Origin of the sequence: Pedobacter terrestris, assembly GCF_052343045.1 — a bacterium.
In the GTDB taxonomy this organism is placed as follows: domain Bacteria; phylum Bacteroidota; class Bacteroidia; order Sphingobacteriales; family Sphingobacteriaceae; genus Pedobacter.
Genome location: NZ_CP180264.1, coordinates 1036225 through 1151567 on the forward strand (window position 1 = coordinate 1036225; position 115343 = coordinate 1151567).

The 115343-nt window shown below is 38.3% G+C and carries 99 protein-coding genes, 2 tRNA genes and 1 pseudogene (2 of these 102 only partly in view); 55 read left to right on the forward strand and 47 right to left on the reverse strand.

What is annotated here, in order from left to right:
• The 4 genes in view from ACJVDH_RS04470 to yajC are tightly spaced (at most 46 nt apart) and all read left to right on the forward strand, a layout consistent with a single transcriptional unit that may run on beyond the window.
• Positions 1-829: the 3' portion of a Glu/Leu/Phe/Val family dehydrogenase gene (locus tag ACJVDH_RS04470; RefSeq protein WP_443946374.1), read on the forward strand. The gene continues 260 nt to the left of window position 1, outside the view; only the last 829 of its 1089 coding nucleotides appear in the window; its start codon lies beyond the left edge, outside the window; the stop codon is at positions 827-829.
• Between the two features lie 45 nt (positions 830-874).
• The gene (gene nusB / locus ACJVDH_RS04475) at positions 875-1825 is read left to right on the forward strand and encodes a transcription antitermination factor NusB (RefSeq protein ID WP_443946375.1); all 951 of its coding nucleotides are present in this window, start codon (positions 875-877) and stop codon (positions 1823-1825) included.
• Between the two features lies 1 nt (position 1826).
• Positions 1827-2258 (forward strand): DUF1573 domain-containing protein, encoded by a 432-nt coding sequence (locus ACJVDH_RS04480; protein ID WP_443946376.1) that lies wholly within the window; start codon positions 1827-1829, stop codon positions 2256-2258.
• A 46-nt stretch (positions 2259-2304) separates the two neighbouring features.
• Complete coding sequence (gene yajC / locus ACJVDH_RS04485) at positions 2305-2616, forward strand: preprotein translocase subunit YajC (protein ID WP_443946377.1); 312 nt, start codon at positions 2305-2307, stop codon at positions 2614-2616.
• 52 nt (positions 2617-2668) lie between these two features.
• Here the strand turns inward: yajC and ACJVDH_RS04490 are convergent, their stop codons facing one another.
• Entirely contained in the window at positions 2669-3616 is a 948-nt protein-coding gene (locus ACJVDH_RS04490; protein WP_443946378.1) for an energy transducer TonB, read from the reverse strand.
• Between the two features lie 169 nt (positions 3617-3785).
• On the opposite strand from ACJVDH_RS04490, the gene ACJVDH_RS04495 reads away from it, so the two are divergent.
• The 4 genes from ACJVDH_RS04495 to ACJVDH_RS04510 all read left to right on the forward strand — a co-directional run bounded on the left by ACJVDH_RS04495 (position 3786) and on the right by ACJVDH_RS04510 (position 6573).
• Positions 3786-4733, forward strand: a complete 948-nt coding sequence (locus ACJVDH_RS04495) for a CdaR family protein (RefSeq protein ID WP_443946379.1) — start codon at positions 3786-3788, stop codon at positions 4731-4733.
• 3 nt (positions 4734-4736) lie between these two features.
• The gene (coaE, locus tag ACJVDH_RS04500) at positions 4737-5339 is read left to right on the forward strand and encodes a dephospho-CoA kinase (protein WP_443946380.1); all 603 of its coding nucleotides are present in this window, start codon (positions 4737-4739) and stop codon (positions 5337-5339) included.
• Positions 5340-5383: 44 nt separating this feature from the next.
• Positions 5384-6325 carry an exonuclease gene (locus ACJVDH_RS04505; protein WP_443946381.1) on the forward strand — a complete coding sequence of 314 codons (942 nt, stop codon included), beginning with the start codon at positions 5384-5386 and terminating at the stop codon, positions 6323-6325.
• A gap of 98 nt (positions 6326-6423) precedes the next feature.
• Positions 6424-6573, forward strand: coding sequence for a DUF5522 domain-containing protein (locus tag ACJVDH_RS04510; protein WP_443946382.1), 150 nt, complete (start codon positions 6424-6426; stop codon positions 6571-6573).
• A gap of 24 nt (positions 6574-6597) precedes the next feature.
• Here ACJVDH_RS04510 and ACJVDH_RS04515 read toward each other — a convergent pair whose 3' ends face one another.
• The 3 genes from ACJVDH_RS04515 to ACJVDH_RS04525 are packed head-to-tail and all read right to left on the reverse strand — an operon-like array spanning position 6598 to position 8612.
• Positions 6598-7317, reverse strand: a complete 720-nt coding sequence (locus ACJVDH_RS04515; RefSeq protein WP_443946383.1) for a ZIP family metal transporter — start codon at positions 7315-7317, stop codon at positions 6598-6600.
• A 3-nt stretch (positions 7318-7320) separates the two neighbouring features.
• Positions 7321-7881, reverse strand: coding sequence for a phosphatase PAP2 family protein (locus tag ACJVDH_RS04520; RefSeq protein WP_443946384.1), 561 nt, complete (start codon positions 7879-7881; stop codon positions 7321-7323).
• Positions 7881-8612 carry a class I SAM-dependent methyltransferase gene (locus ACJVDH_RS04525; protein WP_443946385.1) on the reverse strand — a complete coding sequence of 244 codons (732 nt, stop codon included), beginning with the start codon at positions 8610-8612 and terminating at the stop codon, positions 7881-7883. The genes ACJVDH_RS04520 and ACJVDH_RS04525 overlap by 1 nt, the downstream gene beginning before the upstream one ends.
• Positions 8613-8972: 360 nt before the next feature.
• Between ACJVDH_RS04525 and glmM the strand changes: the two genes are divergently transcribed.
• From glmM to ACJVDH_RS04550, 5 genes are all read left to right on the forward strand, one after another.
• Positions 8973-10358 carry a phosphoglucosamine mutase gene (gene glmM / locus ACJVDH_RS04530; RefSeq protein ID WP_443946386.1) on the forward strand — a complete coding sequence of 462 codons (1386 nt, stop codon included), beginning with the start codon at positions 8973-8975 and terminating at the stop codon, positions 10356-10358.
• A 61-nt stretch (positions 10359-10419) separates the two neighbouring features.
• Positions 10420-11568 (forward strand): cysteine desulfurase family protein, encoded by a 1149-nt coding sequence (locus ACJVDH_RS04535; protein WP_443946387.1) that lies wholly within the window; start codon positions 10420-10422, stop codon positions 11566-11568.
• A gap of 486 nt (positions 11569-12054) precedes the next feature.
• Complete coding sequence (locus ACJVDH_RS04540; protein ID WP_443946388.1) at positions 12055-12264, forward strand: hypothetical protein; 210 nt, start codon at positions 12055-12057, stop codon at positions 12262-12264.
• A gap of 80 nt (positions 12265-12344) precedes the next feature.
• Positions 12345-12548: a hypothetical protein gene (locus ACJVDH_RS04545; protein ID WP_443946389.1), complete on the forward strand. Its 204-nt coding sequence runs from the start codon at positions 12345-12347 to the stop codon at positions 12546-12548.
• A gap of 73 nt (positions 12549-12621) precedes the next feature.
• Positions 12622-13521, forward strand: coding sequence for an MBL fold metallo-hydrolase (locus tag ACJVDH_RS04550; RefSeq protein ID WP_443946390.1), 900 nt, complete (start codon positions 12622-12624; stop codon positions 13519-13521).
• A 45-nt stretch (positions 13522-13566) separates the two neighbouring features.
• Here the strand turns inward: ACJVDH_RS04550 and ACJVDH_RS04555 are convergent, their stop codons facing one another.
• Together ACJVDH_RS04555 and ACJVDH_RS04560 are read right to left on the reverse strand one after the other, a co-directional pair.
• Positions 13567-14820, reverse strand: coding sequence for a hypothetical protein (locus ACJVDH_RS04555; protein ID WP_443946391.1), 1254 nt, complete (start codon positions 14818-14820; stop codon positions 13567-13569).
• A 148-nt stretch (positions 14821-14968) separates the two neighbouring features.
• Positions 14969-16225 (reverse strand): hypothetical protein, encoded by a 1257-nt coding sequence (locus ACJVDH_RS04560; protein ID WP_443946392.1) that lies wholly within the window; start codon positions 16223-16225, stop codon positions 14969-14971.
• A gap of 483 nt (positions 16226-16708) precedes the next feature.
• Between ACJVDH_RS04560 and ACJVDH_RS04565 the strand changes: the two genes are divergently transcribed.
• Both ACJVDH_RS04565 and ACJVDH_RS04570 read left to right on the forward strand, forming a co-directional pair.
• Positions 16709-18040, forward strand: coding sequence for a cytochrome ubiquinol oxidase subunit I (locus ACJVDH_RS04565; RefSeq protein ID WP_443946393.1), 1332 nt, complete (start codon positions 16709-16711; stop codon positions 18038-18040).
• Positions 18041-18042: 2 nt separating this feature from the next.
• Positions 18043-19047: a cytochrome d ubiquinol oxidase subunit II gene (locus tag ACJVDH_RS04570; protein WP_443946394.1), complete on the forward strand. Its 1005-nt coding sequence runs from the start codon at positions 18043-18045 to the stop codon at positions 19045-19047.
• Positions 19048-19182: 135 nt separating this feature from the next.
• Here the strand turns inward: ACJVDH_RS04570 and ACJVDH_RS04575 are convergent, their stop codons facing one another.
• Together ACJVDH_RS04575 and accD are read right to left on the reverse strand one after the other, a co-directional pair.
• Positions 19183-20730 (reverse strand): M20/M25/M40 family metallo-hydrolase, encoded by a 1548-nt coding sequence (locus ACJVDH_RS04575; RefSeq protein ID WP_443946395.1) that lies wholly within the window; start codon positions 20728-20730, stop codon positions 19183-19185.
• Positions 20731-21088: 358 nt separating this feature from the next.
• Positions 21089-21934: an acetyl-CoA carboxylase, carboxyltransferase subunit beta gene (gene accD, locus ACJVDH_RS04580; RefSeq protein WP_443946396.1), complete on the reverse strand. Its 846-nt coding sequence runs from the start codon at positions 21932-21934 to the stop codon at positions 21089-21091.
• A 206-nt stretch (positions 21935-22140) separates the two neighbouring features.
• Here accD and fbaA point away from each other — a divergent pair, with 206 nt between their 5' ends.
• From fbaA to ACJVDH_RS04595, 3 genes are all read left to right on the forward strand, one after another.
• A complete protein-coding gene (gene fbaA, locus ACJVDH_RS04585; RefSeq protein ID WP_443946397.1) occupies positions 22141-23220 on the forward strand; it encodes a class II fructose-bisphosphate aldolase in 1080 nt (359 codons plus the stop codon).
• Between the two features lie 140 nt (positions 23221-23360).
• The gene (locus tag ACJVDH_RS04590; protein WP_443946398.1) at positions 23361-23846 is read left to right on the forward strand and encodes a low affinity iron permease family protein; all 486 of its coding nucleotides are present in this window, start codon (positions 23361-23363) and stop codon (positions 23844-23846) included.
• Positions 23843-24265, forward strand: coding sequence for a GNAT family N-acetyltransferase (locus ACJVDH_RS04595; protein WP_443946399.1), 423 nt, complete (start codon positions 23843-23845; stop codon positions 24263-24265). Before ACJVDH_RS04590 ends, ACJVDH_RS04595 begins: the two co-directional genes overlap by 4 nt.
• Before the next feature lie 113 nt (positions 24266-24378).
• Here ACJVDH_RS04595 and ACJVDH_RS04600 read toward each other — a convergent pair whose 3' ends face one another.
• The 7 genes from ACJVDH_RS04600 to ACJVDH_RS04630 all read right to left on the reverse strand — a co-directional run bounded on the left by ACJVDH_RS04600 (position 24379) and on the right by ACJVDH_RS04630 (position 32102).
• Entirely contained in the window at positions 24379-25233 is an 855-nt protein-coding gene (locus ACJVDH_RS04600) for a hydroxymethylglutaryl-CoA lyase (protein ID WP_443946400.1), read from the reverse strand.
• An 86-nt stretch (positions 25234-25319) separates the two neighbouring features.
• Positions 25320-26645 carry an NAD(P)/FAD-dependent oxidoreductase gene (locus ACJVDH_RS04605; RefSeq protein ID WP_443946401.1) on the reverse strand — a complete coding sequence of 442 codons (1326 nt, stop codon included), beginning with the start codon at positions 26643-26645 and terminating at the stop codon, positions 25320-25322.
• A gap of 208 nt (positions 26646-26853) precedes the next feature.
• Complete coding sequence (secDF, locus tag ACJVDH_RS04610) at positions 26854-29856, reverse strand: protein translocase subunit SecDF (RefSeq protein WP_443946402.1); 3003 nt, start codon at positions 29854-29856, stop codon at positions 26854-26856.
• A gap of 379 nt (positions 29857-30235) precedes the next feature.
• Positions 30236-30727 carry a dihydrofolate reductase gene (locus ACJVDH_RS04615; protein WP_443946403.1) on the reverse strand — a complete coding sequence of 164 codons (492 nt, stop codon included), beginning with the start codon at positions 30725-30727 and terminating at the stop codon, positions 30236-30238.
• A gap of 27 nt (positions 30728-30754) precedes the next feature.
• Positions 30755-31006, reverse strand: a complete 252-nt coding sequence (locus ACJVDH_RS04620; RefSeq protein WP_443946404.1) for a type II toxin-antitoxin system YafQ family toxin — start codon at positions 31004-31006, stop codon at positions 30755-30757.
• 2 nt (positions 31007-31008) lie between these two features.
• Positions 31009-31212: a hypothetical protein gene (locus ACJVDH_RS04625; RefSeq protein WP_443946405.1), complete on the reverse strand. Its 204-nt coding sequence runs from the start codon at positions 31210-31212 to the stop codon at positions 31009-31011.
• Positions 31213-31307: 95 nt separating this feature from the next.
• Complete coding sequence (locus ACJVDH_RS04630) at positions 31308-32102, reverse strand: thymidylate synthase (RefSeq protein ID WP_443946406.1); 795 nt, start codon at positions 32100-32102, stop codon at positions 31308-31310.
• Positions 32103-32563: 461 nt separating this feature from the next.
• On the opposite strand from ACJVDH_RS04630, the gene ispE reads away from it, so the two are divergent.
• The 4 genes from ispE to ACJVDH_RS04650 all read left to right on the forward strand — a co-directional run bounded on the left by ispE (position 32564) and on the right by ACJVDH_RS04650 (position 37628).
• Positions 32564-33367 carry a 4-(cytidine 5'-diphospho)-2-C-methyl-D-erythritol kinase gene (gene ispE / locus ACJVDH_RS04635; RefSeq protein WP_443946407.1) on the forward strand — a complete coding sequence of 268 codons (804 nt, stop codon included), beginning with the start codon at positions 32564-32566 and terminating at the stop codon, positions 33365-33367.
• A gap of 83 nt (positions 33368-33450) precedes the next feature.
• Positions 33451-33873: an OsmC family protein gene (locus ACJVDH_RS04640; RefSeq protein ID WP_443946408.1), complete on the forward strand. Its 423-nt coding sequence runs from the start codon at positions 33451-33453 to the stop codon at positions 33871-33873.
• An 84-nt stretch (positions 33874-33957) separates the two neighbouring features.
• The gene (locus ACJVDH_RS04645) at positions 33958-35124 is read left to right on the forward strand and encodes a trans-sulfuration enzyme family protein (RefSeq protein WP_443946409.1); all 1167 of its coding nucleotides are present in this window, start codon (positions 33958-33960) and stop codon (positions 35122-35124) included.
• A 242-nt stretch (positions 35125-35366) separates the two neighbouring features.
• Positions 35367-37628: a family 20 glycosylhydrolase gene (locus ACJVDH_RS04650; protein WP_443946410.1), complete on the forward strand. Its 2262-nt coding sequence runs from the start codon at positions 35367-35369 to the stop codon at positions 37626-37628.
• Positions 37629-37695: 67 nt separating this feature from the next.
• Here the strand turns inward: ACJVDH_RS04650 and ACJVDH_RS04655 are convergent, their stop codons facing one another.
• Both ACJVDH_RS04655 and ACJVDH_RS04660 read right to left on the reverse strand, forming a co-directional pair.
• Complete coding sequence (locus tag ACJVDH_RS04655; protein WP_443946411.1) at positions 37696-38370, reverse strand: hypothetical protein; 675 nt, start codon at positions 38368-38370, stop codon at positions 37696-37698.
• Positions 38367-39347 (reverse strand): hypothetical protein, encoded by a 981-nt coding sequence (locus ACJVDH_RS04660; RefSeq protein WP_443946412.1) that lies wholly within the window; start codon positions 39345-39347, stop codon positions 38367-38369. The genes ACJVDH_RS04655 and ACJVDH_RS04660 overlap by 4 nt, the downstream gene beginning before the upstream one ends.
• Before the next feature lie 146 nt (positions 39348-39493).
• On the opposite strand from ACJVDH_RS04660, the gene ACJVDH_RS04665 reads away from it, so the two are divergent.
• The gene (locus tag ACJVDH_RS04665) at positions 39494-40216 is read left to right on the forward strand and encodes a pirin family protein (protein WP_443946413.1); all 723 of its coding nucleotides are present in this window, start codon (positions 39494-39496) and stop codon (positions 40214-40216) included.
• A gap of 81 nt (positions 40217-40297) precedes the next feature.
• Positions 40298-40594 (forward strand): hypothetical protein, encoded by a 297-nt coding sequence (locus tag ACJVDH_RS04670; RefSeq protein WP_443946414.1) that lies wholly within the window; start codon positions 40298-40300, stop codon positions 40592-40594.
• A gap of 109 nt (positions 40595-40703) precedes the next feature.
• Here the strand turns inward: ACJVDH_RS04670 and ACJVDH_RS04675 are convergent, their stop codons facing one another.
• The 5 genes from ACJVDH_RS04675 to tgt all read right to left on the reverse strand — a co-directional run bounded on the left by ACJVDH_RS04675 (position 40704) and on the right by tgt (position 48238).
• Entirely contained in the window at positions 40704-40982 is a 279-nt protein-coding gene (locus ACJVDH_RS04675; RefSeq protein WP_443946415.1) for a lipopolysaccharide assembly protein LapA domain-containing protein, read from the reverse strand.
• Positions 40983-41006: 24 nt separating this feature from the next.
• The gene (locus ACJVDH_RS04680; protein WP_443946416.1) at positions 41007-43811 is read right to left on the reverse strand and encodes a hypothetical protein; all 2805 of its coding nucleotides are present in this window, start codon (positions 43809-43811) and stop codon (positions 41007-41009) included.
• 1310 nt (positions 43812-45121) lie between these two features.
• The gene (locus ACJVDH_RS04685) at positions 45122-46000 is read right to left on the reverse strand and encodes a DMT family transporter (RefSeq protein ID WP_443946417.1); all 879 of its coding nucleotides are present in this window, start codon (positions 45998-46000) and stop codon (positions 45122-45124) included.
• A 2-nt stretch (positions 46001-46002) separates the two neighbouring features.
• On the reverse strand, positions 46003-47106 hold the full coding sequence (locus ACJVDH_RS04690; protein WP_443946418.1) for an LptF/LptG family permease: 1104 nt from the start codon (positions 47104-47106) through the stop codon (positions 46003-46005).
• A gap of 1 nt (position 47107) precedes the next feature.
• On the reverse strand, positions 47108-48238 hold the full coding sequence (gene tgt, locus ACJVDH_RS04695) for a tRNA guanosine(34) transglycosylase Tgt (RefSeq protein WP_443946419.1): 1131 nt from the start codon (positions 48236-48238) through the stop codon (positions 47108-47110).
• A gap of 92 nt (positions 48239-48330) precedes the next feature.
• Between tgt and ACJVDH_RS04700 the strand changes: the two genes are divergently transcribed.
• Entirely contained in the window at positions 48331-49500 is a 1170-nt protein-coding gene (locus tag ACJVDH_RS04700) for a glycosyltransferase (RefSeq protein ID WP_443946420.1), read from the forward strand.
• 11 nt (positions 49501-49511) lie between these two features.
• Positions 49512-50147, forward strand: coding sequence for a 16S rRNA (guanine(527)-N(7))-methyltransferase RsmG (gene rsmG, locus ACJVDH_RS04705; protein WP_443946421.1), 636 nt, complete (start codon positions 49512-49514; stop codon positions 50145-50147).
• A 56-nt stretch (positions 50148-50203) separates the two neighbouring features.
• On the opposite strand, the gene ACJVDH_RS04710 is transcribed toward rsmG, so the two are convergent.
• From ACJVDH_RS04710 to ACJVDH_RS04725, 4 genes are all read right to left on the reverse strand, one after another.
• Positions 50204-51178 (reverse strand): M28 family peptidase, encoded by a 975-nt coding sequence (locus tag ACJVDH_RS04710; protein ID WP_443946422.1) that lies wholly within the window; start codon positions 51176-51178, stop codon positions 50204-50206.
• A 78-nt stretch (positions 51179-51256) separates the two neighbouring features.
• Positions 51257-54796: a chromosome segregation protein SMC gene (smc, locus tag ACJVDH_RS04715; RefSeq protein ID WP_443946423.1), complete on the reverse strand. Its 3540-nt coding sequence runs from the start codon at positions 54794-54796 to the stop codon at positions 51257-51259.
• A gap of 415 nt (positions 54797-55211) precedes the next feature.
• The gene (locus tag ACJVDH_RS04720) at positions 55212-57512 is read right to left on the reverse strand and encodes an ATP-dependent helicase (RefSeq protein ID WP_443946424.1); all 2301 of its coding nucleotides are present in this window, start codon (positions 57510-57512) and stop codon (positions 55212-55214) included.
• 163 nt (positions 57513-57675) lie between these two features.
• Positions 57676-58641, reverse strand: coding sequence for a GDSL-type esterase/lipase family protein (locus ACJVDH_RS04725; protein WP_443946425.1), 966 nt, complete (start codon positions 58639-58641; stop codon positions 57676-57678).
• Positions 58642-58947: 306 nt separating this feature from the next.
• Between ACJVDH_RS04725 and ACJVDH_RS04730 the strand changes: the two genes are divergently transcribed.
• The gene (locus ACJVDH_RS04730; protein WP_443946426.1) at positions 58948-60318 is read left to right on the forward strand and encodes a dipeptidase; all 1371 of its coding nucleotides are present in this window, start codon (positions 58948-58950) and stop codon (positions 60316-60318) included.
• A gap of 371 nt (positions 60319-60689) precedes the next feature.
• On the forward strand, positions 60690-61670 hold the full coding sequence (locus ACJVDH_RS04735) for a glycoside hydrolase family 43 protein (RefSeq protein ID WP_443946427.1): 981 nt from the start codon (positions 60690-60692) through the stop codon (positions 61668-61670).
• Positions 61671-61783: 113 nt separating this feature from the next.
• Here the strand turns inward: ACJVDH_RS04735 and ACJVDH_RS04740 are convergent, their stop codons facing one another.
• The gene (locus ACJVDH_RS04740) at positions 61784-63025 is read right to left on the reverse strand and encodes an MFS transporter (protein WP_443946428.1); all 1242 of its coding nucleotides are present in this window, start codon (positions 63023-63025) and stop codon (positions 61784-61786) included.
• A 130-nt stretch (positions 63026-63155) separates the two neighbouring features.
• Between ACJVDH_RS04740 and ACJVDH_RS04745 the strand changes: the two genes are divergently transcribed.
• Complete coding sequence (locus ACJVDH_RS04745) at positions 63156-64049, forward strand: GH25 family lysozyme (protein ID WP_443946429.1); 894 nt, start codon at positions 63156-63158, stop codon at positions 64047-64049.
• A gap of 168 nt (positions 64050-64217) precedes the next feature.
• On the opposite strand, the gene ACJVDH_RS04750 is transcribed toward ACJVDH_RS04745, so the two are convergent.
• The 6 genes and pseudogenes from ACJVDH_RS04750 to ACJVDH_RS04775 all read right to left on the reverse strand — a co-directional run bounded on the left by ACJVDH_RS04750 (position 64218) and on the right by ACJVDH_RS04775 (position 66226).
• A complete protein-coding gene (locus tag ACJVDH_RS04750; RefSeq protein ID WP_443946430.1) occupies positions 64218-65315 on the reverse strand; it encodes a mandelate racemase/muconate lactonizing enzyme family protein in 1098 nt (365 codons plus the stop codon).
• Between the two features lie 30 nt (positions 65316-65345).
• A complete protein-coding gene (locus ACJVDH_RS04755) occupies positions 65346-65528 on the reverse strand; it encodes a hypothetical protein (protein WP_443947651.1) in 183 nt (60 codons plus the stop codon).
• Positions 65455-65619, reverse strand: a complete 165-nt coding sequence (locus ACJVDH_RS04760) for a hypothetical protein (RefSeq protein WP_443946431.1) — start codon at positions 65617-65619, stop codon at positions 65455-65457. Before ACJVDH_RS04760 ends, ACJVDH_RS04755 begins: the two co-directional genes overlap by 74 nt.
• 25 nt (positions 65620-65644) lie before the next feature.
• Positions 65645-65770 (reverse strand): annotated as a pseudogene (locus ACJVDH_RS04765) (PDDEXK nuclease domain-containing protein); the annotation flags it as partial.
• 62 nt (positions 65771-65832) lie between these two features.
• Complete coding sequence (locus ACJVDH_RS04770; protein ID WP_443947600.1) at positions 65833-66072, reverse strand: DUF1016 N-terminal domain-containing protein; 240 nt, start codon at positions 66070-66072, stop codon at positions 65833-65835.
• A 52-nt stretch (positions 66073-66124) separates the two neighbouring features.
• Positions 66125-66226: a hypothetical protein gene (locus ACJVDH_RS04775; RefSeq protein WP_443947601.1), complete on the reverse strand. Its 102-nt coding sequence runs from the start codon at positions 66224-66226 to the stop codon at positions 66125-66127.
• A 193-nt stretch (positions 66227-66419) separates the two neighbouring features.
• Between ACJVDH_RS04775 and ACJVDH_RS04780 the strand changes: the two genes are divergently transcribed.
• The 7 genes from ACJVDH_RS04780 (at position 66420) to ACJVDH_RS04810 (ending at position 77421) form a co-directional block, all read left to right on the forward strand.
• Positions 66420-68441, forward strand: a complete 2022-nt coding sequence (locus ACJVDH_RS04780) for a thioredoxin domain-containing protein (protein ID WP_443946432.1) — start codon at positions 66420-66422, stop codon at positions 68439-68441.
• Positions 68442-68451: 10 nt separating this feature from the next.
• The gene (locus tag ACJVDH_RS04785) at positions 68452-68958 is read left to right on the forward strand and encodes an FKBP-type peptidyl-prolyl cis-trans isomerase (protein ID WP_443946433.1); all 507 of its coding nucleotides are present in this window, start codon (positions 68452-68454) and stop codon (positions 68956-68958) included.
• Between the two features lie 164 nt (positions 68959-69122).
• Entirely contained in the window at positions 69123-69713 is a 591-nt protein-coding gene (locus tag ACJVDH_RS04790) for an RNA polymerase sigma factor (protein ID WP_443946434.1), read from the forward strand.
• Positions 69714-69806: 93 nt separating this feature from the next.
• Positions 69807-70943 (forward strand): FecR family protein, encoded by a 1137-nt coding sequence (locus ACJVDH_RS04795; protein ID WP_443946435.1) that lies wholly within the window; start codon positions 69807-69809, stop codon positions 70941-70943.
• 275 nt (positions 70944-71218) lie between these two features.
• Positions 71219-74512, forward strand: a complete 3294-nt coding sequence (locus ACJVDH_RS04800; RefSeq protein WP_443946436.1) for a SusC/RagA family TonB-linked outer membrane protein — start codon at positions 71219-71221, stop codon at positions 74510-74512.
• A 10-nt stretch (positions 74513-74522) separates the two neighbouring features.
• Entirely contained in the window at positions 74523-75908 is a 1386-nt protein-coding gene (locus ACJVDH_RS04805; protein WP_443946437.1) for a RagB/SusD family nutrient uptake outer membrane protein, read from the forward strand.
• Between the two features lie 22 nt (positions 75909-75930).
• Complete coding sequence (locus tag ACJVDH_RS04810; RefSeq protein ID WP_443946438.1) at positions 75931-77421, forward strand: redoxin domain-containing protein; 1491 nt, start codon at positions 75931-75933, stop codon at positions 77419-77421.
• 619 nt (positions 77422-78040) lie between these two features.
• On the opposite strand, the gene ACJVDH_RS04815 is transcribed toward ACJVDH_RS04810, so the two are convergent.
• Positions 78041-78112, reverse strand: a tRNA-Cys gene (locus ACJVDH_RS04815).
• 167 nt (positions 78113-78279) lie between these two features.
• On the reverse strand, positions 78280-79215 hold the full coding sequence (locus ACJVDH_RS04820; RefSeq protein WP_443946439.1) for a DMT family transporter: 936 nt from the start codon (positions 79213-79215) through the stop codon (positions 78280-78282).
• 78 nt (positions 79216-79293) lie between these two features.
• Between ACJVDH_RS04820 and ACJVDH_RS04825 the strand changes: the two genes are divergently transcribed.
• Positions 79294-79719: an Lrp/AsnC family transcriptional regulator gene (locus ACJVDH_RS04825; protein ID WP_443946440.1), complete on the forward strand. Its 426-nt coding sequence runs from the start codon at positions 79294-79296 to the stop codon at positions 79717-79719.
• 65 nt (positions 79720-79784) lie between these two features.
• Here the strand turns inward: ACJVDH_RS04825 and ACJVDH_RS04830 are convergent, their stop codons facing one another.
• The 6 genes from ACJVDH_RS04830 to ACJVDH_RS04855 all read right to left on the reverse strand — a co-directional run bounded on the left by ACJVDH_RS04830 (position 79785) and on the right by ACJVDH_RS04855 (position 84712).
• Complete coding sequence (locus tag ACJVDH_RS04830) at positions 79785-80009, reverse strand: hypothetical protein (protein WP_443946441.1); 225 nt, start codon at positions 80007-80009, stop codon at positions 79785-79787.
• A 647-nt stretch (positions 80010-80656) separates the two neighbouring features.
• Positions 80657-81658 (reverse strand): NADP-dependent oxidoreductase, encoded by a 1002-nt coding sequence (locus ACJVDH_RS04835; RefSeq protein ID WP_443946442.1) that lies wholly within the window; start codon positions 81656-81658, stop codon positions 80657-80659.
• 344 nt (positions 81659-82002) lie between these two features.
• The gene (locus ACJVDH_RS04840) at positions 82003-82416 is read right to left on the reverse strand and encodes a cupin domain-containing protein (RefSeq protein WP_443946443.1); all 414 of its coding nucleotides are present in this window, start codon (positions 82414-82416) and stop codon (positions 82003-82005) included.
• A gap of 96 nt (positions 82417-82512) precedes the next feature.
• The gene (locus ACJVDH_RS04845; RefSeq protein ID WP_443946444.1) at positions 82513-82812 is read right to left on the reverse strand and encodes a cyclophilin-like fold protein; all 300 of its coding nucleotides are present in this window, start codon (positions 82810-82812) and stop codon (positions 82513-82515) included.
• A gap of 192 nt (positions 82813-83004) precedes the next feature.
• The gene (locus tag ACJVDH_RS04850; RefSeq protein WP_443946445.1) at positions 83005-84060 is read right to left on the reverse strand and encodes an alpha/beta hydrolase; all 1056 of its coding nucleotides are present in this window, start codon (positions 84058-84060) and stop codon (positions 83005-83007) included.
• A 91-nt stretch (positions 84061-84151) separates the two neighbouring features.
• The gene (locus tag ACJVDH_RS04855) at positions 84152-84712 is read right to left on the reverse strand and encodes a DapH/DapD/GlmU-related protein (protein ID WP_443946446.1); all 561 of its coding nucleotides are present in this window, start codon (positions 84710-84712) and stop codon (positions 84152-84154) included.
• A 118-nt stretch (positions 84713-84830) separates the two neighbouring features.
• Here ACJVDH_RS04855 and ACJVDH_RS04860 point away from each other — a divergent pair, with 118 nt between their 5' ends.
• On the forward strand, positions 84831-85646 hold the full coding sequence (locus ACJVDH_RS04860; protein WP_443946447.1) for a helix-turn-helix domain-containing protein: 816 nt from the start codon (positions 84831-84833) through the stop codon (positions 85644-85646).
• Between the two features lie 241 nt (positions 85647-85887).
• On the opposite strand, the gene ACJVDH_RS04865 is transcribed toward ACJVDH_RS04860, so the two are convergent.
• A tRNA-Ile gene (locus ACJVDH_RS04865) sits at positions 85888-85961 on the reverse strand.
• A 954-nt stretch (positions 85962-86915) separates the two neighbouring features.
• Between ACJVDH_RS04865 and ACJVDH_RS04870 the strand changes: the two genes are divergently transcribed.
• The 5 genes from ACJVDH_RS04870 to ACJVDH_RS04890 all read left to right on the forward strand — a co-directional run bounded on the left by ACJVDH_RS04870 (position 86916) and on the right by ACJVDH_RS04890 (position 97225).
• On the forward strand, positions 86916-88130 hold the full coding sequence (locus tag ACJVDH_RS04870; RefSeq protein ID WP_443946448.1) for a Pycsar system effector family protein: 1215 nt from the start codon (positions 86916-86918) through the stop codon (positions 88128-88130).
• A 9-nt stretch (positions 88131-88139) separates the two neighbouring features.
• Positions 88140-90164, forward strand: a complete 2025-nt coding sequence (gene ppk1, locus ACJVDH_RS04875) for a polyphosphate kinase 1 (protein WP_443946449.1) — start codon at positions 88140-88142, stop codon at positions 90162-90164.
• 11 nt (positions 90165-90175) lie between these two features.
• Entirely contained in the window at positions 90176-91063 is an 888-nt protein-coding gene (locus tag ACJVDH_RS04880) for an SdiA-regulated domain-containing protein (RefSeq protein WP_443946450.1), read from the forward strand.
• 31 nt (positions 91064-91094) lie between these two features.
• On the forward strand, positions 91095-94700 hold the full coding sequence (locus tag ACJVDH_RS04885) for a BamA/TamA family outer membrane protein (RefSeq protein WP_443946451.1): 3606 nt from the start codon (positions 91095-91097) through the stop codon (positions 94698-94700).
• 131 nt (positions 94701-94831) lie between these two features.
• Complete coding sequence (locus tag ACJVDH_RS04890; protein WP_443946452.1) at positions 94832-97225, forward strand: GAF domain-containing protein; 2394 nt, start codon at positions 94832-94834, stop codon at positions 97223-97225.
• Positions 97226-97290: 65 nt separating this feature from the next.
• Here the strand turns inward: ACJVDH_RS04890 and ACJVDH_RS04895 are convergent, their stop codons facing one another.
• A complete protein-coding gene (locus ACJVDH_RS04895) occupies positions 97291-97890 on the reverse strand; it encodes a GIN domain-containing protein (RefSeq protein WP_443946453.1) in 600 nt (199 codons plus the stop codon).
• Between the two features lie 250 nt (positions 97891-98140).
• On the opposite strand from ACJVDH_RS04895, the gene ACJVDH_RS04900 reads away from it, so the two are divergent.
• Positions 98141-98497 (forward strand): response regulator, encoded by a 357-nt coding sequence (locus ACJVDH_RS04900; protein WP_443946454.1) that lies wholly within the window; start codon positions 98141-98143, stop codon positions 98495-98497.
• A 2-nt stretch (positions 98498-98499) separates the two neighbouring features.
• On the opposite strand, the gene ACJVDH_RS04905 is transcribed toward ACJVDH_RS04900, so the two are convergent.
• Positions 98500-99798, reverse strand: coding sequence for an ABC1 kinase family protein (locus ACJVDH_RS04905; protein ID WP_443946455.1), 1299 nt, complete (start codon positions 99796-99798; stop codon positions 98500-98502).
• Complete coding sequence (locus ACJVDH_RS04910) at positions 99798-100457, reverse strand: TetR family transcriptional regulator C-terminal domain-containing protein (RefSeq protein WP_443946456.1); 660 nt, start codon at positions 100455-100457, stop codon at positions 99798-99800. The genes ACJVDH_RS04905 and ACJVDH_RS04910 overlap by 1 nt, the downstream gene beginning before the upstream one ends.
• A gap of 179 nt (positions 100458-100636) precedes the next feature.
• Here ACJVDH_RS04910 and ACJVDH_RS04915 point away from each other — a divergent pair, with 179 nt between their 5' ends.
• The 3 genes from ACJVDH_RS04915 to ACJVDH_RS04925 all read left to right on the forward strand — a co-directional run bounded on the left by ACJVDH_RS04915 (position 100637) and on the right by ACJVDH_RS04925 (position 105518).
• Complete coding sequence (locus ACJVDH_RS04915; protein ID WP_443946457.1) at positions 100637-100810, forward strand: hypothetical protein; 174 nt, start codon at positions 100637-100639, stop codon at positions 100808-100810.
• Positions 100811-100972: 162 nt separating this feature from the next.
• Positions 100973-104506, forward strand: coding sequence for a PKD domain-containing protein (locus ACJVDH_RS04920; RefSeq protein WP_443946458.1), 3534 nt, complete (start codon positions 100973-100975; stop codon positions 104504-104506).
• 1 nt (position 104507) lies between these two features.
• Positions 104508-105518 carry a PorP/SprF family type IX secretion system membrane protein gene (locus ACJVDH_RS04925; RefSeq protein ID WP_443946459.1) on the forward strand — a complete coding sequence of 337 codons (1011 nt, stop codon included), beginning with the start codon at positions 104508-104510 and terminating at the stop codon, positions 105516-105518.
• 159 nt (positions 105519-105677) lie between these two features.
• On the opposite strand, the gene rpoN is transcribed toward ACJVDH_RS04925, so the two are convergent.
• Complete coding sequence (gene rpoN / locus ACJVDH_RS04930) at positions 105678-107147, reverse strand: RNA polymerase factor sigma-54 (protein WP_443946460.1); 1470 nt, start codon at positions 107145-107147, stop codon at positions 105678-105680.
• Positions 107148-107314: 167 nt separating this feature from the next.
• Here rpoN and mscL point away from each other — a divergent pair, with 167 nt between their 5' ends.
• The gene (mscL, locus tag ACJVDH_RS04935) at positions 107315-107761 is read left to right on the forward strand and encodes a large conductance mechanosensitive channel protein MscL (protein WP_443946461.1); all 447 of its coding nucleotides are present in this window, start codon (positions 107315-107317) and stop codon (positions 107759-107761) included.
• Between the two features lie 44 nt (positions 107762-107805).
• On the opposite strand, the gene ACJVDH_RS04940 is transcribed toward mscL, so the two are convergent.
• Positions 107806-108672, reverse strand: a complete 867-nt coding sequence (locus tag ACJVDH_RS04940) for a ChaN family lipoprotein (protein ID WP_443946462.1) — start codon at positions 108670-108672, stop codon at positions 107806-107808.
• 2200 nt (positions 108673-110872) lie between these two features.
• On the opposite strand from ACJVDH_RS04940, the gene ACJVDH_RS04945 reads away from it, so the two are divergent.
• The 7 genes from ACJVDH_RS04945 to tsaB all read left to right on the forward strand — a co-directional run.
• Positions 110873-111619, forward strand: a complete 747-nt coding sequence (locus ACJVDH_RS04945; protein WP_443946463.1) for a LiaF transmembrane domain-containing protein — start codon at positions 110873-110875, stop codon at positions 111617-111619.
• A gap of 86 nt (positions 111620-111705) precedes the next feature.
• A complete protein-coding gene (locus ACJVDH_RS04950; protein ID WP_443946464.1) occupies positions 111706-112767 on the forward strand; it encodes a sensor histidine kinase in 1062 nt (353 codons plus the stop codon).
• Entirely contained in the window at positions 112745-113479 is a 735-nt protein-coding gene (locus ACJVDH_RS04955) for a LytR/AlgR family response regulator transcription factor (RefSeq protein ID WP_443946465.1), read from the forward strand. Before ACJVDH_RS04950 ends, ACJVDH_RS04955 begins: the two co-directional genes overlap by 23 nt.
• 329 nt (positions 113480-113808) lie before the next feature.
• A complete protein-coding gene (rpmH, locus tag ACJVDH_RS04960; protein ID WP_090883778.1) occupies positions 113809-113967 on the forward strand; it encodes a 50S ribosomal protein L34 in 159 nt (52 codons plus the stop codon).
• A 64-nt stretch (positions 113968-114031) separates the two neighbouring features.
• Complete coding sequence (locus ACJVDH_RS04965) at positions 114032-114439, forward strand: ribonuclease P protein component (protein ID WP_443946466.1); 408 nt, start codon at positions 114032-114034, stop codon at positions 114437-114439.
• A complete protein-coding gene (yidD, locus tag ACJVDH_RS04970) occupies positions 114414-114644 on the forward strand; it encodes a membrane protein insertion efficiency factor YidD (protein ID WP_443946467.1) in 231 nt (76 codons plus the stop codon). Before ACJVDH_RS04965 ends, yidD begins: the two co-directional genes overlap by 26 nt.
• Before the next feature lie 96 nt (positions 114645-114740).
• Positions 114741-115343 carry the 5' portion of a tRNA (adenosine(37)-N6)-threonylcarbamoyltransferase complex dimerization subunit type 1 TsaB gene (gene tsaB, locus ACJVDH_RS04975; protein ID WP_443946468.1) on the forward strand. Its footprint extends 84 nt past the window's final position, so the window shows 603 of its 687 coding nt (coding positions 1-603); the start codon lies at positions 114741-114743; the stop codon falls past the right edge of the window.

Genomic DNA, 115343 nt, shown 5'->3' on the forward strand with positions numbered 1-115343 from the left:
TAAAGGCGTAATCATTGGCGATTCCAGAAAAGACAAAACAGAAACTTTAATGCGCAGTTATGGCCGGTTTATTAAAAACCTAAACGGCGAATTTATTACTGCTGAAGAAATGGGTACTAACGTACGCGATATGGAATATATCCGTATGGAAACCAATCATGTAACCGGTGTTCCGGAATCTATGGGTGGTGCAGGTAATCCCGCTCCGGTAACTGCTCAAGGTGTATATTTAGGAATTAAAGCCAGTATTAAAGAAGTTTTTGGAACAGATATGCTTGCCGGCAGAACAATTGTTGTTCAAGGTATCGGGAATGTTGGAGAACACCTGGTGGCTTTGCTCAGAAAAGAAAATGCCGAGGTGCTGATAAGCGATATTAACCAAGAGCAACTGACTTACGTAGCGCGTAAGTACAAAGCAAAACCAATTGACGCCGATAAAATTTTCGGGATCGATGCAGATGTATATGCACCTTGTGCTATGGGCGCAACGGTGAACAACAAAACCATCGAAAAAATGAAGTTTGCAATCATTGCCGGCTCTGCAAACAATCAGTTAAAAGACGAAATTGCCGATAGTGAATTGTTATTGAATAAAGGAATTTTATTTGCACCAGATTACCTGATTAATGCAGGCGGTTTAATTGCCTGTTATTCTGAGCTTACAGGTTATGGCAAAAAAAGAACCGTTCAATTAACAGAAAATATTTATGATGCCACCAGAAATGTAATCAGATTAAGTAAATCAGAAAACATTTCTACAAATGCCGCTGCCAACCAAATTGCCGAAAAACGCATCGAAGACATTAAAAAAATCAAATCAACATATTAAATTAATTATTAACCCCGGTTTAAAAACCAACTCGTTCTTACATTCATGTTAAACAGAAGGCACTTAAGAATCAAAGCTTTGCAAAATATTTTTGCTTGGCACATGGCAGACAAAAAAGACATCAAAGGCGATCTTAAAATTTTGATGCAAAGTATTGATAGCGTTTATGAAATGTACATCTGGATGCTTTCACTTATGGTAGAAGTTACAGAGTTTACCGCAAATGACGCCGCAGAACGTGCAAACAAGCACATCAAAACAGCCGAAGATCTAAATCCCAATATGAAATTATTGCACAACAAGTTCAGCGTTATGCTTCAGCAAAACCCGGATTATGTGTCTGCAATGAAAAAATATAAGGTAGATTGGGGTTTTGATCCGGAAATCAGAAAAACCATTTTCAATGCATTGCGCTCATCAAAGGAGTATGCAGAATATTTAGCCGATCCTAACGAAACACTAGAATCCTCTAAAGACATCATCAAATATATTTTTCGCAAAATTATTCTTAAAAACCAAGCGATAATTCAGGTTTTTGAAGAAAAGTTTATCAACTGGCAGGTAGATCACGAAGTGATGAAAGGCATGGTGGCAAAAACACTGAAGAATTTTACGTTTGATGATCCTTTCAAAAACAAGCTTACTGAGATTAGCGCAGATTGGAGCGAAGACAGTAAATTTGTTCAGGATTTGTTTTTACATACCCTGCAAAATGATGCTAAATATCAGGAAATGATTGCCGATCGTACCAAAAACTGGGAATCTGAAAGGATTGCACTTATGGATACCATTTTAATGAAAATGGCCATCTGTGAACTTTTAAATTTTCCTTCTATTCCGGTAAAAGTTACCATTAACGAATATCTTGAATTGTCAAAAGATTACAGTACACCGAAAAGTAATTTATTTATTAATGGTATTTTGGACAAAATTTTGGGCGATCTTAAAAAGAACAAAACCATTAAAAAGATTGGCCGCGGATTAATTGAAGAGTAATATGAAAAAGATACTTATTCTGGCTATTGCCACACTTTCTTTCGCCGCATGTAGAAATGCGAATACCGCAACTACTGAAGCGAGCGATGCAACAACAGCAGTTGCTTCTGCAGATGCGCCTGCAATTGTTTTTGAACGCGATATTTTCGATTTCGGAAAAATTAAACAAGGCGAAAAAGTTCAGCACGAATTTAAGTTTAAAAATACAGGAAAATCACCTTTAGTAATCAGCAATGCTACTGCAACGTGCGGTTGTACAGTTCCTGAACCACCAAAAGAGCCGATTAAACCAGGAGCAGAAGCTTCGATAAAAGTAATCTTTAGCAGTGAAGGCAAAATGGGTATGCAAGATAAAGTTGTAACCATAACCTCTAACGCAAATCCGACGACTACATCTGTACACCTTGTTGGCGAGGTATTGGAAACAAAGTAAGGATCTATTTTTTAACTAATTATTCAAAAAAACAAATACACAAGAAATGGCATTAACAGTAATTTTGCAAGCCGGTGGAGGAATGGATTACAGACAATTGATCGTTATGGCGGCAATTGGCTTGGTTTTCTACTTTTTCATGATCAGACCACAGCTTAAAAAAGCAAAAGACCACAAAAAATTGGTTGAAGAATTGAAAAAAGGAGATAAAATTGTAACTACAGCAGGTATTCATGGCCGTATTATCGATATGAACGATACTACTTTCCTGATTGAAGTTGAAGGCGGTGTTAAAATCCGTTTCGATAAATCTGCAATCTCTTTAGATGCAACAAAAGCAGCTGCACCAAAAGCGTAGTAGAATAAAATATTACCAAATGCCGGTTTCAGTTAATGAAACCGGCATTTTTTTATCTGGAAAGATTGATATTGATGTTGTATTTTACCCGAACCGGGATTCCATGTTGCGTACCCGGATGCCATCTTGGCGATTGATCCAGCACGCGGATTGCTTCTTGCCGCGTTCCATAACCCAAATCATTTTTAAAATCGTAATCACTAAGTCTGCCATCTTTTTCAACCACAAAAGTAATGTATAGTTTTCCGCTAATACCAGCACGAAAGGCTTCTGTCGGGAATCTATAGTTTTTCCCCAAATATTTGTAAAACTGTGCAAGGCCATTCGGAAAACTCGGAAGCTCATCACTAACTGTATAATTTTTTGTGTTCCCGTCACTCAGATAAGCTGTTCCTGAAACCATTTTTCCTTCAGAAAATTTTTCTTCGTATCGGTTTCCGTTGAGTTCTCCGGTCCAGTTTCCATCTTTATATCCGTTTACATAGCTGCCCTCTTCGTTTGAATATTTTTCTTTGACAGAAATTTTTCCAGTACCATCTTTTACGGTTTGGTTTCCAAGTGAATCGTAAGCATTGATTAGCCTGGCAGAAGCGATTCCCGCAACTCCTTTTGCAGCAATTGATGGTTCGTGGAAAAACTCGGCTCTAGGTTTCCCATTTTCGTAAAAGTAAACCGCTTTTCCGCTTAATTTTCCATTTTCGTAGTTGCAATCGGCAATCAAGGTTCCTTTTTTATTGAACGATTGTTTTCTTCCTTCGTAAACCAGCATAGGTTCAAAAATCGAAACAAAACCAATTGTTTTCTCGGTATTATCCGGGTAAAACTCATATACATTGTATAAAGTTGAACCAGAATCCGGCTCTTGTATAACTCGCCTGTAATCTGCTGTTTTCTGATTACCCGTTGGGATTTCATTTTTAATGAAATACACATTCTGTCGTTTTTGGGCAATGGCAATTGCAGAAAGAAATACTAAGAATAGCGTTAATGATTTTTTCATAAAAATTTTTTCCGAAAGTACTTTTTAATTTATAATTAAGTTTTAATAAATAGATTAAGTGTGCATTAATAATGATTGCGTTTTGCGCGACTGTTAAGTTTTGTTACTTTTGGCCGTGTTGTTGCTTAACCACTAAAGGTCTTATCCAGCAATAACCCGCTTAAATGTCATGCCGTTTATACGATTAACTAAAATAGAAAGAAGGCGCGTTTTTACCTTGTTTGCTTGCTTACTGCTTGCAGTTGGTGCCTGGTTATTTATGGCATTGAACAACAAATATGTATACAATGCAAAAACAGTGTTGGTGTTTAAAAACAGCCCAACCAAACGCGCATTTTATCCATTACAATCTGATACGGTAGATTTACAGGTAGAGGGAACCGGCTGGCAATTGCTTTTTGCAAGGTTGCGGATTAGTCCGCCGTCGGTATCCATCAGTTTAAGTCAGCTTAATACCAAAGAGTTTGTGACGTTTTCAGATCAGCTATATACGATCAACAGGCAGCTGGAAAGTTCGCAAAAGGTAATTTCCGTGCGTCCAGACACGCTTTATTTCGATTTTACCAAAAGAACGGTCAAGAGGGTTCCGATCAAATTGCAGCAAGATTTAAAATTTCCAAAACAGTTCGGCATTGCCAGCGAAATTATTTTACGGCCTAAATACATCAAAGTGGCAGGGCCAGCAGAGGAATTATCTAAAATAACTTTTTGGCCTACAGATACGCTTCGGCTAGATAAACTTCAATCTACTACAACTGTACGCATTGCTTTGCAGCATAGTGCACACAAAAATGTGAGTATCTTTCCCTCAACAGTAGAAGTTAAATTGCCGGTTGATGAGTTTACCGAAAAAACGGTAGAAGTTCCGTTAAAAGTGATCAATAATCACAACTATAACGATATTAAATTATACCCTAAAAAGGTAAAAGTTACTTTCCTGGTGGCGTTAGGATTTTACACTCAGGTTGATGAAAATTTTATCACTGCCACAGTAGATGCTGATGAATGGGCAATATCTCATCACAAACAATTCACCGTAAAGATCTCTGAATTTCCGGATTACTGTAAATTGGTTAACGTTTCGCCATCTAAGGTAGATTTCGTAGTCGAGAAATAAATTATGTATAAAGTTGGAATTACAGGCGGAATTGGCAGTGGAAAAACCACCATTTGCAAAGTTTTTGAAGTGTTGGGGATTCCTGTTTTTTATGCTGATGCCGAAGCCAAAAACGTAATGGTTGACGATGAAACGCTGATTGCGGGCATTAAAGCCGAGTTTGGAACCGAGAGTTATTTCTACGATGGAAAACTAAATAACAAACACATCGCCGGAATAGTATTTAATGATGAAGCGAAGCTCGCTAAATTAAATGCTTTGGTACATCCGGCTGTTTTTCGGGCTTTTGATTTTTGGGAAGCTCAGATTATTGAAGATGTTCCCTACACTCTGAAAGAAGCTGCGCTTTTGTTTGAAAGCGGATCTTACAAAATGTGCGATACCACTATTTTGGTAACTGCGCCGCTTGAAGTTAAATTGAAGCGCGTAATGCAAAGAGATCAGGTAACCGCAGAACAAGTGCAGGCACGGATAACCAAACAATGGAGCGATGAAGAAAAAGTAAAATTGGCCAATCATTTTGTACTTAATGACGAAGCACATTCTATTATCGCCCAAGTTATGGATCTGCATCATAAATTTCTGACAGCCGCGGCAAAACTTTAATACAATCTCCACATTCGGTTTTTCCGGATTTTACATACCAATTCATGATTTTAGAAGATTTTATCACGATAACACCAAACGGACTTTACTGTATTTACGGCGATTTTTATCTTGATGCACAGCAACCCGTTAAAGAATCTGTGGTTTCTCATGCACATGGCGATCACGCTGTTGGCGGAAGCCAAAATGTATATTGTACACCAGCTACAAAAGCATTTATGGAACATCGCTACCGCAAATTTGCTGCTGAAGATTTTCATACCAAAAATTATCACGAAACATTTAAAATAAAAGATGTTGCCATAATATTTTATTCTGCAGGGCATATTTTAGGTTCTGCACAAGTTTTAATGGAATATAAAGGCATAAAATACCTCTACACCGGCGATTATAAAATTGAGGCGGATAATACATGTGAAGCTTTTGAATTTGTACAGGCAGATGTTTTTATTACAGAAAGTACCTTTGCTGATCCGGAAACAAAACATCCGGATGCTGCCGATGAAATCAAAAAACTGAACGATACTTCTGCCAATATTATGCTGGGCGCTTATGCGCTGGGTAAAAGCCAGCGGGTAATAGATTTGATTAACCTGCATTGTTCTGAAAGGAATATTATGGTTCACCACAGTATTTTACCTTTTGTAAAAATTTATGAGTCTTTCGGTATTAAACTTGGGAAATATCAGGTTTACGACCGTAAGGTGATGAAAAACAACTCTCAGAATCAAGTATATATTGTTCCTCCAATGGTTTTTCACAGCTATTACAGAGCAATAAATGTAGTTCGCGCATTTGCATCAGGCTGGAAAAACCTTCAGGAAAAAAATGGAATTGCATTGTATATTTCTGATCATGCAGATTGGAACGCTATTCTGGAAACTATAGCTCAGGTGCAACCAAAACAAGTCTGGACTTTGCACGGCGATGGAAAACAGTTAAAAGCCCATTTTGAAGGCAAACTGGAAGTTAAAATATTGAATTAATTTAAGATTGAATTGCGGGAACTACACGCGTTTACACTTAATCTGACTTTGATTTTTTTATTAGTTGTAAAACATTCGTTTATTGATCAAAGCGCTACATGCTTAAAGAAGGAGAAGACTTTTATTTTAACGAAGATGGGTTAATGGTTTTTACAGAAGCCTATCACCGAAAGCGTGGCTATTGTTGTAAAAATAAATGCCGGCATTGCCCTTGGGGTTTCGGGAAAAAGAAAGTTAAGGATAAATAGACTCCAGTTTTTTGGTACCCAGTATTAATGTCCTCCTGCAAAAAAGCCAATTAAAGCGACACCAATACCAAGTAAAACCGCAAGCATTTTCCGCGTATTTATTTTATGATCGGCACTGGATTCAAAAAGAATTGTAGTAGAAATGTGCAAAAATATACCAATTACAATGCCCATTATTTTGTTGAAATATGCTTCAATACCGCCAATACTTCCGTTGCTTAATCCTAAACTGACATAAAAACCCAAAGGCGCCATCACCGCAAAAATGATCAGATAGAAGAAAATGCTCGATTTGCCGAAATGATTTTGCATTAAAATACTTGCCAAAGCAAAAGCCGCTGGAATATGGTGAAGCGCGATTCCGAAAATCAGTTCATTGTGTTGTTCTTTCGCCAATGGCATTCCTTCTAAAAAAGCATGTAAACACAGGCTAATCATAATCCCGAATGGGAAAACATGTCCGTCGTGGTGTTTGTGGATGTGTCCGTGTTCAACACCTTCAGAAAATTGTTCCAGAAAAACCTGCAATAGAAAACCGATAAGGATAAATACACCAATTTGCCACTTATCCGGACCACTGTATGCATCTGGAATTAGGTGTAATACCGTAATTGCAAACAAATAAGCGCCGCTGAAAGAAAGAATGAGTTTGAGCAATTTCGATTTATCGCTTTTCACCAAAAAGATTGCCGATCCGCCTAAAAAAGCACAAAAGAAGAGTACACAAAGTTTCCAGATTTCCATAATTTAAAAATCAGGTTGTAGTTTTTTAAAAATCTTAGAACATAAAAAGCCGATCGTAATGCCCAGCAACGCACCGGTTGTTACATCAATTGGATAATGCACACCAACATATACTTGCGCAAAGCTGATGATAAAGGCCCAGAATAAACCAATTGGCAGGATGGGTTTCCAGCGACTATAAAATACGCAAATCAGAAATACCGCAATTGCGAAGTGATTTGTAGCATGTGAGGATGGAAAACTTAAACCGCTGCCACAAGGAACGCGGTGAATAATTTCATCGGCAAGCGATAAATCGTTGCAAGGCCGCACGCGCGAAACCCAGGGTTTTACTATTCTTGATGAAATGATATCGCCCATGGCAAACGTAAACAAAATCATCGCAATGATGTAATACCCTTGTTTTTTATATTGTTTAATACAGAAAATAATAATGAAAAGATACAACGGCGACCAAAAAAAACGGTTGCGCATTAAAGGCATAAACCAATCAAAAAAGCCATTTGAAAGGCCGCGGTGAATGTTTAAAAACCATTCTGTATCAAATTGTAAAATCTCTTGCATTATGCTTTTTTGCAGATTAAGATTAACCGGTCTGATGTTTCCTGATCAAAATTTTCCAGAGCGTAACTGCCAAATGTTTTTTCAATGCGCATTCCGGCAAGGTCCAGCATTCGCGTAAAATCTTCAAAACTGAAAGCTTGTACGCGTTCCTCAAAGTTGTACACCTTTTGTTTGTCCTCAAAATTGATTTTCTTGATGATTTTTCCATCAACAACACTTTTGGAGATATTAAAAGCAATTCCATCAAGCGATTTTACCTCGCAAGAGTTCAGTTTGCCAATAATTTTGGTGGTATTAAAATAATCCAGAACAAGTACACCATCAGGCTTCAAACATTTTCTAAATGTTTTTAAGGCATTAACGTGTTCTTTTTCTGTATCAAAATATCCAAAACTGGTAAATAAGTTTAACGCAACATCAAAATAGTTGATGTAAAACAACCTGCGCATGTCATGCACTAAAAAATGCAAATTGTTATTTTCAAACTGTTTGGCGTATTTAATGCTTTGGTTAGAAAGATCTATACCTGTAACATCAAAACCTTTTTTGTTCAGGTAAATGGAATGGCGGCCTTTCCCGCAAGCTATATCCAGCATCTTTGAACCTGGTGCAGGTTTTAAGTAACCGGTTAACTGATCAATAAAAAATTCTGCTTCTGCATCATTCCGTTGTTGGTAAAGAATGTGGTAATACGGAGAATTGAACCAATATTGAAACCATTTGCGCTGCATAAAAAAGCCGTTTTGTTTTGGGAAGGTGCAAATATAGGATTTTGAAACGGCAAGATTCGCCTAAACAACTGTTTTATGCAACAGTATTGCATAAAAATTAAAAAGTATTTTCGTTGTGCATTTGTATGCAATCAGTCAATGTTAAACGCAATTAACCTTGACGACGATATTTTTATACATATACGAAGATTGTGATAGAAAAAATAGTCATACGTTTGTTTGTTATGCAGGGCCTAATTTCCAGTATCTATACCGTATATGTAGATATAAAAACAATGTAAATTATGAGTTCGGCCTGCGTGTAGAATAGTGCCGATCTTGTTTTTTTTCTTATTTTTGGGACTCAACAAAATACACCAAGTGAGTTTAATAAAATCGATTTCAGGAATTAGAGGAACCATTGGCGGGAGGGCCGGAGAAGGGCTTACGCCAATTGATATTGTGAAGTTTACAGCCGCTTTTGGAAGTTGGGTTGTGCGTAAAACCGGAAACAAAAAGATCGTTTTGGGCAGAGATGCCCGCATTTCTGGAGAAATGGTAAACAATCTTGTTATAGGCACATTGCAAGGTTTAGGTATACAAGTTATCGATTTGGGTTTGTCTACAACACCAACTGTAGAAATTGCCGTGCCGGATGAAACTGCCGGAGGCGGAATTATTTTAACGGCAAGCCACAATCCAAAACAATGGAATGCACTAAAATTACTGAATGCAAGCGGAGAGTTTATTAGCGATGCAGATGGTAAAGAAGTGCTTGATTTGGCTGAAGCCGCTGATTTTGATTTTGCAGAGGTGGACAAACTCGGCAAGGTAATTCAAAATGATTCTTATCTGCAAAAACATATAGATAAAGTACTTGCTTTGCCCTTGGTTGATGTTGAAGCTATCAGGAAAGCCAATTTCAAAGTAGTTATTGATTGTGTAAATTCTACAGGCGGCATTTTTATCCCGGCGTTATTAAAGGGTTTGGGTGTAAGTAGGGTTGTAGAATTGTATTGCGAGCCAAACGGGCAGTTTCCACACAATCCAGAGCCGCTTCCTGAAAATCTGACAGAAATCTCTAAGGAAGTACAGAAACAAAATGCCGATTTAGGCATTGTTGTAGATCCGGATGTAGATCGTCTTTGTTTCGTAAATGAAGATGGAAGTATGTTTGGCGAAGAATACACCTTGGTTGCCGTTGCAGATTATATTTTAAAAAATACACCAGGGAATACGGTTTCCAATCTTTCTTCAACACGCGCACTACGCGATGTGACCGAAAAGGCTGGATCAGAATATAATGCTTCTGCAGTTGGCGAAGTAAATGTGGTGAACAAAATGAAAGAAACCAATGCCGTTATTGGTGGCGAAGGTAATGGAGGAATTATTTATCCCGAATCACATTACGGTCGGGATGCATTGGTTGGAATTGCACTTTTCCTTACACATCTGGCCAAATTTGGTAAATCTATTTCTTTGTTAAGAAGCAGTTATCCCTCGTATCACATTTCTAAAAATAAAATTACCCTTACACCAGAAATGGATATTGATAATTTATTGAAACAGGTAGAAGAAAAATATAAAAAACAGCCTTACAGTACGATAGATGGTTTAAAAATCGAATTTGATAAAACCTGGGTACATTTACGCAGATCAAATACAGAACCCATTATACGCATTTACAGCGAAGCCGAAAATGAAACCATTGCAGAAAATCTGGCAAATAAAATCATTTCGGACATTAAAGAAATATTGCACCTATAATTATCCCTTAGGTTGCACAACATAAGAATGAATCTCAGCCTTTAAAGGTTAAATATACAATATGAAAAGGGTCTATTTAGATAACGCGGCAACAACGCCATTAGATAAGGAAGTCATTGCAGAAATGACCAATGTAATGGAGAATTATTTTGGCAATCCCTCTGCCATTCACGCCCTTGGCCGCGAGGTAAGAACATTGGTAGAGAAAGCACGCAAAACAGTAGCGGGTTTGCTAAATGCATCGCCTTCAGAAGTTTTTTTTACTTCAGGCGGTACAGAAGCAGACAATACAGCTATTCGTTGTGGCATTTCTGCTTACGGAATTAAGCACGCCATTACGTCAAAAATTGAACACCACGCGGTAGAACATACGCTAAATACCATGCTAAAAAACGGCGAAATTGATAAACTCAGTTTCGTGAATATAGACGGTAAAGGAAATATAGATTACGCACATTTAGAAGAATTGTTGCAGAATAACGAGCGTACTTTTGTTTCCTTAATGCATGCGAATAACGAATTGGGTACACTTTCTGATATGATGCGCATTGGCGATATCTGCGAGAAATATAATGCCATTTATCATGCAGATACGGTACAAACAATGGGTCATTATCCGCATGATGTTCGTCAGCTTAAAGCGCATTTTATCGTTTGTGCAGCACACAAATTGCACGGGCCAAAAGGCGTTGGCTTTTTGTATGTGAACAGCAATATCAAAATTCCACCGATGATTTATGGCGGCGCACAAGAACGGAACATGCGCGGCGGTACAGAAAATGTGTACGGAATAGTTGGTTTGGCCAAAGCCTTAGAAATTGCGTATGCAGAAATGCCACAGCACCAAACCTATATACAAGAGCTTAAAGATTATCTAAAAACACAGTTGCTTGCTGAAATTCCGGGTATTGGATTTAATGGAGAAACAGATGCAGATAAAAGTTTGTACACGGTTTTGAATGTTTCATTTCCTGAAATGGATATGGCAGATATGTTGTTGTTCAATCTGGATATAAACGGAATCTGCGCATCAGGCGGTAGTGCTTGCTCATCTGGTTCAAATATTGGCTCGCATGTTCTAAACGGCATTCAGGCAGATCCGAATCGTCCATCAGTGCGTTTCTCATTCAGCAAATACACCACGAAAGAAGATCTGGATTACGTTATAGAAAAAGTAAAAATGGTCGTAAAGCAAAATGCTTTAGCCTAACATAAAATACCAAATAACAAAGCCGCGTTAGTGTATAACGTGGCTTTTTTTGTGAAAAGCAAAGTGTGTGATGCTTCGGGAAAAGCAGTCCCGCTATTCGCTGTAGCCCGGTAAAAAAGCCGGGGCTTCCGCTGCCATCGGGTTTAGAAAAGAAAAAATCAGAAGTTCTTCGCTCTTTCAGAATCCATCCCATTAAATTCATTAATCTATTTGCTTCTCGCCGAAAAAATTCCCCTTGCAGAAGTCATAAATAAGATTTATATTTAACATAACAATATATAATTCAACAAAATAAATCCATTTTACTATTTTGTTCGATCAGCGATTTACGCCATACAACCTTATAGTTTTCTCAAGAGATAAGGTTTAGCAAAATTCATCTCCGTATTTGATTTCGATTTTTTGTGTAACAAAAGATCAATTTAAGATTTGTTTTTTCTAACCAGAAATTCCGTTATGCGGCGTTTCGAACCAATTTATATCGTTATGGAAACCAACATCAACACCAATCCAAATCTGGAACCAATGGCCGCTCAGGGAGGCGAGCTTTCATTGGTAAAAAAACATGGCTATAATCTGGCTATCGGCTCATTTTGCATAGATTCATCCGGACATTTTAATAAGGTGCATAAACGCAGATTTCATTCTTTTGGTTGTATACATCAGTTTGGGCATTTGCCGGGTGCAGGTTTTTAAGTTAAAACTTCTGGCTTTATTTTCCTGAAAACAAAATGAAAAACAGCGTGTTCTTTACATAACATCAATTCATTATAGTTATGGAAGATAAAAAAGAAAAAGGCAAAGTTGTTGAGAACGACTTACTAGATAAAGAAGTAGAAGATGTGCGTGAACACGATTCACTAGACAATAATAAATCTTCGAAAATAACGACAAATCTTTTCAATAAAGATAAAGACAGGAAAAACAATCCGCTTGGTCCGGGCCACGAGCCAGGTCCAACGCCAGGCTCTGGAATCTAACAGATTCTATTTTCAACAGAAATCATTAAATTTAAACCACGGCAAATGCCGTGGTTTTTTATATTGTAAGCATATGGAAAGAAGAAATTTTATCAAACAATCTGCGTTGGCAATGGCCATGTTATCTGTTTATAAAAGCGGTGCACTGGCGTCAACAAATTCATTCAGAGCATATAATTTTAAGCCTTTAAGAAATAACCTAGGGATATTTACCGAGCAAGGCGGAACCATTGCCTGGTTAAATTCTTCAAATGGTTTTGTCGTCGTTGATGCTCAATTTCCGGCTTCAGCCGCACATGTCATTGAAGAGCTGAAAAAGTTGGGAGAAAAACCTTTCAAATATTTGATTAATACACACCATCATGGCGATCATACCGCGGGTAATATTGCTTTCAAAGGTTTGGCGGATAAAGTTGTTGCCCATCAAAACTCATTGATAAACCAAAAACGTACAGCTGAAAACGCTGGAAATTTAGATACACAATTGTTGCCTGATACGACTTTTGGAACGGGATGGAAAGCCCAAGTTGGCGGCGAGCAAATTACTGCATCTTATTATGGGTCAGGGCATACCAACGGCGATGCCGTCTACCATTTTGAAAATGCAAATATTGCACACGTAGGGGATTTGGTTTTCAATCGAAAATTTCCTTACATAGACCGCGAAAATGGCGCGCATATTGGAAACTGGATAACTGCTTTGGACAAAATTGTGAACCATTTTGATAAGGATACTTTATTTATTTGGGGCCACAGTTTAGATCCGGAAAAGGTAACCGGAACTAAAGAAGATGTTAAAGCTTACCAAAATTATCTGCAAAACCTGATGGCTTTTGTTGGTGATGAGATCAAGGCAGGGAAAAGCAAAGAAGATATTTTAAAAACAACTACAATTCCAAATGCACCAGAATGGAAAGGCGATGGTATTCAACGGAGCTTAGGTGCCGCTTTTGATGAATTAAAAGGTGTATAAAACTAAACCGGAAGTTTGTATAAAAACAATGCTTCCGGTTTAATCTTACAATCCAAGTGATGTGAATGGCACGGAGCCAGAATCGCTGTAGAATGTTTGTTCGTATAAAGTTTTCTGATACTGGAAAAACTGGAATCCAATTACGCTCGCGCCAGCAGATGCAACGACCTTAGCTGTTACATCATAATTATAATCCACTGCATTAGTCAGAAAATTTGGTGTAACTGTTGCTTTTGGCCCGACTCTGCCTTGTAATTGTGTATAAACCAATTTTCCATAAGCTCCAATTCCAATTGTAGCTTGCAAGCCCGCCTCAACCGTAATCGGCAAACCCAAACGCTCTACCACCGGCGGATCTACTTCATAAGTAATATCAGCCGTACCTCCAAAGTCAGTTAAACCAGTTTTATAGGTGCTCAGGTTAATATTCCCACGTGAGGTTACGCTTACGATGGTTTCGGCCTTAATTGTTCCTTCCAGATATGGGCCTATGCTAATATAAGGTGTAATCAATATAGGTCCAATAGGAATAACGGCAAATGGGATGGGTACATCTCCAAATGTAAAAGTTGGAGGACCAACGGAGGCATATAAACTCGTTTTTAATTTTTTGATATCCAGATTACCGGCCAAACTCATTTCAAAGCGACCACTTGCAGCAACGATGTTGTAGGTAAACGAAGGTGTAGCAACTAAATCCAGTCCTAAGTATCCACCGGTATTCCCGACACCAACAAATGGAAAGTTTTGATTAACAATGATGTCGAATCCGGTAATGGTATTCCCCGTTGTAGCCATTAATTTTGGTGCGGATAAAGTTTCTCCTCCAGATTGAATTACATCTGTTTCGCTTTTTGGCTTAAAAGCAATTGTTCCACTAATGTTGGCATAGATAATGTAATCTGACAATTCGGCTTTCTTAACTTTAACGTGGAAACCTTTTCCATCTTCGTAAGTGCCTAAGGAGGTCAGCAAAAGCCCCTCCGGAGCTTTATCGGCAATTACACCACTGGTAACGATAAACTTTTCTCTCATGCTATCTGCTTGAGCTGGTTTACTGCTAAATAGCAATTCGTTTGATTCTATTTTACTTAAAAGCGCAAGAGATTGGTTGGATAGTAGTATAGATGAGTCTTTGACAATCATGCCAAATGCTTCTTTACCCCCTTTGGCAATTGCATGTGCAGCAGGGTCGGCAGTTAACGATTGGGCATTATCTTTTTTACATGAGCTGAGTAACGTAGCCCCTATAAAAATTGTCAATAACAGTTTTCTTAGTAGTTGAGATTTGTTTTTCATTTTGTAATTGTTTTCATGCTTTAGTTAAATATTTATTAATGTTTATAGAATATAGGTTTTTCGTTATGCAGGATGAGTAATACAAACAGGCAGAAACACATTGGTGGATAACCAAATATTTCTGCCTGTAAATGTTAAGTGTGAACTTTTAACCGATAATCGGCATTGGGACTGATCCTGAATTGCTGAAAAATTCCTTGTTTAATAAAACCTGCTGGAAATTGAAAATGCTAAATCCTAATGCGCTAGCCCCGGCCGATGCGGTGATATTTGCATCAACTCCGTAATCATATTCAATTGTTTTATTTAGGAAGTTTGGCGTAAAGGTTGCATTCGGGCCGATCTTTGCCTGTACCTGGCTGTAGATAACTTTACCATAAGCACCGATACCAATTGTAAACTGCACACCTGCATCTATTTTAACCGGAGCGGCAAGGCGTTCAACTACCGGAGCCTGTACACTGAAGTTACCATTCGCTGAAGCACTAAAGTTTGAAAATAGTGCTTTACTTACGTTTGCCTGAAAGTTGCCGGTTGACGTTAGACTAAATACTGCCTCTCCTTTAGCAGACCCGCTGATGTAAGGCAATACGCTTACATATGGCGTGATTAATATTGGTCCGATTGGAATTACAGCAAACGGAATTGGAATCGCATCTCCACCCAGTGTAAATGTTGGTAGGCCCACGGATGTATATAGTGTCGTTTTCAGACGTTTGAGTTCAACCCCTCCACCGAGAGATACCGATACCTGACCCCATCGAATGCTGATGTTATATGTAAACGATGGTGTCGCCAGTAAGTCAAGCCCTAAATATGCGCCCGTATTGCCAACGCCAATGAATGGAAGATTCTGGTTTAAGGCAATGTCAAACCCACTAATCGTATTTCCTGCATTAACCATCGTTGTTTTTGGAAAGGAAAGTGTTTTTTCTCCAGATTGTACAGCTACAGAACTAGCCTGCGGTTGAAGGTCTATCTTTCCGGAAACATTTGCATAAAGAATGTACTCGCCAAGGTCAGCTTTCCTAACCGTAACGTGGTAACCTTGTGCATCTTCAAAAGTTCCTAGTGAGTATAAAAGTAATCCCTGAGGTGCTTTATCTTCAATAATGCTGCTTGTGATGATAAAATTAGTCGACATACTATCTGCCTGATCAGGTTTTGAAGAAAAAATCAGTTCATTAGAATCAACTTTTGTAAGTAAGGCAAGCGATGATGCGTTTAATAAAATTGAGGAATCTTTAACAACCATTCCAAAGGCTTCCTTGCCGTTTTCAAGGTCGCTCGGACTTGGCCCCCCAGCAACCTGCGGACTTGCTTCGTTTTTTTTACATGCACTTAGCAGTGTGGCGGCAAATACAAGTAGAAACAATCTTTGCCATAATAGTTTTTGTTTTTTCATTGGTAGGAAATTAAATTAACAGTATATAGATAGTTTTACCTGGGTTAAAAACCAGGTAAAGAATTTAAGAATACTTGCCAGATAATATCACGATATTAAAAATTCAGAACGTAGTATGGGGATGTGTCAACTTGGGATGACAATTAAACAGATGTTGACCAGGTTGTTAATTGCTTCAGTTGATGAACAAGGTAATAAATCAGGTGGTTATTTTGATATAACAGATGCCGTTTTTTCACTTAATCGATTTCGTAAATACGCCTTAAACATTAAATGAGCCTGTTTATCGTTTTACGAAATCTAGTTATAGGTCTCATCGATTTTATTTTAATAATGAAATTTTTCTAAAACCTGCTGAAAATCCGTAAACAAAAATCAATTTGTAAACATTCTATATTTGAAATAATGTTGCGCATTGCATAAAATCGTTCTGCCCTTCATCCTTTATGAACTATATTTGTTACAAATCAAAATCTACATCTTATGGATGATTTTATCGCCGCGAGGTCTCAAATGGCCTTATCACTGGGGTTCCACATTATTTTTTCTTGTATAGGCATGGTTATGCCATTTTTTATGGCCGTGTCGCATTACAAGTGGTTACATACCAAGAATGAGATCTATAAAGACCTTACAAAAGCGTGGAGTAAAGGTGTTGCCATTTTTTTTGCCACGGGCGCCGTTTCTGGCACAATGCTATCATTTGAGTTGGGCCTACTTTGGCCTAAATTTATGGATCACGCAGGGCCAATTTTTGGGATGCCTTTTTCGTTGGAAGGAACCGCTTTTTTCATCGAAGCGATCGCACTGGGATTTTTTCTTTATGGCTGGAACAAGCTGAATAAATGGTTTCATTGGTTTACCGGTGTAGTTGTTGGTGTAAGTGGCCTTGCATCTGGTATCCTCGTTGTTGCGGCAAATGCATGGATGAATAGCCCGGCCGGTTTTGATTTTGTAAATGGCCAATATCTAAATATCGATCCCATTCAGGCAATGTTTAATAAGGCGTGGTTTTCTCAGGCTTTACATATGTGCCTTGCGGCATTTACAGCCACTGGTTTTGCTGTTGCTGGTGTGCATGCATTAATGATTCTACGCAACAGAAACAAGGCTTTTCACCTAAAAGCGTTCAAAATTGCAGCAATATTTGCCTGTATTGGTGCTTTGTTACAGCCTTTAAGCGGCGATTTATCTGCGAAAGACGTTGCAAAAAGGCAGCCCGCAAAACTGGCGGCTATGGAGGCACTTTATAAAACTGAAAAACCTGCGCCACTGTTAATTGGCGGTATTGTTAATGAACAAGACCAAACGGTTAGCGGAGCAATAAAAATTCCGGGGGCGTTAAGTTTTCTGGCGCACGGAAACTTCAAGGCAGAAGTTAAAGGACTGGATCAAATTCCGGCAGATGAACATCCACCAGTAGCTATTACCCACTATTCTTTTCAGGTAATGGTTGGATTGGGAACTTTACTCATGTTAATTTCCATTTTGTACTTCGTGACCATTATTCGCAAGAAGGACATTGCCGATAAACGTTGGTTGCTGAAACTGTTTGTTCTGGCCATTCCGTTAGGATATGTTGCATTGGAAGCCGGTTGGATGGTTACAGAAATTGGTCGGCAACCCTGGATTATTTATGGTGTAATGCGCACAAAAGACGCGGTTACGCCTATGCCCGGTATTGCGTACTCATTCTATATTTTCACAGCAATCTATTTGTCTTTAAGTGTTATTGTGACTTTTCTACTTTACCGGCAAATTAAGATGGTACCTGTATTGTACGATAAATCTTCAAACACTGTTCAAGAATCTTAAATATGGAATATGTAGTCATTATCTTTTTGTGTTTGGGCATTTTGCTTTATTTTCTACTTGGTGGAGCAGATTTTGGTGCGGGAATTATCGAGTTATTTACCTCCTCAAAAAATAGGAGCAAAACCCGAAAAACCATGTATCAGGCCATTGGACCGGTTTGGGAAGCCAACCACATGTGGCTAATCATTGCAATTGTGATTCTTTTTGTTGGATTTCCGCATATTTACACCACAATGTCGGTTTATTTGCATATTCCGTTGCTCATCATGCTGATTGGTATTATTGCCAGAGGCACGGCGTTTGTATTCCGCCATTACGATGCGGTTAAAGACAATATGCAGGAGGTTTACAATAAAATTTTTGTGTATTCGAGTTTCATAACACCTTTGTTCTTGGGTATTATTGCCGGAAGTGTACTTTCGGGGCATATCGATCCGCAAAGCACAGATTTTTTATCTGCTTATGTATTTAGTTGGTTAAATTGGTTTTCAATTTCTGTGGGTTTGTTTACGGTAGCGCTCTGCGGTTTTCTTGCAGCCATTTATCTAATTGGCGAAACCAGCGAAGACGCGGACAAACGCCGTTTTATTAAAAAAGCCGAATTTATGAATGTGGCAGCGGTACTTTTTGGAGCGATGGTTTTCATTGCTGCGCAAACGGATCAAATTCCTTTAATTGATTGGGTATTTAAAAATACGGTTGGTTTAACCGCTATTGTACTCGCCAGTCTGTCTCTTATTTTGTTGTGGTATTTGCTGGTCAAAGGCAAAACGAAAATCTTGCGTGTTCTAGCAGGTTTTCAGGTTACCATGATCCTTGTTGCAATCAGTTATGCCCATTTCCCTAATTTTATCCGCCTTAAAAATGGTGAAACCATATCTTTATTAGAAACAGTTGGTCCGCCGAAAACAATTTACAGTTTAGGTTTAGCTTTGTTATTGGGAAGTATTTTAATTCTCCCATTTTTGGGCTACTTATTTTACAAGTTTCAAAAGAAAGAGGAGTAGAGATATCGCAAAATCATTATTGCGAGGAAAAACGATGAAGTAGCCTTTGCTGGCATATTCAGTTTTTCAGCATTCAATTGCATGAAAAAAGAGCATCTGTTTCCAAATGCTCTTATAAAAATGTTAAATATCGGATTACAAACCGCCTTTTCTGTTTGATTTTGATTGAACAGGCCACGTTGCCTGTTTACCTGTGCGTTCATTTACCGGCAAATCAGTCGCTTTTTCTGTCGATGTTTTTTCTGGATCTTCACAAGCCATATAAACCATAATCGCCGCTAAAATTACGTTACTTTTAATTTCATCAAAAACCAATTTGTCGTAACTATCGCGGTTGGTATGCCAGGTATATGTTCCATAATCCCAGCTTGTGGAACTTAGAGAATAGCCAAGTGCGCCTGCAGCAACAAACGAGGCAAAATCAGAACCTCCGGCCCCCGGCATTCCCGGAAAACTGGTTTTAATCTGATTTTTAATTGTATCTGGTACCGCATTTAACCAGCGTGTGATGTAATCTTTCGATTTCGCGAAACCTTGTCCGCCTATGTTTACTACTCTTCCAGTACCATTATCCTGGTTAAATAAAGCCTGCAAGTTGCTTACAATTTCTGGATGATCTTCAACAAACGCGCGTGACCCATTCAGGCCCTGCTCTTCACTTCCCCAATGGCCAACCAAAATGGTTCTTTTTGGATTTGGATAAATTTTCTTCAAAATCCGCATCGCTTCCATCATCATAATCGTTCCAGAACCATTATCTGTAGCACCACTTGCACCATCCCAAGAGTCAAAATGTGCAGAAAGCATTACATATTCATTTGGTTTCTGTTTGCCTTTAATCTCTGCAATGGTATTGAATGTGGGAACAACGCCCAATTCTTTAGATTCTGATTCTATTTTTAACATCGGTTTTGAACCGTATTTTGCCAAACGGTAAACCAACCCATAATCTTCTACAGATAAATCCAAAGTCGGGATTTTAGTGGTGTTGGCACCAAAAATTTTATCTACACCAAAGCCTTGAGACCAATTGTTGATGATTACTCCTGCGGCGCCCGCATTTTCTATTGCCAAAGCCAGATTTTTCGCACTGAGGCCAGTTTTAGAAATAGAAGCGGCCCAGGCTTTGCCAGCTTCGGTTTTTTCTCTTTTATATTTATCGAAAAGATCTTTTGTTGCAAATTCCTCCCAATTTTTTTCCGGTCGACCAGAAATTTGATTTTGAGAGATCAGAACAAGTTTGCCTTTAACATTTGGTAACCATTTTTGAAAGGAAACGGAGTCGATAATTTCTGGAAGTATAATGGCCTCGGCATTTATGGCTTTTCCATTAGTTGACGGACTCCAAGCCAATTGTGTGCCTTCTAGCGTACGCAAACGCGGGCTGGTTAAATCAATATGTGTTACGCCGCGTTGCCAGCCACGCCACTCGCCCCATTTTTCATTTTTGGCAGAGATGCCCCAATCACTATATTTTTTCACAGCCCAGTCATTGGCTTGCTTCATTTGTGGCGAGCCCACTAATCTCGGTCCAACAACATCTAAAAGCTCGTGTGCAAGCTTTTCAAGCTGCGAATTTTCATTTACCTCTTTTACAATATTATCAATCACCTTTTTATCTTGAGCGAAGGCAATTGAACTTGTAAACAATAAAAGTGAGGAAATAAGTAAGTTTTTCTTCATAAGTTCCAATTTGTTAATTACGCGAATTTAACAAATAGGATAGGGCTGAAAGGATGTTAATAGAAATGTTGCAAGGAGAGTGCATTGGTTCACGTGTTCATTTGGGATATTAGTTCATTTGGAAAATTGTTTCGATCGTTAAATTCAAAAAAGTCAACAAGAATAATTGAAATCTATCAGCGAACTGCATAAATGAACTATCTAAAAATTAATCACAAAACAATTTATTTAGGTTTATATGCGAACTGTACTAATGACTAGTGAACCAATGACCAATGATCTATCTCAGTATTGGTCAAAAAAAAGTTCATTGGCTCTAATGAACCAATGAACGAATGACAAAGTGAAACAATAAAATTTAATTATTCATCATTTTTATAAATGCTGCCAATTTTGCTTTCATGGCTCTTCTATCTACAATGAAATCCAGAAAGCCATGTTCCAAAACAAATTCTGAAGTTTGGAATCCCTTTGGAAGATCTTTTTTAATCGTTTCTTTAATTACTCTTGGGCCAGCAAAGCCGATTAAAGCGCCTGGTTCTGCAATATTGATATCGCCAAGCATCGCGTAAGATGCCGTAACGCCACCCGTTGTTGGGTCGGTTAATAAGGAAATGTAAGGAACTTTGGCTTGACTTAACAAGGCAAGTTTAGCTGATGTTTTAGCCATTTGCATTAATGAAAATGCAGCTTCCATCATACGTGCACCGCCTGATTTTGAAATCATCAGAAATGGCGTTTTATGCTTTATGCTATAATCTATAGATCGGGCAATTTTTTCACCAACAACAGAACCCATAGAGCCACCAATAAATGCGAAATCCATACAAGCAATCACAATATCTTGTCCGTCAATTTTTCCGGTAGCTGCACGGATTGCATCTTTCAGGCCTGTTTTAGCCTGGCTTTCTTTAATCCGGTCTGTGTAAGGTTTGTTATCGTTGAAGTTTAATGGATCGCCAGAAGTTAAATCAGCAAAAAGCTCTTTAAACTGGTTGTTGTCAAATAGAACTTCAAAATATTCTCTAGAGCCTACCCTTAAGTGGTAGTCGCAGTAGTGGCAAACATATTTGTTCTCTTGCAACTCTGCCTGATGTAGGGGTTTTTTACAATTTGGGCACTTATTCCACAAGCCATCAGGGGCTTCTTTTTTCTCTTCTGTTGTGGTAATGATACCTTTTTTTTCTCTCTTAAACCAAGCCATATAATTTTTTAAAGAATCGGGAATGCAAAGAAACGAAAAAATATTTAAGTCAACTACATCTATTTAGTGTAAATAGTACACGATGTATATTGTGTTTTTTACACTAAAGGGCCTCTATTTTAGTTTTATGGCAATAATTCTGTTGTTAGAAAAGCTTGTAATGTTATTTTTTTTTATAACTTCGGACTTAATAAAATTAACAAGAAATGAGTTTAAAAGGCTACAAAGGCGTAATTTATGGAGATGCCGTTCAGGAATTGTTTGAACAGGCAAAGAAACACCAGTTTGCACTACCAGCAGTTAACATCACCGGAACCAACACGGTAAATGCGGTTATGGAGACAGCGAAGGCAGTAAATTCGCCTGTTATGATTCAATTGTCTAATGGCGGTGCGCAGTTCTATGCTGGCAAATCATTAGATAATGACAAATTACAAGCATGCATTTTAGGTGCTGTATCGGCAGCTAAGCATGTACATTTATTGGCAGAACATTATGGTGTTGCTGTGGTTTTGCATACAGACCACGCTGCAAAAAAATTATTGCCTTGGATTGATGGCCTTTTAGACCACGGAGAAAAATTCTTTGCTGAAACCGGAAAACCGTTATTCTCTTCACATATGTTGGATCTTTCTGAAGAACCAATTGAAGAAAACATGGAAATTTCTGCAAAATACCTTGAGCGTATGGCCAAAATGGACATGACGATTGAGATTGAATTAGGCGTTACTGGTGGAGAGGAAGATGGTGTAGACAATAGCGACGTAGACAGTTCTAAATTGTATACTCAACCTAGCGAAGTGGCTTATGCTTACGAAGAATTAAGCAAAGTTTCTCCTCGTTTTACCGTTGCTGCGGCTTTCGGTAATGTACACGGTGTTTACAAACCAGGTAATGTTAAGTTACAGCCTGTAATTTTGAAAAATTCTCAAGATTTTATTAAAGAAAAATTCGCATTAACTGCAGAAAAACCAATCAACTTTGTGTTTCATGGTGGTTCTGGTTCTTCTCAGGAAGAAATCAGAGAAGCGATTTCTTACGGTGCAATTAAAATGAATATTGATACTGATATGCAATGGGCATTCTGGGAAGGTATTTTAGAATATTATAAAAAGAACGAAGCATTTCTTCAAGGCCAGATTGGTAACCCAGAGGGTGATGATAAACCGAATAAGAAATTCTACGATCCACGTGTTTGGTTGCGCAAAGGCGAAGAAGCTTTTGTTAAGCGTTTAACTACTGCATTTGAGGATTTAAATTGTATCAACGTAAACGATAAATTGTAATCACAAAAAGATTTATACCGCTGATACAACCCTCAGCAATAGAAAATCTCCTTACAACTTAAAATTTAAAGGCGCCATAAGGTTCAAAACTTATGGCGCTTTTTTTTGTTTTTCTAGTATCTTTAAGCAAACAATATGTGATGTTAAAGTCTAAAAAAGAAAGCAAGAAAAACAACTTCTTCGAACGGTTTTCGAATGCAGCGACAAAATTTACTGGAAGTTCAGTTGCATTTATATCTGCTACGCTAATCGTGGTTGTTTGGGCAATCAGCGGCCCAATTTTTAAGTATTCAGAAACGTGGCAACTGGTAATTAATACCGGAACCACCATTATTACCTTTTTAATGGTTTTTCTGATTCAAAAAGCCCAGAATAAAGATGGCAAAGCCATTCAACTAAAGCTAAATGAATTGATTGCTGCGCATGAAAAAGCAAGCAACAGGATGGTTGATATAGAGGATCTTACAGAAAAAGACCTGGATCAATTGCACAAGTTCTATGTTACATTGGCGACATTGGCGAAGAAAGAAGCCGATATTCACTGTTCTCACTCTATCGATGTAGCCACTCAGCTTAATGAAATGAAATTAAAAACAAATAAACATTTTAAACACCAGAAATCATGAGTCTTCAAGTTCAGAAAGTAATTCATCCAGAAGATTTGGATAAAGTTTTTGCTATTAGAAAGATCGTTTTTGTGGATGAACAAGACTGTCCGCCAGAGCTGGAGTGGGAGCATGAGGATGAATCGGTACATTTTTTAGCTACACAAAATGGCCAGCCTTGTGGTGCATGCAGGTGGCGTAAAACCGATTTGGGTTATAAATTAGAACGTTTCGCTGTGTTAAAAGATTTTAGAGGCGCAGGTGTTGGCAGAGCACTTATCGCAGAAGCATTGTCTGATTTGCCGGAAGATGCGCATTACATATACTTAAATTCTCAGCTGGCCGCAACAAGTTTATATGCCAAGTTTGGTTTTGTATCTGAAGGCGAACAATTTGAAGAGGCGGGTATTTTACATTATAAAATGGTAAAACGGGTTTAATTGGTGCCTCGAAATGGAGGTTTTTGTAATGTGATCTGAAGCGTTTGTAGGTTTGTTTCTAACCTAAAGTAGTAGGACTGCTTCCTGAATCGCAATGACGGTTCTGAGTGTGCTCATACAAATATTCGCCCAGACAAAATAATGGCTTCCTGCCATTTATCCATATCAAAATTGAGACTTTCTCCTTTGGCTTCTAAAAAAGATATTACATTTTCCGTAGCAATATTGCCAGTGAGTTCATCTGCAGCCATCGGGCAACCACCGAAACCTTTTAGTGCAGAATCAATTCTTTTTACGCCAGCATTGTACGCTGCTTCTATTTTTTCTAAACGTTGCTCCGGAGTAGAATGCAGGTGAATACCAATTTCTGTCTTCCCGAATCGGGCAATCAATTTAGGAAGTATTGTGGTTATTTTTTCAGGCGTAGATACACCAACAGTATCTGCCAATGATAAAATCTGAACACCTTTACTGACCAATTCATCTGCCCATTTCTCTACAATTTCATAATTCCATTCATCGCCATATGGATTTCCAAAACCCATTGATAGATATACAACTGCCGTTTTATTTCTTATAGAACAAACGTTCAGCATCTCATCAACAGTGGTTAATGATTTTGCAATACTGGCGTTTGTATTGCGCTGCTGGAAGGTTTCTGAAATAGAAAAAGGAAAACCCAGATAAGTAATTTCATCAAATTGAGCAGCATCGTTAGCGCCTCTGGTATTGGCTACAATGGCAAGCAATTTGGTTTGGCTCGGCTCAAGTTTAGAGAGTACTTGCACGGTATCTGCCATTTGTGGTATGGCTTTTGGCGAAACAAAACTTCCAAAATCAAGTGTATCGAATCCAACCTGAAGCAATAGATTCAGATATTTTACTTTTAAATCTGTGTCAATAAAATGGTGAATGCCTTGCATTGCATCGCGTGGGCACTCTACTAATTTAATTTCCGATTGGCTCATAGATTGGTCTTTGCTTGCAAAGTGCTAAAAATCCTTTAAAAAAAAGCAACAGTATAGAACTGTTGCTTATGTTTTAAAAGAGGAGATTATCCTTTGGTCTCTTTATTGGGTACGTCTGTGCGGTAATCTATGCTTCTGTCATTAGCAAAAGAGCGGATAATTAAACGTGCACCTCGGTCATAACTGAAGTAACTCCAGATCCAGTTTACGAAAACAATAATTTTGTTTCTGAAACCCACTAAAGTCATTAAGTGCACAAACATCCAGGTAAACCAGGCAAATACACCTTGAAAGCGTATTTTGCCGACATCAACAACAGCTTTATTTCTACCGACTGTGGCCATAGATCCTTTGTCGAAATATTTGAATTTTTCCAAAGGCTTATTTTCAGCCATAAGTATAAGATTTTTTGCAAGTTGATGGCCCTGTTGAATTGCAGCAGGAGCAACCCCAGGATGACCGTTTGGTGTCTCTTCCGTAATAATTGCTGCCACGTCGCCAATGGCATAAATATTTTGGTAACCTACAACTCTGTTATGTTCGTCAGCTTTTAGGCGGCCTCCACGAGCCATTTCTGCAGCATCCAAGCCAGGTAAAACCTCGCCCATAACTCCAGCACTCCAGATTACAGAAGAAGTCAGGATTGGTTCCTGATCCTTAATTGTCAAAGTCATCCCGTCATAGCTGGAAACCATTACGTTATTCATAACCTTTACACCCATCTTGATCAGAAAATCTTTCGCCTTCTTTTGTGCTTGTGGTGACATTGGTCCAAGTAAATTTGGAGCGCCTTCCACCAGATAAATATTTACCCGACTGAGGTCTAGTTCCTTATAATCGTTTGGGATCACATGTTTTTTTAGTTCAGCGATTGCACCTGCTGTTTCCACACCAGTTGGTCCACCGCCTACTACCACAAAGTTTAGCAATGCACTTTTCTTATTTGCATCTTTTTCGATCAGTGATTTTTCGAAATTCTGGAGGATTAAACTTCTCAAATCCAACGCTTCAGGGATAGATTTCATTGGCATTGCATTGGCTTCAATTTCTGTATTTCCGAAGAAATTACTGGTAGAACCGGTTGCAATAACCAGATGGTCATAACTGATCTTGCCAATATCAGTTACGACATAATTACCCTCAGCAACGACTTTCGTTACCTTGGTTACGCGGAAAATAAAATTTTCCTGGCCTTTAAATATTTTACGAAGTGGGAATGCAATGGAATCTGGTTCCAAACCTCCCGTTGCGACCTGATATAGTAGGGGCTGAAATGTGTGGTAGTTGTGTTTATCCAACATGACCACCTGGAACGGTTTATTTTTTAATCTTTTAGCTAGCTCAATACCGCCGAAACCACCACCAACAATCACGACTCTCGGGTATTCACTTTTGGGAAGTTGTAAATCCATTATTCTTGGGTTTTATCTTGTGCAAATGTAACAAAATGATGCGGAAATGGTTTATTTTTTGCCCATTTAGGCCTTTAATCGCGTTCAGAAATAAGATTGTACTAAATGGTGAGGGCAATCATTTTATACATGGATTGTGAATAAGCCCGCAAACAAAAAAGCGTTTCGGCAAAACCGAAACGCTTTTTAAAATCCGTATTGGATTTAATTATTTTTTCTTCTCTTCTGCACTTCCCAAATCAATTACGATAGGAGTAGAGATACATAATGAAGAGTAAGTACCAATGATACGGCCGATTAACAAGGCGAAAATAAATCCACGAATGCTATCACCACCGAAAATAAAGATCACCAACAATACGAAGAATACGGTTAATGAAGTTAAGATGGTACGGCTTAATGTACTGTTCAATGCGAAGTTAATTAAGTGATTGCGTTCTTCGCCATGTAATTCTTCTTTACCAGCTTCTCTTAAACGCTCACGGATACGGTCAAATACAACTACAGTTTCTGTCATTGTATAACCCATAACAGTTAAAATCGCTGCGATAAAATCTTGTCCAATCTCTAAAGAGAAAGGCATAATTCCATCCAGAATAGTGTAGAATGACAATACCATCAAAACGTCGTGGAATAGTGCGATAACCGCACCCAAGCCATATTGCCATTTTTTGAATCGAACCACAATGTAGATAAACATAAACAAGCACGATACTAAAACCGCGTAAAATGCACCGTTCACAATATCACTTGCAATAATTGGTGTTACCTTTTGCGAGCTTACAATCTCGTATTTAGAACCTGTTGTGTTTAAACCTGATTTCAACGCATCTTCTACAACTTTATCTGTAGCAGGGTTTTGATCTTCGATATGGAAAGTAGTAGTAATTTTAACCTGACTGTCTTCACCTGCAGTTTTCACCTCTGGTGTTTCATTTCCAAATGCAGGGCTCAACTGAGATTTTAAATCTTCAGTATTCACACCTTTATCAAAATGTACAAGGAAAGTTCTTCCACCTTTAAAGTCTACACCTAAGTTTAAACCACCGTTTTTGAAATACATTCCAATACCGGCAACTATGATTACGGTAGAGATAATGTAATAGATTTTACGGCGACCAACAAAGTTGAATGCAAGGTTTTTGAATGCATTACGCGTTAAGCTATTGTCAAAACTGATCTCTACTTTACGGTTCAACATTGATTCGAAAACAACTCTCGATATAGCAACAGCTGCAAATAATGAAGATAGGATACCAATACATAAAGTAGTTGCGAAACCTTGAACCGGGCCGCTACCAAAGAAGTAAAGGATTGCACCTAAAATGAACAACGTAACGTTAGAGTCAATGATTGAAGGCATAGCATGTTTAAAACCTTCTTTAATTGCGGCAGCAGTCGTTCTACCATGCGCAAGTTCTTCACGTACACGCTCAAAAATCAGAATGTTTGCATCTACCGATAAACCAATCGTTAACACGATACCAGCAATACCAGGTAACGTTAATACCGCGCCCAATGAAACTAAGATACCGATGATGAAAAACAAGTTTAGCAATAAAGCGAAGTTGGCAACCCAACCTGCACGGTGGTAATACAAGGCCATGAAAACCAAGATCACGATAAAGGCAATTACAAAAGAGATTAAACCATCATGAATGGCTTGCGCACCCAAAGTAGGGCCAACAATGTAACTTCCGGCAATACGTGCTGGCGCAGGCAATTTACCCGCTTTTAAAATGTTCGCTAAATCTTTAGTGTCTTCTTGTGTAAAGCTACCAGAGATAGAAGAAATACCGTTAGGAATTTCATTCTGTACTGTTGGTGCAGAATACACCTGGTTATCTAAAACAATTGCAATTGCTTTTTTATTCGTCGCATCAGCAGAAGCTTCAGCAGTTATTTTTTTCCATTTCGCAGCACCTTCGCTGGTCATGTACATGGTTACTTCTGGTTTGTTGTGTTGATCGAAATCTGCACGAGAATCGCTGATTGCATCACCACCTAAATCTGGTTTACCATCTGCACTCGTTGCTTTAATTGCATAAAGCTCGAATACTTTAGAACCTTCCCTAGGTTTAACACTCCACATAAATTTCATTGTCGATGGAATTGCAGCAGCAACTTCAGGCAATTTGAAATATGCATTTACTTTTGCAGTATCTTTTTGCATAGCCAAACCCACAACTGCACCTGGCATTAATTGTTGCTGACCGTTTTCACCTTGGTAAATTGGCAAACTCAATACACTATACAATGGATTGCTTTTCGTAAATTCTGCCTGCAAAGCAGTAGAATCTTTCTTACCTAAACCGGCAAGTTTACTGTCTTTAGCTGCAGTATCTTTAGTTGCACTTTTCTCTAAACTAGCAAGCTTGCTGCCAGAAACGGCTTTAGCCGTTGTATCGGTAGCTGTTGTTGCAACAGCAGGTTTAGCTGTTTTTAAAGTAGCTGCTAAAGTTTTGTTGATGTTTTCTAACAATGGGTACACTTCCTGTACCTGATATACTTGCCAGAACTGCAATTCTGCAGAACCTTGAAGCAATTTAGAAACACGCTCTTTATCTTGTACACCCGGCATTTCAATTAAAATACGGTTGCTACCCTCTTGCTTTTGCATGTTCGGACTTACAACTCCGAAACCATCAATACGAGAACGTAAAATAAAGAATGAACGGTCAATTGCGCTTGTAGCTTCTTTTTCCAAGAAGTTTTGAACGTCGCCGTTGCTTGCATTTGCTTTTAATTGAGATGCGTTATCCTGATTAGAAAAATAGTCTGCAAGTTTTACTCCAGGGCTTAATTTCTCAAATTCGTTAACAAATAATTTGATGTAATCTTTACCGCCGGCATTTAATTGGGTTTGCGCATTTTGAACAGCTTGATTGAAATTGGCATCCGTTGGATTTCCAGCCAATGATTTCACCAATTCTGATAACGATATTTCCATCGTTACGTTCATACCGCCTTTTAAGTCAAGACCTAAATTAATTTCTTTTGATTTAACGGCATCGTAAGTGAAACCCAAAAGTGGGTAAACTTCTACAGTGCCCATAGAATCTAAGTAAGCCTTTTCTTTGGCTAAATCACCTTTCGCAGAGTTTTTTGCGTCTTTTTCCACCTTGGATGCAACCAGAGTGAAAGAAAGTGCATACGCACAAACGACAGCCAATACTATCGCTATAAACTTAATAAAACCTTTTCCTTGCATTTTTTGTTTAAAATAATTTGTCTTTCGCTGTTTTTTAACAAGTCGGCAAATCTAATTAAATTTTTAAATTATAGAACCCCTTAATTGATAATTTATTAAGATAAATTTTTATTACAGAGTAAAGTTTGCGCGGTTTGTACAGAATCTCTTTCCATCTGCCTGTTTAGCCTTAAAAACAGAATGGAAAATGAAAAACAGTAGGCTTTGGCTGGGGTTCCGTCCCACTAATGTTACAAGCCAAACAGAAAAGTTTGGGCTTTCCACGTATATCGGGTTTAATTTGCAAAACTTGTGGTTCTGTTTAGGTCAGCAAAAGCCAATCTGTAATAAATGGATTGAGCAAATTCTTATAAGGTGATCAACAGATCAATTTCGATTTTTACAAATCAATTCTTTTCAAAACTTCGAAAGTATAATCGTATTTGTTCTTTTCGTCTGCCTGATGTGCTTCTACGCTGATCGTTTCCCATTCCGCTCTGTTAAAAGCTGGAAAGAAGGTATCTGCATCGAAATTATGATGAATGGTGGTTAAATACAGAAGATCTGTTTTGGGTAAAGCCTGACGGTAAATTTCTGCGCCACCTACAATAAAAACCTTTTCTTCATTTTTGGTCAAGTTTAGCGCTGCATCCAGGCTATGTACAACTTCGACGTTCTCAATGCTTAAGTTTTGATCTCTGGTAACTACAATATTCCGCCGGTTTGGTAAAGGCCGTCCCACAGAATCAAAAGTTTTGCGTCCCATAATAACACTATGCCCAGACGTGGTTTGTTTAAAGAATTTTAAGTCTGCCGGCATGTGCCACAACAGCTGATTGTTTTTGCCTATTGCAAAGTTTTCGCCCACCGCGACGGCAATCGATAATGTCATATTTCTAGAATAAATCTGAATGGGTTCCTAGTCTGTCGAGATAAAAATTCTCTTAGTTTCCTCTTCTTGCAGCCATATCAATAACCAATCGCTTTTGATATGGCATTCCCAGAAACCAGAATAGTTTCCACTAAGTAAATGAGGTTTATATATATTTGGTAGTGTTCCAGTTTCTCTTAAAAGTTTCAAAGCCGTTTCTAAAGCAGAAATTTCATAGTTTCGTTTTACACATCGTTTATAATCTTTTTTAAACTGTGTAGAAAACGAAACTTCATACATAATTAGCGGTTTAGTTTTTCCATTAAATCATCGTGACTTTCTGTTTTAGTTAAGCCTTTACCTTTGCTCGTTTTTTCCATTGAAGCCAAAGTTTTCGCATTTGGAAGATTCGTTGTATCTGGGGTAATGATTACGCCCATTTCCTTAAGAAACTTCTTAACTAAGCTTGTTTTTTGTTCAGGTACGCTAATTACAAATGTGTCCATATACAAATATACATTAATATACCTATTATACCAGTTTGCTCTGTTTAAGTTTAAGGTATTCCCTCGCGCTTTTAGCTGTATTTTAGGGATTTGGGTTAAACTGCCACTGCAGCTTTAATATGTGGATGCGCTTCGTAATTTTCTAATGTGAAATCTTCAAACTTAAAGTCGAAGATACTTTTTACATCGGGGTTAATTTTCATTACAGGCATTGGTTTTGGCGCACGGCTCAACTGAAGGTTGGCTTGTTCAATATGGTTGTTATATAAATGCGCATCGCCCAAAGTATGAATAAAATCGCCGGGTTGTAAGCCGCAAACTTGTGCAACCATCATCGTCAATAAAGCGTAAGAAGCAATATTGAAAGGAACACCAAGAAAAATATCCGCACTGCGCTGATAGAGCTGACAGCTTAGTTTCCCGTCGGCAACATAAAACTGAAAAAAGGCATGGCAAGGTGGCAAAGCCATATGCTCAATTTCGGCAACATTCCATGCCGATACAATAATCCGTCTTGAATCGGGATTGTTTTTTATCGTGTTAATAATATTGGTAATCTGGTCAATGTGTTTACCGTCGGGGGTAGGCCAGCTTCTCCATTGCGAACCATAAACCGGGCCGAGGTTGCCATCGGCATCTGCCCATTCATCCCAAATGCGTACACCATTATCTTTAAGGTATTTGATGTTGGTATCGCCTGTCAGAAACCAGATCAGCTCATGAATTATTGATTTTAAATGCAGCTTTTTGGTGGTAACCATCGGAAAACCTTCCTGAAGGTTAAAACGCATTTGATGACCGAAAACACTAATGGTGCCTGTTCCGGTACGGTCATGTTTTTGTGTGCCATTATCCAGCACATGCTGCATTAAATCTAAATATTGTTTCATAATCTACAAATATCGAAATTTTATTATTTGGTAATGTTCTTTTTTATGCACACCAGATGTTTACTAACATTAGAATGATTTTTTGAAAACTTAGGGTTCAGCATCAATAGGTTCTGAAATCCTGCTTTTCATTTCAAGTCCGCACTCGTTCCTCGCTTGCGGGCTTTCCATTTCAATCAGGTTTAGGCTGGATGGGTAAAATGTCAATAGTTGCAGAAGTTACGTTCATAGCCCCGGCTGCAGCGTTACCCTGCAGCGAGGAAGTTTTCATGACGAAGCGAAGCGTAAAAGCACAAGACGGGAACAAACATGAATAAATCTTCTGAAGTTGCGCTTCAAAGTAAAGCATAAACAAGGAGAATTTGATTTCGATAAAAACACTTTTGTATGTTTGTAGACCGAGCCTTTTGTGTTTTTGGCAATTTAGGCTCAAAATTTAAGACCACCGATTACACACTACAATGTTATCCTTTCCAAACGCAAAAATAAATTTAGGGCTCAACATCACCGAAAAACGTGCTGATGGTTATCACAACCTCGAAACTGTATTTTTTCCGATCAATATCTACGATTCTGTAGAAATTGTAGATGCCGAGGCAACTTCTTGCAAAATTCACGGAATCGAAATCCCTGGCGATTCAAATGATAATTTATGTATCCGTGCATATAATTTATTGAAAAATGATTTTAATCTTCCGCCGCAAGAAATTCATCTGTTGAAAAACATTCCGGTTGGCGCCGGTCTTGGCGGCGGTTCTGCAGATTGTGCTTTTCTGATTAAATTGCTCAACTCGAAATTCAATCTCGGTATTTCTGATGCACGAATGGAAGAATATGCTCGCCATCTCGGCGCAGATTGCGCATTTTTCATCCAAAACAAACCGGTTTATGCATTTAATAAAGGAGATGAGTTTGAAGAATACGTGATAGATTTGTCAATGTATTATAAGGTTTTGGTAAAACCGCCAGTCCATGTAAGCACAGCTGATGCTTACGCGCATGTAAAACCGCAAAAGCCTTTGCAAAGCCTGAAAGAAATCTTACATTTGCCAGCAACAACATGGAAAAATAAGGTTATCAACGATTTCGAAAATTCTGTTTTCGTAAAATATCCCGAAATTCATCAAATAAAAACCAGTTTATACGATGCAGGCGCTGTGTTTTCACTCATGAGTGGAAGTGGCTCTTCTGTATTTGCATTGTTTAACCACGCCGTTAAACTGCCAGAACTGGAAAAAGACAATTTAGTTTATTACAATATTTAAAAAAGGTAAAGTTAAAGCTGAAAGACTAAAGTAATTGCGTCTGGATATTTGATACTCGCTACCTGATACTCAATACGAATAATATGAACATTAATTTGATCCGTAAAAGCGGTAAATTTAATTTTGAGGCAGAAAATGAAAGTGGTTTCACTGTAGAATTGGATGCGAAAGCGGCCATAGGTGGCGAAGGAAAAGGTTTCAGGCCCATGGAAATGCTGCTTGTAGGTTTAGGCGGTTGCAGCGGAATTGATATGGTAAATGTTTTAAGCAAACAGAAAGAACCGTTAGACGACATTAAAATCGCGATTAATGCCTCGCGAAAGGAGGAAGCAATGCCGCCAATTTTTGATGTAATTAATATTCATTTTGATTTGACAGGCAATTTAAACCCCGCTAAAGTTGAGCGTGCTTTATCTATGACATTCGATAAATATTGCTCGGTTTCCAACATTTTGGGCCGATCGGCAACAATTAACTTTACATATAATATAAATAGTAGTAAATAGGAACTATCGAGTAGCAAGATGAAGTTCTTAATGCTCGATACGCTAATCTTGATACTTGATATTCCAATCTTGATACTCACAACAATGAAATCCGAAAATTTTGAAACTATAGCAATACGCACCCAAACAGAACGCAGTTTACACAAAGAGCATTCTGCTCCAATTTATCTTACATCGAGTTATAAATTTGATGATGCAGAAGAAATGCGGGCTTTGTTTGCCAATGAGAAAGAAGGAAATGTGTATAGCCGTTATTCAAATCCAAATACATCAGAATTTATAGAAAAAATGTGCCTTTTAGAAGGTGCAGAAGATGGCTTTGCCACCGCAACCGGAATGGCCGCTATTTTTACCACTTTTGGTGCGTTTTTAAAAGCAGGCGATCATATAGTTTCCAGCAGATCGGTTTTTGGCTCTACACACCAGCTTCTAACAAATGTATTTTCTAAATGGGGCGTCACTTTTGATTATGCTGATTTGGATAAACCACAAGATTGGGAAGGGTTGATTAAGCCTAATACGAAAATGATTTTTGTAGAAACGCCTTCAAATCCAGGAATTGATATTATTGATTTGGAATTTTTGGGCAATTTAGCGAAAAAGCACAATCAGTTATTGGTGGTAGACAACTGTTTTGCCACTCCTTATTTACAACAACCCATTAAACTTGGTGCACATATTTCCATTCATTCCGCTACAAAATATATAGACGGACAGGGGCGTGTTTTAGGTGGAATTATTTTAGGAAGTAAAGATCTGATTGCTGAAGTTGTCGGTTTTGCACGCCACAGCGGACCAGCGTTATCGCCATTTAATGCCTGGATTTTATCAAAAAGTTTGGAAACATTAGCCGTACGTATGGATCGCCATTGCGAAAGTGCCTTGAAAGTTGCGGAATTTTTGGAAAAACATCCAAAAATTAAGCTTGTCAAATACCCATTTCTGCCTTCGCATCCACAACATGCAATTGCAAAAAAGCAAATGAAACAAGGTGGTGGAATTGTAACAGTGGTTATTGATGGAGGAATTGATGCTGCACGTACATTTTTAGATCGCTTGCAGTTGTTTTCGATTTCTGCAAATCTTGCCGATACGCGTTCAATTGCTACACACCCGGCAACCAGCACACATAGCAAACTTACAGAAGAACAACGCAATGAAGTTGGGATTGAGCAAGGATCAATTCGTCTTTCTATTGGTTTAGAACATATTAACGATATTCTTGCAGATATAGAACAGGCACTGGCTTAAATAAGTTCTTCTCAAAAGAATTGATGAAAGTCTGAAGTATGCTATACTTCGGACTTTTATTTTTTTATTTCTTCTACAGATCAGCCTGGATATTGCGTTTTTGTTAAGATGAGAACACTGTGCGAGATAAGAAATCTGCGTCGATGTTCTTAAATCAGCAAGAATTATTCTGGCTTCCGGTTTGAAAACACAGGCCGAAATGAATAAGTTTACAACGCATTAGCAACGAACCAACTCTATTCATGAAAAAGATCTATCGCTTTAAAGCCGTAACCGCTGCATTAATCTTATGTGCATCCCATACTGTGTTTAGTCAGCAAGTAATCTCAATTATCCCGCAACCACAAAAGCTCACGCCACGTCAGGGAACTTTTATTTTGTCTGAAAGTACATCGATTATAGCGAATACCGATAGCACATTTTCAATTGCATTTCAGGAATTGAATCAACTAAAAAAATCACGTGAACGCGCTAAAACCAGTAACAAAATTTCGTTTTTAAGAGATAAGACATTAAAACCTGAAGCGTACAGACTGCATGTAGATGATAAAACTATTGTTGTGTATGCAAACGATAAATTGGGCGCTTTTTGGGCCGTATCAACGTTGAAGCAGCTTGCTGGCGAATCGGTATTTAAGCCAATGAAACCTTTAACTATTCAAGCTGCTGACATTAGCGATGCGCCGAAATTTGCGTGGCGTGGCGTTCACTTGGATGTATCCAGACATTTTTTCGATATGGATTATCTTCATAAATTCATTGATCGTATGGCGCAATACAAATTCAATAAATTTCATTGGCATTTATCAGACGATCAGGGGTGGAGAATAGAAATCAAGAAATATCCGGAACTCACTGAAATTGGTGCCTGGCGGAAATTGAATAATCAAGACTCTATGTGTCTTAAAAAGGCAGAAACAAATCCGGATTTTAACCTTCCGGAGAAACATTTTAAAACCATCAACGGCGAAAAAATGTATGGAGGTTTTTATACTCAGGAAGAAGTTAAGGCATTTATCCGCTATGCGCAAACCAAAGGAATAGAAATTATTCCGGAGATTGATATGCCGGGGCACATGCAAGCTGCAACTAAACAATTTCCGTGGCTTACTTCGACAGGAGAAATCCAACAGGGCAAAAATTTTACCGACCCGATTTGCCCGTGTAAAGAAACAACTTTTGATTTTGCAGAGAATGTTTTTAAAGAAATTGCAGATTTATTTCCGTCAAAATATATTCATTTAGGTGCCGATGAAGTTGAAAAAAGCAGTTGGAAGAATATTCCGGCATGCGAAGAACTCATGAAACGTGAGGGTCTAAAAAGTATTGATGAAATTCAGAGCTATTTTGTGAAACGCATGGAAAAATATTTTAACCGTATCGGGAAAAAACTAATCGGTTGGGATGAAATTTTAGACGGAGGCGTTTCGCCCACCGCAACAATGATGTATTGGAGAACCTGGATTCCAACTGCACCAAAACACGCCGCAGAAAAACACAATGATTTAATTATGACGCCTGGCGAATTTTGCTATTTTGATGCACAACAAGATGCGCATTCATTGAAAAAGGTTTATGGTTTCGATCCGGTTGGTTTTAATCTTTCTCCAGAAGAACAGAAATATGTACTTGGCGGCCAGGCAAACATTTGGACTGAATCTATTCCATCAGAACAACGCTTAGAGTATATGCTTTTTCCGCGTTTGTTTGCTATGGCAGAAGTTTTATGGGGAACAAAAACAGATTTCAAGGATTTTGAAAAACGTGTAAACCAGCAGTATGCATTGCTTGATGTTCAACAGATCAATTATCGTTTTCCGGATTTGGCTGGTTTTACAGAAAATAATGTATTTGTGAATAAAGCGGAGTTGAAGATTCAAAATCCATTGTCTGGCACTTTAATTCGCTATACAACAGATGGAAGCAATCCTACCATCCATTCCGAAGCATATACCGGCACACTGCCCATTTTGAAAAGCCAACAAATCAAAGCCGCAATTTTCTCAAAAAGCAACAAACATGGAGATGTATTTACCATTAATTATAAAAAAACACCTTTTAAGGAAGGTGTTCAGGTTAAAGCGCTTAAAAAGGGTTTGAATTTTATTTATTATCCAAAAGCGTATAGTAAAGTTGCTTTAATTAACGAAGCGGATAAAACTTTTAGTGGATTAACGTCTGCTATAGAAATTCCGGTAAAAGATACCGCGCCAAGTTTTGCTACTAAACATCAGGGATATTTTTATGCGCCAGAAGATGGAATATACTCTTTTTATCTACGCTCTGATGACGGCAGTGTGCTAAAAATGCACGATAAACTATTGGTAGATAATGATGGAATGCATTTTGCAATAGAAAAATCGGCACAAATTGCCTTGAAAAAAGGTTATCATCCATTTGAGCTTTTGTTTCTGGAAGGCGGTGGCGGTTATACGCTAGAATTGAATTATAGTGTAAATGCTGGCGAAGGGAAAGCCGTTGGCCCGGAAAATTTTTTCAGGTAAAAATCCGGAATTTTACGTCTTATAATTAGCTTTCAAATAGGCGAATAATTAAACAAATCAATCAAAACTAATCTTGAGTAAAACTTTTTAAACTTCCATCCATATTAAATTCAATGGAGTAACGCTCGCGGCTGCCCGAAATGCTGCGCGGATACCATTTAAAATTACCATCACGAACAAATGTATAAATGCTTGTAGCCGGTTTGGCGCCTTCTACTTCGCTTGATTTCTGATTGTAAATGGCTGCCACTTTTGCTGCGTCGATAAAATGCAGTTGATCTAGCGAAATCAATTTGCGGTCAATTTCATCGCGTACCGACATTTGTTTCGGTTTGGGTGCAGACCATTTGCCGTCAGCATATTCATAACTGTCAATATACTTTGTGTTTGTTGGATGGCGTAGAGTAACATGAATTCTTCCGTTGTCATAGAAATGGATTGTTTCGTAAATGAAAATCTCTTTGTTTTTGTATTGCGGCAGTTGCCTTAAATCTTGCTCTGCCGCACGCAATTGATTTGGTTGCTGAAGCAAATGAATAGGTTGCTCGTGGTTCATTGTAGCATGTGTCTCTACGATGGTTTCTGTAACCACTTGTGTTGTGCTTTCTGTTTTTTCAGATTGCTGCTTTGCAGCACTATCAGTTGTGATAAAAGTTTCCTTTATACTCTTGCTTACCTGAGTGCAGGCAGAGACCATTAGGCAAAAAGCAAAAATGGACGCGTATATCTTGTGTGTTTTCATATTACATCATTCAAATCGTTGGTGAAGGCAATTTGTTGGGGATCATCCTTCAGGTAAAAAATATCTACGGTTTCCTGTTTTGTACTATCGAGATCAAGTAAGTTTACAATTTTCTTCAGGCTTTGCCGGTAAATTTTTCCAGAATCGTCTGTGTATTCCAATTCGAAACGAATCATAGGCTGTTCATTAATAAACGTACCGGTCTGGTTTGTTGCCAATAGTTTAGCTTGCGTTCTGCGGCCCTTAAATTTAATTTTTGGCGCTTTTGCCAATCCGCCAAATTTTCGGAACAATAAATTAATAATCGCTTTGTACAACAATAATGTAGCCGGACAAACGAGCAGTGGATGACCGAGGCTTAAAAAGCGCCATCCGTAACCCAAACTTTCTGATTTGTACGCATAGACGTAATAAGCTGCTATCGCGAAACAAAGCGAAAGCCAACCCAAAAAGATAAGCACAACATAGGTTCTGCGAATGCTAGTTTTCGAGTCTGCCATGGCAATATATGGTTGCTTGTCCAGATTTGAAGAAATGAAAATTTCTACAGTTTTTCCGGGTTCAAAACGCCTTTCAAATGGTTTTGAATCTTTTACAATTAATTTATGCAGAATCTTCTCGTCAACGAGGTTCTTAAATTCAAGCGTAAGTTCATAAATGTTTGATGGTTTGGTTTTGTCGGGAATTTCAGTTGCGTGGATAATTTTCGCCTGTCGTTTCTGTCCCTGTTCCAATATTTTGGCAATATTTTGCTTCATGATGAAGGTTGCCAGAATCCATTTTTTGAAGTAACCGGTCAATAGAATTAACCAGAAAACGATAGAAACCGATAAAAGAAGCAGTGCAAATGCTGGCAATTTCTCTTGTAGAGCCTGAATGTCATCTGCCTGATTAATATTGTAATACAGAATTATTGGAAAAGGTACAGCGAAAAATAACATGTACAGCATCCAGAAAATAACGAAGCCACGTTTCATAGAGTTGCGTTTTAATAGGTATGATATGCTTTTGCAGCAAATAGCAGACCAATACAATTTCTGGATTAGAGATATTACTTATCTTAGGTCAATGTGCACGCAATTACATGCACGTAAATTTGTGGTATAAATAAGAAAGGAAATTTATGTCACAGTTCATTTTGCACAACGCAAACACCAGAGGTCAGGCCAACCATGGTTGGTTAAATGCACACCACTCATTCAGTTTTGCCAATTATTACAATCCCGAAAGAATGCATTTTGGCGTACTTAGGGTTTTGAATGACGATTTAATTGACGGAGGTATGGGTTTTGGTGCACACCCTCATGATAATATGGAGATCATTACTATTCCTTTAGCAGGTGCAATTGCGCACAAAGACAGTATGGGCAATTCTGCAGTGATTAAAAATGGTGAAATCCAGGTGATGAGCGCCGGAACAGGTGTAAGCCACAGTGAATATAACGCCGAAGCAGATGTTCAGTTAAATCTATTGCAAATCTGGTTGTTCCCGAACAAGAAAAATGTTACACCAAGATACGATCAGAGAGCCCTAAATGTTGCCGACCGCCACAATAATTTTCAACAGATTTTATCTCCTGATTCCAATGATGATAATGTATGGATTCATCAGGATGCCTGGTTTTCTATCGGAAAATTTGATGAAGGTTTTGAAACACAGTACAAAATTAAAAAAGCCGGTAATGGTGTTTATGCTTTCGTTATAGGTGGCGAAGTAATTATAAACGGGCAAACTTTAAACACCCGCGATGCTATTGGAATCTGGGATACAGACAGCATTTCTTTTAAAGCAAATTCTGCAGATGCAGAAGTGTTGTTGATGGATGTACCAATGGAATTGGATTAAATATTTAAAACGATTGCTTATTGAATTTGCCGGGCAATGCTTGTTTGGGTAAATTCAATAAGTTTTTTTAAGGATAAAGTTATGCAAATCAATATACTTTACATCGGGCGCGATACCGAAATTACAGTTGTAATGAACCGTTTGCTAAATAACCGGCCGGAGTGGAAAGGTATTTGTGTGTGCAGCGATCAGGAAGCCATTGATGCTATTAAAAGCCAGGCAATAGATTTGGTGCTTTTAGGCAACGGGATTAACAAGGAAAGTGAACAGGCGCTTCGTAATGCATTAACTGCAGTTCGGCCGAATGTAAAAATCATTCAGCACTACGGTGGAGGAAGCGGATTGTTGTACGGAGAAATTATGACAGCATTAAATTAGAGCTTTCAACAGGTTTCTTATAAAAAAAAATCCGGCCATGCCGGATTATAAAGTCAACGATGTAATCTAAATTTGTATGAACAGAAAGAATTTTCTGTTAGCAGATTACTTAGCTAATGTAATCTCTATCCTCATCGCTCAAGGTTTTCTTATCTGTTGCCGGATAATTCTTCTCGATCTCCGCATCATAACTGCTCACGGTTTTTCTTGGCCGCCCGGCGATAAAACCGATAATAAAACCAATAAAAATACAAATCCCAATGACCAGTAATTTGGATACAGGTAGTGTGGTAAATAGAAAATTAAAATCTACAGCATCTGTATTAACCGTAAGGAAAATGGTTAATAGTGCCGTCAAAACGATAATAAAAATGGTTTTTGTGCTCATGTTTTTTTTTCTATCGGCTTTGGTTTAAAAGCTATAAGTGAAAGAATATTCTAATATCGGATTTTGATTGTATATTTTATTTACAAATACCAAACGAATCCCAAGGTCTACAACAGGCTGATACCTCAAAATGTTTAAACTCGTATTTAATTCTAATCCGTAGGTTTTGGGTTCTGATAAATTGTTTTCAGCGCCAATATTTTCATAGTGTGTAAATACGCCACCTCTAAACTTCCGGATATATGCAAAAGGTCCAAGCTCCCAATCTGGAAAAGCAAAAGGAAACCGATAATTGAAAAGCAAAGTATTCTGGAGTTTACTTTTTGCCAGAATATTGTTGTACCCGTAAACCGTAGAAATTTCTGTTGCGTATTGATTTGCGCCAGTTGCAGTTTGGTAATTGAAGCTTGCTAAGAAAGAATGGTTCTTCGCAAAACCAGGGAAATAAAGAAAACTTTCCAGTGCAAGAATTTCTCCTTTCAAATTTCGATCGAAAGGTTGATGGTTATACGTGAATCTAAAAATCTGAGCCCAGCGCGGTGCAATATCGCGTTCTGTTGTGCGCACACTATGGTTAAATGTTGCGCTGTATTCTAGCGGAAATTTTACCTCACGGATAAACGTTGCGGGCAAATTTTCTGGCATGTAACGTTGCGTATAACTGGTGGCTGTATTCAGGCTAATGGCATAGGTTTCGTTTCGCAAATTAAAGGAAATTGGAATGGATGCGTTAAGCTTCATGTAGTTCTCTCTCCAATCTCCCTGATAGATGGCGTTTTTGTAGCGATAGAACGATCTTCTCGGTCTGTTGCGGTAAAGTATACTAAAGACTGGGAAAAGTGTCTTATAACTAAGGTCTGCGGTATATTCAAATCTTTTCAAATCTCGATGGTATTTTGCACCCGTGTAAAAGTCCATCGTATTAAGTAAATTGTTGGATTGAAGCTCAAGGCCAAACGTGTATTCATCATCAATTGATGGGATAATGCTGTGAAAACTGAAGAGGTTTAATCCGGTGTGGTAAGGCTTCGAAACATAACTGCTGTCTGGGATATTTTCAAAAACATTTCCTACCGCTTCTTGTGCTTCTGCTGCAGATGTAAAATCTACGAAATGATCATCGCCAATCTGATTTTCCTGAAGCAGTGTTTTGGCAATTCCATAGCCTGTCGGCTGATAATCATTAAAAAGAATTTCCTTGTTTTCAATAGTGCCGGTATTAAATGCGCCATATTTTGAATTGGTGATTGCAGCAATTTTTTTTGATGCTGTGTCGATGCTGTAAATATTGTCAATGCCATTAAAATGTGCATTGAAAAAAATCGAACTGCCAACAAATACCGGCCGACTTAACTGCTGCCTGCTATCGGCAATTAAAGTAGTTCTTGTTGCGCCGCTTAACACCTCCAGCGACTTACCTTTTTCAGTTAAACTAATATAGGTTATTTCGCGCCCTGTTTTGTCAAAAGCTGGAGTTTGTAAAATTCTTTTATCGGGGTTTTGATATGTGGTGATGATGCGACCCGTAGTTGCATCAATCTCTACCAAATTGAACTGATTACTCAGGTCAGCCTGAACGGCTACAATTTTGCTGGCATCGTCAGAAAGAGTGGGGGAGAAGAGCCTACTCTTGCTGCTCAGTGTTTTATGTTTTTTAGTCTTAAAATCGTAGCTGCAAATTACACTATAGCTTCTCTGTTTATACCGCGGGTCGTACCGGATTTCGTCCCAAACCAGCAGTCCGTTTTTGTAGCTAAACCACGGCTGTTCCTGGTATCCAATTCCAAATAATTTATGTTCGTTTTTTTCTTCATCAATCCAGACAAAGTGCCTTGCTTCGGCCTTACTTTCTTTAAGTGCCAGAATGTTGTTTTTATCGAGATAAACTGGCAAGTAATAATTCGTTTCGTAAGTTGATTTTTGGTTTAAAATTGGATAGTCTTTTCCTTGTGTATTTTCTGCTTGTTCTTTCCATTTTTTGGTGACCTCATCTTGTGTAGAAAGAAACAATTTTCGGGTACTCTGATTGGTGAATTTCTTTAAACTGTTAGCGAAGGGATAAAGCCTGATTGGACGTTTTCTGATATCTCCTAAGATGCTGTCTGAAATGAACGTTCCATATTCCGATCTGAGTTTTGCAGCCATCAAAAATCCGGTTTGGTAATAACCTGGCGTAACGTCTTTATTGGAGCCAAAATACGCTTTGCTGTAACTCAGTTTTTTGCCGTCCAAAACTGAAGCCCGATATGGCATGATCCAGTTTGGTTGCCGGCCACGCCCAGAATAGGTGAGTGCGGTTTCATTTACTACCGCATCGCCTTCAAAAAACCAAATGGGTATGGCTGCACCAAAGTAGGCGAAGTAAACAAGTTCTGGAAAAGGTTTTTTCTGAGATCCTGTCAACTTGTCAAACTGGGCAATGTGCCTAAGTTCATGCACGGCAAGGTTGTTCAACCAGTCTTGACTATCAAAGTACTGCGGCGGTGTTGCATAAAATTCAGACTTCTTTGGTGCAAGTTGAACAAAGCCATTTGCGATGGTTCCGCGGTTCTGCAACAGCAGAGGAATAGACGTTGTTCTGAGGTGAAACCCCTTGCCTACTTTAGGATAGATAAGGGGTAGGGTATTGGCCATTCTTTGCGCCTCAGCTTCCAATTCTGTAGGGTAAATGATTCTAAAACCATTTGCGCTAACTTCTCTCCATTTTACACTAAGTGGGTTTTGTGCAGTGCTGAAGATTTGCCCAAAAACAGAATGTGAAATAATAGTTAATATGAATGGTGTTAAGTATTTGATTTTAAGAGTTTTTATGTTTGTTTTTAAAATCATATAGATTAAATGCTAAAATATTTAGTTTTATGGAATTTTTATTCTTTTGTTTTTTTGTACTCTTTGTTTATATGTTGTTTGTATTTTATTTCATTATTAGTTAGTTATGCTATTTTATTCGGTTTGAATATAATTCTTTTTTAAATTCTTTCAACTGAATTTAGTAGTTTTGTTAGCGTTGAATTTTGTGTTTCTTGAATTCGTTTAAATAACGGCATAATATACACTTATTAATCGATAAATAAGTCCGATAGAATTTCAAAAAACTAGAAATGTATGCCCGAGAGAATCTCTTCAGCCATACATTTTAAATTATGTGGTGTTGAAATAAGGCACGGAAAATGCACCAGATTACTCGAGATTACTACAGGATTTTGGCAAGATTCTACCCAACTTTAAAACCAATAAGACTGTATATTTTAGGTTTTTTTTAGTAGAAAAGCCATTTTTTTCCCCTTAGATTTGACGTGAATTTCTGATGTAGACTTATACCTCTTTTACTTTAAAGTCGACCTCCGCCCGATTAAAATTGATTATTTTATTTTTGGATACTGCCAATTTGGCCTGTATTTGCGAGTCTCGATTTTATTCTATTTCGGAGCAAACACCTAGCTGTCGAGCTCGATTTACCAGGCTTTACAAATTGAAAGTGGTGAATACATTGGTATACTTTGCCACAGAATTGCTTGAAAGTAATCGGTTTGCGGTGGATTTTTTCATTAAATGATGGCTTCATTTTTAGAAAATTGTATAAAATATTGCATTTTTTTAGGTGTTTTTTACCCTAAGATATGTCTGCTAACCGCACGAGAATCCAATATTTGAAAATTTCAATTCAAAAAAACCGCTATAATCAAATATTTTAAAATGATATCTAATTTATTGATTTTTAAGTTTTTGAGTCGATTTTTTAAGCCGGATTGGAAGATTTATTGTAGAACAGTAAAACGCTATCAAATGGACGAATTTGATGGTTTGAAATTGAAGTCCTTACTTTTCTTTAATTAAGTTAAGTAAAAAGAATGTTCGTTTTTGTGCGGAATTTTCACAACGAGGCCGCTTATTTTTTAATGCTTCTATTGACGTTTAACGCATGTTGATATTCTCAGGATTAATCGCCGGTACATGCTTGTTTTGAGCACGATAATAAACTTAAAATACGCTTCTTTTTTGGGTTCTGTCTCTTTGGGTTTTTAGCCTTGTTCAGGTTCAGATTTTCGTGAGGTTTTCCGATAAAAAATTCGTGTGTAAACAACCGAGTCGTTGGTTGAAATCAGATGTTTTTAATCGCGTAAAATGGAAGGAATTTTTTAGCTTTTAGATTGCCTTTTTTTATAGATTGGATACAAGAAAACTGCTGCAAGAACAATGGAGGCACCGGTATAAAATCCACCGGTCATTTGCTCGTTTGTTTTGAAAAATAAGTAGGCTAGAATGATGCCGTAAACTGGCTCCAGATTGGTTGCCAAGGCAACCCTAAAAGCTGATAAATTTTTCATTACAGCAACGCCTGCAACGTAAGCGGCAGATGTGCAAATGGTGCCTAAAATTGCCAGGTAAATCCAATCATTTGTACTGAGATTAAATTCGGTATTTAACAAGCTTCCGTCAAATAAACGATATATGGTAATCCAGAAGAGTGCGCCAACTAATTCGTAAAAACCAATGATTGCGGCACTGCTTTTTTGTATAAGAGTAGAGTTTATAGTAGCGAATAAACTTGATGCAACAGCAGCAGATAAACCAAATATAATCCCCCATGTATATTGGCTTTCGAACTTAAAAATAAGGTAAATTCCAAGGATGATAAATAAGCCAATCAGAATGTCTCCGGGTTGTATTTTTTGCTTTTTGATTAACGGTTCCAGTATGGCTGTAAACAGCGTAAAAGATGACAGGCATACCAGCGCAACCGATACCGTAGAAACTTTAATTGCATGAAAAAACAAAACCCAATGGATAGCTACAATGCCTCCGGTAAGTATAAATTGAATGAACTGTTTCTTACTTACCCTGATGTTGGTTTTGGATATAATAAACCAAAGGAAAAGGGTTATCGACGCAATTAAAACCCGGTACCAAACCATCGGTACGGCGTCAATAGAAATCAGTTTCCCGAGCACGCCGGTAAAGCCCCAAACCAAAATTGTAAGGTGCAGTATAATTAAATCTTTACGAAGGTTGGGCATTGTTATTTCGGTGCTTTTTTAAGCAAATATAAGCCAAGTAAAGTAAAGAACACAGTTGGCATCATCACTGCAATAAAAGGCGTTAATCCGCCTTTGGTAGAGAACATCTGAGTGAACTGGTTGAAGACGATGTAAGTGAAGCTGATGAAGATTCCGATACCAAGCGAAACGCCTACGCCTCCGCGCACTTTTCTTGACGATAAGGCAACACCTATCAATGTAAGTACAAAAGCCGAGAGCGGATTTACATAGCGTTTATATTGCTCAATCAGTAAATCGTTCATGATACCTGTTCCGCGGGTTTTTTCTTTTTTAATTTTCTCAGAAAGCTCATGCGTGGTCAGGTTTTGAACCACGTTGTCGTAAGCAGAAAAATCATCGGGGCGCATATCTAAGATGGTATCTTTTAATTTGCCGTTTCCATAAATCATGGTTTCTTTTAATCCGTCAATCTTCCGGATAGAATAGTTGTTTAACTGCCATTTCCGCTTTAGCGAATCCCACTTGATGTTGTCTGCAATAATCTTTTTCGTCAACTGATCTCCGTTAAAATTATCCAGAGAAAAGCGGTAACCGTAGTTGGTTTTGTTATCGAAACTTTCGATGTAAATGTAAGTATGCTCATCCAGTTTCATGTGGATGTTCGTCTTTGTAGACGGGTCATTTCGTTTTACGTACGTATTTTCGAAACTGTTTTTTAAGGTATTTGTATGAGGCAACACATACAAGTTTGACACCAGATTGGCAGAAAATATTATGGATGCCGAAATAAAGTAAGGGAAAAGGAAGCGGTTAAAACTTACTCCACCACTCAAAATGGGAACAATCTCTGTTTGATCGGCCATTTTTGCGGTGAAGAAAATAACCGCAATAAAATTGATTAAAGGGGAGAGCATGTTTACATAAAAAGGGATGGAGCCAGCGTAATACTTGCTTAAAATGCCCCAAAAACTCAATCCGCTTTTCATAAAATCATCCATCTTTTCAGATAAATCGAAAACGACAATAATAATCACGAAAATGCCAAGCGTATAAATAAATGTACCCAGATACTTTCCGATAATATATCGATCGATGATTTTAACTCTTCCCTTTATAATGTTCATATTAGAGCTTTGTGCCTAGTATTTTAACCATTTTGTTTTTCCATTCATAAAATTCTCCACTCAGAATTTTTTCTCTCGCCTGTTTTACCAGCCATAAATAGAAGTGTAGATTATGCAAGGTTGCAATTTGTGCGCCCAACATTTCCTTACTGTGCACTAAATGGCGTAAATAGGCACGCGTAGTTACCTGATCTACATGTAAATCGCTTTCCGCATCTAAGGGAGTGAAGTCATTTTCCCATTTTTTATTCCGGATATTGATGATGCCGTGTCGTGTAAACAGCATTCCGTTTCTGGCGTTTCTGGTTGGCATTACGCAATCAAACATATCCACACCAAGTGCAATATTCTCCAAAATATTTACTGGCGTTCCAACGCCCATCAAATAACGAGGTTTATCGGAAGGTAAAATGTCGCAAACAACTTCAGTCATGGCGTACATTTCTTCTGCAGGCTCGCCTACAGATAATCCACCAATGGCATTTCCATCGCGGCCCATGCTGGCAATAAATTCGGCAGATTTTATCCGCAAATCTTTATAAACCGAACCCTGTACAATTGGAAATAAAGTTTGATCGAAGCCATATTTTGGCGTAGTATTATCAAAATGTGTGCAGCAGCGTTTTAACCAGCGGTGCGTCATCTTTACGGATTCTGCAGCATAAGTATAGTCGCATGGATAGGGCGTGCATTCATCAAAAGCCATAATAATATCGGCGCCAATGGTGCGTTGGATATCCATTGCATATTCTGGCGTAAACAAGTGTTTTGAACCATCAATATGAGAATTGAAGGTCACACCTTCTTCTTTAATCTTACGTACTTTGCTTAAAGAATAAACCTGATAACCTCCGCTATCGGTCAGGATTGGCCTGTCCCATCCAATAAATTTGTGTAATCCGCCCGCCTTTTCAAGTGTATCTAATCCTGGTCTGAGGTATAAATGGTAAGTATTGCCCAAGATAATCTGAGCATCAATATCTTGTTTCAATTCTCTTTGGTGTACGGCTTTAACTGTTCCGGCCGTACCAACAGGCATGAAAATTGGCGTCTGAATTTCGCCGTGTGCAGTAGTTATTGTTCCCGCCCGTGCTTTTGAAAGCGGGTCATTAGCCTGCAAATTAAATTTCATATGGTGTTTTTTATTAGTCAAAAATCTGCCAAAAATAGCAAAAAATGAGGGTATATTTTTGTTTAAATTTTTATCAACATAAAACGTGATTATTGATTAAAAATCAGAAATTTGCGGCTATTTATTATACCATTGTGATCTTAACCCTACTGGAGATTTCTTTACTCTCGTTTTTTGCCTTTTGCCTTATTGTTCAACTGTATTTCGTGCTGTTTGTACATTTAAAACTGGCTAAAGCACCTATTGAAGACATGCCATTAACGGAACGAAAACCCGTTAGTGTTATTGTTTGTGCACGTAACGAAATTGTAAATCTTCAACAATATTTAAACTGTATTTTAAATCAGAAATACACAGAATTTGAAGTTATTGTGGTAAATGATCGTTCATGGGATGGTTCAGCGCAGTTTTTAGAAGAATTGGCCAAACAAAACAACCGACTTAAAATTGTAACCGTTCCGGATAACGATAAATTTATTGCCGGCAAAAAATTTGCCGTTACAATGGGTATTAAGGCTGCCAAATACGACTGGTTGGTGTTTACCGATGCCGATTGTATGCCTGCTACCGAAAACTGGTTGATGGATATGCAACAGCCGGAAGATGGCTCTACAGAGATTGTTTTGGGTTACTCGCCATATTTTAAAAGAAAAAGTTTATTGAATGTTTTAATTCGGTTTGAAACTTTTTTTACCGCAGTTAACTACCTCTCTTACGCCATTAAAGGGATGCCTTATATGGGCGTTGGCCGAAACATGGCCTACAAAAAATCGTTATTTTTTAAGAATAAAGGATTTGCTGCACACATGCATATTCCTTCTGGCGATGATGATTTGTTTGTAAATGCGCATGCAACTGCGTCAAATACAGAAATCCGTATTCATCGCGATAGCCATGTATGGAGCGAACCCAATGGCAGTTGGGCGGGTTATTTAAGACAAAAACGCCGTCATTTTGGTGCGGGTAAATTTTACAAGGCGAAACACCGGTTTATTTTAAGTGTGCAGGTTGCATTTCAGTTTTTATTTTATGTAGCCTTCGCCGGATGTATGTTTTTAAGCAATGAAGCACGATATGTAGCCGGTGGAATTTTATTCCTGAGCCTGCTCATCAGAAGTTTTGTATATCCTAAACTATTAAGCCGATTAAATTACAGAGAACTGCGTTGGTGGTTCCCAATTTTAGATATACTTTTGTTTGTTTTCCTGCTGTTAAATGGAGTATTGGCGCAGTTTGGAAAGAAAAAAGTGAAGTGGAAATAACGACAACAATTATGGCAGACATTAAACCTGATATTATTTTAAAATACTTTCCAGATTTAACGGAAAAACAAATCGAACAGTTTTCGCAGCTTTTTGACTTGTATAGTTATTGGAATGCGCAAATCAACGTAATTTCCCGAAAGGATATTGAAGAGTTGTATGAGCGGCATGTGTTGCATTCTCTGGGCATAGCGAAAATCTGCCAGTTCAAAAGTGGAGAATCTGTTTTGGATGTTGGCACTGGAGGCGGTTTTCCAGGTATTCCATTAGCAATATTGTTTCCTGAAACACAGTTCTATTTGGTAGATTCTATCGGTAAAAAAATAAAAGTTGTTAAAGAAGTAGCTTCTGCATTGGGTTTGGATAATCTGCGTGCGGATCATTTGCGTGCCGAGCAGATTAAAGAAAAATTTAACTTCGTGATTTCCCGTGCGGTAACGCGCCTAGGCGAATTTTATCCCTGGATACAGGGTAAATTCAAAAAAGAATCTATCAATGCATTGCGCAACGGGATTTTATATTTGAAAGGGGGCAATTTATCTGAAGAAATTAAAGAATCTAAACTTAAAGCCGAATTGTATCCACTTTCAAATTATTTTGACGAGGAATTTTTCGATACGAAGTTTGTGGTTTACGTACCGCAGTAATTTTTAAAGTAAATTAAAAAAGGGCTCGAGTACGTACTTAAGCCCTTTTTTTTAGGTTAAAATTTTTCTTTTGTACGGGTTGGTGCATCGCGCATCAGCATTTTATCTTTCAACAGCGATTGTAACCCAGATTGATGGTCAATATTTTTTACAACCTCTAAAACAGTTTCGGCGGCATCGCTAAAAAACTGTTTGGTAATTGTTGCATATTCGTCAGTTTCTTTGTGGTAATCTTTATGGTCTTCTACGCCGAAATATAAAAACGGAATATTTTTAGCATTAAATGCACCTTGATCGCTTTGATTTGTCCAGTCATCGTGGCCAAGTTTGGGATCATCATGTCCAAGGCGAACTTTTATATTGGTTTTTGTGGTGTCTATATACTTTTTTAAATCCGGATATTTAAAGGTTCCGCAGATGTAAAGTTCGTTTTTATCGCTATGGCTAATCATATCCATATTCAGGTCAATTGCAATGGTGTTTACGGCCACAGGCGGATTTGCAACAAAAGCTTTTGCTCCCTGAAGTCCCATTTCTTCGGCATCAAAAGAGGCGAAAATAATGGTGTTATTTGGTTTGTTCTTCGCAAAATAAGCAGCGATTTTAAGCAATCCGGCAGTTCCGGAGGCGTTATCATCTGCACCGTTAAAAATCTTGTTTTTAACAATTCCCAAATGATCATAATGCGCAGAAACTACAATCACGTTATTGCTTTTTCCTGGAATATAGCCAATTACATTTGTACCATTCACTTTTGCACCGGCTCTGGAATTGAATGTAAATTCTTGAGCATAATTCACGTGTTGAGGATAAGATTTTAATCCCAGTTTCTGGAAGCGCTCAATAATATAGGCACGGGCCATTTCTGCACCTTTTGTTCCTGTTTTCCGGCCTTCATACGCATCAGAAGATAAAATCTCTACATCTTTAAGCAGTTGGGTGTCTGGTTTTCCTGAAGATGTTTTTTGCTCTTTAACAGAAGAACAACAGCTTAGCATAAGTGCTAAGGGCATTATATAAAGGATTTTCATGGTTGGCGATATTTAAGTTTAAAGTTATTGTTTTTAGTGGAAAGGTACAATGTGCTTCAAGTTTGTGCTTTACGCGTTTTAAGCAGCTACCTCGCGCAAGTCTACAGCAACCACGCGCGAAACACCTTGTTCTACCATGGTTACGCCATAAATAATGTCTGTACTGGCAATGGTTCTTTTATTATGTGATACAATAATAAACTGCGATTGGTCTGAAAATTTACGGATGATATTATTGAATTTATCAATATTGGTATCGTCCAAAGGCGCGTCAACCTCATCAAAAATACAGAATGGCGCAGGTTTTAAGAGGTAAAGTGAGAATAGAAGGGCTGTGGCTGTTAGCGTTTTTTCGCCTCCCGATAATTGGTTTATGGATAACGGCCTTTTTCCTTTTGGTCTGGCTACAATATCAATATCTGCTTCAAGCGGGTTTGTCGTATCAGAAAGAATCAAATCACAACTGTCTTCTTCATTAAATAAAGAGCGGAATACCACAATAAAATGCGCTCTGGCTTGCGTAAAAGCCTGCATAAATTTGTCTTTAGCGGTATCGTCTATTTCTTTAATGGTTTGTAAAAGGTCGGTTTTAGCTGCCTGAAGATCTTTTTTCTGGTTTTGGATAAAAACGTAACGCTCTTCCATTTCTTTGTAAGCTTCCATAGCCATAGAATTGATGGCGCCAAATTCATCCATCTGGCGTTTCATTTTTTCTACTTTCTGGCGCAAATCAAATTCACTTTCCAGCACTTCAATTTCGGTTTCAGTTTCTAAAAGATCGTTTATATCGATGTTAAATTCAACCGCCAAACGTTCTTTTAATGCATTAAGATCAATTTTTAATGCATTTTTTTTGTCTTTTATTTCTGTAAGCAGAAAATCGGTTTCCTCCCGGTTTTTCCGGATAGTACTCAGGTTCGTTTCCACTTCATTGATATTACCTTTTACAGAAAAATAGTCTTGTTCGGCTTCTGCCAAACCCTTTTCCATTTCTTCTCTTTGTTGGTACATATCCAGAAGTGTATCGTCGCTCAGATCTGTGTGTTGTAAAGTTGCGGTAATTTGTGCCAGAGTTTCCTGCAATTCCTTCTCATTTTGGACAATACGTTTGTTCAACGCTTCTTCCTGCACAAAGCGATAATCGAGGTCTTTTTCTAAACTCGACATTTTATTTTGCTGCTGGTGAAAACGAATATTGTCCTGATTATATTTTCCGGCAAATTCGGTAACCTGATCGGCAATTTCCTGGTAATTGAATTGTTGTTCTTGCAGGTCAACATGTGCTTGTTGTTGTTTTTTCTGCAATTCAACCAATGCCGGAAGCTTTTCTGAAAGATTTTTTTCAATCGATACAATTTTTTGTGCGATATCGCTTTTTCTGTTTTCGCTCGTTGTAATAAATTCCTGATATTGATCTCTACGTGTTTGCACAGAAATATGTTCGTTATTTAGGCGATTCAACTCCTGCTGAAAAGTATTGATTTGACTGATTTTAGAAGCTTCTTTAAAGGATAAAATGGCTTCTGTTTCGGCATTAATAGCCAGATTATACTCCGCAATCAATGCATCAGCCTTTTTAATTTCTTTCGCGAGATTTTCCAGGTTCTTGGCGCGACCAATTCTTTTTCCTTCAAAAAGGCCAACAGAACCTCCGGCAAGTGTAAATTTGCCCTGCGCATATTTACCGTTTTTAGCTAAAACGGTTAAATTGCCTTCAATTGGCGCTTTAAAAATATGCTCTTGATCCTGATCTGCAATAAAAACTTTTTGAAGCAGCAAATTACATAAGTGCTGATATTTTTTATCTACCTCAATTACGGACAAGGCAGAAATTAAACCTTCTTGCGCAACAATAGTGGGCGTATTTTGTGGGATGTTTTCCAGAATAAAAAAATTTGCGCGGCCACGACTTGCATCAGTCAATAAGTTAACGGCCTGCACAGCATCTGCATATTTTTCAACTACATAGTGGTTCATCACCGGTTCCAGGTAGTTTTCTATCGCAATTCGGAAATCTTCGTTACAGAATAAGATATCAGAAAGCAATAAAGCACTTTTCGCAAATGCATTGTTTTTCTTTAGAAAACGGATCGATTCCGGGAAACCTTCCAAACTATCTACAAGTGATTTTGTAAGGTTATATTCATTTTGTTTGGCATCTTTTTTCCGGTTTTCGGCCATTAATTTCTCTTTAGTGGCGGATAAATTGGTTTCAGAAACCACTCGTTTTTCCTTAAGATTTTCCTCCTCTTCTGTAAGTTGTTTTACAGTAGATTGTTTTTCGCGAATCTGAATATCGAGTTCGGCCAATGCATGGTCAAAAGATTTCAGTTCAAGTGTTTTGGTCTCGGTATCGTCAACATTTCTGTTGCTTTCCTGTACCAATGCATCTTTTTGAATATTGAAAATATCAATCTCTTTTTGCGACTGATAAACCTGACTTTGCATTTCATTTACAGACCTTAAAAGGTTGTCGGTACGGTTTTTTTCGGCCTGTTGTTGCTCGCGAAGCACATCCAATGCCGATTTTAGCTGTTTTAAATCAGATTCCAACCGGTTAAAGACTTCTGTTTCTGTTAAAACTTCCTCGTTTAAACGTTTAATATTGTATTTAATGTGATTGGCTTGGTTTTTATCTTTTTCAAGCTCGCCCGACAAGCGATTTTCTTTCTCCTGTAAAAAACGCATTTGCTCATTTTTTACTTTCTTTTCGCTTTCATAAGCGCGGATTTTTGAAACCAGTTCATTGGTTGCTTTTTGCTGTACAGAAAGGTTTTTTTCCTGGTTAATACTTCCCAGTTTCAGCTTTTGCAGTTCAGCCTCTTGCTGGTCAATTTTTGCGTTTAGTTCTGTTCTGGAAACCTGCTGATTTTGTTCCTGCGCATCCAGCGCATTTAAGTCTGTTCTAAAAAAAGCAATTCTATGTGTAGCCAATTGTACACTTAGTTCGCGGTATTGTTCTTTTAATTTATAATAACGTTCGGCCTTTTTGGCTTGATTTTCAAGGGTTTTTAAGTTTTTTTCAATCTCAAAAAGCAAATCCTCTACACGTTCTAAATCGCCTTCAGTATCTTTTAATTTATTAAAAGTCTGTTTTTTGCGGAGTTTGTATTTTGAAATTCCCGAAGCTTCTTCAAATAAAGAACGTCTGCTGTGTTCTTTGTTATTGATAATTTCATCAACCATCTTCAATTCGATGATCGAATAACTGTCAGAGCCGATTCCGGTATCCAGAAACAAATCGGTAATGTCTTTTAAACGGCATTGCACATCATTTAATCGATATTCGCTATCGCCATTTCTATAAAGTTTTCGGGTAACCGTAACCTGAGAATATGCCGTTGGAAGAATGTTTTTGGTATTGTCAAAGCTTAAAGAAACTTCTGCAAGTTGCGCCTGCTTTCGGTTTTTTGTACCATTAAAAATGATGTTTTCCATTTTTTCAGAACGCAGGGCTTTAGTACTTTGCTCGCCCAAAACCCAGCGCATGGCATCAATTACATTCGATTTTCCACAACCATTAGGACCAACAATAGCCGTAACACCCTCATTAAAATTGATGGTTACTTTGTCGCCAAAGCTCTTGAAGCCTTTGATTTCCAGTCGGGTAAGTTGCATGGTTTGTAATCGGAGAAACCGACCCCAATTATAAGGATAAAAATTAAGGTTTTCAATATTGATATTTTTTATTCGATGGTTTTAACCGACGAATTTGAAGTCTTTTTTATGTGTCGGATTTGTAAAAATCAAAAAGCAAAACTGGCGCAGTTTTAGGTTCAGGAAGTTTGATTTTTTTGTATTGGAGCAGCGCGTAAGCTATTTTTTTAGTAGTTTTCTCCAACTGAAAAAGGCGTTCGAAAGGACGATTCTTGAAAACCCGTCGTTGCGAACGGAGCGGTAGGGAGGCGTGGTGGCGTGACGCAATCTTTCCCGTTTTCTTAATTTAATTGGAAAGATTGCTTCGTCGTTCCTCCTCGCAATGACGATCAGTCGGAAACCCATCGTTCCTCCGCGAAATGAGGATAAATAATAATTAATGTTTCACAATCATCAGCTTTGCGAATTTCAGTAAGAGCTGTTTATTGCCCAAGCCCTGAAAAAATACTGTTGCTTTAACATCTGGCAGGTTGCCTTCTAAACTGATAATTTTCCCGAAACCAAACTTTTCATGCTCTACATCCATTCCGTTCTGAAATTCCTGTGGTTGCGAAGGTGCAAAACCGGGTGTTGGTATGTGTGCTTTTGGAAGTATTGATGTAGTTTTTGGTCTTACTGGCGGAGCAGAAGATGTACTAGCAGGTTTCGGTTTGCTGAAAAAATCGCGTGGTTGCGAAGTCCAGGTTTTGCGTTCATCATCAAAACTTCCTTCCAAGAATCCACTTTTCGCTGGTTTAACGTCCAGTTCAAGATATTTGGCACTAATTTCATTAATAAAACGGCTCGGTTCGCAATTGGTAAGTGTTCCCCATCTGTATCTCGATGTAGCGTAAGTAAGCGTCAGTTTTTTCTCTGCGCGGGTAATTGCTACATAAAACAAACGGCGTTCTTCTTCCAATTCTGTTCTGGAGTTTACAGAAAGCTGAGAAGGGAAAAGGTTTTCTTCCAGACCAACAACATAAACATTTTTAAATTCCAAACCTTTTGCCGAGTGAATCGTCATCAACGAAACCGTGTCTTTGTTTTTGTCGCCGTCTTTATCGTCATTTGTGAGCAAAGCCACATCTTGCATAAAGACATCTAAACCGCGTTCTTCAATATCTTCGCGCTCAGCGAACTCTTTAATACCGTTTAAAAGTTCCTGAATATTTTCATAACGCGCACGTCCTTCAACGCTGTCGTCATTATACAATTCTTTTAAAATGCCAGAGTGCTGCGAAATGAATAAAGCCGTTTCATAAGCATCAAGTTTTTTAGCTTCGGCAGCAAAACCCTGAATCATCATGGCAAAATCATTCAATTGATTGGCCAAACGCCCGTCTACATACCTAGAAGCGTTAGATATAACATCCCACATGGTTTTATCATGCTGATCTGCCGCTACAATGATTTTATCGATTGAAGTATCACCAATTCCGCGTTTCGGATAGTTGATTACACGTTTTACTGCTTCTTCATCATTCGGATTAAATGTGAGGCGGAAGTAGGCAATCAAATCTTTAATCTCTTTACGTTGGTAAAAAGACAGTCCGCCGTAGATTTTATAAGGAACATTAAGCTTGCGCAAAGATTCTTCCATTGCCCTGCTTTGTGCATTTGTACGGTAAAGAATGGCGAAATCATTGTAATTGTAACCTTTTAAGCTGCGCTCTGCAGCAATAGATTCTGCAACCAATTTACCTTCTTCATTGTCAGTAAAAGCGCGCGAAACTTTGATTCTGTCACCGGGTTCATTGTCTGAAAAGACATTTTTTTCCAGCTGATTTTTGTTGTTGGCAATAATACTATTTGCAACCTCAACGATATTCTGAGTAGAGCGATAGTTTTGCTCCAGTTTGTAGACTTTCAGATCTGGATAATCCCGTTCAAAGTTCAGGATGTTCTGAATATTTGCGCCTCGAAAAGCATAAATACTTTGTGCATCATCACCTACAACACAAATATTCTGATAAGCTGCAGCTAATTTTTTGACAATTGTATACTGCGAAAAGTTAGTATCCTGGTACTCATCAACCATCTGATATTTGAATTTTTGCTGATATTTATTCAATACATCCGGATGGTTTTTCAGCAGGACATTGGTTTTGAATAGTAAATCGTCAAAATCCATGGCGCCAGCTCTGAAACATCGTTTAGAATACGTTTCATAAATCTGGCCGAGCATCGGGCGTTTATTTTGAATATCTTCTGCTTGTATCTGGTCATTTTTCAAGTATTCTGAAACCGAAATCAAGTTGTTTTTTGCCGATGATATTCTATTGTAGACAAAGTTTGGCGCATATAATTTATCATCCAGCTGCATTTCTTTCAAAATACTGCGGATTACGCTTTTGCTGTCGTCTGTATCGTAAATGGTAAAGTTGCTTGGATAACCAATTTTTTCGGCCTCAACACGTAAAATTTTGGCAAACACAGAGTGAAAAGTACCCATCCAAATGTTTTTGGCTTCGGGGCCAACCACCTTCATAATACGCTCGCGCATTTCTTTGGCGGCTTTATTGGTAAAGGTCAACACCAAAATATTGAAGGGATCTACACCTGTTTGCATCAGGTGTGCTACACGATAGGTGATTACCCGGGTTTTGCCCGATCCGGCACCAGCAACAATCATTACCGGTCCTTTAGTATTCTCTACTGCTGCTCTTTGTTGTGGGTTTAATCCTTCTAAATAATCCAAATTGGCTCCTGTTTTTTAAAGTTCAAAAATAAGAATTCCCTCAATTTTTTGAGGCGTTTGTGGAGAAATAAGCGTCAAAATGTTTGGAAAAGCGAAACGCAGATGTAAAAATATCGACTAGTATTTGCACCGAAATTCGCGCCAGAGCTGCGGCTGAATAACCTTAACGGGACACAATAAATTTTTTCGCTGAAGAATATAAACCAGAGTCAGAACTTACGCGGAAAAAATAAACGCCTGGCGGATACGATTGCGTATTGATCTCTAAAGTATGTTTTCCGGTATTGAGGTATTCATTTACCACAGTTTTGACCAAACGACCCATCATATCAAAAATCTGGATGTTGATTTTATCTGCAGCAGGCATTACAATATCTAAATAAGTTACGGTAGAGGCGGGGTTTGGATAGTTTTGCGATACGACAAACATCAAAAAGTTATCGAATATGGCTTTGTTAATGGTATCGAAAATAATGTAACTGATCAGTCTGTAACCACGTGCATTGGGATGGTAACTGTCTTGATATAAAGAAAAATCTCGGCGCATAATCGAATTGATATCTGCAAGATACAGCTTGTACTCCGTGGCCAATCTTCTGTAAATTGCATTGATACTTCTTATCGTAGAATTTACTGCAACCAATCTGCGGTCCGTTCTGTCATCTACATTCTGCAAGGTGCAGATAATTGGAATAAGCTTTTGTTTCAGGCTGGTTGTAATAAGCAAGCGCATATTGGCTTCTGTTTCTGCAAGTGAGCCAACCCGGTTCAATGCGAGCGCATTGGCATCGTTAATGCCCATATTAATCACAATAAAGCCCGTTCTGCCGGCAATTGCAGCATCAATTCTTAATAGACCTTGTTTTGTTGTCTGGCCACCAATTCCGTGGTTTGTAATATCTACAATTTTGCCGGTATAGCAGTTGGTAAAATCATCCTTCAAAAAGCTTTGAAAATTTACCCCTCCAACACCTTCAACTGTACTTGCACCAAAAGTTACAATGTTAATACTGTCTTTAGAGTAGAATTTCGCAGCTTCCGGACAGCTCACTGCATTTTGTGCAAAAGTTTCAGAATATGAAAAAACGGACAACAGCAATAACAGATATACTATTGAACTTATTTTCATTGTCGACTTGCCCGTATTGATTTTTAAGTATAATTATAATTCAGCGCAATTTACAAAAAAATAAAGTTCTAATGCTTTTGAATGCTTTTTTTTAAGAATTTTTAGCGCTAAAAATTGATTGATATTGGATTCTGATAAAAGATTTTTTTTAAAACACGACGTTACATTCTTAGTAGGAGTATTTAAGTATTTCTACACCTTAAAAAAGTTACACCGGTTTAACTTTAGTGCATCTAAAAACAGATTCCGTACAATTTCTAGGCGCTTTATTTGGTAAAGCCTATATTTGCCCAAATTCATTTTGTTATGCAAGAGATTAAAAATTATGTGGAAACACACAAGCAACGTTTTTTAGATGAGTTGTTTGAATTGTTGCGTTTCCCTTCGGTAAGCGCCGATCCGAAATATAAAGATGATGTGCTGAAAACTGCAGATTATGTGGCCCAGAAACTAAAAGAAGCGGGTGCAGAGAATGTAGAAATTTGCCCTACAGCGGGTTATCCAATTGTTTACGGAGAAAAAATTATTGATGCAGCGTTGCCTACAGTATTAATATATGGACATTACGATGTGCAGCCGGCAGATCCATTAGAACTTTGGCATACTCCACCTTTTGAACCAACCCTGCGCGATGGTAAAATATACGCCCGCGGCGCTTGTGATGATAAAGGCCAGTTTTACATGCATGTAAAGGCATTTGAATTGATGATGGAAACCAATACTTTAGCTTGTAACGTAAAGTTCATGATAGAAGGTGAAGAAGAAGTGGGGTCTGCAAATCTTGGTATTTTTGTTAATGAAAATGCCGACCGTTTAAAAGCAGATGTTGTGCTGATTTCTGATACCTCTATGATTAGCATGGAAAATCCATCAATCGAAACAGGTTTGCGTGGTTTAGCGTACATGGAAGTTGAAGTAACTGGTCCAAACCGTGATTTGCACTCTGGTGTTTATGGTGGCGCAGTAGCCAATCCGGCAACTATTCTTTGCAAAATGATTGCTTCTTTGCACGATGAGAATAACCACATTACCATTCCGGCTTTTTATGATAAAGTTGTAGAACTCAGTGATGAAGAGAAAAAAGCGCTAAACTCTGCACCTTATGATGAAGAGGAATATAAAAAAGACTTAAACATTGATGAGGTTTGGGGCGAGAAAGGATATTCTACTTTAGAGCGCACAGGTACACGTCCAACGCTGGAAGTAAACGGAATCTGGAGTGGTTACATTGGAGAAGGTGCCAAAACCGTATTGCCAAGCAAAGCCAATGCAAAAATATCTATGCGTTTGGTTCCGCACCAAAGTTCTGAAGAGATTTCGGAAATTTTTACAAAGCATTTTGAAAGCATTGCGCCAAAAAATGTAAAAGTAAAAGTTACACCTCACCACGGTGGCGAGCCGGTAGTTACACCAACAGATAGTATTGCTTACAAAGCAGCAGAAAGAGCCATTGAAGATAGTTTTGGCAAACAAGCCATTCCAACACGTGGCGGCGGCAGTATCCCAATTGTAGCATTGTTTGAAGATGTATTGGGCATTAAATCGGTGCTTTTTGGCTTCGGTTTAGATAGCGATGCTTTGCACTCGCCAAATGAAAAATACGATGTGTACAATTATTATAAAGGAATTGAAACACTTCCATTATTTCATAAGTATTTTGCAGAACTGAATAAATAAGTGCCGCAAAGATTATAAAAATCCCTGCTGAAATGAATGTTTTAGCAGGGATTTTTTTTGTGAAAATGAATGGATTCGACTTCTATTACCTGTATTCACGCCATCGCTCATAGTCCGTGTTTCGCTGCGCTACACTGTAGGCTACTCCGCTCTGTCGGGCTTAAGAATGGCGGTTCTGCTTTCATCGGAGGGATTTGCCCTGCCCAAATAAACCCGATCGAAGTGGAAAACCCGTAAGCCCAATTTTTCATTGGGCGCGGATTTGAAACGGGGGCGGGGCAGCTGTTACCGACTGGCATTGCAACTGATTTTCTACATATTAAATAAAGACCGCAATTTTGATACGCATATATTTTTGTTAAATTGTGCCCATGAAACATGCAATCACCTCTCTTTTACTTCTATCGGGTTTAGTTTCTTTCGGGCAAAGCACTAAAACGATTAAACAATCAGGAAATCCAATATTTCCAGGTTGGTATGCCGATCCGGAAGCGGCGGTTTTTAACAAGCAATATTGGGTTTATCCAACGTATTCTGCTAAATATAAAGAGCAGGTTTTTATGGATGCTTTTTCATCAAAAGATTTAACCAATTGGAAAAAGCACAGCCATGTGTTGGATACTGCAAATGTAAAATGGGCGAATAAAGCTTTGTGGGCGCCCGCAATTGTAGAAAAAGATAAAAAATATTACTTGTTTTTCGGCGCAAATGATATTCAAAGTGATAATGAAGTTGGTGGTATTGGGGTTGCTGTAGCCGATAAACCCGAAGGCCCTTTTAAGGATCATTTGGGGAAACCATTGGTAGATAAATTTTACAATGGTGCGCAACCGATTGACCAGTTTGTATTTAAAGACAAAGACGGCCAATATTATTTAATTTATGGCGGCTGGGGGCATTGTAACATCGCGAAACTGAATAATGATTTTACTGGATTTATTCCATTTGAAGATGGCACAACTTTTAAAGAAATTACCCCTGAGCATTATGTAGAAGGACCGTATATGTTTATGCGCGATGGAAAATACTACTTTATGTGGAGTGAAGGCGGTTGGACAGGCCCTGATTATTGTGTGGCTTATGCTGTTAGCGATTCGCCTTTCGGGCCATTTAAACGTGTAGGCAAAATTTTAGAACAAGATGCTAGTATTGCCAGAGGTGCCGGCCACCATTCGCTTTTCATTAATCAGAAAAAAGGTAAATATTATATTGTATACCACCGTCGTCCGCTAACAGAAACCGACGGAAATCACCGGGAAACCTGTATTGATGAAATGTATTTTGATGAAAAAGGCAATATCCTTCCGGTAAAGATTACCAATGAAGGTGTAAAGCCACAAAAAGCAAGATAAATTTTACCCAAAGAGGCAATTTGTTATTCAAGTTTTTTCCGATTGGCGTAGTACTTTGAAATCCAAAGATTTGGTTTTAAAGTTCTATATCTTCTCCGGATTATGGATTTGATTTATGCAATTGCCTCTTTTTCTATTTCTATAGCATTTTCCACATAACTTTTGCCAAGAATGAAAAAGCCATACGCACAGAGAAATAGAATCGCTGCCAAACCCGCCCAAAGCCAATTGTAGCCAAATTGCCTAGCAACTGCAAAACCTGCAAGCGGACCAACAACTTGTGCAAAAGACCAGCTTAATGTATAACCTGCGGCGTAAAGCCCGCGGTTAAATGTGTTGCTTCTATTAATTACAACAGTGTTGATGAAAGGCAGTACAAACATTTCTCCAACGGTAAAAACCACTACCGTGAGTACCGCCATCCCAACATGAAAAAACATCGGAATACTTAATATAAGATAAGACAAGGCAAAAAAAGCTGCCCCCACAATGATGAAAAACATTGGTGAGCGTTTCTTTTCTATTTTGTTAATCAAAACCATTTCAAAAAGTGCAATTACTGCACCATTAATTCCCATAATAACACCAATTTCAAGCTCATTAATATGCCATTGTTCTTTGAAAAAAACCGGCACAACTCTGAACATCAGAAATGCAGAGGTTATAAAAACTGTGGTTAAAAGAATGAATTTTACGTAAAAGAGATCTTGCCACGGCTTAATAACATTTTGTCGGGTTCGGTTTTCTTTAGCTTGTTTGATAAAGTCTTTCGCCTTTGGCAGAAAAAACAAAATAGATACACCTACTAAAATGCTAACGCTGCCTTCTACAATAAACAATAATTTATAGTTGATGGATGCAACCAAACCAGCAAGACTAATACCTACAGACCAACCAATATTGGTGGCCAATCTATTTAAGGAATAAGACCGCGTAGTGGTTCCGGCTAATGCATAAGATGCTACAGCAGTAAAATTTGCCGGCCTGAAAGCTTCAGAAAAAAAGCTGATTACCACCGCCAAAACGCAAAGTGTAGAAAAATGACCGATAGTAGAAAAGAGCATGAACAACAAACCACCGATTATGGAAGAAAAAATCTGAACCGGTCTGAAACCGATAATATCTGTTAGTTTGCCGCCTGTTGCAGAACCAAGTATAGAACCAATCCCGAATAATGTAATAATTAAACCGGCATCCATTTCTGAACGGTGCAGGCTTTGCGTTACATACAAACCCATGAATGGAACGGCCATACTGCCACATCTGTTAAACATCATTACGATGCTGAGTAACCAGGTTTCGCGACTAAGGCCGCTAAAAGATGATTTATAGGTGTAAAGGATGGTTTTAAACATGGGAGGCTTGAATGCGTCAAAATTAGCAATCTGCGAGTAACTTTCGGATAAGTAATCAACAAAATTTCATGTGTTTAATTTTTAAAGACGAAAAGGCCAAACCAGTTTTTTTTCTCAAATTTGCAGCAGAATGCCGCCAGAAAAGAAAACCTCATCTACCAGAAAAACCGTTCAACGCAAACCCGCTGCAAAAAAGCCCTCTGTGCGTAAACCGGCGGCTTCTGCAAGTAAAAAAGGATTATCAACACCTGTAAAAATTGCAATTGCAGGCCTTTTGTTGGTTTTACTTTCGCCTTTGTATTACGGGTATATTTTAAAAGGTTTTGTTGGTACATGGCGTTGGATAAAAGATATAGGTCAAGATCCGAATTACAGGACGTATGAAAGTTTCAATATTAAAATTCCCAAAAAATATACCGTGCATGGCATTGACGTTTCCTATTATCAAGGTAAAATAAACTGGCAGAAAGTGCGCGATATGGAAGAAGATGAAGTGCGCGTGCGTTTTGCTTTTATTAAAGCTACAGAAGGACTTTTATCGGTAGATCCATATTTTCAGCGCAATTGGCGCGAAGCACCTAAAGTTGGAATATTGTGTGGCGCATACCATTTTTTTCGACCTAAAAAAGATGGGAAAGCGCAGGCAAAGTTTTTTTTACAGGTTGTGCATATTGAACGTGGAGATTTGCCTCCGGTAGTAGACATTGAAACGCTTGATGGTGTTTCACCTGCGAAAATGCGCGCAGAACTCTCTGATTTTCTGTACTACGTGGAAACGAAAACCAAAGTTAGGCCCATCATTTATACCGGATTGAAATTTTATGAAGATTACCTGTCGGATGATTTCAATGAGTTCCCTTTATGGATTGCACATTATTACCAACCGAAACTACGAATGAACGATAGTCGCTGGAAATTCTGGCAACACTCTGATAAGGCGAAGATTAACGGCATTGGTCATGTAGTAGATTTTAATGCCTTCAGTGGCGATAGTACAGATCTGGTGAAGATGAAGGTTCAGTAGTTTTTTGGTTCATTGGTTCATCAGGGAATTGGTTTGCATGCAGAGAATTGCTAATTGCACAAAACAATTGTTATGAAAATGCGTGCTTGCATTTAAATAAATAGTCAGCCCAGTTTATGACGCTTAAACTAATGCACTAGTGAACAAATGAACAATAGCACCAATTCCCTAAACCAACCAATGCTCACATTTTTCTAAGAAAAATTCGTCAGCTTCTGCACCAATTCCAATTTCGTCGGGTACATCCAGAAAATATCCGTTATAGGTTAATCCACCAACTACAGGATCAACTAAATGCCCCAAAAGAGCAGTGTCTAAATCGAAAAACTCTACATTGGGGCTGGCCAGTGCAAAATGCAGGTTTGCGGTAAGGGCCAAACGGCTTTCCAGCATACTTCCAATCATACATTTTACGCCTTTTTGTAAAGCTTCTTCATGGATTTTCTGAGCTTCTAAAATTCCCCCCGATTTAGAAAATTTAATGTTCAGGTAAGTGGTAGATTGGCTGTTTATTAGTTTTCGGGCATCGTGGTGATTATAGCAGCTTTCATCTGCCATAAGTTTAATCGGCGAATTGATATTCAATTCTGGTAGTTTATCATCAAACCAGGTGCGCATGGGTTGTTCGCAAAATTCGATATTGTATTTCTCCAGTTCTCCCAAAGCAAAAAGCGCATCATCAAAAGTCCAGCCCTGGTTTGCATCTAAACGTACTGTCAATTCTTCACCCACGGCTGTTCTGATCTGTTTTACGCGCTCAATATCGTCCTGAACTTTTTTCCCAAGTTTAATTTTTAGGATTCTGCAACCCAGATTTTTATATTTCAATGCACTTGCCGCCATACCTTCAGGCGTATCAATGCCAATGGTCATATCGGTTTCAATGGAACGTTTGTGTCCTCCCAGAAATTTATACAAGGGCAGGTTGGCTTCTTTGGCAGCAATATCAAATAAAGTCATATCAAATGCACTTTTAATGGTGCTGTTGTGATCGGCATAACCCAATAGATCGTTCATGCGTTCTGGAATTTCGAGCGGGTTTTTGCCTTTTAAAATCGCAGCAAAGTCTTTAGCCATTGCAATACAGGTTTCTTGTGTTTCGCCCACAATCATCGGAAAAGCAGAACATTCGCCTACACCGTGAATACCTTGATCGGTAAAAATCCTAATCAATACGTTTTGTGCAAAATGCATGGTTCCGGTGGCAATTACAAATGGCTCCATGGGGATGCTGAAACGGTATATTTCTGTATGGGTAATTTTCATATTTTAGAAGTTAATGGAAAGGTTAATCCGTTACTGTTGATCCAATTCAAAACGCTGCCGATCCCGATCAATAATTGCTTTTAGTTTTTCTTCTTTTGGTAAATGCACAAGATATTTGCTCGCAAATAAATGATTTTTATCATTCAATACCGAATATTTGACGATTTTTTCGTCTTTTTCTGAGCACAATAGCAAGCCTTGGTGGATTGCCATCCGATGCACGTTTCATGTCATCATATATCCTAACATACATATCAATCTGGCCAATATCCTGATGGTTTAAACTTGTTGTTTTCAGATTCATAATTACAAAACATTTTAAAATATAATTATAAAAGACAAGATCGATGTAAAAAATCAGCGGTATCTGTTATAATATGTTGCTGGCGCGCAACGAAAGCAAAACCTTTCCCCAATTCCAGTAAAAAATTTTGGATATGATTTATAATCGCAGATTCTAATACTTTTTTTCAGTGTTTTTATGATTTGTCCCAAAACACAGAGATAAATGGGTACTTTATGTAATCTTGTATGTTTTTTGAATCTTCGTTGCCATTATTGACCAAAGTCCTTTCAAATGACATGGTATTAATTTGCCTTTGTAACTCGCGACTGTTCCAACTGGAAGATATCGCTGGTTCATATAAAAAAGACGTTTTTCTTCTGTATCTAATCTGGAAAGCAATCTATAATGTGTCCAACTCAATTCTTGACGCAATGCGTCAAGAATTGGGAACGCCAAGTAAAATTTTCTAATATTGGTAAGGTTCGTGTAATCAAAACCTTTTCCAAATTCAAGCGTGAGCTGTTCAGATAATTTTTTTTAAGGTTTCTTTACCGTAATCTGCCCGAAGCTTTCCATCTTGTTCATCTTCAACAATAAGTTTTCCAATTTGCCAATATGATTCCAGTAATTCTGAATTCGCCTTACGAAAAACCGTAAACGAGACTGGATAATGCGGTTTTTAATCGTGAGGAATACATCTTGTGGGGGAATTCGGTATCGAGTTACATATCTCACTAAAATATAAAAACAAAAACTAAATAGAAACAGCTTTGTAGATAATTAATAGCTTTACGGTCATCAAATTTATTGCCTAAATCATGTCAAATCCACAATCAGAACCTAATAATTTAATCAAAGCATCTTCGCCATATTTACTTCAGCACGCGTATAATCCAGTTCATTGGTATGAATGGGGCAATGAAGCTTTGGAAAAAGCCAAAATAGAAAACAAATTGATTTTGGTGAGCATTGGTTATTCTGCCTGCCATTGGTGTCATGTTATGGAGCGCGAAAGTTTTGAAAATCATGAAGTTGCCGAAGTGATGAATCAACATTTTGTATGTATTAAGGTTGATCGGGAGGAAAGACCAGATATTGATCAGATTTATATGTATGCGATACAGTTGATGACCGGTAGCGGAGGTTGGCCACTCAATTGTATTTGCCTGCCAGATCAACGGCCAATTTATGGCGGCACTTATTTTCGGAAGAGTGATTGGATCAATATTCTTGAAAATGTTGCCGAGTTATGGCGCAATGAGCCGGAAAAGGCTTTGCAGTATGCAAATCGGTTAACCGAAGGTATTAAAGACAGCGAGAAAATTATCCATGTCGAAAGAGTACAAGCATATACGCAAACAGATTTAGAAGAAATTACAGCGCCCTGGAAACGTCATTTTGATATCGCCTTTGGCGGGTACAACCGCGCACCTAAATTTCCGCTGCCGAACAATTGGCTGTTTCTTTTGCGTTACGGTTTTCTGAAAGATGATGAATCTGCGTTTACCGCTGTTTGTCATACACTGGAGGAAATGTGGCGTGGTGGTATTTACGATCAGATTGGTGGCGGTTTTGCAAGATATTCTGTAGATGATAAGTGGCACATTCCACATTTTGAGAAAATGCTGTACGATAATGCACAGCTGATTGGTCTGTACGCCGAAGCTTATCAATGTACCAAATTCGAATCCTTTAAAAAAGTTGCCATTTCGTGTATTGAGTGGGCAGAAAGAGAAATGTCATCTCCGGAAGGTTTGTTTTACTCTGCCTTAGATGCAGATAGCGAAGGTATTGAAGGCAAATTTTATGTTTGGGATAAGGCCGAGTTTGATCTTGTTTTGGGTGATGATGCTTTACTTTTAGCCGATTATTTTAATGTTAGTGAAGATGGCAATTGGGAGGAAGAACAAACCAACATTCTTCGGCAAACCTTGAATAATGATGATTTGATTCTAAAATATAAGATAAATAAAGCGCAGCTGTTTGATAAAGTTGAAGAAGGAAAAGCAAAACTGCTTGCATACCGCGCAAAGCGTGTCAGGCCAGGTTTAGACGATAAATGCCTCACAGCATGGAACGCTATGATGATTAAAGCACTTGCAGATACCGCCCAGATTTTGAATCACCAGCCGTATTACGAACGGGCCAGAAAAACCGCTACGTATATTTTAGAAAATCTGAAGTCTGAAAGTGGAGGCTTATACCGCAATTGCAAAGATGGCAAAGTGTCTATTGCCGCATTTCTGGATGATTATGCATTTATGATTGAAGCTTTAATTGCCTTATATCAATACGATTTTGATGAACAATGGCTTAACGAGGCGAAATCTCTTTCAGCGTATGTAATAACGAACTTCAGTGATCCGGCATCGCCGATGTTTTTCTATACCTCGCAGAAAAGCGAACAGTTGATTGCCAGAAAACATGAGGTTACAGATAACGTAATTCCGGCATCAAATTCGGTAATGGCTCAAAACCTAAAAACACTTGGATTGCTATTCGATATAGAAAATTATGAACAAAAAGCTGCGGATATGCTTGCTGCCGTTCAGCCAAAAATCGCGAGTTATGGCTCTGCTTATTCAAACTGGAGCATTCAATTGCTGAATGAAATTTACGGACTAAACGAAATTGCCATTACTGGTGTAGAAGCAGATGCTGTCAAATTATCATTAAGTACGCACTATATTCCTAATAAAATTACTTTAGGCGGAACAAAAAGTAACTTGCCGCTGTTAAAAGGTAAGCAGAGCAATGAAACAAAAGTTTATATTTGCCGAAATAAAGTATGCCAGTTGCCGGTTAACACTGTTGAGGAAGCATTAGAATATTTACAATAAATCAATTTAAATGAACATTTCATCAAATTCAGTAGTTGCATTAACATACGAGTTGCACACTACAAATGAAGAAGGACAACAAGTTTTTGTAGAAAAAGCGGATGAACAAAATCCTTTAGTGTTTTTATATGGCGTAGGCATGATGTTGCCAAAATTTGAAGAGCACCTGGCTGGTTTAAAAACTGGCGATGATTATAGTTTTGAATTATCTGCAGCTGATGGATATGGAGAAATTGATCCGGGTGCATTCGCAGATCTTCCAAAATCGATGTTTACAGATGCCGGTGGTGAAGTTCCAAATGTTGGAGACGTTATTCCATTACAAGATAACAATGGTAACCAATTCAGAGCTGGCGTAACTGCAGTTCATGATGAAACAGTTGCTGTAGATTTAAACCATCCTATGGCAGGTAAAAACCTGTTGTTTAGCGGTAACATTTTAAATGTTCGTGAAGCTACCCAGGATGAATTGTCTCATGGCCACGCACACGGTGCAGATGGCCATTCAGGACATTAGTCTTCAGACAAAAACGAAATTTAAAGCCGCTGGAATTATTTCAGCGGCTTTTTTTTGCAAAATCTTTTTCCATCTATGTAAAAGCACTAAAATATACTATTCATTATATTGTTTATAAAACATGCTGTTTCATCGCTTTTATTATATTCGTGCACGAATAAACGATGTTGTCGCCAGATCAGCTTTCCGAAAGTGCACTTATCGCCTTGTTAAAACAAGGGAATGAAGATGCATTTGCCGAAATTTACAATAGGTTTTGGGAAAAAATGGCTTCTTATGCAGTAAGATTAACAAAATCGGAAGAAGAAGCTGCGGATATTGTACAGGAGATTTTTATTTCGCTATGGAAAAAGCGCGAAGCGTTACAAATCAAAACAAACCTTCAGGCATATTTGATTGGTAGTACCAGAAACCTGAGTTTAAGATTTATTGAAAGAAATATTCAGACAGAAAATTTTGAAGAAAAACTTAATGATCAACTGGAAGATTTTAGTCAGAATATTGAAGAACACATCTCGTTTGCCGATTTGCAGCGTCAGGTAGACAAAGCAATCGCCAAAATGCCAAAAAAAATGCGCGAGGTTTATCTTTTGAGCCGCGATGAGCAAATGTCTTACCGCCAAATTGCTGAACAATTGGATATTGCCGAAGGAACCGTTAAAAAACAGATCAGCAATGCACTAAAAATCCTTTCTGAAAACCTTTCCGGGCTTCCAATACTCTTTGTTTTAAGCTTTTTTGACCGCTTTAAATAAAATCAGATTTTTTTATAAAATAAATCTACCACCATTTTCATTTTTTTGGAACTAACTAGTATAGGGAGAATTCTATCCTTCCTGTAACTACCCGTGAATACAGAACAACTCAAACAATTATTAAAGAAGTACCAGGAAGGAAAAGCTACGGCTAAAGAAACCTTTATGGTTGAAGCCTTTGTTGCGAAGGAATTGGCAGCGCATGAATGGACATTGCCAGAAACCGAAAAAATGGTGTTTGGTGCACAATTAAAGGCCAGGATATTGGCCGAAAAAGATAATGTTGCTACAACAAATGGAAGACAAAACAACGTTAAACGGTTGTGGACAATTGTAACTGTAGCGGCTGCGGTAATTATTGCTATAGTGCTAATTGCCGTTTACAAAGTGAAACTGAATGGAGAGAAACAAGCCGTAAGGTTTGCCAATGATGTGGCTCCGGGCAAAAATTCTGCAATATTTATTACCAATAGTGGAAAAAGAATTAATCTGGACGAACAAAAAAATGGAAGCGCTGTACAAATTGATGGAATAATAGCCAAAAAAGAGGCGAATGGCATACTAACTTTTGCCATAGCGCAAAATGCCGGAAAGTTAAGCGGCCTAAATAGATTAGAAACGCCGCAAGGCGGGCAATATCAGGTAAACTTGCCTGATGGTACACAGGTTTGGTTAAATTCAAGTTCGTCTTTAACCTTTCCGAGCCAGTTTAATGGTTTGCAACGTCATGTACAATTGAGTGGTGAAGCATATTTTGAAGTCGCAAAAGATAAAAAACATCCGTTTATGGTGCAGACGATTAACCAGGAAATTGAAGTTTTGGGCACACATTTTAATGTAAACAGCTACGTTGATGAAGCTGCCGCGAATACAACGTTATTAGAAGGCGCAGTTAAAGTTACAAGTGGAAATACAGAGATAACCATAAAACCAGGCCAAAATGCAATGGTAAGTAAAAGTGGAATTCATGTGAGTGATATAGATCCGAATTTGGCCGTTGATTGGAAAAATGGAGAGTTCCGTTTTAAAAATGAAGAACTGCCCAGCATTTTGCGAAAACTATCCAGATGGTATGGCGTAACCTTTATCAATCAATTGCCGAAAGATAAAATTCCTGCTTTTACAGGCTCAGTATCCAGATTTGACCACATCTCCAAAGTGTTAAATATGTTGGAAAAAACCGCCAACATTCAATTTACCATTAATGGAAAAACAATTACAGTAAACTAATGGCCTAACCAGCCTGAAATGCAAATACAATCAACAACTTAAACTAACAGAATGAAAAGAAGACTACCCCCAGAGCGATAAAAAGGAGAGCGGTTTACAAGAAAAAAACCACGAAAGTGTTACCAGCACTTCCGTGGAAATTATCTGAGTTAACCCTTTAAAAACGAATTTCCGAGATCCATTACGCATTAACCCAAACAAACGAAAGTATGATTTTTAATCCTCTTTATCAAGGAAGGCTACGCCTGTGCCGTCCGTCAAAAATTTTCCTTATCATGAAACTCACCGCCATCATCATGATTACTTTTTTCATGCATGTGAGTGCCCGCAGTTTTTCTCAGCAAATCACTTTTTCGGCAAAAAATGTGACTATTGAAAGAATTTTCCGCGAGGTAGAAAAACAAACCAATTATCGGGTATTGTACACCACAAATACGTTAAATGATGCCACAACGATTAATGTAAATTTTAAAAATGCTCCACTATCTTCTGTAATTGATTTTTGCCTGAAAAACCGCGCATTAACCTATACAATAGAAGAAAAAACGGTTCTGATTAAAAAAACCGAAAAGGGATTTTTAGATAAACTGACAGATTTATTTACTGTTGCACGTTTCAACGGCCGTATTTTGGATGAAAACGGTTTGCCACTTTCTGGTGCAACCGTTATTGTCAAAGGAACCAAAAAATACGCTTTAACAGGCGCTAACGGCGCTTTTGCTTTAGATGTAAATGCAGGCGAAACGCTGGTGATTTCTTTTATTGGTTATGAAACCAAAGAATTCAAGGTTAATGAAGGTATTTTACAAAGTGCTACAGCAAGCATGTTGGATATTAAGCTAAGTCTTTCGGCGTCTGCACTAGATCAGGTTCAGGTAATTGGCTACGGCAGTACAACAAAAAGAAACAGTACCGGATCAATCAGTTCTATCACAGCAGAAGAAATTGGAAAACAAACGATAGAAAATCCGCTTTTGGCAATGCAAGGGCGTATTTCTGGCGTACAGATTACGCAAGATAACGGATTACCAGGTTCTGGTGTACGAATGAATATCCGCGGTGCGTATTCCGGTTTATCGGGTGCAGGTTTTATCCCTTTATATATTATAGATGGTGTTCCGTTTACTTTGTTTAATGGTGCGCAGCCCGCATCAGATAATTTGAATGCCAATGGCGTAAGTGGTGCCAATGGGCCGGTAAGTCCTTTTAGTGTTATCGCTCCTGAAGATATTGAACGGATAGACATTTTGAAAGATGCAGATGCGACAGCAATTTATGGCTCACGCGGTTCTAACGGAGTGGTGTTGATCACTACAAAAAAAGGAAGTCGTGGTAAAACCAGCTACAACTTTAATCTGAATACCGGCGTTTCTAATGTTGCAAATTATATTCCGATGATGAATACTCAGGAATATCTGGCTATGCGGAAAGCTGCATTTGCAAAATCTGGTGTAACACCAACAGCTGCGAATGCGCTTGATTTAACCGTTTGGGATCAAAACGCCTATACAGATTGGCAGAAATATTTCATCGGCCATACTGGCCATATGACCAATGCAACAGGATCTGTTTCTGGCGGCGATGCACAAAATTCTTTTCTCTTTTCGTCAACCTACCGCAAACAAGGAACAGTTTACGGAGATGAATATAATGCGACCACTTTTTCCAGTCGTTTAAATGCTGGTCATAAAAGCAAAGACGGAAAATTTAGTATTGATGGCTCGGTGAATTACGCCTATATGAAAAACCTGCTGCCAAATACAGATTTGAGTACTTTGTATGCTTTAGCGCCCAATTATCCCTTGTATAACAGCAATGGAAGCGTTAACTGGACATCTACAAGTCCGCTTTCTTATGCACCGAAAACTACTTTAGCCGAAACCAACAATTTAATTTCTAACCTAAATCTTTCCTACAGGATTATAGATGGATTGATTGTTAAAGCAAATTTGGGTTACAGTACAACACGATTGAAACAACAGCAAATCAATCCGGCAAGCTCGCAGAATCCTGCAACCTCCCAAATTAGTACCTTGAGGTATACAGATAACGACAACAACAACTATATTATTGAACCGCAGGCGATATACACAACCAAACTTGGCGAAGGAAACCTGGAGGCGTTAATTGGTACAACTTTCCAGCAAACAAAAGCAACCGGGATTTATTTAACCGGTACGGGTTATAATAACGAAGCGCTTTTGTATTCGTTAGTGGGCGCATCTGCGGTAACAACAAGTGCCAATGCAAATACCGTTTATCGATATAATGCGGTTTTCGGGCGTTTAAATTACAACTGGAAAGGAAAATATATTGTTGATGGAACGTTCAGAAGAGATGGTTCATCACGTTTCGGTAGCAACAATAAATTCGGGAATTTTGGCGCTGTTGGTGCTTCGTGGATTTTTACGCAGGAAGAATTTATGAAAGATTTATCTTTCCTGAGTTTTGGTAAACTTCGTGCCAGCTACGGAATTACCGGAAATGATCAGATTCCAAATTATCAATACCTCGCACTTTATAGTGCAGGTGGTTCTGCCTATACCTACAACGGAAGCAATGTGATTATCCCTTCAAATATTGAAAATAAAGACCTGAAATGGGAAACCAATCAAAAACTGGATATCGCATTGGAGTTGGGTTTTCTTCAAGATCGAATCTTGTTTAAAGCAGATTATTACCGAAACAGGGTAGGGAATTTGCTTAACTATATAACAATCCCCGGACAAACCGGAAGTACCGCCTACACTGCAAATATGGATGCCACCGTGCAAACCAAAGGTTTTGAATTTGAATTGAATACGATAAATATTGCTTCTGGCGATTTCAGGTGGACAACCAATCTAAATTTAACCATCAGCAGAAACAAATTGCTCGAGTTCGAAAATCTGGCCAATACCTCTTACGCCAGTACTTATGTTATTGGTCAGCCAACAGACATCAGAAAGTTTTACAAATATACCGGAGTAAATCCCACAACCGGCTTGCCAACCTATCAGGATTTTAATGGCGATGGTTCCATCAGCTTTGCTAACGACAGGTATGTTGCTTATTACGGTCATCCATATTTTGGAGGTTTGAACAACAGCATCAGTTATAAAGGTTTCGCGCTTGATTTCATGTTTCAGTACAATCATCGTTACGGAATTTTATATCCAACCATGTCTTATTCGGCAATTGGTGCAGATTATACCAATCAGGCTACTGCATTTTTAGACCGGTGGACACAGGTTGGCAGTACAGGTTTATTTCCTGCTGCGTCTACAACATTTGATAATTCTTACTCTAATTTACCTTCATCGGATGTGAATTGGGGCGATGCATCCTATCTCAAATTGAAAACGGTGAGTTTGAATTACACATTCCCGAAAGAATGGGTTAGCCGACTAAAATTGTCCAATTTAAGTATTTACGTGCAGGGGCAAAACCTGTATACCTGGGCAAAACAGAAATATGTATATGATCCGGATACAACATTACCTGGTACAGGCCAGGCTTTAGGAACCGGGCAATACATTGCCGCTCCTCAGGTTAGAACAATTGTATTTGGTTTAAACTGTTCATTTTAATTCTGTACTCATGAAAATTAAAGATATGTTTTTCAAAAAAATATTGGTTTTGGTGTTGTTTGCGACCACGCTTTCGGCCTGCAAAAAGTTTGTAGATGTAGATCTGGCCACCAACCTGATTTCTAAAGAAGATGCTTTTAATAGCGATAATTCTGCAACAAGTGCTACACTTGCGTTATATTCTTATTTCCCAACGGTTAATGCTTTGCAATATACAACCTGGTTGGGCGGTTTATCTGCAGATGAACTGCAAATGCCTACAGGTTCAGCAGAGCAACTTCAGTTTTCGCAAAACGCAGTTGTAACAACCAATTCATATGTTCAGAATTACGTCTGGAACTATCCATATCAGGTAATCAGAGAATGTAATTTGATTATTAACGGCGTTAACACTTCTGCTGCAATTACTACACCAACAAAAAATCAACTGATTGGAGAAGCGAAATTTTTTAGATCACTGATGTACTTTAATATGGTGAATTTTCTTGGTGGCGTACCAATTACTTCTGATCCGGTAGAATTAAACAATGCTTTTGTGCCACGTTCATCAGCTGCCGAAGTGAATGCATTCATCATTAGTGAGCTAAAAGAAGCACAAAACCTGTTGCCTACAGATTATGCAGGCACTGCAAGTTTAAAAGTGCGCGCAAATAAATGGGCTGCCACAGCACTTCTGGCAAAAGTTTATTTGTACAATAAAGATTACGTAAACGCAGAAATTGAATCCAGCAAAATCATCAATTCTGGTACGTACGCATTGGCTACATTGGCGAATACATTTGTGAACACCAGCTCAGAAACCATTTTGCAACTTGCAACGCTTTATGGGGCTTCGGCATTCACTACTTATCGTACAACCAGTTCTGCAAACAATGTAGCACCGCCAACTTATGTCCTTCTGAGCGATTTTACGAAAGGATTTGAACTGAATGACAACCGGAAAACATCTTGGGTAGATTCTACAACTTTTAGTACTGTTAAATACTATCGCATCAATAAATACAAAGTTCAAAACGCTACAGCCGCATCGGCGGGAAATGAATATACAGTGCTTTTCCGTCTGGCCGAGCAATATTTGATCCGCGCGGAAGCACGGGCACAGCAATCCAATATTAGTGGCGCACAGAGTGATGTAAATGTGGTAAGAGCAAGAGCCGGATTGGCAAACACTTCTGCAACTACGCAAGCAACACTACTAAATGCAATTGCTAAGGAAAGAAAATTGGAGCTTTTTGGTGAATTTGGAAACCGATGGTTCGATTTAAAACGAACCGGAACAGCCGATGCTGTCTTGGCGCCAATAAGATCTACCTATAAAACCACCGCACAATTGTATCCGATTCCGGATGCTCAGATTCTGCTAAATAACAAACTGACCCAAAATCCAGGATATTAAAAAACAAAACATGAAAAGCAATATGAAATTTTTAAAAAATGCAGGCTTAGCAATCCTCGCGGTTGCAGCTCTAAATACCGCGCAGGCGCAAGATAAAAAAACGGCAGATACTACCATTCAATATTTAAACCGATTGGTGGCTTCTAAAGATTCGTCAGATAAAAAAATATTAAGAGCAAAGCTGGAACAACTTTCGTCTGCTAAAACAGAAAAACAGGTAATCACGGCAGCCAATTATTACTACAGAATTGGCAATACCAAACAATCTGAACAATTGTACAAAGACATTGTGGAGCGCTTTCCTTTAGGTACACAGGCGAGAGCTGCAGAGTGGCAAAAATTTTCTGAACTGAAATCAGCTGCCGAAACCGAAGCGGCTTATAAAGGATGGATCAAAAAGTTTCCGCCAGAAAAATATGAGAATGTGAATGTAGACGATCGTTTGGCTTACGATTACGTACGTGCAAACATAGCCTGTAAGTTCGCTGCAGAAAAAAATGTTGCCAAAGCAAATGCTTACGCAAATATGCTCGAAGTAGATTTTTGGAAAGGAAATGCATACTCTGGAATCAGCAATGCTTTTTACAAAAATGGAGATTTAGCAAATGCAGAAATTTACGCTAAAAAAGCGATGGAAAATGCTTTTTCTTATATCGATGGAAAAAAAGGAAATGAAAACTGGGCGAAATTCTCGGCTTCAGGTTATCCGGGTTTAACCAGTACATATGCAAACATTTTGTTTGAACAGAAGAAATATTCAGAAGCCTTAAAATATTCAGAAATGGCTTATCAGAAAGCTGAAGGTTTGAGTCCGGGTTTAAATTATCGCTACGCGCAGATTTTAATGGGCTTAAATAAAAATCAGGAAGCATATGATAAATTGGAAGAAGTGGTGAAAGCCGGAAAAGCGACGCCAAAAATGGCCGAAGATTTTAAAACTTTATACGTAAAAGTGAAAGGGAGCGAAGCCGGATACGAAGAATATGCTGCGGCAACGCGTAAAAGTTATCTGGATAACCTAAGCAAACAACTTACAAAAGATATGGTTAGCGAGAAAGCACCTGAATTTACCTTGATGGATATAGAAGGCAAAACGGTTAGCCTTGCAGATTATAAAGGAAAAATTGTCATCCTGGATTTTTGGGCAACCTGGTGCGGACCATGCAAAGCATCATTCCCAGCTATGCAAATGGCTGAAAATAAATTCAAGGCCGATCCAAATGTTAAGTTTTTGTTTATTCACACTTGGGAGCGCTCAACAACACCATTGCAAGATGCGAGCGATTACATTAAAAGCATGAAATATGATTTTCAGGTTTTAATGGATATTAAAGACAAAGAAACTAAAGTAAATAAAGTAGTGAGCAGTTACAAAGTGAACGGAATCCCTGCAAAATTTGTAATTGATGGTGCTGGCGAAATCCGCTTTAAACTAACGGGTTTTGACGGAAGTAACGAAGCCGCAGTTGACGAACTTTCGATGATGATTGACATGGCAAAAAAGAAGTCATAAAATCTTTAATCGAAATAAGCGCAGGCCGGCAAATTTTGCCGGCCTGCGCTGTTTATAAAGCTGTTGGTTTTTAATGCTAAAATTCAAAAACCGTTATTACGAACCGAAGTGTAGGTTTAGTGCGTAGGCGTGAAGCAATCTGTTTTGCATTTACAGCTGGAAAGATTGCCGCGCCGTTCCTCCTCGCAATGACGAGATGAAATAAGATAACCCGTCATTGCGAACAGAAGTGTAGGTTTGGTGCGAAAGCGTGAAGCAATCTGTTTTGTATTTAGAGTTGGAAAGATTGCCGCTTTGTTCCTCCTCGCAATGACGAGATGAAATAAGATAACCCGTCATTGCGAACAGAAGCGTGGATTTAGCGTAGGCGTGAAGCAATCTGTTTTGCATTTAGAGTTGGAAAGATTGCCGCTTTGTTCCTCCTCGCAATGACGAGACGAAATAAGATAACCTCGTTATTACGAACCGAAGTGTAGGTTTAGTGCGTAGGCGTGAAGCAATCTGTTTTGCATTTAGAGTTGGAAAGATTGCCGCTTTGTTCCTCCTCGCAATGACGGGAAGGAAAGAAAACTCGCAATGATAGGAAAGAAAAAAAACACCCCAAAATGAGGTGTTTTAGACGTCATGGATGGATTCGAACCATCGTAAAAGGTTTTGCAGACCTGTACCTAAACCACTCGGCCACATGACTATATCGACATGCAATTTTAAAAAAATCCAACATCGTAAAGGCAAATATATTATTAATAATATTAAATCCATAGAGTTAGTAGTTATTTATGCTAAACGAATGGAAAAACCATCGTTATTGACGTACATTTAAAGTTTTGTAAGAAAAAAATGGCCCCGATTAAAAATTTAATGTCCGCTGATTTGTTTCCCATTTTGTTGGAAAGACAGTAGAAATATCGTAGACAAAATTAATGTGCCGCCAATCCAATCCATCGCTCCGAAAGAAACATTTAACCAAAAAACTGAAATAAATGCAGCAGAAAGTGGCTCTGCAGAAGCCAGCAAACTGGTAGTTTGTGCACCAATAATTTTAACAGAGTTGAGATAAGCAGAGAAAGCAACAACGCTGCCCAGTATGATAATAAAAAAGATGGAAAATAGCGCTTGCGTATCAAACGTACCTTCAAACTGCCAAGGTGCACGCACAAAGCTAAAGAGTAAGCCGGCAATGAGCATACTCCAAGCCATTACCGTGATGGAAGAATATTTTTGAAGCAATTTTGCCGGATACAAACTGTAAAATGCAAGTGCTGCTGCAGAAGCTAAACCCCATATTAAAGCACGTTGCGAGATAGCCAAACTACCAAAATTGCCGTGAGTAACCAATAAAAATGTGCCGCTAAGCGCAAAAAGAATTGCCAGAAAACCAAAACGATCTGGCCAGGATTTATTTTTTGCAGCCAGATAAATCATAATCAGTACAGGGCCTGCATATTGCAATACAGTTGCCGTTGCGGCATTAGAATATTTGATGGCTACAAAGTAAGTATATTGAACGGCAAGCATGCCTAATAAACCGTAAATGAGCAGTTGAAGAACGTCTTTTGTGTTTTTCCAGATTGCCCAGATATCCTGTTTTCGCTGAAAGATTGCTACAACTAAAAGCAGCGATCCGGATAACAATAAACGTACAGTAACCAGCCATTCTATATTAATGCCACGATGTTTAACCAAAAACTGAACAAATGCGCCAGAAATACCCCATAATAACGCGGCAAGTATTGCCAAGTTAAAACCTTTCCACAGATTTGCTTGATTCGATTTTATTGCGATGCTTTCCATAAGTGCAATTTTATTTAAAAGCGCATAAGTTTTTTACTCTATTTTGAGGATCATTATGCAATTTTGTTTCATCGAAATATGAATGGATTGGATCGGTTTGATCTGGAAATTCTCCGGATCATTCAAAAAGATAATTTAACGCCACAACGTAAAATTGGCGAAATGGTAAACCTCTCTGCCGCAGCGGTTCAGCGGCGCATAAAGCGTATGCATGAAAATGGTGTAATCAAATCCGATGTTTCCGTCATTGATCCCAGCCTTATTGGATGTCCCATTACCATTGTGGTTGAAGTAGAAATGCAGAACGATAGAAAAGAACTCACCATACACGCTAAACAGAAGTTTTCGCGCTGCAAACAGGTTCAACAATGTTATTACGTAACCGGCGATATAGATTTTGTATTAATTATCAATGTAGCTACAATGGTAGAGTACGAGGCGCTTACGCAAGAACTGTTTTTTGAAAACGAAAATGTAAACGCTACAAAACTTTTGTTGCTTTAGAGCGTGTGAAAGTAAATCTTGAGCTTCCATTACCAGAATGGGTAAATGTTCGTTAATATAGCATGTTAAGAGAAATTTCTGCGGTTTCTCCAATGCAAACTAAATAGCCTTTCCATATGCTTTCTGCGGTTTGCTTTTTGGTGCGCCCTGAAATAATTCCAGATAAAAAGTGTCCAAACACTCAATCCTATTAAAAACCATAAAATTGGCATCGTAAAAGTTCTGGCAACCAGAAAGAGGCTTAACGTTGCAAGCATCGCAAAGGTAAAATTAACGAGTAAAGGTTTCATGGTATAAGCGTTTTGGGCATTTTATACAACAAGTTTTGCTGTTCAAATCATCTTAACAAAAAAGAGGGGGCAAAGTTTTACAACCTCATCCCCAAATCTAAATTAATGCTCTCAGGTATGAAAGTATAAATATTATATGAAGATTTGGTGAACCCTAAAATTTTCCCGTTTCGATCACCAGGATTGAATTTTATTTAACATTTCGATTAGCAAAAAGCAATCTAGAAATTCTATCGGCAGCATGATGCACAAACAATCCGGCACTACGCATCCGAGTGTTACACTAAGCGTCAACGATACTTCTAGAGTAACCGCGAACGATGGAGAGAGCCGATTTTTAATCAATGCAAAACCAGCTGATCTTCCATCAAATTGGCTATGAATTGCAGGAATTAACCGTTAAACCCTGGCCAAAACCGATCGAATATTTCTCCAATAGAATCCAGTAATTCATTTGCAGATGTAGAAATTACCGGCACTTTGGTATAATGCGCAAATATTAAAGAGTTTGGCTTTTTGATAGCTGCTTTAAAACGGTCTGATTTTTTAATCCTGTGTAATGTAAACCATTTTGTGGGCGAATTGATTGAATCTGGCAGTTTTTCGAAAATTTTTGAGGAATAGATATTTGATGAAAACGAATAACTTTATTTCACTTTTACCACTACTTTCCCTTTTGCATGCCCACCCTCCACATAGACCAATGCCTCGTTGCTTTGCTCAAATGGAAATACCTGGTCTATAATCGGTTTGATAGTACCTTCTTCTATAAGCCTAGTGATTTCAGCTAACTGCTCACCCTGTGCCCTCATAAATAAGAAAGTATAATCAACATTTTGTTTTTTTGCTTTCTTACGGATACCGCTGCTGATAAGCATAAGGATGGTCTTTAAAAACCACGGCAAACCCGCTTCTTTGGCGAAAGTTGGAGTTGGTGGACCAGAAATGGAAATGGCTTTTCCTCCAGGCTTGAGGATACGTATTGACTTTTCAAGCGTTTTCTTGTCCTGACTGTTCAATACTGCGTCGTAATCGTTTAGTATGTCTTCAAAATCCTGTGTTTTATAATCAATTAAAACATCGGCACCGAGGTTTTTAAGCAAGGCAAAACTTTTTTCGCTGGCAGTAGTGGCAACTGTTGCACCCAGATGTTTTGCCAACTGGATGGCAATGGTACCCACACCGCCCGAACCTGCCTGAATAAATACCTTTTGTCCTGTTGTGAGATTTGCTTTTTCTACCAATGCCTGCCAAGCGGTAAGTGCTACCAATGGAACGGATGCCGCCTCTTCCATGGTCAGGTTTTTGGGTTTAAAGGCTACGTCCTTTTCGTCTATCGCAATAAATTCTGCAAATGTACCTATGTTAAAATCTGCAGGACGTGAATAAACCTCGTCGCCGACCTTGAATTTTTTCACATTTTTCCCGATCTTGGTTACCACACCTGCAACATCGTGTCCCAATACCAATGGAAGCTTATAGGGTAAGATCAGTTTAAACTCCCCAGATTTTATTTTAGCATCTAAAAGATTTAAGCCTGCCGCATGTATCTCTATCAACACATCTTTGTCTTTTACCTGTGGCACTAGTACATCAGCAAGGTTTAATGTTTCTTTTTTGCCATATTTATTGATGGTATATGCTTTCATTTTAATATTACTGCTGATTGTGTTGGATTAATCAATCCCCATTGCCAATTTAGGCAAAAACCGGTTCAATACAAAGATCAATTTTGTAGTACCCATACGAATGGTATATTGGTCTTTCTCCAGTCCCTTTATAAGTTCTTTAACCAATTTTCCGGACTTATTTTTTGATCGTCTCTGGCGGCAACCATTTCTGTATATACCAACAGAATTAATTGAAACAGCATAACCGGTTTTTCCGTTAAATGAACGACCGGTTCATGTAGTAGCACAATAAACTACAGTACTGAGTTAATCCTTAATATTATTTTTCCATAATTGCTTTTATATAAGTTTAATCTTTAAACCTACTTGCCGCCTTTATACACTTCATCCGTTACGGCTTCGTTCCAGTTTACAATCCCTTTTTCGGTATTGGGAACGATGTATATTTGCTGCAGACCTACATCGGCACTCGCTCCGTGCCAGTGGCGAACATTCGGCGGACATTTTACAACGCTTCCTTTTTTGAGCATTTCAATCGATTTTACTTCGATCTGGTGATACCCGATTCCGTCAGTTATGATTAAAATCTGACCCGCAGGATGACTGTGCCAATTACTTCTTGCGCCAGGCTCGAAGTATACATTGCCTACCACTGTATTGTAAATGCTATCTGACTCTACCAAGCCAGTTGGATAAGCATTCCCTGTGAATGTTTCACCCGAACCCTTTTTTCCCTTTGGGAAAATTTCCGTTAATTCTTTTTTGATGACATTCATTTTTTTCTGATTTTGATTGCTGCACGATAGTATGATCACTAAGAATACTATCAATAGTGAAGTAACTCTTAAACTATTTTTCATCACGATTTCGTTTTAATTAGTCTCAAATTTCACCTTTACATTTCCAGTCCCCAATGCAACAGCAAGCCCCGCAGGATTATCGACAAATCCCAATCTGGTATAACTGTACGAGGTGTTAAATCCCTTGTAGAAAAGTACCAGACAATTGTTTCCATACAACATCAGGTCTCCCGCCTGTATATTGCCCCCTATAGATGCGCCGGTTGGTAAGGTTGTAGGAAGATAATAGAATTTCTCGTTTGCATTCAAATCCTCCATATTAATGGTAAGTGGCAGTCTTGCTCTTAAAGCGGTTACCGAAGGGGCTATCATAAAGCGTGGTTGTAAAAACCGCAGAACCTATTGTTATCTTCATCTTGCTTCCTGTGGGATTAGTGGCTATACTCAAATTCCCATTTTCCTCGGTTGTCTTAAGCTCCTTCTTTTTATCACAGCTGGCCAAAGCCAACATTAAATTGGCAAATAGGATCAGGCTGATTAGTAAATTTTTCATCCCATTTTATCTTAAGTGGATTTTGAAGAATGTCTCAGTTTATCAAATGGTATGAGGTCAGTCTTATCGTAAAGGTCCACATGGCCTGCACCTTTCACATAAATCAGCTCTTTCGGCATTGCTGCTCTTTTGTAAGCATCTTCACTAAATGATTTTGAATGCGCCTGATCTCCAGTAATGAAAAGCATGGGACGCGGAGAAATTGTTTCGATATCATTGAAAGGATAGAAATTCATAAACTTAGTGTTACTGCTTAGGGTGGGTTTTGTTGTAGTTTCTTTGGATGCCCCTTTTGGGGTAAACTCTCCACGGGGAGTTCTGTAAAAATCAAAAAACTCACGTTGGATCGGGTGGGTGTTCGCCTCTAACTGTAGAACCGTTCCTCCAGTATATTTAATTTTACCACCTGTAAATTCTGCATATCGCTGTTCAGCAGCCTCAGCAATGATCTGCTTGCGCTGTTCCAGCGTTTGTGAATGGTTCAGCGCATCGCGGTTGGCCGATCCCATATCGTACATGCTCACCGTTGCAATAGCTTTCATCCTGGGGTCAATCTTTGCAGCACTTATCACAAAACTTCCACTGCCACAAACGCCAATCACACCGATGTTATTTTTGTCAACAAATGGGCGAGTGCCCAAAAAATCGACGGCTGCACTAAAATCCTCCGCATAAACATCCGGTAAGACTGCATTACGTGGTTCGCCTTTGCTTTCACCCCAAAATGACAGGTCGATTGCTAAGGTGATAAATCCTCTGTCTGCCATGGTTGAGGCATATACATCGGCACTTTGTTCCTTTACTGCCCCCATCGGGTGACCGACAATAATTGCAGGATTCTTTGTTTTTCGATTTAAGTTATTGGGTATAAAAAGATTCCCCGCAACTACCATATGGTATTGGTTCTTGAACTTGACTGCATACATGGTTACCTTGTCACTCACCTTAAATGTAGTATAGTTTTTTCCGGATATTCCGCTTATTTGTACCGAATTTGATCTTGATTGTGCGATTATGGAACCAGAAGTAAGCATTACAGTTAGCACCATAAGAATTGATTTTTTCATCTGTAGATATTTATTATTTTCGATGGTCGTATGCAATATGCCATGTATCTTCATTTGTGTTTGTACATTTCTTAACGTAGCTATTTCATACTTAAATGTTTTTAATGAATTTTGCCGGAACCCCACCGACAATTGTATTTGGAGCAACGTCTTTTGAAACAACTGCTCCAGCTGCCACGACGGCATTTTCTCCAATGGTTACACCTGGAAGTATGGTTGCTCCCGCACCAAGCCAAGCATTTTTTTTGATGTGGATAGCTTTGGTAATCAACGAATGCCGGTCTTCGATCGAAGTTGGATGTCCTTCGGATAATAGGCTTACTTTTGGCGCAATAAATACATCATCCTCAATAGTAATTCCACCCAGGTCCAAAAACACGCAATCAAAATTGATGAATACATTTTTACCAATTTTAATATGCTTTCCATAATTGATATGCAAAGGTGTAAATACATTAACAGTTTGGTCAATTTGTGAACCAATAATCTGGCTTAGCAAACTTCGGATTTCTTCTGGCTCGCTTGCATTATTCATTTGGTACAAAAGCTTTTTTGTTGCAAAAGAAGCTTCCATCATTTGATAAGCATTTGGATCGTCTGGCAAAATAGTTCCCCCATTGCGTAACCGTTCAAAAATATCCTCTGTGTTCATACCCTTAATTTTTATGTGATCAAAGATAAAGGGTTATAAAAAGTGTTATGTTACATTTATTTCGCAATAAATGTCAAATATTACTTATTGTTAATTGGTTATTCTATTTTTATGTAATATGGTCGCAAATCAAAAAGTGATGCTCTGCAAAGTGGTATCAGGAAGTGAGTTTCCAGTGGATTTTAACATCCGTTTTCATACGCATATTTATTGTCAGAGTGGGGGCATGGAATTTGTCTTTAATGGCAAGCAATATCAAAGTAAAAAAGGTGAGTTTATCTTTTGGTTGGCTGGCATTAAAATTTCGGACTTGTCTTTTTCAAAAAGTTTTAAGGGTACGATTTTGTTTGTCGATAGCCATCTGCTTACGGCAAATTTGCCGAGTGCAACGGCGAGTATCGACAGCATTATACATTCCAAGGAATATCCAATTCTGCATCCGGACAAAAACGACAAGGAGAAAATCCTGAAAAATTTCAGATTGCTATACGATATGTCCCAGGAAACAAACCATCGATTTTTCGAGGAAGCCCTCAAACTTCAGATGCAACTTTTTCTTTTAGAAATGTGGCACATTTTCGAAGACGAACTCGACAGAAGAAAACGAAGTTTGCAAAGTGGAACCCTCTACGAACGCTTTATACAATTGGTACAGGAACATTGCATGAAACAAAGGGAAGTACGGTTCTATAGTGATAAGCTAAATATTACACCCAAATACTTAAATTACATTTGCAAAGTCAATACCAGAATAACTGCATCTGAATGGATACAGCGTAACGCAAAAGAGCGTATCATTATCCTATTACAGAACAAAAATCTTAATATCTCGGAAATTGCCAGTGAGATGGACTTTTCGAGCCGTTCGTTCTTTACTCGCTATGTAAAAAAATTGCTTGGCGTAACGCCAAAGGATTACAGGGAGCGAATTTAGTTGGTTTATAAACTATAGTAGTTCAGAACAAAACATTTACAAAATATTAAAAAACTTATCTCGAAATATTAATTGTATAAATTAATGGTCTTCAACAAAAACTAACTTATATGAACAATAGACCTTAGGTTCGCCTGGTGTGGTGAACTCCAACATGGCTCTAATCAAAACAAGTCTTTACAGCTTTAATCAAGGCCTAAAATAAAAACGGCCTCCATAATAATATTATGAAGACCGTTTGTGGGCCCAGCTGGGCTCGAACCAGCGACCAAAAGATTATGAGTCTTCTACTCTAACCAACTGAGCTATAGGCCCCGAAAAAGCATTGGTGCTTTTTGCGAGTGCAATGTTACAAATTTGCTTTCAAAATCAGAAAAAGTTTTTCACTAAAAAAACAAATAACGGGCTATAAACTCATTTTCAGAGCATTATTTTCCATTAAGTTGTTTTGGATGGCAACCGTAGCGCATGTATTTCTGCTTGAAAAAAAGAGTTATGCATCTTTTGCGAGGCTATGGTATTTTATGAAATAATTGAAATATCTATTCATTAATGAATATCAAGCAGTTGATTATACAGTTTTTTTGACTGGTTTCTTTAGAACTTCGGGGGGTAAGAACGAATTTGTATGTGAGTCCAAATAATGATTGTACAAAATTGTTTTATGGCTGAATAAACTAAGTCGATATCCTATTCCCATGGGCAAAAAAAACACAAAAATATACGGTAAACCATAAACCCATTTTATAAATAGTCTGTAATAGGCTTACAAATAATCTGAGTATGTTTTTTGTATTCAGAATATTACAATAATAAAGTTTAAATCTATAAATTTGTATGACCAAACCACAACATCCCATATGAGTACTCAAGAACTAACTAAGCCTTCGGTATTAACTTGCCCGGCTTGTCCCAAATGCAAAAATCCTGAAACAAGCAGAACGCAGAGGGGGTTTTTATTCAAAACATTGTTGCCCTGGATTCCTGTTAAGCGTTACAGGTGTTACAGATGTTACAATCGGTTTTACATAATGGGTAGCTAAAGAATTTCAAAAATTAACAATCAGCAATTTCTGCTTTTTTTTTGTGCCATGAGGTAAATGCATAGATTTTGTCAAATTGCAGTTATGGATAAAGCTAAACTCTGCTTTTTGGGCGAGTATAATTTTTTTTGTGCCAAACATTTTCATCAAAAATTAGCTTATTTTTATCCGCGCATTGCAGCCCGATTTTTGGGTGCAAGATGCCTTTAAATCCGATCGTCCGCACATGAATTACAAACAACTACAGGAAGATGTAGAGCAATACGTAAATCAATACTTCCAAACCCATCATGACCCTCGCTTAGTTTACCACAATTTTGCACATACGCAGTTGGTTGTTGATGCAGCAAAACAAATTGGAAACCACTATCAGCTCAATGATAAAGACTATTTTACCGTAGTTGCTGCGGCTTATTTTCATGATACCGGTTATTTTGAGAATGTACAACAGCATGAGCTTAAAGGCGCACAAATTGCAGATGAATTTCTGGCCAGTATACATATTGACGAGGAAACACGCCAGACGGTAAAAAATGCCATATTAAGCACCCAAATTCCGCAGCATCCAAAAACGCAGGTAGACAAAATTATCTGTGATGCAGATTTATTTCATTTAGGCTTGACAGATTACCGTAAAAATGCCAAACTAATGCATCAAGAAGTAGAATTGCTGTATAAAAAGAACCTCAGTAAATTGGAATGGAGAGAAAAAGATATTCAGTTTATGGAGTCTCATCACTACCATACCGATTATGCCATTCTGTTGCTGAGTGATCAAAAACAAAAAAATATAGAAAAGCTGAAGGCAAAACTTCCTGTGCAGGAATTGATTAAGACAGAACAAGCGGAAATTAAAAAACCTACACCACTTGTTTTTAAGAAAGAGGAAAAAAAATCAAAAGGAGAGCGCCCGGATAAAGGAATTGAAACCATGTTTAGAATTACCTCTGCCAATAACCAGCGTTTGAGTGATATGGCCGATAATAAAGCGCACATTTTGATTACGGTAAATTCCATTATGCTTTCGCTGATTGTGAGTTTATTGCTTCGGCGTCTGGACAATCAGGACTACCTCATTATACCAACATTCATTTTACTCATGGTCAGTTTAACCTGCGTTGTGGTATCTATTCTGTCTACGCGGCCATCCATTTCAAAAGGAGAATTTACTACTAATGATCTTGAACAGAAAAAAGTAAACCTGCTTTTCTTCGGTAATTTTTATAAAATGTCGCTTCCGGAGTATTCAAACGGAATGTCTAAAGTGATGAACGATAAAGAATTTTTGTATGGTACGCTCATTACCGATGTGTATTCGCAAGGTGTGGTTTTAGGCCGAAAGTACAAATTAATCCGTTTGGCCTACAATATTTTTATGTGGGGTTTAATTGTTGCTGTTTTTGCCTTTGTAATTGCCTACGCCGTTTACGGTAAATTTTAAAAAGCAAACATGATTGAAACTTCATTTTTTAACCGCGATTTAAGCTGGTTAAAGTTTAACGAAAGGATTTTAACAGAAGCCGCACGCGCTACTGTCCCATTATTGGAAAGGATTAAATTTCTGTCAATTTTTTCTTCTAATCTGGATGAGTTTTACCGCGTGCGTATGCCGGTTTTGCTTGCTTTAGAGAAATTGAGCAATCAGGAAGATAACGATATACAAATTGATGAAGCTTTGCTTAAATCGGCAAATACTTTGATTTCTGCACAGCAAGAGCAGTTTGGAAAAGTTTTGCAACTGGATATTATTCCGGCTTTAAAAGAAAATGATATTCATTTGCTTTATGGTCATACTTTTCCACCAGAAATTCTACAAACAGTAAGTCGATATTTTTTGAGTCAGGTGATGGCTTTTTTGCAGCCGGTTTATGTAGAAGCGGATACAGAATTTTTTCCGGAAAATAACGAGTTGTATTTTCTGATCACGCTGAAAGAAAGTGAAGAAACCAAAGCCGTTGTACTTAATATTCCTTCAGATCAATTGCCAAGATTCCTAAAAATTGAACAAGAAATCACAACAATCGTTTTTCTGGACGATATTATTCGGTTTCACCTCGATCATATTTTTCCCAACAGCGAAATCCTGGGCTGTTTTAGTTTTAAAATTACCCGAGATGCAGAAATTGATCTGAAAGATGAGTATTCTGGGAGTTTATCAGACCAACTGGAAGCGCAATTGCTCAAACGCGATTTGGGTTTGGCTACACGTTTTCTGCATCAGCCGGGCATTCCGGTTCAGGTTTTGGATTTGCTTAAAAAACTCTTTAATCTAAAGCGCGCCAATATGGTGCAAGGTGGTCAATACCATAACCTTAAAGATTTGATGGCTTTTCCGGTTCGCAACAGTCAGCTATCCAACGTAAACTGGCCAAAACTCTGCAATATTGACGATTTAAAAGGTACGTTAACGAACGAAATTTCGCAACGTGATCTCATCGTACATACACCATATAACAGCTACGACAGTGTACTCCGTTTTTTTAACGAAGCTGCAATAGATGCATCGGTGAAAGAAATTTACATCACTTTGTATCGCGTAGCCAGCGATTCTAAAATTGTGAATGCTTTGATCAGCGCAGCAAAAAACGGTAAAAAAGTAACGGTTCTGGTAGAATTGAAAGCCCGTTTTGATGAGGCCAATAATATAAAATGGGCAAAAAAAATGAAAGCCGTTGGCGTAGATATTATTTACAGTGTAACCGCTTTAAAAGTTCATGCTAAAGTAGCGCTCGTTAAACGCAATATTGAGGGCAGAATGCATTATTCTGGGTTGCTTGCTACCGGGAATTTTAATGAAAGTACGGCTGCATTTTATACCGATCATGTATTGATGACCGCCAATAAAGCCATTTTGCGCGAAGTAGAACTGCTATTTATTTTTCTGTCAAAACGGACCAAGCCTTCATCAAAAGATCAAATTCGCTTTGAGCATCTTTTGGTTGCTCAATTTAACCTTCAGGATAAATTTATTGCGCTGATAGATCGGGAGATTGAGCACGCAAAAGCCGGCAAAGAAGCCGCTATAACCATAAAAATGAACAATTTAGAAGAGAAAGTATTGATCAATAAATTGTATGAAGCGTCAGAAGCAGGCGTAAAAGTTGATATGATTGTGCGCAGCATATGCCGAATTATTCCGGGCGTTGCAGGTATGAGTAGCAAAATAAACGTAACCCGTATTGTAGATCGATATCTGGAACATGGGCGGATTTTTGTTTTTCACAATGCAGGAGAAAAGGATGTATTTCTCGGCTCCGCAGATTGGATGAACCGCAATATTTACCGCAGAATTGAAGTATGTTTCCCGGTTTATGACGATAAAATCAAAGAAGAAATTTTGCATTTGCTTCATCTTCAGCAGCAAGATAATGTGCAGGCTGTTTGGATAGACGATAAAATGAATAACATACCAAAGCAAGTTACAGCACAAAGAGTTCAATCTCAAAAAGCCATTTATGATTATTTAAATGCTTAAATTCGGTTAACATGAAAAACATTAAAATCAATATCTATAAAGCCGTTTTCGTAGTATGTGTAGCTTCGGCAATTTCCGGATGCATCGATCGCGGCTCTGGCGGAAAAAACGTTGAAGAAAACACCAATGCAGATTTTCCATATGATCTGGAACATCCGGTAAAGTATGATATGCCGCAAAGTCTATTTGAAATCTCTGGAATTGCTTTTCAAAATGGAAATCCAAAAGAAACATTCGCCATTCAAGATGAAGACGGAGATCTCTTTCATTTCGGATTAAAAGATGAAAACGCAGCATTTACAAAATTCGGGCCCAAAGGAGATTATGAAGATCTCGCCATAATTAAAGACCGGATTTTGGTATTGAAAAGCAATGGCGATATTTTTATGTTTCCCGTAAAAGATATTGGCGAAGAGAAAACCGAAAATGTAGTAAAAATTAAAGATTTACTCCCCAAAGCCGAATATGAAGGTATTGCCGCAGATGACAAAAACAATAAAATTTATGTGCTGACAAAAGAACGTAAAGAAGACATTAAAGCAGAACGCACAAGAATTTATGCATTTGATTTTACCGTGGATGATGAATTGGTGCCGGCCGGGGAAATCGATCTTTCTTCAAAAGAAATTGCGCGTTTAAGTGGCGATTCTAAACTTAAATTTCGCCCTTCGGCGCTTACCAAAAATACCAGAACAAAAGAGTGGTACATTTTATCGTCCATCAATAAATTACTGGTAGTTGCCAATGCAGATTTTAAAGTTAAAGGTGTTTATCCCTTAACGGCCGCACATTTTAACCAACCTGAAGGCATTGCTTTTGATTCTGATAACCATCTCTATATTTCTAACGAAGGCGGCACATTAAGTGCTGGCAATGTACTAATGTTCAGTGCAAAATGATAAATAAATACCGTTTGAAAAACGCTTTAATATGATAAAAACCTTTACTCTTTCTTTTTTTTTCTCACTGTTTTCTATTGCGTTATTTGCCCAGAGTGATGTAAAGTACCGCGTGATTCTGTTCGGCGATGCCGGAGAGATGAATGCCGGGCAAATGAACGATCTGAAAAATGCAGCAAAGCAGATTCTGCCAAAAAAGACAACTGTATTTTACCTTGGTGATAATATTTATCCTACCGGAATGGGACTTCCGGGAAGTGCCGAAGAAGAAGACACAAAAAAAATTCTGCGTTCTCAGTTCGAGCCGATGCGAAATGCGGGAGCAGCGGTATATTTTATTCCAGGAAACCACGATTGGGATAAATCCGGTCCAGACGGACTTGCAAAAATAAAAGCACAATGGTCGTTTTTAGAATCGCAAAATGATGCCATGCTTAAACTGCTTCCGGCGAATGGATGTCCGGATCCTGTTGCTATAAATCTGAGCGATAAACTCACCGTAATTGTTTACGATAGTGAATGGTGGCTTTTTCCTTACAATAAGCAAAACACAGATGCAGATTGCGATTGCCGTACCAAAGACGATGTAATTGTAAGAATGGAAGATTTGCTTGCCCGAAATAAAGACAAAGTTATTCTTTTGGCATCGCACCATCCATTTCAGAGTTACGGGCCGCATGGCGGATATTTTAATTTGCGCAATCATTTGTTTCCTTTAACTGCGCTAAATAAAAATCTATACATTCCCTTACCTGTACTTGGATCGGTTTACCCTTTATTGAGGTCAACTTTACTAAGTCCGGAAGATTTAAACCATCCCGCATATAAAGATATGATCCGCTCGGTAACTGGTGTTTTTGGCGACTATCCAAATATCACCTATGTAGCCGGTCATGAGCATGGTTTACAATTAATTAAAGGCAAACAACTGCAGGTTGTAAGTGGTTCCGGATCTAAAGTTTCGCCCAACAAAAAAGGCAAAACATCTTTATTTCAGGAAATGCAGCAAGGTTATGTTGTTGCCGATCAGCTCATGAACGATGATATGCGTTATGAATATTATGTTTATGCAGATACCGGTGTAAAAATGGTATATTCTTACACCAAAAAGTTTGAAAAACCGAGTTGGAAAGAACGCAATAAGTTAAAACCGATTTTGGTAGATAGTATGGTGGTTAGCGTCAAACCCGCTTATGATAGTGTTGGTAAATTCCATCGTTATATTTTTGGCGAAAATTATCGCAAAGAATATGCAGAAAAAACCAAAGTGCCGGTACTGCGTATTTCACAAATGTTTGGAGGTCTAAAAGCAACCAAACGCGGCGGCGGCAATCAGTCTCATTCCTTGCGTTTAGAAGATAAAAATGGCAAAGAATATGTGCTGCGCAGTGTAGAAAAATATCCGGAGGTGTTGCTTCCGGCAAAACTTAGAGAAACTTTTGCCAAAGATGTGATTAAAGATAATATGTCTTCCCAACATCCGTTTTCAGCACTTGCAGTTCCAATATTGGCTGATGCCGGTGGTATTCCACATACCAATCCAATTATTGGCTGGGTTTCTCCCGATGATAATCTTGGCGAGTTTGAACCGGCATTTGCCAATACGCTTTGCCTTTTTGAAGAAAGAGAACCCGATGGCGAAACAGATAATTCGCCAAAAATGGATAAGAAATTAACAGAAGATAATGACAATACACTTGATGGACCGGCGTGGGTGAGGGCACGCGCTTTTGATGCTTTTTTGGGCGATTGGGATCGGCACGAAGACCAATGGCGCTGGAAAAAGATTAAGAAAGATGGCGGAACACATTACATTCCAATCCCACGAGATCGGGATCAGGTTTTCTTCCGTTCAGATGGCCTGCTTCAGCGTTATGCACAAAACTCTTCTATGTTGCCGATGATGCAAGGTTATGAACGAGAATTAAAAAACATCAACTGGTTTTTTTGGGAGGGAAGAGAACTCACCAGTCGGTGGACAGCCAATATTGATAAACCGGAGTGGGATCAGATTGTAAAAGATTTTTGTGCCTTATATACCGACGAGGTTTTCGAAAAAGCACTCAAAACGCTGCCTGAGCCAAGTTATTCGCTTCACCACGATGAAATTCTGGCCCAAATGAAAGATCGGATTGTTGCACTTCCGAAGCTGATGGATCAATATTATACATTCTTTAACCGCATTGTGGATGTAGAAGTGACCAATAAGAACGAACGCATCCAGATTATGGATACGCCGGAAAAAGGATTGGTTATTAAAATTCATAAGATCTCTAAAGAAGGCCATATTAAAGAGGAATTGTTTAACCGCAAATTTGATCCGAAAGTAACCAAAGAGATTAGAGTATATATGCATAACGGGAACGACAGTTTGCTGCTTGATAATAAAACATCGCGTATTAAACTGCGCCTCATTGGCGGGAAGGGAAAAAAAGCTTTCAATTTTAAAAACAGTAATGGCCTGGTTAGGTTGTACGCGAGAAAAGATAAAGCCACTTATGATGGAGAAGCTCAAAACCGTGTAAGCAAAATTCTATCTAACGATACGGCCAATTTTACGCACATTCCAAAAGATTTATATCGAAGAAGACTGGTTTTACCTAATGCAGGATACAATACCGATGATGGATTGTTATTGGGGTTGATGTTTAGTCAAACCAATCCGGGTTTCAGAAAACAACCTTATGGTAATTCGCAGTCCGTTTCTTTTCTGCATGCATTTTCTACAGATGCTTTTCGTTTTAAATACAATGGCGAGTGGATTAAAGCTTTAGGCAAAGGTGATTTGTTGTTGCATGCTGATGCTTACGCACCAAACAATACCCAGAATTTTTTCGGTATGGGTAATGAAACGCATTTTGATGAACATGGCGATGATATCCGTTACTACCGTACACGCTTTAATTTGTACAATGTAAATGCAGCTATTCGCTGGAGAAGGCCAAAATCAAGCTTTAGCGTCGGGCCAGCCTTTCAATATTACAAGTTAGATGCCAGTGATAATACCGGACGTTTTATAGAGAATACATCCAGACTAAACTCGCCAGACAGTCTAACCATACAGAATGAAAAGATGTTTGCCGGTGCAATTGTACAGTTTACCAATAATACAAGAGATAATGACCTGCTTCCAACACTGGGCAGTTACATAGATTTTAAGCTGGTAGGTTATAAAGGTGTAAATAAATATTCTAATTCTTTCGGCCAGTTTAATGCCAATATTGCGCTGTATAAAAATTTAGATGCGAGGAAAGCCTTCATCCTTGCCGATCGCTTTGGTGGCGGTGTAACCGTGGGCAAACCTGCATTTTACCAGGCGCAATATTTGGGCGGACAAGGAAATATGCTTGGTTACAGGCAATTCCGCTATGCCGGCGATCATGTCTTCTACAACAACCTTGAATTGCGGGCTAAACTTGGCGATTTGGTCAGTTATGTATTGCCCGGCCAAATTGGATTGCTTGGTTTTTATGATATTGGCCGCGTTTGGAAAAGAGGAGAAGTTTCTCAGGTTTGGCATCACGGCGTTGGTGCAGGCGCTTATTTCGCGCCGGCATCTTTAACGGTTTTCCAGGTTGTAATGGGTCACTCTGTAGATGGATGGTATCCGTACATCGCTTTTAACTTCAGGTATTAAGTGTTGGCAAATAAACATCTATTTTGTCAACAATTACGTTTATAAGACTAATAATGTATGTAAAGCTATTTACCTTTGCAACAGTTTAGAAACTAACATTATACAAAATTTTACGCTAAGTAATTGTGCCCATGAATACCAATGTAATACAGATACACAAAAATGAATGTATGCATTGCCAGGTAAAATCCGGCCTGTCTTTTCGCCCTCTTGTGGAGTATTTGAAAGGACGATTGAAGACAGAAAAATCGGTAAAGTCTGAATTTTACAGGTTTTTGCTAGAAAAAATAGAAAGAAACGGTGCGCTTGCCGGGAGCTTGAGCACTCAGGATCTGGCCAGCCATAAAGATACCTTAGAACTTATTTTCACCATTTTAACACCATTGATGGCTAATGAGGAAGATATGTTTTGGGCTTTGAGTACACCAATTCCTGACGAAATATTTTTCAGTACAGATGCATTTTATAAATTTTTTAAAGATCACGATCCCAAAAATAAAGTAGATAAATCTGGCGAACCTTTAGAAAAAAGGCAACTAAAATATATCTACAGTTTAATTTTAAAGCGTTTCTATAATTTCGCTTCCGTATTGAAGAATGATATTATTTACGCTCATCTGAATACAGAAACAAATCTGCTGCAATATTACAATATCGAAACCGATACGCGTTTCGTAGACATTATACATGAAGGCGATTTGCCCGAAATTAATTTCGAAGAACTCGGAAAACATTTTCAAGACGATTGCGAGTTGGATTACCTCAGTCGCGTATTGCCCTTAAATAAATTTCAGTTTGAAGGTTTCAGTGTAATTTCTATTACCGATGTTACTTTTCAGCATGCGATTGATGGAATCCGCGATGCTTTGGTAAACCACAATTACCAAACTGAAGCGTACACGCACGTTATTCAGGCGTTAAGAACGCTTGCAGGAAATAGTGTCTTGCAGTTCGGTTTATTGCCTTTTCTTACGGTTAACAAAAAACTGGTTTTTGACAATAAAGAGTTTTCGCAAAGTATTCTGATCAATTCGGCAAAAGCTTCCAATATGGAAGAGGAAGTATTTTACGCTTTGGTAGATAAGTATAAAGAAAACCCGCGGCCCATATTTGTAAGCGCAATAAAAGACAGCCACTCTGATAATGATGCCTTTTTAAAAGTGCTGCGCGATGCTGGCGTACATTCTTACTCGGTATTACCGGTGTATTACAATACACAGCTTGCTGGCGTTCTGGAAGTGTATTCTAATGATGAAGTATTGGTAGACGATCGCTTATTATCCAGATTGCGGCCCGCAATGCCATTAATCGGCCAGCTTTTTCAATATAGTATAGAAGAATTTGACGCCAAAATGGACGAAGTACTGATGGATAAATTTACGGCGCTGCAACCGTCTGTACAATGGAAATTTAATGAAGCCGTTTGGCATTATCTTCAAAAAAACAAAGGTGCACACAAAATAAAAGATATTGAAACGGTAACCTTTAAACATATGTTTCCCTTGTTCGGTGCAATTGATATCCGCAATTCGACCACCGAAAGAAATAAAGCACTTAAAGATGATCTTGAGGTGCAGTTAAACAGATTAATTTCAACTTTAACCGCTTTACGTAAAGAAGTGAGTTTAGAACTTACAGATAAACTACTTTTTAACTGTAAAGATTGGATTAAGCGTATTGGTTCTTTTGCCTCTTCCAATGAGGAAAGTTCTATAAACGAATTTTTGGAGAATGAGGTTTATCCTTACCTTGCCATTGTTAAAAATAACAATCCGCAAACTGCAGCATTGATTGATACGTTTTTAAAAGTGATGGTGCCAGAAAGTGGCGATGGTTTTGCAAATAGAAGGCAACTTGAAATTTCTATGCAATTGATCAATACAGAAGTGAGCCAATACCTGGAAACTGCACAACAAAACCTGCAGAAATCGTATCCTTGTTATTTTGCTAAATTCCGTACAGATGGTGTAGAATACGATATCTATATAGGCCAGGAAATTGCGCCTAACAAACCTTTCGATCTGCTTTATTTAAAAAATATTCGCCTTTGGCAACTTACTTCAATGGTAGAAATTGCACGTTTATCTAAAGGTTTAATCGGAGAGATGCCGCGGCCGTTGCAAACTACTCAATTGGTTTTTATCCATTCTAATGCCATTGACATCAGTTTCCGGAACGATGAACGCCGGTTTGATGTTGAAGGCGCTTACAATATTCGATACGAAGTTGTTAAAAAACGAATTGATAAAGTGTTGATCAAAAATACTTCAGAGCGTTTAACCCAACCAAATAAAATTGCAATGGTATATTTTAATGCAGAAGAAGCAAAAGAATATATCGAATACATAAAATACATGCAAGATCAGGGTTTTTTGAAAGACGATCTGGAACAGTTGGAATTAGATGAATTGCAAGGCGTTTCTGGTCTTAAAGCTTTGCGCGTTGGCATTCGGTATACAGATGATATAGAAACAGAAGATACCGGATATGAAGAATATATCCAAGCAGATGTTGCCAGTGTTTAACCAAAAAAAGTTCTTCTGAAGCCATCAGAAGAACTTTTTTCTTTGTGTATTGTTTATCCCTATGGTTAATACATAGCCACTTCTGTTCCAACTGCGAAGGTGTCAATCGCACTGATGTTGGTTTTTAAAGCTGCAAAACGATCAATTGTTAATTTCGGCGTTTTTGTCATCACTAGCGTATGGCTATCGGTAGATCCGCTAAGTTTAAGATCAGCCAGATCTTTAATTACAGTATATAAACTTTCTGTGCTGGTGTAGATATCTGCGCGTGCATTGCCGCTTAAAAAGATTTGAAGAAATTTTGTGGTCAATTTTCCTTCGGTTTTAACTACCGCATTGTCTGTTGCCTGAATCCTGAAAAGATCATTTACATAAACAATCAGTTTTACTGGTGTATTATCTGCGGCATTGATTTTTAACGCGTCTCCGTCCTGAACAATTTTTGCTGTTCCGATATTGTCATCAGCATAAGAAACACCTTCGTAACTGCGTTGCACTAAAGTAACTTCTACATTTCCTTTTACAGAAACTCTTTTGAAGTTTTTTGCCGGACTTTCCTTTGTCATAGTTTTCTCAAATGCCGACGCGTTTGCGGCAAAAATAGAGGTAGACAATACGATTGCTGTTAATGAAGAAGCGATAAGGGTTTTGATCGAGGTTTTCATAATATTTTGATTTAGATATTGGGTGCAAATGTTTTTTCTAATTGTTTTTGTTTTGATGATAAGACGCAACGATGATAAAAACGTTGCAGGCTTTTCTGTCCTTTTATACATCTGGCAAATTATAATCGACGAACAGGCATTTATTGAAGACCAAAAAGGGTTCATATTATTATGACTTAAATTTCTGTGATCAGCATTAAATGAATTGTTGCTTTTTATTATCTTTAGAAGAAATTTTTGGTTGCAGTATATGAAGAAAAAGGTTGTGCTCATTCAGGATAATAAAGATATCCTCGATATTATGGATCACGTATTGGATGAAGAGGGGTTTGATGTTACGGCGTCGTTAACAACTGAGCCAATCGATAACATCGAAGAAATTGATCCGGATGTTGTGGTGATTGATGACCACATTAAAGGGAAGAAAAAAGGATCAGAAATAATTAACGAACTTAAATCTGATCCGGAAACGGAAGATGTTTCTGCCGTTTTAACTTCTACATCTTCACAACTGCCAGAAGAAGCAGAAAACTGCAAAGCAGACGATTATATTGAGAAACCATTTGATTTGGATGATATGATTGATACTGTAAAACGCAATGCCTGATTTTACAGTGTTGGTTTATAAGTATCCGTGCGCACGGTCGCTTTAAGCTCATGCAAAATGGTGTATAAACCAAAATTGGTTCGGTTAACATAAATAAAATGTTTAACACCTCTGGCTTGTTTAAATTCGGGCATTTTGGCAATTTTTTCTCCGTAGTGGTATAAACGTTCAAAAAAATCATTTTCGCTAAAATCAAATTCTGTACCCAGGTAAGGTTTGGCAAACAATTCAATCATTTCCAGATAAGCACTGTAATAAAACTCAATCTGCTTAGGAGTATCGTCTTGATGAATCATATCCAACTGCCTGAATGCCTGGATGGTTTTTATTTTATCGCGAATAACATCTGTGGAAATGAGCGAGAAAAAAGGAACATAAAAATCGTCTGGCATTTCTTTAATACATCCGAAATCAATTACACCAAGTTTTTCATTTTCCGTAATTAAGAAATTACCCGGATGCGGGTCTGCATGTACAGCCCGTAAATGGTGTTGTTGGAAATTATAAAAATCCCAGAGTGCCTGGCCAATTTTATTTCTTAATGTTTGAGAAGGATTGGTTTTAAGAAACTCTTTCAGGTGTAAGCCATCAATCCAGCTCATGGTAATAATTCGTTTTCCGGATAATGCCGGGAAGTATTCCGGGAAAACCACATTTTCGAGGTTTTTACATGCTTCAGAAAACTCAATTGAGCGTTTAACTTCTAATTCATAATCGGTTTCTTCGAGTAAACGCTCTTCTACTTCGGCAATGTAAATATTCAATTCGCGCTCAGACATGCCCAGCAAACGGAAAGCGAAAGGTTTAACCAGTTTTAAATCAGAAGAAATACTATCGCCAACACCCGGATATTGAATTTTTACTGCAAGTTTTTGTCCATTAAGCATTGCTTGATGCACTTGGCCAATAGACGCCGCATTTGTAGAATTAAGGTCAAATTTATCGTAAATCTGTTCTGGAGATTTGCCGAAAATCTTGGTAAAAGTGCGCACAATTAACGGACCCGAAAGTGGCGGCGCATTGTATTGGGATTGCGTAAATTTATCGACGTAAGATTTAGGCAGAATATTTTTATCCATACTCAGCATTTGAGCAATCTTTAATGCGCTGCCTTTTAATTCGCTCAAAGAATTGTAAATATCTGTTGCATTGTCCTCATTCAGCTCGGTGCGGTCTAGCTCTGGATTGAAAATTTTTTTAGAATAATGCTTAATGTAATTGCCACCAATCTGAAATCCGGTTTTGACGAATTTCGCCGAACGTTCTACTTTGGTTGTAGGAATGCTTTTTTGTGTTTTCATTAATTTTTAAATCCCATGTTTTCCTTAAACTTGCCATTTCTTGATAAGAATTTTCCGTAATCGATCAGGTTATCGATCGGAGAATGCTGAAATAAATCGAAGGTGACATTAATTCCTTTTTCAATTGCTTCGTCGGTTTTTTCAAAGCCATCACTATCATCGTGAATCCAGAAATTCAGTATAAAAGCAAATTGTATCCATAAAGCATCTTTGTAACGCTTACTGAAAAAGCGGCGTTCTGCAAGTTCTCCACTTTCTAGACCTTCGCCAATAAGTTCTTCTGCGAAATGTTCAAAAATGGGCTTCACGCCAGATAAAACTTCGGGTGTTGCAAACTTGCCGGTGTTCTTTTTTAAACTATAAACGACAAAACTGCGCTGACTTTTCAGGTTTTCTACATAGCTGTAAAAGAAAGATAGCGCACGTTCTCTGGAGGTGTACTGCTGCCAAACTTCCTGTTCTTTAATTTTAGTAATGGTTTCAAATGTCAGTTCAAACCAAATGTTTTTTTCGATACTTTCAAATGAAGCATAAAACTGGTAAAATTCAGCTTCTGCTATTTTAAGCTTTTTAACAAAGCTATAGACCGATTTAGGTTGTTCATTATTGGTGAGTACGTAATCGATATACGCCGCTTTAATTTGCTGTGCAGTTGCCATAATATCTTTTATTTTAGAAACGCCTAAATGTACACTATGGTTTCTAAACCCCTTCAAAAATTGATCATTGCAGTGTAATTAATGGAACACAAAAATCAATTTACATAGTTTGAAATTTTAACTGAATTAAGTCTGGCAAACATTTTTTGCAGGGTAATGTTGTTTTACAAAAACGAAATATGAAAGCGGATAACACACCTGAAAAAGAGACGACAGCGGCGCAGCCGAAACCTGTTGATGGCTTGGATCAATGGAATGAACGTTTAGATGAAAATCTGGAACCTAAATCGGAAAATGACCCTGAAGCAGATAAGCAAGCCAAAAATTACCAGGAGAAAATTGATCCTGAATAGCATCGTGAATATCAGATTATAACGTGACAATATTTCTGGAAATTATACATTTTCGGTAAATAATGTTAATTTTCTTAGACTTGTTTTGCTTCTATTTGATTTGTGGTATATTGCATTCAATTGTAAACCAAAGCACAAACCTCAAGCAAGCAATTCAGTGTAATGAATAAGATTGGATTATTAGTTTTCCTCTTATTGCTCTCGTTTTGGGGGCAGGTTTTTGGTCAGAATGTATCCAATGAAGGCACAGATTTTTGGTCGGTTTTTCCAACACATGTGCCTAGTTCAAATACCACACTTGCAGAAATTGTAGTTTTTGTAACCTCAAAATACGATACCCAGGTTCAGGTAACCTGTGGAACCTTTGACTCTGGCATTGTTGCTGTCGCCGCAAATACCGCGGTTGGAATTCCTGTTCAGCGAAGTAACGCTTACATTGATGTTAGTGATCGCAATAAAACGCTAACCTCCAGAGGTATTCATATTGTTGTTCCCGAAGGGAAAGAAAAAGTTTCTGCTTACGCACACATTTACGCTGGAAACCGATCTGCGGCTTCCTTAATCTTGCCTTTTGAAACACTAGGACAAAGCTATTACTCGGTTAATTACACGCAAACCAGCTCTACGGGCGCCAACTTTCTTTCGGTAGTTGCCGCAGAAGACGATACCAATTTAATTCTTCATGAAAAAAGTGGTGGAACAATTGATATCGTACTTCCTAAAAAAGGCGACGTTTACGAATATTTAGCAACCGATGGGAGTGACCTCACGGGAGTATTTATTGAAACCAATTCTGAAAATTCATCTTGCAAACGATTTGCTGCTTTCTCCGGAAGTTCAAATATGACCATCGGAGAGTGTAATCGGCCTTCTGGTTCCGATCCGCTTTTCCAGCAATTGTACAGCCTTTCCAGTTTGGGTAAAACCTATGGAATTGTGCCCTTTAACAGTCAGGCTTACTTTTATCGCGCCGTAGCCGTAACAAATAACAGCCACATTTATCACGATGGAAACCTGGTTGCCACTTTGCAAAAAGGTGAGTTTTATACTTCGCCGCGTTTAACTACAGGAAGTTACGTAACCAGTGATCAGAATTTTATTTTAAGCCAATACATGTACTCCGTAAGTTGTTCCAATTTATCTGGTGGAATGAGTACAAACGGAGATCCGGATATGGTTATCCTAAATTCGATTGAATTTAACATCAACAACATTACCGTGTTTTCTTCCGATCAGGAAAGGATTAGGGAAAAATACCTCAATGTTTTGATGAAAACCAGCAAAACCGGCAGTTTTAAAATTAATGGCGTTGTCCCGCCTGCAACCTGGACACCGTTGGTCGGAAATCCGGCTTACGCATATGCTCAAATCCAAATCTCTGCACTAAGCCTGACCTTAAGTGCCGATGAGGGTTTTAATGTGATTGCTTATGGATACGGACAGACCGAATCTTATGCTTATTCTGCTGGCACCAATCTGACTTCTAACAATTACCTGACTATATTAAATTCTTCAACCAGTGAAGAAAGTCAGGATGGATGTTTGAATGAAAATCTGAGTTTTAATATTACTTTGCCGTATCTGGTAGATTACATCAAATGGCAGGTAGACAATGAAGCCGTAATTACACAAAACCCTTCGGTATTGCTTTCGAGTAAAACGGTTGGCGACCAAACATTATATACTTACAAGTCTCCATTTGAGAAAATTTTTTCTTTAGTTGGTACTCATCGTATTACCGCTGTAATGCACACCACCGGTGGCGCCGCCTGTGCCAGCGGAGAAGTTACTGCATCGTATACGTTCAATATTTATGATTTGCCACAAGCCAAAATTGCTACGGTTCAAAATCCTTGTCTTGGGACAGAAACATCTTTTACAGATGAAAGTACAACAAACTCTGTAGGGACGGTTATTGAAAAATGGCAATGGGATTTCGGCGATGGAACTACACCATCAACTGAAAAAAATCCTAAACATACCTACCAGGCAGATGGTGTATATACAGTGAAACTGATGGTTAAATCAAGCGCGGGTTGTTATTCAGATGTTGTATCTAAACAAATAATTGTTAACCCAATACCGGTTGCATTGTTTGCTGCGCCTGCTATTGGTTGTATTGGCAGCGCGATTATCTTTACCAATGAATCTACCATTAGTACTACAAAAGTTTCTACAGCAAAAATAACCAAATGGCATTGGGATTTTGGCGATAATACTTCTATCGATAAAACCGACGGTTTCCCTTTTACGCATAGTTATCTGGCAACTGGTGATTACCAGGTAAGTTTAACGGTCTATTCAGATGGAGATTGTTCTGCAGTTTCGGCAACGCAAACCATTAAAATAACCAATTTGCCGACACCAGATTTTACTGTGCCCGATATCTGTTCTGAAGATCCTGTTGCCACTTTCGTTAATACATCTACAGATGCTGCCGGAGCTAGCGGAACATTTACGTTTGCCTGGGATTTTGGCGATCGGTATGCAACAGCCACTAATCCAAATACATCTACAGATAAGGATGCAAAACACAAATACATAAATCCGGGAGAATATACCGTTCGGCTTACCATAAAAAATGAAAACGGCTGCGCTAACACCGTAGAGAAAAGTTTCACCGTGAACGGGAAAATTGATGTTGCAGATTTTACGATCGATAACGTTGGTCAGTTGTGTAGCAATTCGCCGGTAGTGATCACCAACGGATTTACGGCTTCGGTAGGCAGAGTGATAAAAATCGAAATTTACGGAGATTACGCAGGTGCACCTTCTGAGATTAGTAAAACCATCCAATATCCGAATACAACAGATAAGATTGAACTAAACTATGCGCCTTTTGGTGGAAATAGTTCCAGAACATATACCATCCGGATTGTTGGCTACACGGGCGATAATATTGCTTGTACAAAAGAAGTAACCAAAACAATTACTTTGTTGCCGGTTCCTGTGCTTTCCTTTGCAGAAATTCCTTCGGTTTGTGAAAATGAAGGCAGTTTTATGCTTACTCAGGCAGCAGAGACAAGTGGTATTTCTGGCATCGGAACATATAGTAGTGATGGCAGCGGTGTATCTGCCGATGGAAATTTCAATCCAAAAGTTGCCGGAGCAGGCCATCATGCAATTACCTATACTTTTCTGGCTGCAGACGGTTGCAGTTCTAGTATCACTTCTAGTGTAGAAGTTTTTCAGTCGCCCACAGCAGATTTAGGCTCAACATTATATATTTTAGCAGGCGGGGAAATTAAGATTCCGACACAGGTAACTGGCCCAGGTTTAACATATAAATGGACGCCAGCTACTGGCTTGAGTGCAGATAATATTATGAGCCCGGTGGCCTCACCAGATCAGGATACAGAATATACACTAACAGTCACTGGTAATCCGGGTTTGTGTACAGCAAGTTCAAAGGTATTAATTAAGGTCTTACAATCGTTAAATCCACCAAATTCATTTTCACCAAATGGTGATAATGTGAATGATGTGTGGAATATAAAGTATTTAGAATCTTATCCGAATGCGACCATTGAGGTATTCAATAGAAATGGTAGCCGTGTTTTTGCCAGTACAGGTTATGCCGTGCCTTTTGATGGAACTTACAATAATGAGTTGCTGCCTGTTGGCGTATATTATTATATTATAAATCCCCGGAATGGGCGAAAAATCATTTCCGGACCTTTAACCATAATCAGATAAATTGAAAAAATACTTTCTAATATTAGTGTTAATTATCTCAAATTATGCGTGGGCACAACAAAAACCACAGTATACGCAATACATTTTTAACCAATATTTGTTAAATCCAGCATTATCGGGTATTGAAAATTATCTCGATTTTAAAGCCGGCTACCGCAAGCAATGGGCGGGTATAAATGAATCGCCTACAACCTCTTTTGTTTCTGCAAACTGGGCACTTGGCGATCAACAGTTGTGGAGCAATGCACTGACGTCGTTCCCAGAACAAACCGGAAATCCGATGGATCGGAATTATACGCAAAATTATACCGCATCTCCGGCACACCACGGTATGGGCGTAACTGCAGTATTGGATAAAACCGGTCCGGTTTCCAGGATGGACGCAAATCTTACCTACGCCTATCATTTGCAATTAAGTAACAACTTTAATTTATCCGCAGGTATTGCAGCCGGACTTTCCAGTATTTCTTTGGATGGCAGTGCGCTAACCTTTGATAATCCTAATGATCCGGCATTGGCATCTTTGATTGTAAGGCAGGTAAAACCTGATTTAAGCGTTGGTTTGTGGTTGTATGGAGCCAGGCTGTTTGCCGGATTATCTGTGCAGCAAATTTTACCTCAAAAACTGAGTTTCTCAGACGCAAATTTGTCTAATCCGGGGAGTGAGGTGCCACACTTTTTTGCTACGGCAGGATACAAATTCTTTTTCGATGATGAAATTTCGGCCATTCCTTCGGTTATGGTAAAATACGTAGATCCTGTTCCGGTATCCTTCGATTTGAACATGAAAATTGCATTTAAAGACCGCATGTGGATTGGCGGAAGTTATCGTAAAGATGATTCTTTTTCAGGAATGGTTGGTTTTAATGTTGGTAAAACTGTTAATCTGACGTACTCTTATGATTTTACCACTTCGGCATTGAGTAAAGTAAGTAATGGAAGCCACGAAATTGTGTTGGGCATTCTATTGAACAACATTTACAAAGTGCCTTCTTATATTAAAATGTGGTAGAAAATTTCTGAAGCATCAGATGAAAAAAATTAGGGAGCATTTTCTTCCCGGCAGGATCTAAATACAGATAAAGATTTAGAGTGGACACAAATAAGGTTTTACTTGTGCAAGGTATTTATTTTTGTGTTGGCGGTACAATGGTGCCGCCAACACAAGATCTTAAAGTTCTTTTCTTAACCGTGCAACCGGGATATTCATTTGTTCGCGGTATTTCGCTACAGTTCTGCGGGCAATATTGTAACCTCTTTCTTTCAGAATTTCGGTCAGCTTTTCATCGGCGAGTGGTTTGCGTTTATCCTCATTTCCGATACAATCTTCCAGAATTTTTTTCACTTCTTTGTTCGAAACTTCTTCGCCGGTTTCGGTTTGGATGGCTTCAGAGAAAAAAGATTTTAACAGGAACGTTCCAAATTCTGTTTGTACATATTTTGAATTTGCAACCCTCGAAACTGTAGAAATATCCATATCAATTTTGTCTGCAATATCTTTCAAAATCATTGGGCGCATTTTACGCTCATCAGCCGTTAAGAAATACTCGTACTGATAATGCATAATAGCATTCATGGTTTTTAAAAGCGTTTGCTGGCGCTGTTTAATGGCATCAATAAACCATTTGGCAGAATCTAGTTTTTGTTTAACAAACTGAACAGCTTCTTTTAGTTTTTTATCGCGTGCAGAAGCTTTATCGTAATGATCAAACATTTCCTGGTAAGAACGACTGATTTTAAGCTCTGGTGCATTTTTTGAGTTGAGCGTTAAAACCAAAATTCCATCGTTGTTGCTGATGTGAAAATCAGGAATGATCTGCATTTGCTTGGTTGTAACCTGATTGGCATCGCCAGGTTTCGGGTTTAAGCGTAATATTTCATTCACTACTTCGCGCAAATCTTCACTATTCAGATTTAAACTTTTCTCCAGCTTATCATAATGTTTGCGTGTAAACTCATCAAGGTAGTTTTCTACAACATTTATCGCTTTAATAATGGTTGGGTTGCTTTGGTCTTTTCTTTTTAACTGGATAAGCAAACACTCTTTTAAATCGCGTGCGCCAATGCCCGGAGGATCAAAACTTTGGATGAGCTTTAACATTTCCAGAACATCTTCTTCCTCGACCATAACGTTTTGCGAGAAAGCCAGATCATCAATCATAGAACTTAAAGGTCTGCGCAGGTATCCATCATCATCTAAACTGCCGATGATCTGTTTACCAACAACAAAATCCTGATCCGATAGAGGAACCAGATCCAGTTGTTCCTGTAAGCTTTCAAAAAAAGTACTTTCTATTGCAATTGGCGTTTCTTTCTTTTCTTCATCATCATCGCCATTATTATAATTGGTGCTGTAGTCGTTAGAATTATCATCCTGAAGATAGTCATCAACATTAAATTCGTCCATGCTTTCTTCCTGAGATTGTTCATACTCTTCCGGGCCTTCGTTTAGATCGTCATATTCGCTTTTAGGTTCTTCCTGAGTCATCAAACTTGGATCTTCGAGCGCCGGATTTTCTTCCAGTTCTTCTTTAATACGCGTATCTAAAGCAACAGTTGGCACCTGCAGCAATTTGATAAACTGTATTTGCTGTGGTGATAGTTTTTGTAGTAATTTTTGTTGTAGATGTTGCTTCAGCATAGTATTTCATAAAGATTGGCGACAAAAATAAACAATTGATCGCAGATATTTTTCCAATAAATCCAATTGTAGTCTATTTGGCGGGTTTTTAAATTATTCCCTAAACATTTGCAATCAAAAATATGTTTGCTACTTTTATAAATATATCATCGAAAAATGAAAAATTTATGGGATTTGTAAAAGAATTTAAAGAGTTTGCCATTAAGGGTAACGTAGTGGACTTAGCTGTCGGTGTGATCATCGGAGGCGCATTTGGCAAAATTGTACAATCGTTGGTAAACGATTTAATTATGCCGCCTATTAGCTTGCTGATTGGCGATAAGGGTTTTGTAAACTTTTATGTGCCTTTGAATGCGAAAGTAAGTGAAGCCTATTCCGCAAATCCAAACCTTTCTCTGGAAGAAGCTAAAAAAATCGGGCCTGTATTTGCCTGGGGAAATTTTGCTACAGAAGTGATCAATTTCTTTATTTTAGCTTTTATCATCTTTTTAATGGTTAAAGGAATTAACGCATTAAAGCGGAAACAGGAAGCGGCACCTGCTGCACCTGCTGCACCAACAAAAGAAGAGGTTCTGTTAACAGAAATCAGAGATTTGCTCAAAGCGAAAGCTTAAAAATGATCAGCCGCAAGTCACATCCCGCTTGCGGCTTTTCTTTGCTAATAACTTCTTTTAATTAAAGGATTGGTTATAATAATATAGTCGCCCAGACTTTCAAATTTTTTCCATTCTGGATTTTCAAAACCTTCATCAGAAAAAGCAGAAATATTCAAAATCTTCAGCTTCGGATTGTATTTCTGCAATTTAGCCAAAGTTCCTAATTTTTCATCGCTATGAAAACGCCCGTTAAGTTGCAAAATTTTTGTGTCTTTATGGTTTTTTAGAAAAGATGCGATAAACCAGGCCATTGTGGCATCCCAAAGGTTTTGAGTTTGGTAAATCTTCATGCTTCCCGTTCCGTGTCCGCCCATGGCTTCGTTAAATTTTTCATTATAACGTCCGATAGCTGTATCAATAGGTAATGGAGGCAAAAAGCTTAATGAAACTTTGGGGAAATTTTTTAGACTTTCCAAGCCGTTTAGTGTAACAGCATTACTGTAGCGTGTGGCCGCATTTGCTCCGATCACTTCCAGTTGATGTGTTTTTGCATATTCTACAAGCGGGCGGTAATCTTTGTAATTTGGCCATGCGCGTGCCTCTTTTATAAAGTTTTTTTCAGAAATCAGTCCATCCAGATATTCGTTAATAATGGGTTGCGTATCCGTTGTAAACATTTCCATGCTTAGGGCCATTGAGTATTTTTCACTCATTGCCTTGAACAGTTCGTTTTGCAGAACGTGTGCAATAGAATCGTTGTGGTCTTCGCCAAAGAATAGCACATCTGTTTTATCCATAGCTGAGATGAGTTCGTTAAGAGAAACAATGGATCGTTTTTTTACATCGTAAATTTTGTAATGATTTGTTAAATCTTGAGCAATTGTAGCACTATAAAAGGCGAGTAAAATTAGCGTGAGTAAGAATTTCATGTGCTTAAGATATAAAATAATATTATTTATCGGCCGGTGTCTCATTGATTGATTTTTTGATTGGTTATAGTGTCGGTTGGTGGGGACACCAACCGATAGGCAAAATAGCATCTATCGGTCGGTGTCTCATTGATTGATTTTTTGATTGGTTATAGTGTCGGTTGGTGGGGACACCAACCGATAGGCAAAATAGCATCTATCGGTCGGTGTCTCATTGATTGATTTTTAAACTGTTTATAGTTTCGGTTGGTGGGGACACCAACCGATAAGTAAAATATCATCTATCGGCCGGTGTTTCATTGATTGATTTTCTGACTGGTTATAGTTTCGGTTGGTGGGGAAAGCAACCGATAAGCAATATATCATCTTTCGGCCGGTGTCTCATTGATTGATTTTTTAACTGTTTATAGTTTCTGTTGGTGGGGACAGCAACCGATAGGCAATATATCATCTTTCGGCCGGTGTCTCATTGATTGATTTTCTGACTGGTTATAGTTTCGGTTGGTGGGGAAAGCAACCGATAAGTAAAATATCATCTATCGGCCGGTGTCTAATTGATTGATTTTTTAACTGTTTATAGTTTCTGTTGGTGGGGACAGCAACCGATAAGTAAAATATCATCTATCGGCCGGTGTCTCATTGATTGATTTTATGATTGGTTATAGTTTCTGTTGGTGGGGACACCAACCTATAGGCAAAATATCATCTATCGGCCGGTGTTTCATTGATTGATTTTCTGACTGGTTATAGTTTCGGTTGGTGGGGACAGCAACCGATAAGTAAAATATCATCTATCGGCCGGTGTTTCATTGATTGATTTTATTATTGGTTATAGTTTCGGTTGGTGGGGACACCAACCTATAGGCAAAATATCATCTATCGGCCGGTGTTTCATTGATTGATTTTCTGACTGGTTATAGTTTCGGTTGGTGGGGACAGCAACCGATAAGTAAAATATCATCTATCGGCCGGTGTTTCATTGATTGATTTTCTGACTGGTTATAGTTTCGGTTGGTGGGGACAGCAACCGATAAGTAAAATATCATCTATCGGTCGGTGTTTTACCGACAGGTTTTATGACTGTTTATAGTTTTGTTTGGTGGGGAAAGCAACCGATAAGTAAAATATCATCTATCGGCCGGTGTCTAATTGATTGATTTTTTAACTGTTTATATTTTCTGTTGGTGGGGACACCAACCTATAGGCAAAATATCATCTTTCGGCCGGTGTCTCATTGATTGATTTTATGATTGGTTATAGTTTCGGTTGGTGGGGACAGCAACCGATAAATAAAATATCATCTATCGGCCGGTGTCTCATTGATTGATTTTATGATTGGTTATAGTTTCTGTTGGTGGGGACACCAACCTATAGGCAAAATATCATCTATCGGCCGGTGTTTCATTGATTGATTTTCTGACTGGTTATAGTTTCGGTTGGTGGGGACAGCAACCGATAAGTAAAATATCATCTATCGGCCGGTGTCTCATTGATTGATTTTATTATTGGTTATAGTTTCGGTTGGTGGGGACACCAACCTATAGGCAAAATATCATCTATCGGCCGGTGTTTCATTGATTGATTTTCTGACTGGTTATAGTTTCGGTTGGTGGGGACAGCAACCGATAAGTAAAATATCATCTATCGGCCGGTGTTTCATTGATTGATTTTCTGACTGGTTATAGTTTCGGTTGGTGGGGACAGCAACCGATAAGTAAAATATCATCTATCGGTCGGTGTTTTACCGACAGGTTTTATGACTGTTTATAGTTTTGTTTGGTGGGGAAAGCAACCGATAAGTAAAATATCATCTATCGGTCGGTGTTTTACCGACAGGTTTTATGACTGTTTATAGTTTTGTTTGGTGGGGAAAGCAACCGATAAGTAAAATATCATATATCGGCAGGTATCTCACCGACAGGTTTTCTGACTGGTATAGTTTCGGTTGGTTGGATCACCAACCTATAGGCAATATATCATCTATCGGTCGGTGTCTCACCGACAGATTTTTTGCCTGGTTATAGTTTCTTTTGGTAAGCATACCAACCCATAAATAAACGTGGGCTTCATCTCCTCAGAATTTAAAATAATTTTCACCGATAAAATTACGCCGTTTACCGTGGTTTTTCCTTTTATCAGACTTTAGCTATTAGTCATTTTCATTTTAATAAATACTTTTGAAGCGTAAGTTAATACACACATGGAAAATTACGATAACAATATAAAAAACTCAGGCCGGGTTTGGGGAGGTGTAATCATCTTGCTCATGGGCGTTGGGTTTTTACTCAATAATTTAGGATTACGTATACCAGGCTGGATTTTTAGTTGGTCTACACTGATGATTCTTTTGGGGCTCTTTGTAGGCGCGCGAAAACAATTTAGAGGTATAGGCTGGCTGATTTTACTGCTGCTGGGTATTTACGGCACGCTTAACCGTTTAGATTTGGATGTAGATTTGTCTAAATATGCTGCAGGTTTTGCACTGGTCATTATTGGTTTCTTTTTAATTGTAAGACCAAAATCATCTAGCTTAAACAGAAAAAATAAGCAGAAATATAAAAAGAAATTTGATTTTGAAAGCGCACAAAGTGATGCCGAAAATGGAAGTAATGATGTGTTGGATGTAATGTCTGTTTTTGGTGGAAGTCACCAAACTATATATTCTAAAAATTTTAAAGGGGGAGATGTTACCGCTGTTTTTGGCGGTGCCGACATCAACTTAACTCAAACCGAATTTGAAAATACTGTAACGCTTGATATTACCGCAGTTTTTGGTGGTATAAAACTAATTGTTCCGCAAAATTGGGCGATAAAGTCAAATGTTACCGCATTGTTTGGAAGCGTAGAAGATAAACGTGCGCAATACATACAAGTAGAAGAAATACAGAAAACATTGGTATTGGATGGAACCGCAATGTTTGGCGGTATAGAGATTAAAAGTTTCTAAATCATTCTGGATTTCTGCCTAAAAAACTCAAAACAAAGTATAAGGCTTTGTAACTAAACTATCTTTTTAACCAAAACAAAAAGGCTTTGACCGTTAGACCTTTATCTATACCGAAAATACAAAAATCAGCTGCGCTTATTATTGTGGCGTGGCTGGTTTTGTGTGCTTTGGGCTTGCATTACGGAATAAAATTTTCGTGGGTAATTTCTTTTGCAGATAGCACAATAAGCAATGTTTTATTGGCACTTGCCTGTATCAGTTTAAGCAATATGCTGGGATATTATCAACCCAAAAAAGAACGATTTTTATATGTTACAGTGGTTGCAGCTGCCTTAACTGCTGTTGCCGTGTATGTGGCAAGATACGTATTGTTGTGGCTTTTTACAGATTTTTCCAATTACCTGGATTTTTATCAGTTTTCTTTTTCATTTCGGGTATTGCTAACTTTTATGTGCTTGGTATGGTGTGGTGTAGCGAATATGTTGTGGTACAAGTTAGAAGAGCAATCTGAAGCGCAAGAGCGTTTGCTTACTACCCAAAATCTGGCAAAAGAAGCAGAGCTGAACAAATTGAGGCACCAGTTGCAGCCTCATTTTTTGTTTAACAGTTTAAATTCTGTTTTTGCTTTAACAATGGTAAACCCCAAAGAAGCCGGCGTAATGATTACTAAACTGGCGTCTTTTTTACGCGGAACACTAAAACGCGATGACGAATTGTGGGTAAGTGTTGAAGAAGAAATGGAATACATTCAGTTGTATTTAGATATTGAAAAAGTGCGCTTTAGCCACCGTTTAAATATTGAAGTAAATGTAGATGAAGAGACACACAAAATGTGTTTGCCTGGAACCTTATTGCAACCTATTGTAGAAAATGCCATTAAATTTGGTTTATACAATACTTCTTCTGCAATAACCATCCGGGTTGATGTAACGCATGATCAGCATATTTTGCAATTGCGTGTTCAGAACCCTTTTGATCCGGAAATGAAAGCAACCGGCGGAACCGGATTTGGCTTAACCGCAATTAAGCGTAGATTATACTTATTGTTTGCCAATCCGCAGTTGTTGCAGACCGAAATTGAGGCAAATAATGTATATATTACAACGCTAAAAATCCCACAGAAAAATGATCAGAACGATTCTAATTGACGATGAACCACTTGCCCGCGATATTGTAAAGTTTTATCTGTCTGATCATCCTGAGATTGAAGTTGTAGCAGAATGTCCGGATGGTTTTGAAGGTTTAAAAGCAATTGCTTTACATAAACCAGATTTGATATTTTTGGATATTCAGATGCCAAAAATTACCGGATTTGAAATGCTCGAACTGGTAGAAAACAAACCTGCCGTTATATTCACAACTGCTTTTGATGAGTTTGCAATTAAAGCTTTTGAAGTAAATGCTGTAGATTATTTGCTTAAACCAATTGATAAGAGCCGTTTTGATGCAGCTATGGAGAAACTTCCAGCCCGTTTAAAACAGACAGATAATACAGAGGCTGTTTTGGAAGCTGCGGCATTAAGTCCGGCGCAAAATAACCGTGTTGTTGTTAAAAAGGATGGTGTAATTAAAATTATTCCAACGGTAGATATTAATTATCTTGAGGCCGATGATGATTATGTAAAACTGAACACGGTTGATGGTTCTTTCTATAAAAATAAAACAATGTCTTATTTTGAGCAGACTTTAGATCCGGCACTTTTTATACGGATACATCGATCTTATATCATTAATCTTGCGCAAGTAACCAAAATAGAATTGAAAGAAAAAGATAGTTATATCGTATTGCTTAAATCAGATATCTGGTTGCCGGTAAGTAAAACCGGATACACCAAATTGAAAGCTGCTTTGGGTTTATAAGGTTTTATTTTTTTGTAAAAACGTTAGATAAACATCTTTTTAATGGATGTGGAAAAAAATAATGCCTGTAGGTTTTAGTAGGAGAGTGGAATAGATATTGGGTTTTAAAACTGGCTTTAATTGTATTCTGCACCGAATTTACTAAACCCGACCGTAGCGGGATGCTGCCTTTTTCTGGCAGCAAAAGCGGGGGCGGGATTGAATTTTCAAAAGAATTGCTAAATTTGCTTTTCATTTGAAAATAAAATCAAAAGGGATTTGCATTTATATAAAAATCGCTTTATATTTGCACCTCTTAATTTAAAAATTACAACAGATAATATACAGTCATGAAAAGAACATTCCAACCTTCGCAAAGAAAGAGAAGAAATAAACACGGCTTCCGCGAAAGAATGGCAACAGCTAACGGCAGACGGGTATTAGCATCACGTCGTGCTAAAGGAAGAAAAAGATTAACAGTTTCTGACGAGCGCAAGCATAAAGCATAATTTTTGATTGCTTTCCGGTTTTCCGGGATCGGCAGATCAAAATCTGCAAATATCAATCAAAAATATGTACACATTTCGAAAAGAAGAACGGTTATGCAGCAAGAAACATTTGGGTCTGCTGTTCAAAAACGGTTCTTCTTTTTTATTATATCCTTTTCGTATTTCTTACATTTTCGTTGATGAAACGATGGATGTTCCCGTTCAGGTCGTTATCAACGTACCAAAGAAACGCTATAAAAGGGCTGTAGACCGTAATTTACTCAAAAGACGGATCAAAGAGGCATATCGCCTGCATAAACAAGAAGCTTTTTATAAGGCATTGCCAACAGATAAAGGTTTGCTTTTATTTGCCATTCAGTTTGTTGGAAAAGACAAGTATCCATTTGCGTTTCTGGAGAAAAAATTATTGGGCGTTTTTAAACGTTTTAAAGACTTACATAAGCCAGATGAAAATCATCAACAAAGTATTTAGCTGGTTTTTTTTAGCCCTTATAAAGGTTTACCAATATGCCATTTCGCCAATGCTTGGAGCAAACTGCCGTTTTACGCCAACCTGTTCTCAGTATGGAATAGAAGCAATCCGCAAATATGGCCCGTTTAAAGGCGGTTGGATGGCGCTAAAACGTATTGGCCGTTGCCATCCCTGGGGCAAACACGGTCATGATCCGGTGCCTTAACGCATTTCGTTTATGGGCAATGGTTCATTTGTGAATTAGTTAAAATTTGATTTTTGCCTTTCTTTTACCTTTCAGCTTTTCGCTTATCTTTGCCGCATGGCTAAAATACTTCAGATAGAAAGCGCAACTGCCGTGTGTTCGGTTGCATTATCAATTGATGGAAATACTCTCGCAGTAAAAGAAGAACATGGGCAGAATTTACATGCCAGCCGTTTAACTTTATTTATTGAAGAATTGCTTGCTTCGTGCAAGGTAAACTTTAGCGATTTAGATGCCATATCGGTAAGTAAAGGGCCGGGTTCTTACACAGGTTTGCGTATTGGTGTTTCTACGGCTAAAGGTTTGGCTTATGCATTGGGCATTCCTTTAATTGCTGTTGAAACCTTAAGAATGATGGCTGCGGGATTTGCTTTTGAAAATCCTGATTTTTCTGGTTTAATCTGCCCGATGATTGATGCGCGTAGAATGGAAGTATATACCGCTTTGTTTAAACCTTCTATAGAGAATATTTTACCAACTGCTGCAGAGATTATTGAGGAAAGAAGTTTTGCCGAATTTTTAGAAGCAAATTCTATCGTATTTTTGGGTGATGGTGCGGCAAAATGCCAGGCTGCAATTCAGCATCAACATGCCATTTTTGATCTCAATAATTTTAATTCGGCAAAATATATGTCTGCACTGGCTTTCGCTGCTTTCAGG

Excerpts from the sequence above, each read along its gene's own strand:
- nusB (WP_443946375.1), top strand. The coding sequence starts at position 875 with ATGTTAAACAGAAGGCACTTAAGAATCAAAGCTTTGCAAAATATTTTT.
- ACJVDH_RS04480 (WP_443946376.1), top strand. The coding sequence starts at position 1,827 with ATGAAAAAGATACTTATTCTGGCTATTGCCACACTTTCTTTCGCCGCA.
- yajC (WP_443946377.1), top strand. The coding sequence starts at position 2,305 with ATGGCATTAACAGTAATTTTGCAAGCCGGTGGAGGAATGGATTACAGA.
- ACJVDH_RS04490 (WP_443946378.1), bottom strand. The coding sequence starts at position 3,616 with ATGAAAAAATCATTAACGCTATTCTTAGTATTTCTTTCTGCAATTGCC.
- ACJVDH_RS04495 (WP_443946379.1), top strand. The coding sequence starts at position 3,786 with ATGCCGTTTATACGATTAACTAAAATAGAAAGAAGGCGCGTTTTTACC.
- coaE (WP_443946380.1), top strand. The coding sequence starts at position 4,737 with ATGTATAAAGTTGGAATTACAGGCGGAATTGGCAGTGGAAAAACCACC.
- ACJVDH_RS04505 (WP_443946381.1), top strand. The coding sequence starts at position 5,384 with ATGATTTTAGAAGATTTTATCACGATAACACCAAACGGACTTTACTGT.
- ACJVDH_RS04510 (WP_443946382.1), top strand. The coding sequence starts at position 6,424 with ATGCTTAAAGAAGGAGAAGACTTTTATTTTAACGAAGATGGGTTAATG.
- ACJVDH_RS04515 (WP_443946383.1), bottom strand. The coding sequence starts at position 7,317 with ATGGAAATCTGGAAACTTTGTGTACTCTTCTTTTGTGCTTTTTTAGGC.
- ACJVDH_RS04520 (WP_443946384.1), bottom strand. The coding sequence starts at position 7,881 with ATGCAAGAGATTTTACAATTTGATACAGAATGGTTTTTAAACATTCAC.
- ACJVDH_RS04525 (WP_443946385.1), bottom strand. The coding sequence starts at position 8,612 with ATGCAGCGCAAATGGTTTCAATATTGGTTCAATTCTCCGTATTACCAC.
- ACJVDH_RS04535 (WP_443946387.1), top strand. The coding sequence starts at position 10,420 with ATGAAAAGGGTCTATTTAGATAACGCGGCAACAACGCCATTAGATAAG.
- ACJVDH_RS04540 (WP_443946388.1), top strand. The coding sequence starts at position 12,055 with ATGGAAACCAACATCAACACCAATCCAAATCTGGAACCAATGGCCGCT.
- ACJVDH_RS04545 (WP_443946389.1), top strand. The coding sequence starts at position 12,345 with ATGGAAGATAAAAAAGAAAAAGGCAAAGTTGTTGAGAACGACTTACTA.
- ACJVDH_RS04550 (WP_443946390.1), top strand. The coding sequence starts at position 12,622 with ATGGAAAGAAGAAATTTTATCAAACAATCTGCGTTGGCAATGGCCATG.
- ACJVDH_RS04555 (WP_443946391.1), bottom strand. The coding sequence starts at position 14,820 with ATGAAAAACAAATCTCAACTACTAAGAAAACTGTTATTGACAATTTTT.
- ACJVDH_RS04560 (WP_443946392.1), bottom strand. The coding sequence starts at position 16,225 with ATGAAAAAACAAAAACTATTATGGCAAAGATTGTTTCTACTTGTATTT.
- ACJVDH_RS04565 (WP_443946393.1), top strand. The coding sequence starts at position 16,709 with ATGGATGATTTTATCGCCGCGAGGTCTCAAATGGCCTTATCACTGGGG.
- ACJVDH_RS04570 (WP_443946394.1), top strand. The coding sequence starts at position 18,043 with ATGGAATATGTAGTCATTATCTTTTTGTGTTTGGGCATTTTGCTTTAT.
- ACJVDH_RS04575 (WP_443946395.1), bottom strand. The coding sequence starts at position 20,730 with ATGAAGAAAAACTTACTTATTTCCTCACTTTTATTGTTTACAAGTTCA.
- accD (WP_443946396.1), bottom strand. The coding sequence starts at position 21,934 with ATGGCTTGGTTTAAGAGAGAAAAAAAAGGTATCATTACCACAACAGAA.
- fbaA (WP_443946397.1), top strand. The coding sequence starts at position 22,141 with ATGAGTTTAAAAGGCTACAAAGGCGTAATTTATGGAGATGCCGTTCAG.
- ACJVDH_RS04590 (WP_443946398.1), top strand. The coding sequence starts at position 23,361 with ATGTTAAAGTCTAAAAAAGAAAGCAAGAAAAACAACTTCTTCGAACGG.
- ACJVDH_RS04595 (WP_443946399.1), top strand. The coding sequence starts at position 23,843 with ATGAGTCTTCAAGTTCAGAAAGTAATTCATCCAGAAGATTTGGATAAA.
- ACJVDH_RS04600 (WP_443946400.1), bottom strand. The coding sequence starts at position 25,233 with ATGAGCCAATCGGAAATTAAATTAGTAGAGTGCCCACGCGATGCAATG.
- ACJVDH_RS04605 (WP_443946401.1), bottom strand. The coding sequence starts at position 26,645 with ATGGATTTACAACTTCCCAAAAGTGAATACCCGAGAGTCGTGATTGTT.
- secDF (WP_443946402.1), bottom strand. The coding sequence starts at position 29,856 with ATGCAAGGAAAAGGTTTTATTAAGTTTATAGCGATAGTATTGGCTGTC.
- ACJVDH_RS04615 (WP_443946403.1), bottom strand. The coding sequence starts at position 30,727 with ATGACATTATCGATTGCCGTCGCGGTGGGCGAAAACTTTGCAATAGGC.
- ACJVDH_RS04620 (WP_443946404.1), bottom strand. The coding sequence starts at position 31,006 with ATGTATGAAGTTTCGTTTTCTACACAGTTTAAAAAAGATTATAAACGA.
- ACJVDH_RS04625 (WP_443946405.1), bottom strand. The coding sequence starts at position 31,212 with ATGGACACATTTGTAATTAGCGTACCTGAACAAAAAACAAGCTTAGTT.
- ACJVDH_RS04630 (WP_443946406.1), bottom strand. The coding sequence starts at position 32,102 with ATGAAACAATATTTAGATTTAATGCAGCATGTGCTGGATAATGGCACA.
- ispE (WP_443946407.1), top strand. The coding sequence starts at position 32,564 with ATGTTATCCTTTCCAAACGCAAAAATAAATTTAGGGCTCAACATCACC.
- ACJVDH_RS04640 (WP_443946408.1), top strand. The coding sequence starts at position 33,451 with ATGAACATTAATTTGATCCGTAAAAGCGGTAAATTTAATTTTGAGGCA.
- ACJVDH_RS04645 (WP_443946409.1), top strand. The coding sequence starts at position 33,958 with ATGAAATCCGAAAATTTTGAAACTATAGCAATACGCACCCAAACAGAA.
- ACJVDH_RS04650 (WP_443946410.1), top strand. The coding sequence starts at position 35,367 with ATGAAAAAGATCTATCGCTTTAAAGCCGTAACCGCTGCATTAATCTTA.
- ACJVDH_RS04655 (WP_443946411.1), bottom strand. The coding sequence starts at position 38,370 with ATGAAAACACACAAGATATACGCGTCCATTTTTGCTTTTTGCCTAATG.
- ACJVDH_RS04660 (WP_443946412.1), bottom strand. The coding sequence starts at position 39,347 with ATGAAACGTGGCTTCGTTATTTTCTGGATGCTGTACATGTTATTTTTC.
- ACJVDH_RS04665 (WP_443946413.1), top strand. The coding sequence starts at position 39,494 with ATGTCACAGTTCATTTTGCACAACGCAAACACCAGAGGTCAGGCCAAC.
- ACJVDH_RS04670 (WP_443946414.1), top strand. The coding sequence starts at position 40,298 with ATGCAAATCAATATACTTTACATCGGGCGCGATACCGAAATTACAGTT.
- ACJVDH_RS04675 (WP_443946415.1), bottom strand. The coding sequence starts at position 40,982 with ATGAGCACAAAAACCATTTTTATTATCGTTTTGACGGCACTATTAACC.
- ACJVDH_RS04680 (WP_443946416.1), bottom strand. The coding sequence starts at position 43,811 with ATGATTTTAAAAACAAACATAAAAACTCTTAAAATCAAATACTTAACA.
- ACJVDH_RS04685 (WP_443946417.1), bottom strand. The coding sequence starts at position 46,000 with ATGCCCAACCTTCGTAAAGATTTAATTATACTGCACCTTACAATTTTG.
- ACJVDH_RS04690 (WP_443946418.1), bottom strand. The coding sequence starts at position 47,106 with ATGAACATTATAAAGGGAAGAGTTAAAATCATCGATCGATATATTATC.
- tgt (WP_443946419.1), bottom strand. The coding sequence starts at position 48,238 with ATGAAATTTAATTTGCAGGCTAATGACCCGCTTTCAAAAGCACGGGCG.
- rsmG (WP_443946421.1), top strand. The coding sequence starts at position 49,512 with ATGGCAGACATTAAACCTGATATTATTTTAAAATACTTTCCAGATTTA.
- ACJVDH_RS04710 (WP_443946422.1), bottom strand. The coding sequence starts at position 51,178 with ATGAAAATCCTTTATATAATGCCCTTAGCACTTATGCTAAGCTGTTGT.
- smc (WP_443946423.1), bottom strand. The coding sequence starts at position 54,796 with ATGCAACTTACCCGACTGGAAATCAAAGGCTTCAAGAGCTTTGGCGAC.
- ACJVDH_RS04725 (WP_443946425.1), bottom strand. The coding sequence starts at position 58,641 with ATGAAAATAAGTTCAATAGTATATCTGTTATTGCTGTTGTCCGTTTTT.
- ACJVDH_RS04730 (WP_443946426.1), top strand. The coding sequence starts at position 58,948 with ATGCAAGAGATTAAAAATTATGTGGAAACACACAAGCAACGTTTTTTA.
- ACJVDH_RS04735 (WP_443946427.1), top strand. The coding sequence starts at position 60,690 with ATGAAACATGCAATCACCTCTCTTTTACTTCTATCGGGTTTAGTTTCT.
- ACJVDH_RS04740 (WP_443946428.1), bottom strand. The coding sequence starts at position 63,025 with ATGTTTAAAACCATCCTTTACACCTATAAATCATCTTTTAGCGGCCTT.
- ACJVDH_RS04745 (WP_443946429.1), top strand. The coding sequence starts at position 63,156 with ATGCCGCCAGAAAAGAAAACCTCATCTACCAGAAAAACCGTTCAACGC.
- ACJVDH_RS04750 (WP_443946430.1), bottom strand. The coding sequence starts at position 65,315 with ATGAAAATTACCCATACAGAAATATACCGTTTCAGCATCCCCATGGAG.
- ACJVDH_RS04755 (WP_443947651.1), bottom strand. The coding sequence starts at position 65,528 with ATGGCAATCCACCAAGGCTTGCTATTGTGCTCAGAAAAAGACGAAAAA.
- ACJVDH_RS04760 (WP_443946431.1), bottom strand. The coding sequence starts at position 65,619 with ATGAATCTGAAAACAACAAGTTTAAACCATCAGGATATTGGCCAGATT.
- ACJVDH_RS04780 (WP_443946432.1), top strand. The coding sequence starts at position 66,420 with ATGTCAAATCCACAATCAGAACCTAATAATTTAATCAAAGCATCTTCG.
- ACJVDH_RS04785 (WP_443946433.1), top strand. The coding sequence starts at position 68,452 with ATGAACATTTCATCAAATTCAGTAGTTGCATTAACATACGAGTTGCAC.
- ACJVDH_RS04790 (WP_443946434.1), top strand. The coding sequence starts at position 69,123 with ATGTTGTCGCCAGATCAGCTTTCCGAAAGTGCACTTATCGCCTTGTTA.
- ACJVDH_RS04800 (WP_443946436.1), top strand. The coding sequence starts at position 71,219 with ATGAAACTCACCGCCATCATCATGATTACTTTTTTCATGCATGTGAGT.
- ACJVDH_RS04805 (WP_443946437.1), top strand. The coding sequence starts at position 74,523 with ATGAAAATTAAAGATATGTTTTTCAAAAAAATATTGGTTTTGGTGTTG.
- ACJVDH_RS04810 (WP_443946438.1), top strand. The coding sequence starts at position 75,931 with ATGAAATTTTTAAAAAATGCAGGCTTAGCAATCCTCGCGGTTGCAGCT.
- ACJVDH_RS04820 (WP_443946439.1), bottom strand. The coding sequence starts at position 79,215 with ATGGAAAGCATCGCAATAAAATCGAATCAAGCAAATCTGTGGAAAGGT.
- ACJVDH_RS04825 (WP_443946440.1), top strand. The coding sequence starts at position 79,294 with ATGAATGGATTGGATCGGTTTGATCTGGAAATTCTCCGGATCATTCAA.
- ACJVDH_RS04830 (WP_443946441.1), bottom strand. The coding sequence starts at position 80,009 with ATGAAACCTTTACTCGTTAATTTTACCTTTGCGATGCTTGCAACGTTA.
- ACJVDH_RS04835 (WP_443946442.1), bottom strand. The coding sequence starts at position 81,658 with ATGAAAGCATATACCATCAATAAATATGGCAAAAAAGAAACATTAAAC.
- ACJVDH_RS04840 (WP_443946443.1), bottom strand. The coding sequence starts at position 82,416 with ATGAATGTCATCAAAAAAGAATTAACGGAAATTTTCCCAAAGGGAAAA.
- ACJVDH_RS04845 (WP_443946444.1), bottom strand. The coding sequence starts at position 82,812 with ATGATAGCCCCTTCGGTAACCGCTTTAAGAGCAAGACTGCCACTTACC.
- ACJVDH_RS04850 (WP_443946445.1), bottom strand. The coding sequence starts at position 84,060 with ATGAAAAAATCAATTCTTATGGTGCTAACTGTAATGCTTACTTCTGGT.
- ACJVDH_RS04855 (WP_443946446.1), bottom strand. The coding sequence starts at position 84,712 with ATGAACACAGAGGATATTTTTGAACGGTTACGCAATGGGGGAACTATT.
- ACJVDH_RS04860 (WP_443946447.1), top strand. The coding sequence starts at position 84,831 with ATGGTCGCAAATCAAAAAGTGATGCTCTGCAAAGTGGTATCAGGAAGT.
- ACJVDH_RS04870 (WP_443946448.1), top strand. The coding sequence starts at position 86,916 with ATGAATTACAAACAACTACAGGAAGATGTAGAGCAATACGTAAATCAA.
- ppk1 (WP_443946449.1), top strand. The coding sequence starts at position 88,140 with ATGATTGAAACTTCATTTTTTAACCGCGATTTAAGCTGGTTAAAGTTT.
- ACJVDH_RS04880 (WP_443946450.1), top strand. The coding sequence starts at position 90,176 with ATGAAAAACATTAAAATCAATATCTATAAAGCCGTTTTCGTAGTATGT.
- ACJVDH_RS04885 (WP_443946451.1), top strand. The coding sequence starts at position 91,095 with ATGATAAAAACCTTTACTCTTTCTTTTTTTTTCTCACTGTTTTCTATT.
- ACJVDH_RS04890 (WP_443946452.1), top strand. The coding sequence starts at position 94,832 with ATGAATACCAATGTAATACAGATACACAAAAATGAATGTATGCATTGC.
- ACJVDH_RS04895 (WP_443946453.1), bottom strand. The coding sequence starts at position 97,890 with ATGAAAACCTCGATCAAAACCCTTATCGCTTCTTCATTAACAGCAATC.
- ACJVDH_RS04900 (WP_443946454.1), top strand. The coding sequence starts at position 98,141 with ATGAAGAAAAAGGTTGTGCTCATTCAGGATAATAAAGATATCCTCGAT.
- ACJVDH_RS04905 (WP_443946455.1), bottom strand. The coding sequence starts at position 99,798 with ATGAAAACACAAAAAAGCATTCCTACAACCAAAGTAGAACGTTCGGCG.
- ACJVDH_RS04910 (WP_443946456.1), bottom strand. The coding sequence starts at position 100,457 with ATGGCAACTGCACAGCAAATTAAAGCGGCGTATATCGATTACGTACTC.
- ACJVDH_RS04915 (WP_443946457.1), top strand. The coding sequence starts at position 100,637 with ATGAAAGCGGATAACACACCTGAAAAAGAGACGACAGCGGCGCAGCCG.
- ACJVDH_RS04920 (WP_443946458.1), top strand. The coding sequence starts at position 100,973 with ATGAATAAGATTGGATTATTAGTTTTCCTCTTATTGCTCTCGTTTTGG.
- rpoN (WP_443946460.1), bottom strand. The coding sequence starts at position 107,147 with ATGCTGAAGCAACATCTACAACAAAAATTACTACAAAAACTATCACCA.
- mscL (WP_443946461.1), top strand. The coding sequence starts at position 107,315 with ATGGGATTTGTAAAAGAATTTAAAGAGTTTGCCATTAAGGGTAACGTA.
- ACJVDH_RS04940 (WP_443946462.1), bottom strand. The coding sequence starts at position 108,672 with ATGAAATTCTTACTCACGCTAATTTTACTCGCCTTTTATAGTGCTACA.
- ACJVDH_RS04945 (WP_443946463.1), top strand. The coding sequence starts at position 110,873 with ATGGAAAATTACGATAACAATATAAAAAACTCAGGCCGGGTTTGGGGA.
- ACJVDH_RS04955 (WP_443946465.1), top strand. The coding sequence starts at position 112,745 with ATGATCAGAACGATTCTAATTGACGATGAACCACTTGCCCGCGATATT.
- rpmH (WP_090883778.1), top strand. The coding sequence starts at position 113,809 with ATGAAAAGAACATTCCAACCTTCGCAAAGAAAGAGAAGAAATAAACAC.
- ACJVDH_RS04965 (WP_443946466.1), top strand. The coding sequence starts at position 114,032 with ATGTACACATTTCGAAAAGAAGAACGGTTATGCAGCAAGAAACATTTG.
- yidD (WP_443946467.1), top strand. The coding sequence starts at position 114,414 with ATGAAAATCATCAACAAAGTATTTAGCTGGTTTTTTTTAGCCCTTATA.